Source organism: Pseudomonas sp. NPDC087598 (genome assembly GCF_044743525.1).
Taxonomy (GTDB): domain Bacteria; phylum Pseudomonadota; class Gammaproteobacteria; order Pseudomonadales; family Pseudomonadaceae; genus Aquipseudomonas.
Genome location: NZ_JBIUWQ010000001.1, coordinates 230041 through 345383, shown reverse-complemented (window position 1 = coordinate 345383; position 115343 = coordinate 230041). Strand labels below are relative to the sequence as shown.

At 59.3% G+C, this 115343-nt stretch carries 89 protein-coding genes and 2 pseudogenes (1 of these 91 running past the window's edge); 38 read left to right on the top strand and 53 right to left on the bottom strand.

Translation table 11 applies throughout. From position 1 onward, the window contains the following. The 13 genes from ACIOWE_RS01425 to arnB all read right to left on the bottom strand — a co-directional run. A protein-coding gene (locus ACIOWE_RS01425) for an enoyl-CoA hydratase/isomerase family protein (RefSeq protein WP_401386396.1) crosses the window boundary here: on the bottom strand, nt 1-193 show its 5' end (the start). Its footprint begins 914 nt before the window's first position; the window shows 193 of its 1107 coding nt (coding positions 1-193); its start codon is at nt 191-193; its stop codon lies off the left edge, out of view. 277 nt (nt 194-470) lie between these two features. Beyond that, nucleotides 471-1160, bottom strand: coding sequence for an HPP family protein (locus ACIOWE_RS01420; protein WP_401386393.1), 690 nt, complete (start codon nt 1158-1160; stop codon nt 471-473). 153 nt (nt 1161-1313) lie between these two features. Beyond that, entirely contained in the window at nt 1314-2492 is a 1179-nt protein-coding gene (locus ACIOWE_RS01415) for an MFS transporter (RefSeq protein ID WP_401386390.1), read from the bottom strand. A gap of 123 nt (nt 2493-2615) precedes the next feature. Further along, nucleotides 2616-3134, bottom strand: a complete 519-nt coding sequence (locus ACIOWE_RS01410; protein WP_401386387.1) for a GNAT family N-acetyltransferase — start codon at nt 3132-3134, stop codon at nt 2616-2618. 36 nt (nt 3135-3170) lie between these two features. Continuing rightward, nucleotides 3171-4766: an ArnT family glycosyltransferase gene (locus tag ACIOWE_RS01405; protein ID WP_401386491.1), complete on the bottom strand. Its 1596-nt coding sequence runs from the start codon at nt 4764-4766 to the stop codon at nt 3171-3173. Beyond that, complete coding sequence (locus tag ACIOWE_RS01400; protein WP_401386384.1) at nt 4763-6142, bottom strand: UDP-glucose dehydrogenase family protein; 1380 nt, start codon at nt 6140-6142, stop codon at nt 4763-4765. The genes ACIOWE_RS01405 and ACIOWE_RS01400 overlap by 4 nt, the downstream gene beginning before the upstream one ends. After that, nucleotides 6139-6543, bottom strand: coding sequence for a 4-amino-4-deoxy-L-arabinose-phosphoundecaprenol flippase subunit ArnF (arnF, locus tag ACIOWE_RS01395; protein WP_401386381.1), 405 nt, complete (start codon nt 6541-6543; stop codon nt 6139-6141). The genes ACIOWE_RS01400 and arnF overlap by 4 nt, the downstream gene beginning before the upstream one ends. After that, nucleotides 6540-6884, bottom strand: a complete 345-nt coding sequence (gene arnE / locus ACIOWE_RS01390) for a 4-amino-4-deoxy-L-arabinose-phosphoundecaprenol flippase subunit ArnE (RefSeq protein ID WP_201238185.1) — start codon at nt 6882-6884, stop codon at nt 6540-6542. Before arnE ends, arnF begins: the two co-directional genes overlap by 4 nt. Beyond that, complete coding sequence (gene arnT / locus ACIOWE_RS01385) at nt 6881-8533, bottom strand: lipid IV(A) 4-amino-4-deoxy-L-arabinosyltransferase (protein WP_401386378.1); 1653 nt, start codon at nt 8531-8533, stop codon at nt 6881-6883. The genes arnE and arnT (ACIOWE_RS01385) overlap by 4 nt, the downstream gene beginning before the upstream one ends. Beyond that, the gene (arnD, locus tag ACIOWE_RS01380) at nt 8530-9414 is read right to left on the bottom strand and encodes a 4-deoxy-4-formamido-L-arabinose-phosphoundecaprenol deformylase (RefSeq protein WP_401386376.1); all 885 of its coding nucleotides are present in this window, start codon (nt 9412-9414) and stop codon (nt 8530-8532) included. The genes arnT (ACIOWE_RS01385) and arnD overlap by 4 nt, the downstream gene beginning before the upstream one ends. Continuing rightward, complete coding sequence (gene arnA / locus ACIOWE_RS01375; protein WP_401386373.1) at nt 9414-11405, bottom strand: bifunctional UDP-4-amino-4-deoxy-L-arabinose formyltransferase/UDP-glucuronic acid oxidase ArnA; 1992 nt, start codon at nt 11403-11405, stop codon at nt 9414-9416. The genes arnD and arnA overlap by 1 nt, the downstream gene beginning before the upstream one ends. After that, complete coding sequence (gene arnC / locus ACIOWE_RS01370; RefSeq protein WP_201238181.1) at nt 11402-12436, bottom strand: undecaprenyl-phosphate 4-deoxy-4-formamido-L-arabinose transferase; 1035 nt, start codon at nt 12434-12436, stop codon at nt 11402-11404. Before arnC ends, arnA begins: the two co-directional genes overlap by 4 nt. Further along, on the bottom strand, nt 12433-13581 hold the full coding sequence (arnB, locus tag ACIOWE_RS01365; RefSeq protein ID WP_401386370.1) for a UDP-4-amino-4-deoxy-L-arabinose aminotransferase: 1149 nt from the start codon (nt 13579-13581) through the stop codon (nt 12433-12435). Before arnB ends, arnC begins: the two co-directional genes overlap by 4 nt. Nucleotides 13582-14015: 434 nt before the next feature. On the opposite strand from arnB, the gene xerC reads away from it, so the two are divergent. Beyond that, the gene (gene xerC / locus ACIOWE_RS01360) at nt 14016-14906 is read left to right on the top strand and encodes a tyrosine recombinase XerC (RefSeq protein WP_401386488.1); all 891 of its coding nucleotides are present in this window, start codon (nt 14016-14018) and stop codon (nt 14904-14906) included. Here the strand turns inward: xerC and ACIOWE_RS01355 are convergent, their stop codons facing one another. The 6 genes from ACIOWE_RS01355 to ACIOWE_RS01330 all read right to left on the bottom strand — a co-directional run bounded on the left by ACIOWE_RS01355 (nt 14907) and on the right by ACIOWE_RS01330 (nt 22701). After that, nucleotides 14907-15965 carry an ABC transporter ATP-binding protein gene (locus ACIOWE_RS01355; RefSeq protein WP_401386367.1) on the bottom strand — a complete coding sequence of 353 codons (1059 nt, stop codon included), beginning with the start codon at nt 15963-15965 and terminating at the stop codon, nt 14907-14909. Next, nucleotides 15962-17557: an ABC transporter permease gene (locus tag ACIOWE_RS01350; protein ID WP_401386364.1), complete on the bottom strand. Its 1596-nt coding sequence runs from the start codon at nt 17555-17557 to the stop codon at nt 15962-15964. The genes ACIOWE_RS01355 and ACIOWE_RS01350 overlap by 4 nt, the downstream gene beginning before the upstream one ends. Nucleotides 17558-17560: 3 nt before the next feature. Beyond that, entirely contained in the window at nt 17561-18574 is a 1014-nt protein-coding gene (locus tag ACIOWE_RS01345; RefSeq protein WP_401386361.1) for an iron ABC transporter substrate-binding protein, read from the bottom strand. 210 nt (nt 18575-18784) lie between these two features. Then, a complete protein-coding gene (locus tag ACIOWE_RS01340) occupies nt 18785-20302 on the bottom strand; it encodes an ArnT family glycosyltransferase (RefSeq protein ID WP_401386358.1) in 1518 nt (505 codons plus the stop codon). After that, on the bottom strand, nt 20299-22020 hold the full coding sequence (gene arnT, locus ACIOWE_RS01335; protein WP_401386355.1) for a lipid IV(A) 4-amino-4-deoxy-L-arabinosyltransferase: 1722 nt from the start codon (nt 22018-22020) through the stop codon (nt 20299-20301). The genes ACIOWE_RS01340 and arnT (ACIOWE_RS01335) overlap by 4 nt, the downstream gene beginning before the upstream one ends. A 57-nt stretch (nt 22021-22077) precedes the next feature. Then, nucleotides 22078-22701, bottom strand: coding sequence for a histidine phosphatase family protein (locus tag ACIOWE_RS01330; protein ID WP_401386352.1), 624 nt, complete (start codon nt 22699-22701; stop codon nt 22078-22080). Nucleotides 22702-23085: 384 nt separating this feature from the next. On the opposite strand from ACIOWE_RS01330, the gene ACIOWE_RS01325 reads away from it, so the two are divergent. Beyond that, entirely contained in the window at nt 23086-24390 is a 1305-nt protein-coding gene (locus ACIOWE_RS01325) for a sensor histidine kinase (protein ID WP_401386349.1), read from the top strand. On the opposite strand, the gene ACIOWE_RS01320 is transcribed toward ACIOWE_RS01325, so the two are convergent. From ACIOWE_RS01320 to ACIOWE_RS01300, 5 genes are all read right to left on the bottom strand, one after another. Continuing rightward, nucleotides 24348-24899 carry a membrane integrity-associated transporter subunit PqiC gene (locus tag ACIOWE_RS01320; RefSeq protein ID WP_401386346.1) on the bottom strand — a complete coding sequence of 184 codons (552 nt, stop codon included), beginning with the start codon at nt 24897-24899 and terminating at the stop codon, nt 24348-24350. The genes ACIOWE_RS01325 and ACIOWE_RS01320 overlap by 43 nt on opposite strands. Before the next feature lie 17 nt (nt 24900-24916). Continuing rightward, nucleotides 24917-26572: an intermembrane transport protein PqiB gene (locus ACIOWE_RS01315; protein WP_401386343.1), complete on the bottom strand. Its 1656-nt coding sequence runs from the start codon at nt 26570-26572 to the stop codon at nt 24917-24919. Between the two features lie 201 nt (nt 26573-26773). Next, nucleotides 26774-28075 (bottom strand): NAD(P)/FAD-dependent oxidoreductase, encoded by a 1302-nt coding sequence (locus ACIOWE_RS01310; RefSeq protein WP_401386340.1) that lies wholly within the window; start codon nt 28073-28075, stop codon nt 26774-26776. Further along, nucleotides 28072-29160, bottom strand: a complete 1089-nt coding sequence (locus tag ACIOWE_RS01305) for a polyamine ABC transporter substrate-binding protein (protein ID WP_401386337.1) — start codon at nt 29158-29160, stop codon at nt 28072-28074. The genes ACIOWE_RS01310 and ACIOWE_RS01305 overlap by 4 nt, the downstream gene beginning before the upstream one ends. Nucleotides 29161-29321: 161 nt before the next feature. Beyond that, complete coding sequence (locus tag ACIOWE_RS01300; protein WP_064118134.1) at nt 29322-30680, bottom strand: glutamine synthetase family protein; 1359 nt, start codon at nt 30678-30680, stop codon at nt 29322-29324. A gap of 162 nt (nt 30681-30842) precedes the next feature. Here ACIOWE_RS01300 and ACIOWE_RS01295 point away from each other — a divergent pair, with 162 nt between their 5' ends. The 6 genes from ACIOWE_RS01295 to ACIOWE_RS01270 all read left to right on the top strand — a co-directional run bounded on the left by ACIOWE_RS01295 (nt 30843) and on the right by ACIOWE_RS01270 (nt 38343). Continuing rightward, a complete protein-coding gene (locus ACIOWE_RS01295; RefSeq protein WP_401386334.1) occupies nt 30843-31748 on the top strand; it encodes a helix-turn-helix domain-containing protein in 906 nt (301 codons plus the stop codon). Nucleotides 31749-31999: 251 nt separating this feature from the next. Further along, the gene (locus ACIOWE_RS01290) at nt 32000-33199 is read left to right on the top strand and encodes an alpha-xenorhabdolysin family binary toxin subunit A (protein WP_401386331.1); all 1200 of its coding nucleotides are present in this window, start codon (nt 32000-32002) and stop codon (nt 33197-33199) included. A gap of 27 nt (nt 33200-33226) precedes the next feature. After that, nucleotides 33227-34270, top strand: coding sequence for an alpha-xenorhabdolysin family binary toxin subunit B (locus ACIOWE_RS01285; protein ID WP_401386328.1), 1044 nt, complete (start codon nt 33227-33229; stop codon nt 34268-34270). Between the two features lie 131 nt (nt 34271-34401). Then, the gene (locus ACIOWE_RS01280) at nt 34402-34911 is read left to right on the top strand and encodes a sigma-70 family RNA polymerase sigma factor (RefSeq protein ID WP_401386325.1); all 510 of its coding nucleotides are present in this window, start codon (nt 34402-34404) and stop codon (nt 34909-34911) included. Further along, on the top strand, nt 34911-35873 hold the full coding sequence (locus ACIOWE_RS01275; RefSeq protein ID WP_401386322.1) for a FecR domain-containing protein: 963 nt from the start codon (nt 34911-34913) through the stop codon (nt 35871-35873). The genes ACIOWE_RS01280 and ACIOWE_RS01275 overlap by 1 nt, the downstream gene beginning before the upstream one ends. A gap of 67 nt (nt 35874-35940) precedes the next feature. Continuing rightward, on the top strand, nt 35941-38343 hold the full coding sequence (locus tag ACIOWE_RS01270; protein WP_401386319.1) for a TonB-dependent siderophore receptor: 2403 nt from the start codon (nt 35941-35943) through the stop codon (nt 38341-38343). A 121-nt stretch (nt 38344-38464) separates the two neighbouring features. Here ACIOWE_RS01270 and ACIOWE_RS01265 read toward each other — a convergent pair whose 3' ends face one another. From ACIOWE_RS01265 to ACIOWE_RS01240, 6 genes are all read right to left on the bottom strand, one after another. Then, nucleotides 38465-39403, bottom strand: coding sequence for a fumarylacetoacetate hydrolase (locus ACIOWE_RS01265; protein ID WP_401386317.1), 939 nt, complete (start codon nt 39401-39403; stop codon nt 38465-38467). Between the two features lie 5 nt (nt 39404-39408). Beyond that, nucleotides 39409-40680, bottom strand: a complete 1272-nt coding sequence (locus tag ACIOWE_RS01260; protein WP_401386314.1) for an MFS transporter — start codon at nt 40678-40680, stop codon at nt 39409-39411. 131 nt (nt 40681-40811) lie between these two features. Next, a complete protein-coding gene (locus tag ACIOWE_RS01255; RefSeq protein ID WP_213028793.1) occupies nt 40812-41861 on the bottom strand; it encodes a type III polyketide synthase in 1050 nt (349 codons plus the stop codon). A 191-nt stretch (nt 41862-42052) separates the two neighbouring features. Next, nucleotides 42053-42493, bottom strand: coding sequence for a Zn-ribbon domain-containing OB-fold protein (locus tag ACIOWE_RS01250; protein ID WP_201233415.1), 441 nt, complete (start codon nt 42491-42493; stop codon nt 42053-42055). A gap of 11 nt (nt 42494-42504) precedes the next feature. Beyond that, nucleotides 42505-43701: a thiolase family protein gene (locus ACIOWE_RS01245; RefSeq protein ID WP_277757822.1), complete on the bottom strand. Its 1197-nt coding sequence runs from the start codon at nt 43699-43701 to the stop codon at nt 42505-42507. Nucleotides 43702-43730: 29 nt separating this feature from the next. Further along, on the bottom strand, nt 43731-44819 hold the full coding sequence (locus ACIOWE_RS01240; RefSeq protein ID WP_401386309.1) for a hydroxymethylglutaryl-CoA synthase: 1089 nt from the start codon (nt 44817-44819) through the stop codon (nt 43731-43733). A gap of 447 nt (nt 44820-45266) precedes the next feature. Between ACIOWE_RS01240 and ACIOWE_RS01235 the strand changes: the two genes are divergently transcribed. After that, nucleotides 45267-45863 (top strand): TetR/AcrR family transcriptional regulator, encoded by a 597-nt coding sequence (locus tag ACIOWE_RS01235; protein WP_103302446.1) that lies wholly within the window; start codon nt 45267-45269, stop codon nt 45861-45863. Between the two features lie 61 nt (nt 45864-45924). On the opposite strand, the gene ACIOWE_RS01230 is transcribed toward ACIOWE_RS01235, so the two are convergent. Next, complete coding sequence (locus ACIOWE_RS01230) at nt 45925-46803, bottom strand: DAPG hydrolase family protein (protein ID WP_401386306.1); 879 nt, start codon at nt 46801-46803, stop codon at nt 45925-45927. A 142-nt stretch (nt 46804-46945) separates the two neighbouring features. Between ACIOWE_RS01230 and ACIOWE_RS01225 the strand changes: the two genes are divergently transcribed. After that, nucleotides 46946-47608 carry a TetR/AcrR family transcriptional regulator gene (locus ACIOWE_RS01225; protein ID WP_401386303.1) on the top strand — a complete coding sequence of 221 codons (663 nt, stop codon included), beginning with the start codon at nt 46946-46948 and terminating at the stop codon, nt 47606-47608. A gap of 67 nt (nt 47609-47675) precedes the next feature. Here the strand turns inward: ACIOWE_RS01225 and ACIOWE_RS01220 are convergent, their stop codons facing one another. Beyond that, nucleotides 47676-48878, bottom strand: coding sequence for an MFS transporter (locus ACIOWE_RS01220; protein ID WP_401386300.1), 1203 nt, complete (start codon nt 48876-48878; stop codon nt 47676-47678). Between the two features lie 111 nt (nt 48879-48989). On the opposite strand from ACIOWE_RS01220, the gene ACIOWE_RS01215 reads away from it, so the two are divergent. Next, a complete protein-coding gene (locus ACIOWE_RS01215) occupies nt 48990-49844 on the top strand; it encodes a helix-turn-helix transcriptional regulator (RefSeq protein WP_401386297.1) in 855 nt (284 codons plus the stop codon). Nucleotides 49845-49921: 77 nt separating this feature from the next. On the opposite strand, the gene ACIOWE_RS01210 is transcribed toward ACIOWE_RS01215, so the two are convergent. Further along, nucleotides 49922-51505: a rhodanese-related sulfurtransferase gene (locus ACIOWE_RS01210; RefSeq protein WP_401386294.1), complete on the bottom strand. Its 1584-nt coding sequence runs from the start codon at nt 51503-51505 to the stop codon at nt 49922-49924. Continuing rightward, nucleotides 51502-52131 carry a cysteine dioxygenase gene (locus ACIOWE_RS01205; RefSeq protein WP_401386291.1) on the bottom strand — a complete coding sequence of 210 codons (630 nt, stop codon included), beginning with the start codon at nt 52129-52131 and terminating at the stop codon, nt 51502-51504. The genes ACIOWE_RS01210 and ACIOWE_RS01205 overlap by 4 nt, the downstream gene beginning before the upstream one ends. 104 nt (nt 52132-52235) lie before the next feature. On the opposite strand from ACIOWE_RS01205, the gene ACIOWE_RS01200 reads away from it, so the two are divergent. The 18 genes and pseudogenes from ACIOWE_RS01200 (at nt 52236) to ACIOWE_RS01115 (ending at nt 72519) form a co-directional block, all read left to right on the top strand. After that, the gene (locus ACIOWE_RS01200) at nt 52236-53129 is read left to right on the top strand and encodes a LysR family transcriptional regulator (RefSeq protein ID WP_401386288.1); all 894 of its coding nucleotides are present in this window, start codon (nt 52236-52238) and stop codon (nt 53127-53129) included. A gap of 138 nt (nt 53130-53267) precedes the next feature. Further along, a complete protein-coding gene (locus ACIOWE_RS01195; RefSeq protein ID WP_401386285.1) occupies nt 53268-54089 on the top strand; it encodes an ABC transporter permease in 822 nt (273 codons plus the stop codon). A gap of 2 nt (nt 54090-54091) precedes the next feature. Beyond that, complete coding sequence (locus ACIOWE_RS01190) at nt 54092-54871, top strand: ABC transporter ATP-binding protein (RefSeq protein ID WP_401386282.1); 780 nt, start codon at nt 54092-54094, stop codon at nt 54869-54871. Next, complete coding sequence (locus ACIOWE_RS01185; RefSeq protein WP_401386280.1) at nt 54868-56073, top strand: acyl-CoA dehydrogenase family protein; 1206 nt, start codon at nt 54868-54870, stop codon at nt 56071-56073. The genes ACIOWE_RS01190 and ACIOWE_RS01185 overlap by 4 nt, the downstream gene beginning before the upstream one ends. Beyond that, nucleotides 56070-57008 (top strand): D-isomer specific 2-hydroxyacid dehydrogenase family protein, encoded by a 939-nt coding sequence (locus ACIOWE_RS01180; RefSeq protein ID WP_401386277.1) that lies wholly within the window; start codon nt 56070-56072, stop codon nt 57006-57008. The genes ACIOWE_RS01185 and ACIOWE_RS01180 overlap by 4 nt, the downstream gene beginning before the upstream one ends. Nucleotides 57009-57020: 12 nt before the next feature. Then, entirely contained in the window at nt 57021-57839 is an 819-nt protein-coding gene (locus ACIOWE_RS01175) for a class II aldolase/adducin family protein (protein WP_401386274.1), read from the top strand. Nucleotides 57840-57850: 11 nt separating this feature from the next. Further along, on the top strand, nt 57851-58819 hold the full coding sequence (locus ACIOWE_RS01170; protein WP_401386272.1) for an ABC transporter substrate-binding protein: 969 nt from the start codon (nt 57851-57853) through the stop codon (nt 58817-58819). A 41-nt stretch (nt 58820-58860) separates the two neighbouring features. Further along, entirely contained in the window at nt 58861-60060 is a 1200-nt protein-coding gene (locus ACIOWE_RS01165; RefSeq protein ID WP_401386269.1) for a dipeptidase, read from the top strand. A 211-nt stretch (nt 60061-60271) separates the two neighbouring features. Next, on the top strand, nt 60272-61849 hold the full coding sequence (locus ACIOWE_RS01160) for a flavin monoamine oxidase family protein (RefSeq protein ID WP_401386266.1): 1578 nt from the start codon (nt 60272-60274) through the stop codon (nt 61847-61849). Nucleotides 61850-61940: 91 nt separating this feature from the next. Continuing rightward, nucleotides 61941-62438: a RidA family protein gene (locus ACIOWE_RS01155; protein WP_401386263.1), complete on the top strand. Its 498-nt coding sequence runs from the start codon at nt 61941-61943 to the stop codon at nt 62436-62438. Between the two features lie 25 nt (nt 62439-62463). Further along, nucleotides 62464-64932 (top strand): TonB-dependent receptor plug domain-containing protein, encoded by a 2469-nt coding sequence (locus tag ACIOWE_RS01150; RefSeq protein ID WP_401386260.1) that lies wholly within the window; start codon nt 62464-62466, stop codon nt 64930-64932. A gap of 132 nt (nt 64933-65064) precedes the next feature. Beyond that, the gene (locus tag ACIOWE_RS01145; protein WP_401386485.1) at nt 65065-65982 is read left to right on the top strand and encodes an aliphatic sulfonate ABC transporter substrate-binding protein; all 918 of its coding nucleotides are present in this window, start codon (nt 65065-65067) and stop codon (nt 65980-65982) included. A 271-nt stretch (nt 65983-66253) separates the two neighbouring features. After that, the gene (locus tag ACIOWE_RS01140) at nt 66254-67030 is read left to right on the top strand and encodes a 2OG-Fe(II) oxygenase (protein ID WP_401386257.1); all 777 of its coding nucleotides are present in this window, start codon (nt 66254-66256) and stop codon (nt 67028-67030) included. Between the two features lie 3 nt (nt 67031-67033). Next, a complete protein-coding gene (locus tag ACIOWE_RS01135) occupies nt 67034-67783 on the top strand; it encodes a tRNA-dependent cyclodipeptide synthase (protein ID WP_401386255.1) in 750 nt (249 codons plus the stop codon). Between the two features lie 78 nt (nt 67784-67861). After that, nucleotides 67862-69289: an MFS transporter gene (locus ACIOWE_RS01130; RefSeq protein WP_401386252.1), complete on the top strand. Its 1428-nt coding sequence runs from the start codon at nt 67862-67864 to the stop codon at nt 69287-69289. Next, nucleotides 69282-70634: an LLM class flavin-dependent oxidoreductase gene (locus tag ACIOWE_RS01125; protein WP_401386249.1), complete on the top strand. Its 1353-nt coding sequence runs from the start codon at nt 69282-69284 to the stop codon at nt 70632-70634. Before ACIOWE_RS01130 ends, ACIOWE_RS01125 begins: the two co-directional genes overlap by 8 nt. 197 nt (nt 70635-70831) lie before the next feature. Further along, nucleotides 70832-71347, top strand: a pseudogene (locus ACIOWE_RS01120) (cupin domain-containing protein). A 533-nt stretch (nt 71348-71880) separates the two neighbouring features. Further along, entirely contained in the window at nt 71881-72519 is a 639-nt protein-coding gene (locus ACIOWE_RS01115; RefSeq protein ID WP_401386247.1) for a hypothetical protein, read from the top strand. A 24-nt stretch (nt 72520-72543) separates the two neighbouring features. On the opposite strand, the pseudogene ACIOWE_RS01110 reads toward ACIOWE_RS01115, so the two are convergent. From ACIOWE_RS01110 to ACIOWE_RS01095, 4 genes and pseudogenes are all read right to left on the bottom strand, one after another. Continuing rightward, nucleotides 72544-73149: pseudogene (locus ACIOWE_RS01110) on the bottom strand (dTMP kinase); the annotation flags it as partial. A 249-nt stretch (nt 73150-73398) separates the two neighbouring features. Continuing rightward, entirely contained in the window at nt 73399-74841 is a 1443-nt protein-coding gene (locus tag ACIOWE_RS01105; RefSeq protein WP_401386244.1) for an MFS transporter, read from the bottom strand. Between the two features lie 55 nt (nt 74842-74896). Further along, the gene (gene aroE, locus ACIOWE_RS01100; RefSeq protein ID WP_401386241.1) at nt 74897-75712 is read right to left on the bottom strand and encodes a shikimate dehydrogenase; all 816 of its coding nucleotides are present in this window, start codon (nt 75710-75712) and stop codon (nt 74897-74899) included. Nucleotides 75713-75732: 20 nt separating this feature from the next. Continuing rightward, nucleotides 75733-76497, bottom strand: coding sequence for an SDR family oxidoreductase (locus ACIOWE_RS01095; protein ID WP_401386238.1), 765 nt, complete (start codon nt 76495-76497; stop codon nt 75733-75735). Between the two features lie 136 nt (nt 76498-76633). Between ACIOWE_RS01095 and ACIOWE_RS01090 the strand changes: the two genes are divergently transcribed. The 3 genes from ACIOWE_RS01090 to ACIOWE_RS01080 all read left to right on the top strand — a co-directional run bounded on the left by ACIOWE_RS01090 (nt 76634) and on the right by ACIOWE_RS01080 (nt 79577). Continuing rightward, complete coding sequence (locus ACIOWE_RS01090; RefSeq protein WP_401386235.1) at nt 76634-77533, top strand: LysR family transcriptional regulator; 900 nt, start codon at nt 76634-76636, stop codon at nt 77531-77533. Between the two features lie 125 nt (nt 77534-77658). Continuing rightward, entirely contained in the window at nt 77659-78636 is a 978-nt protein-coding gene (locus ACIOWE_RS01085; protein ID WP_401386232.1) for a two-component system response regulator, read from the top strand. A gap of 20 nt (nt 78637-78656) precedes the next feature. Next, the gene (locus ACIOWE_RS01080) at nt 78657-79577 is read left to right on the top strand and encodes a LysR substrate-binding domain-containing protein (protein ID WP_401386229.1); all 921 of its coding nucleotides are present in this window, start codon (nt 78657-78659) and stop codon (nt 79575-79577) included. Here ACIOWE_RS01080 and ACIOWE_RS01075 read toward each other — a convergent pair. Then, the gene (locus tag ACIOWE_RS01075; RefSeq protein WP_401386226.1) at nt 79558-83019 is read right to left on the bottom strand and encodes a PAS domain-containing protein; all 3462 of its coding nucleotides are present in this window, start codon (nt 83017-83019) and stop codon (nt 79558-79560) included. The genes ACIOWE_RS01080 and ACIOWE_RS01075 overlap by 20 nt on opposite strands. Between ACIOWE_RS01075 and ACIOWE_RS01070 the strand changes: the two genes are divergently transcribed. Next, nucleotides 83005-83223, top strand: coding sequence for a hypothetical protein (locus ACIOWE_RS01070; RefSeq protein ID WP_401386224.1), 219 nt, complete (start codon nt 83005-83007; stop codon nt 83221-83223). The two genes, ACIOWE_RS01075 and ACIOWE_RS01070, sit on opposite strands and share 15 nt — an antisense overlap. Before the next feature lie 73 nt (nt 83224-83296). On the opposite strand, the gene ACIOWE_RS01065 is transcribed toward ACIOWE_RS01070, so the two are convergent. The 5 genes from ACIOWE_RS01065 to ACIOWE_RS01045 form a co-directional block, all read right to left on the bottom strand. Beyond that, nucleotides 83297-84718 (bottom strand): TolC family outer membrane protein, encoded by a 1422-nt coding sequence (locus tag ACIOWE_RS01065; RefSeq protein WP_401386482.1) that lies wholly within the window; start codon nt 84716-84718, stop codon nt 83297-83299. 87 nt (nt 84719-84805) lie between these two features. Further along, on the bottom strand, nt 84806-94885 hold the full coding sequence (locus tag ACIOWE_RS01060; protein WP_401386221.1) for a TcdA/TcdB pore-forming domain-containing protein: 10080 nt from the start codon (nt 94883-94885) through the stop codon (nt 84806-84808). A gap of 82 nt (nt 94886-94967) precedes the next feature. Then, the gene (locus tag ACIOWE_RS01055) at nt 94968-97109 is read right to left on the bottom strand and encodes a type I secretion system permease/ATPase (RefSeq protein WP_401386218.1); all 2142 of its coding nucleotides are present in this window, start codon (nt 97107-97109) and stop codon (nt 94968-94970) included. A 2-nt stretch (nt 97110-97111) separates the two neighbouring features. After that, nucleotides 97112-98500, bottom strand: a complete 1389-nt coding sequence (locus ACIOWE_RS01050; RefSeq protein WP_401386215.1) for an HlyD family type I secretion periplasmic adaptor subunit — start codon at nt 98498-98500, stop codon at nt 97112-97114. Beyond that, on the bottom strand, nt 98497-100620 hold the full coding sequence (locus ACIOWE_RS01045) for a type I secretion system permease/ATPase (protein ID WP_401386479.1): 2124 nt from the start codon (nt 100618-100620) through the stop codon (nt 98497-98499). Before ACIOWE_RS01045 ends, ACIOWE_RS01050 begins: the two co-directional genes overlap by 4 nt. Before the next feature lie 377 nt (nt 100621-100997). Here ACIOWE_RS01045 and ACIOWE_RS01040 point away from each other — a divergent pair, with 377 nt between their 5' ends. Next, nucleotides 100998-101882 carry a LysR family transcriptional regulator gene (locus ACIOWE_RS01040; RefSeq protein WP_401386212.1) on the top strand — a complete coding sequence of 295 codons (885 nt, stop codon included), beginning with the start codon at nt 100998-101000 and terminating at the stop codon, nt 101880-101882. 46 nt (nt 101883-101928) lie between these two features. On the opposite strand, the gene ACIOWE_RS01035 is transcribed toward ACIOWE_RS01040, so the two are convergent. The 6 genes from ACIOWE_RS01035 to ACIOWE_RS01010 all read right to left on the bottom strand — a co-directional run bounded on the left by ACIOWE_RS01035 (nt 101929) and on the right by ACIOWE_RS01010 (nt 109749). Continuing rightward, nucleotides 101929-103029, bottom strand: a complete 1101-nt coding sequence (locus tag ACIOWE_RS01035) for an alkene reductase (RefSeq protein ID WP_201233396.1) — start codon at nt 103027-103029, stop codon at nt 101929-101931. A gap of 209 nt (nt 103030-103238) precedes the next feature. Continuing rightward, nucleotides 103239-105902 carry an alpha-ketoglutarate dehydrogenase gene (mdeB, locus tag ACIOWE_RS01030; RefSeq protein WP_401386208.1) on the bottom strand — a complete coding sequence of 888 codons (2664 nt, stop codon included), beginning with the start codon at nt 105900-105902 and terminating at the stop codon, nt 103239-103241. Nucleotides 105903-105939: 37 nt separating this feature from the next. Further along, nucleotides 105940-106248: a putative quinol monooxygenase gene (locus ACIOWE_RS01025; RefSeq protein WP_401386205.1), complete on the bottom strand. Its 309-nt coding sequence runs from the start codon at nt 106246-106248 to the stop codon at nt 105940-105942. Between the two features lie 29 nt (nt 106249-106277). Continuing rightward, a complete protein-coding gene (locus tag ACIOWE_RS01020) occupies nt 106278-107462 on the bottom strand; it encodes an L-dopachrome tautomerase-related protein (protein ID WP_401386202.1) in 1185 nt (394 codons plus the stop codon). A gap of 55 nt (nt 107463-107517) precedes the next feature. Next, nucleotides 107518-108525, bottom strand: coding sequence for a zinc-binding alcohol dehydrogenase family protein (locus ACIOWE_RS01015; RefSeq protein ID WP_401386199.1), 1008 nt, complete (start codon nt 108523-108525; stop codon nt 107518-107520). Nucleotides 108526-108741: 216 nt separating this feature from the next. Next, the gene (locus ACIOWE_RS01010) at nt 108742-109749 is read right to left on the bottom strand and encodes a zinc-binding alcohol dehydrogenase family protein (RefSeq protein ID WP_401386196.1); all 1008 of its coding nucleotides are present in this window, start codon (nt 109747-109749) and stop codon (nt 108742-108744) included. A gap of 110 nt (nt 109750-109859) precedes the next feature. Here ACIOWE_RS01010 and ACIOWE_RS01005 point away from each other — a divergent pair, with 110 nt between their 5' ends. Next, on the top strand, nt 109860-110750 hold the full coding sequence (locus ACIOWE_RS01005; protein WP_401386193.1) for a LysR family transcriptional regulator: 891 nt from the start codon (nt 109860-109862) through the stop codon (nt 110748-110750). Between the two features lie 157 nt (nt 110751-110907). Then, nucleotides 110908-111810: a bestrophin family protein gene (locus ACIOWE_RS01000; protein ID WP_401386191.1), complete on the top strand. Its 903-nt coding sequence runs from the start codon at nt 110908-110910 to the stop codon at nt 111808-111810. Here the strand turns inward: ACIOWE_RS01000 and ACIOWE_RS00995 are convergent. Beyond that, nucleotides 111789-112358 carry a GNAT family N-acetyltransferase gene (locus ACIOWE_RS00995; RefSeq protein WP_401386188.1) on the bottom strand — a complete coding sequence of 190 codons (570 nt, stop codon included), beginning with the start codon at nt 112356-112358 and terminating at the stop codon, nt 111789-111791. The two genes, ACIOWE_RS01000 and ACIOWE_RS00995, sit on opposite strands and share 22 nt — an antisense overlap. A 175-nt stretch (nt 112359-112533) precedes the next feature. Here ACIOWE_RS00995 and msrA point away from each other — a divergent pair, with 175 nt between their 5' ends. Continuing rightward, nucleotides 112534-113040, top strand: a complete 507-nt coding sequence (gene msrA / locus ACIOWE_RS00990) for a peptide-methionine (S)-S-oxide reductase MsrA (protein ID WP_401386185.1) — start codon at nt 112534-112536, stop codon at nt 113038-113040. A 67-nt stretch (nt 113041-113107) separates the two neighbouring features. After that, complete coding sequence (locus ACIOWE_RS00985) at nt 113108-113587, top strand: GNAT family N-acetyltransferase (RefSeq protein ID WP_401386182.1); 480 nt, start codon at nt 113108-113110, stop codon at nt 113585-113587. 46 nt (nt 113588-113633) lie between these two features. On the opposite strand, the gene ACIOWE_RS00980 is transcribed toward ACIOWE_RS00985, so the two are convergent. Beyond that, nucleotides 113634-113873: a hypothetical protein gene (locus ACIOWE_RS00980; protein WP_401386179.1), complete on the bottom strand. Its 240-nt coding sequence runs from the start codon at nt 113871-113873 to the stop codon at nt 113634-113636. Nucleotides 113874-113954: 81 nt separating this feature from the next. After that, entirely contained in the window at nt 113955-115178 is a 1224-nt protein-coding gene (gene solA, locus ACIOWE_RS00975) for an N-methyl-L-tryptophan oxidase (RefSeq protein ID WP_401386176.1), read from the bottom strand. Nucleotides 115179-115343: the final 165 nt, after the last annotated feature.

Genomic DNA, 115343 nt, shown 5'->3' with positions numbered 1-115343 from the left:
CCTGCACATTGGCATCGCTCGCCCAGGCGTCGAGCTGCTGTTGCAGCAGGCGCACCATGTCGAGGGTAATGGCGTTGAGACCGGCGGGGCGGTTGAGGGTGAGGTGACCGATGTGGTTGCGAACCTCGGCCAGCACTTCGTTTTGCGTGGCATCCATGGACACAGTCCGCGGGGATGAAGCCTGAGCAGTCATCACTAACTCCCTGCTTTTATTGTCTTTATTCGAGAAGCTCGCGCGCGAGCGTTAGTCGATCGTAACAGTGCAAATTTGCCATGTACAACGGGGATATGTGCAGGGGCTGTCTGCGTTTTTACCTTAGATACAAATCGCCTTTGTGGCGAGGGAGCTTGCTCCCGCTCGGCTGCGTAGCAGTCGTAAACCGGGTTGTGCGATTTGTCTGGAAAAATGCCGGGGGCCGCTTAGCGCCCCAGCGGGAGCAAGCTCCCTCGCCACAAGAGGTACGGGCAAGTTATTGAGTGAAGACTTCGCCGATGCTGCGGCGCTTGGCGTGCATTCCGCTGGCGTGGATCAATTGCTCAAGATCCTCAGGGGTGATGTCGATGAAGGCCTCCATGTCCGCCAGTGCGAGTTTCAGGTCTTCAGCGGTGATCGCCTGACTGTCGACCGGTGCCACCGCTGGAACGGGATCGGCAGGGCGTTTCGGATAACGAATGCGAGTCAGATTGTTGTAGGTCAAGGCGCTGAGCAGCATGCACGCAGCGCCGAGCATCACCGGTCCCATCGCTGTCCAGTCCATGGCGACCGTCGCCGGATCTGCCAAAACCAACGTCAACGCCAAAGCCCCGGCCGGTGGATGCAGGCAACGCAGCCAGCACATCAGAATCAGCGCCATGCCCGCCGCCAGGCAAGCGCTGCCCAAAGTGCGGCCGAGCACTTGGGCCACCAGCAACGCGACAACCCCGGCACACAAGTAACCGCCGAGAATCGACCACGGCTGGGCCAGCGCACCGGACGACACGGCGAACAGCAACACCGCCGAAGCACCCAACGGACCGATCAGGTGATAAGCCACCTCATGACCGAACACCTGCGCGCACAACCAAACGCTGAACAGCGTGCCCAGCGCCATGCCAATGGCGGCACGGCTCCATTCGGTGGGGCGGGTGTTGATGGCGGCGGGCAACCAGCGAGCGAGCATGTAGATCCGTTCCTGTAAAAAATCCGGGCAAAAAAAAGGACTGTCCGGCAATCCGGAAAGCCCTCGAAGTGTTCCAACATTGGGGGAGGAACGTGCACAGTGTGCCGATCAATCACGATGCTGACAAATTCATATTAATGCAGTTTCAGTGCACTATTTTTGAATTGAAGCGACACGCCGCCCGCTGACGAAACACAGATAACCACCCAACGCCGCCAGTGCACTGAGCGCATAGAACATGCTCGGCGCCGGCGTGTGCATCAGCAGAAACCCGCACATCACCGGACTCGCCGCACCGCCGAGTGCCGCCAGGTTCTGCGCGCCGTAGTAGCTGCCGCGCAGTTCCTCCGGGGCCAGCGTGTCGACGAAAAGAAAGTCTGCCGGGTAAATGATCATCTCGCCCAGGGTGAAGATGAACATCGCCACGCACCAGCCAACAAGGCTGTCAGCCAGGCTGAAACCGATCAGCCCGACGATGAACAACGCGGTGCCACCGGCAATCCAGTGGCGCAGATGTTCGCGTTTGAGTAAGCGACCGACCTGGTATTGCAACAGGATCACCGTGATCGCGTTGCAGGCGAGCAGGGCAGCCATGGTGTCCAGCATCTGTTGCTGGGTGTGGGTCACCAGCAGATATTGCGAGAGGTACAACGTGAAGCGCCCGTGGACCAACGTGCTGAGCAGACAACCGAGGGTAAACAGGATCATCGTGCGGTCGTTCTTGAGGATGATCAGCGTATTCAAAAAGCTTTGTGGCTGGTTGACCGGCGAGATCGGGCTGGCCTCTCTGCCGGCGCCGAGCAGCAGAAAAATGCTGCCAATGGCAATCGCGCCCGCAACGATGAAGGGCGCGGAGGGCTGGATGCCGGCAATCACCACGCCGATCATCGGTCCAACCGCGTAACCGATATTGGTCAGCGTGTAATTCAGCGAGAACGCCTTGACCCGCTGGCCGACCGGCAGGTTTTCACTGAGGATCGCCTTGGAGCAGATCAGGAACAGCGCCGAAGCGGTTTCGCTGACGATCAGCACCAGCGTGACCAGATACAGGTTTTGCGCGAAGGTCAGCAGGATCAGGCCGATGCCGCTGGAGAGCATCGTCACGATCAGCAATTGGCGCTTGTCCAGCTTGTCGATGATGTAGCCGCCGTACAGCGACAACAGCGTTGCACTGAACACCGCGATGCCCAGCAGCAGGCCGACGTCCTGCGGGTTGAGGCCGAGTTTGTTGCTGAGAAACAGGGTCAGCAGCGGACTGATCAGGGCACGGCTGACAACGACGGTCAGCGAGCTGATCATCAGTCGGCGAATGAAGCGCGAGTAGGTGGCCACGAAGAGGTCAACGTCCTTATTTCAAATACGAGGGGCGCGCCGTCATCCTCCCCGGCTCTCGCCCGGCGGTCAACCTGACACACCCGACATGTGGATGCGTCCCTGTAGGAGCTGTGGTGGATTTCAGGGGAGGGGCAGGCGCATTGCGCAGCGTCGTTCGCCGGGGAAGCCGTGGGCGATTTCGCTTTGCAGGGCGCTCAGCAGATGTGGCGGCGTGTCCTGGCGGGTGAGCACGGCGAACCCGAGGCGCTGATAGAACGGCGCATTCCATGGCAGGTCGCGGAAAGTGGTCAGGGTCACGGCCTGCAATTGCATTCGGCGCGCCTGTTCAATTACCGCCAACACCAGCGCACGCCCCATGCCTTGTCCTTGAAAATCCTGACTCACCGATAGCTCTTCAATGTGCAATTGATTGTCGATTTCCAGCGCCCGAAGAAACCCGGCCAATGGCTGGCCGGCACTTTCCACCACCCAAACGCACATCTCCTCGATGGCTTGCACATGCTGCTCAACGCCAGGCACTTCAGCGTCGGCGAGCCAGGCGAGGGCAGGGTCGCGACGAAACAGTTCGGCGGCCGAGCGTTCGATAGCGGGAAGGGCGGCCGCGTCAGCAGGGCTGGCGCGGCGGACGATGTAAGTCATGTGGTGAAAAATCCTGTCATGCACAAGGCCGACAGATTACGGTTTCAGCCACAGCAGAACATAGTCGTTTTTATCGAAACGCCCACTCACCACCGGTTCCAGGGTTTGCAGCGGTGTACCCGCGAGCGCCTTGAAGTCGTTGCGATCCATCATCAGCCACGCCGGGCCTTTGAGCGCTTCCAGGTCCTGCACGGTTTCGCTGAACTGTGGTTGCAGATCCTGTTCGAGGTTGACCATGAACTTGATCGCCTTGGCATCTTTGCCCATGCCGTGCAGCACCAGCGGCGCCGGGTTTTGTTGAACCTGAGCAAACGCTTCACGGCTGAAGGTGCGGGTGTCGTACATCTGCCGTTCAACCGGTTCGAACACCATTGCATACACCGCCCACAGCGCCAGCACTGCGCTGAACGCCATGACCTCGGCACGCCAGCGCGGTCGCCACAATCGCGACAACGCCAACACTTGCAGCACGCCGAGCACGATCAACACCGGCGTCAGCCCATTCAGCGTTTCAGGAAAGCGTCGCTGCGCAACCAGCAACACCACCAACAGCAACCCCGGCGTCAGCAGCCACAGCCCTTGAATCACGCCGCGCAACCAGACGAACACGCGCCCGTGCGCCACCTGAAACGGATACGCCGCAATGATCGCCGCCATCGGCAACATCGGCAGCAGATAACGCGCCTTCTTCGCCTGCGGGATCGACAGCCCGACCATCACGATCAATCCCGCGGCCGCGCAATATTGCACCAGACGCAAGGCCGGTCCGCGCTGCTGCGGTTTGCTCAGCCACGCGCAAGCCAACGCCAGTAGGGCCAGCGGATAGGCCAGCGCATAGTTGCCGAGTGAACTGGTGAAGTAATACAACGAACCGCTGACGCCTTCGCTGCCATCCATGCGTCCCATGAACTGCATGCGAATCACGTCCTGCATGAACACCGGCCCACCACTGATCTGCGCCAGCCACAACAACAGCCCGACGCACGCCACCAGCAATACCGACGCCAAACCGCCAAACACCAGCAATCGCGACCACTGTCGATTGAGCAGGTAATAACTGCACAGCATCCCGGTCGGCACCACCAGACCGATTGGCCCGCGAATGCCGAAACCGAGCAGCAGCAACACAAAGATCAGCGGCCAGCGTCGTCCACCACTGAAATGATCGTGGGCATAACCGAGATAGAACACGGCAAACGCCACAGCGGCGAGCATCAAATCTTGGGACACCGCGCGCACTTCAGTGACGAACGTACCGGTGAGCATCAGCAAGGCAATACTGAGCAACGCCCAGCGCCGCGAATACGGCGTCAGCAGCCGATACATCAACGTCACCATCACGGCCCCGGCGACAGCGCTCGGCGCCCAGGCCGTGAAGGCGTTGACCGTGCCGAACGGCAGCGACAGCAACCAGACAAACAACGTCGAAACTGCCGAATAATCGGCATACGGCTGACCGTAAGTGGTGGGGAATACCGTCGGCCCGTGACGCAGCATTTCCTGCGCGAACAGCACAAAGCGCGAATCGAATCCGATAGGGGCCTGCCCGTAGACCCCGGCGATAAACAATAAAAACGCCAGCAGCCCTGCGATCAGGGACTGCCGGCGAACGGCAGGCGTCAGCGTAATCAAGCGACGTCGGACGCGTGTGGCCACTGTTGCAGCGGGATCGGCAATTTGCGCGATTCACCACGGCCCATCGGGAAGTAGTGGAAGCCGTTGCGCGCCAGACGCTCGGCGTCGTACAGGTTGCGCCCGTCGAAAATCACCGGGGTGTTGAGGCGCTGCTTGATCAAGTCGAAGTCAGGTGCCTTGAACTGCTGCCACTCAGTGCAGATGATCAACGCGTCGGCGCCCGGCAATACCGATTCCGGGGTGCCCATCAGCATCAGTTTCGATTCGTCCGGGTAGAGGTTCTGGGTTTCCTGCATGGCTTCCGGGTCGAACGCGCGCACGCTGGCGCCGGCGGCCCACAGTTCCTCCAGCAACACGCGGCTCGGTGCATCGCGCATGTCGTCGGTGTTCGGTTTGAACGCCAGGCCCCACAGGGCAAAGGTCTTGCCGCGCAAATCGCCCTTGTAGAACGCGTTGATACGTTCGAACAGTTTGTGCTTTTGCCGCTGGTTGATCGCCTCGACCGCTTGCAGCAAGTCGCTGGAGCAGTGGGCTTCTTCGGCGCTGTGGATCAAGGCGCGCATGTCTTTGGGGAAGCACGAACCGCCATAACCGCAGCCCGGGTAGATGAAGTGATAACCAATGCGCGTGTCGGCACCGATGCCCTGACGCACCGATTCAATGTCGGCACCGAGGTGTTCGGCCAGTTCGGCGATCTGGTTGATGAAGCTGATTTTGGTCGCCAGCATGCAGTTGGCGGCGTACTTGGTCAGCTCGGCGCTGCGCAGGTCCATGAACATGATGCGGTCATGGTTGCGGTTGAACGGCGAATACAGGTCGCGCATGACATCGCGCACCTCATCGCCTTCGCAGCCGATGACGATGCGATCCGGACGGCGGCAGTCAGCGACAGCCGAGCCTTCCTTGAGAAATTCCGGGTTGGAGACGATATCGAATTGCAGCAGGCGACCGACCTTGATCAGAGCCTTTTCGATGTGCGTGCGCAGGGTGTCGCCGGTGCCCACCGGCACCGTGGATTTCTCCACCAGAATCAGCGGTTGCTCACGATGGCGGGCAATCGCGTCGCCCACCGACAGCACGTAACGCAGGTCCGCGGAACCGTCTTCACGCGACGGCGTACCCACGGCGATAAATGCGACCCGACCGTGCTGCACCGCGAGTTTTTCATCGGTGGTGAATTGCAGGCGTTTCGAATCCAGACCTTCACGCACCAGGCTGGCCAGCCCCGGTTCGAAGATGCTGACGTGGCCCTGACGCAACAAGTCGACCTTTTTCTGATCGACGTCCATGCACACGACGTCATGGCCGACCTCGGCCAGTACTGCGGCCTGCACCAGACCGACATATCCGCTACCAAATACTGTGATTTTCATGGAGCACTCCTGAATTCGGGCGCACGAGCCGGACGAGTGTTGATGGTGATGACTCCGAGCATGACCAACGCCACGCCCAGTGATTTAGTGAAACTGAAGGATTCGTTGAACAGCGGCAGACTGGCCGCCAACAGATAAACCAGCGCATAGCTGATGCTCAGCAGCGAATAGGCGCGGCCCAGCGGCAGATCGCGCAGGGCGGCGAGCCAACAGAGCATCGATAGCGCGTAGGCGAAGATCGCCGCGACGACCACCGCCAGCGCTCGCAGGTCGAGACTGTCGAAGGTCAGCCAGTGTTCCGGCGCCGGCAGGCGCGTCATGCTCCAGCGCATGCCCAGTTGCGCAGCGCTGACCAGCAGCACGCTGCCCATGGCGAAGGAGATTCCACGAAACGGATTCATGATTGCTGCCCCAGCAAAACCACGCCGCCGATCACCAGCGCCACGCCGAGCCAATGCTGGCGGTCGATGGGCTCGCGGAACACGAAACGGGCGATCAGGGTGATCAAGACGAAATTGAGGCTGAGCATCGGGTAAGCGATGCCAACTTCCAGACGCTGCAGCACCAGCAGCCAGACCAGCAGGCCCGAGCCCAGTGCAAGCAGCGCCAGCCACAACCACGGCGAGCGCAGTTTGTCGGCCCAGGACGACTCGACACCGCGCCAGCTCTCCACGGCGTATTTCTGCGCGACCTGACCGAGGCAAGTCAGCAGGCAGGCGACCAAAAGCAGCAACAGGCTCATGACGCCTCCTTGGGAAGAATCATGATCACCAGGTTGCCCTGCTCATAACGGACGCCGTCCTTTGGCAGTCTGTCGATTTCGTCCAGTTCGTCTTGCCCCTTGACGCGCATCACCACGCCGACCGAACCGCTGCGGCGCGCCTCGCGCATCCACTGTTGAACCTGTTCGGGATCGACCCGTTGTTGGATGCCGTCAGGATAGGCAAGGCCATATTTCAATTCGCCTATCGTGTTGTACAACGCCACTTGCGGGCGTTTCAGCCGCCAGGCCAGGGCCGATGCGGCGCCCAGATCGTTGCTCAACAGATGATCGGCCTGTGCCAGTTCAGTGACGTGATGCTTGATGAACTGATCGGGCGTTTTGTTGGCGATGACCGATTTGGGCAATGCCGCCGGCAACAGCGCAATCAGCAACAGACTGCCGAAGGCCGGCGCCGCCCAGCACTGCAAGGGCAGAAAGGCTTGCAACAGGTTGGCGATGATCCAGCCGATCAGCGCGATGAACACCAGCACCAGACTGTGCAGTTCGTGGTCGTAGATCGGCCGTGTCAGCTGCACATACACCAGCGCAATCAACACCACGACACCGAGCACCAGATTCAGCAAACCATTGATGCCCAACGCCCGACCTTGCTCCAGTCGCAGGCGATCGGCCAGCGCATTGCCCAGCAGCAACGCCATCGGCAACAGGCACGGCAGGATGTAGGTCGGCAGTTTGCCGTTGCTCAGGCTGAAGAACGCCAGCGGCATCAGCAGCCACAGCAACAGGAACACCACTTTCGGCTGGGCACGGTTTTGCCATGCCTGCCTGAAAGCCGTCGGCAGCAGCCCCACCCACGGCAGACTGAATGCGACCAGCAGCGGCAGGTAAAACCACCACGGCGCATCGTGCTGGGCGTCGTCACCGGCAAAGCGGCGGATGTGCTCGTGCCAGAAGAAGAACCGCCAGTAGTCCGGTTCCTGCGCGTGCACCGCCACCACCCACGGCAGGCTGACAATGATCGCCACGGCAATTGCCACCGGGCCGTACAAGAGCAATTCACGCCAGCGCTTTTGCCAGAGCATCCACGGCAAGGCGATCAGCACCGGCAACACCCAGGCGAGAAAGCCCTTGGTCATGAAGCCCATGCCGCAGGCCAGCCCCAGCACCGCCCACGCAGCCATGCGTTTGCCGCTGGTTTGACTGTCGACGGCAAACCACAGCGCCACCAGACTCAGGTTGACCCAGAAAGTGAATTGCGGATCGAGGTTGGCGTAGCCCGACTGGCCGGCCACCACGGTGAAACTCACGTAGAGCAGGGCGCAGACGAAGCTTTTGCGCGGGTCGTTCCACAGGCGCCGGGCGATCAGGTAGCAGAGCAACACGCTTAAACCGGTGCTCAACGCCGAAGCGAAGCGCACGCCAAACAGGTTCTGCCCGAACAGTTCCTGACCCAGCGCGATCATCCAGTAACCGGCAATCGGCTTCTCGAAATAGCGCAGGCTCATGAAATGCGGCGACACCCAGTTGCCGCTCAGCAGCATGTCCTGGCTGATTTGCGCATAGCGGGTCTCGTCGGGAATCCACAAGCCATGGCTGCTCAGCGGCAGCAGATAAGCCAGCAGACAGATCGCCAACAGCAACAGCGGCAGTGTCCAGCGTTTAGTCATGCGCCTTGCACTCCCAGCCAGCCTTCGCGGCCGTCGAGGGCGCCGCGCTGAACGCGACCCACGGGCAAGGTGTTGAAGAACTCGGGCAACAAGTCGCCCAACGGGGTGAAGTCGATGTTGCGCTGGCGTGCATCGGCCAGCAGTTGACGAAAGTCCTCAGCCATCAGAATCCCTTCTACTTCGGCATGTATGGTGTAAACGTTGAGTTGTCGCGGCAGAAAATGATCGAGGATGAACCGGTTGAAATCCCGCGCCGCAACGATAGGCCCGACGACTTCATCGAAGGTCGGCAGATCCACCGGAATCTGCGGCGTGCCCGGTGTGCCGTCAGCCAGCAACGGACGGAACAGCCGCGTGCCTCGGCAATCGCTGTTGTAGCGAAAGCCGAAAGCCTGCTTCGCTTCGATCACGCGCTCGTCGGCACGCCAGCCGGCAGCGGCCGAACAGGTGACTTTTTCGCCAAGAATGTCGCTCAAGGTGTCGACACCCTGACGGATCTGCTCGATCAATTGCTGGTTGCTCCAGCGCCCGGCATTGGCCTGCCAGCCATGGTGATCCCAGGCGTGCAGGCCGACTTCATGACCGGCGTCGCGGGCCTGACGCATCAGGTGCCCGAGTTCACGGCCAATCGGTTTGCCCGGCCACGCGGTACCGGCCAGCAAAATGTCCCAGCCATACAGGCCGGCCGCGTTGGAGCGAAGCATCTTCCAGAGGAACTGCGGGCGGATCAGGCGCCACAGATGCCGGCCCATGTTGTCGGGGCCGACACTGAAGAAGAACGTTGCCTTGATCTGCGCTTCGTCGAGCATTTCCAGCAGACGCGGCACACCTTCACGGGTGCCGCGAAAGGTATCGACATCGATGCGTAGACCGGCCTGCATTAACGCTTGTCCGCGATTTCGAGCATGGCTTCACGCAGGAAGAAATCCAGCGTATTGCCGATGGTCTCGCGCATTTCCACGGTCGGCGTCCAGTCCAGCAGGCGCTTGGCGTTGGCGATGCTTGGTTTGCGGTGCTCGACGTCCTGGTAGCCAGCGCCATAGAACGCCTTGCTTTCGACGTCGCGGAAACCGGCGAACGGCGGGAAGTTGTCGCGCAGCGGATGCGCTTCGAACTGACGCAGCAACTCTTCACCCAACTGGCGAATGCTGGCTTCGTTGTCCGGGTTGCCGATGTTGATGATCTGGCCGTTGCAGACGTCGTTGTCGTTATCGATGATCCGCGCCAGTGCCTCGACGCCGTCAGCGATGTCGGTGAAGCAGCGTTTCTGCTCACCGCCGTCGAACAGGCGAATCGGCGTGCCTTCCACCAGATTGAGGATCAGCTGGGTGATTGCGCGGGAGCTGCCGATGCGTGCCGAATCGAGACGATCAAGGCGCGGGCCCATCCAGTTGAAAGGACGGAACAGGGTGAAATTCAGACCCTTGGCACCGTACGCCCAGATCACTCGGTCGAGCAGTTGCTTGGACACCGAGTAGATCCAGCGCTGCTTGTTGATCGGCCCGACGATCAGGTTGGAGGTGTCTTCGTCGAAGTTCTTGTCCTGGCACATGCCATAGACTTCCGAGGTCGACGGGAAGATCACGCGCTTGTTGTACTTGACGCAGTAGCGCACCAGTTTGAGGTTTTCTTCGAAGTCGAGTTCGAACACCCGCAACGGATTGCGCGTGTATTCGATCGGCGTGGCGATGGCCACCAGCGGCAGGACCACGTCGCATTTCTTGATGTGGTACTCGATCCACTCGGAGTGAATGCTGATGTCGCCTTCGACGAAGTGGAAACGCGGATGGCTGCGCAGACGCTCGATGGCGTCGGAGCCGATATCCAGACCGTAGACTTCATAGCGATCATCACGCAGCAGACGCTCGGACAGATGATTGCCGATGAAGCCGTTGACGCCGAGGATCAACACGCGAGTGCGACGCGGGCCACGGCCGGATTCGGCGCCGCGCAGCAGCGACCCGTCGACCAGACCGAGTTCGTTGGCCAGTTGCGGGCCGCTCAGGAACAGGCCGTTGTCGTTGCGCTGACCCGACAGAATCACCAGCGAGTCTTCACCGCAGGCAATGCGCAGCGGATCGACGCTGATCACCCGGCCCGGGGCCTGGCCTTCGTTGCCTTTGACGACTTCGGCGCTCCAGACAATCAGCTTGTGCTCGCCCACGGCGCAGAAGGCGCCCGGGTACGGCTGAGTGACGGCGCGGACCAGATTGAACAGTTGCTCGGCAGGTTGCGCCCAGACCAGTTTGCCGTCGGCGGCGGTGCGACGACCGAACACCGTGGCCTGGCTTTCGTCCTGCGCGGTTTCGCTGATTTTGCCTTGCAGCATCGACGGCAGGGTGTCGCGCAACAGATCGCTGGCGGCGACACGCAGTTTGCCGTGCAGGCTCAGCGCCGTGTCGCTGCGCTCGATGGCCACGCGTTGCTGAGCGACGATGGCGCCGGCATCGGCACGTTTGACCATGCGGTGCAGGGTCACGCCGGTTTCGGTTTCGCCGTTGACCAGCACCCAGTTGGCCGGAGCGCGGCCACGGTAGCGCGGCAGCAACGAGCCGTGCAGGTTGAACGCACCTTTTTTTGCCGTGGCCAGCAGCGGCTCGCTCAGCAGGTTGCGGTAGTAAAAGGAAAAAATGTAATCCGGGTCGAGCTTGGCGATGCGCTCGATCCACAGCGGATGGTTGGCGTCTTCCGGCGCGTGCACCGGAATACCCTTGGTGGCACACAGTTGCGCGACCGAGGCGTAGAAAGCGTTCTCTTTCGGGTCATCGGCGTGAGTGAACACCGCGGCGATGTCGTAGCCGCTGTCGAGCAGGGCTTGAATGCCGGCGCAGCCAATATCGTGGTAAGCGAAGACAACAGTTTTTGCACTCATGAGAGAACCTGACCGGTAGTAGAAGTTGTAGAAGGAGTAGAAGACAGACCATCAACGGTGACGGCCGGCGCCGGCGTAGCGGGGTGGCTGCGCAGCACCTTTTCAATGAAGAAACGCGGGCGGGCGCGCACGTCGCTGTACATGCGTCCCAGGTATTCGCCGAGCAGGCCCATGCCGATGAACTGGCCACCGGTAAACACGAACAGCACCGCGAACAGCACGAACATGCCGTCCCCGGCCCAGCCGGAACCGAAGGCCAGACGCAATACGATCAACGCGACGGCAAACAACACGCCGAGCCCGGCCATGGTGAAACCGACGATGCTCAGCAAGCGCAAAGGCGTGGTGGTCATGCAGGTGATCAGGTCGAACATCAGGTTGATCAGACGCATCGGGCTGTACTTCGAATCGCCATGCTCACGCTCGGCGTGGGCGACAACGATTTCGGTGGTGTGGCGGGCGAAGCTGTTGGCCAGAATCGGGATGAACGTGCTGCGTTCACGGCAGGCGAGCATCGCGTCGATGATCGTGCGGCGGTAAGCGCGGAGCATGCAGCCGTAGTCGCTCATGGCGACGCCGGTGGAGCGCTGTACGGCGAGGTTGATCAGTTTCGACGGGTAGCGGCGCAACGCCGAATCCTGGCGATTGCCGCGCACGGTGCCGACCACGTCGTAGCCTTTTTCGGCCTCGGCGACCAGACGCGGGATTTCTTCCGGCGGGTTCTGCAGGTCGGCGTCGAGTGTGATCACCACGTCGCCCTTGCATTGCTCGAACCCGGCCATGATCGCCGCGTGCTGGCCGTAGTTGCGGTTGAGGATCACCGCGACGAAAGGGCTGTCTTCGCGGCTGGCGGCTTCTTCCAGCAGATTGGCGGACTCGTCACGGCTGCCGTCGTCGACGAGGACGATTTCGTAGTCGTGGCGCAGCAACCGGCACGCCGCTTCGGTGCGACGCAGCAGTTCCGGCAGGCTGTCCTGTTCGTTGTAGACCGGAATGACGATCGACACACAACGGATTGGGTAAGGTTTCACGGGCGTTTGTCCATAAGAGTGGCGATGGCGCCGACCACACGATCAAGGTCTTGATCGGTCATGTCGGGGAACAACGGAATCGAGCACAGCCGCGCCGAGTTCCATTCGGTGTTGGGCAGATACAGATCGGGGTCGCGCTGGCGGTACCAGGTGTGCAGGTGGGTGGCAATGAAATGGATGCCGGTGCCGATGCCCTGATCCTGCAAACCTTTCATGAAGGCTTCGCGGTCCATGCCGCAGCGCTCGCTGTCGATGCGCAGGATGAACAGGTGCCAGGCGTGGGTTTGTTCGTAGGCAGGCACGGCCAGTGGTTGCACCGGCAGGCCTTCGAGTTTTTGCCGGTAGGCAGCAGCCAGTTCGGTGCGGCGGGCGTTGATCGCGTCCAGACGCTCCAGTTGCACCAAAGCAATCGCCGCGTTGATGTCGGCCAGGTTGTATTTGAAACCCGGTTCCATGACCTGCGCCTGCGGCTTGCGGCCACCGGTGAGGCGGTCGTAGGCATCAACGCCCAGACCATGAAATTTGAGCATGCGCACGCGACTGGCCAGCGCTTCGTCGTCGGTGACGAACATCGCGCCTTCGGCGCAGGTCATGTTCTTGATCGCGTGGAAGGAAAAAATCGCCGTGCCTTGGGAGCCCACATGGCGGCCCTTGTAGCGGGTGCCGGCGGCATGGGCAGCGTCTTCGATCACGGCAATGCCGTGTTTGTCGGCCAGTGCGTACAGCGGATCGAGATCGAATGCCGCGCCAGCGTAATGCACCGGAATGATCGCTTTGGTGCGCGGGGTGATGGCGGCTTCGATGCGGGCGGCGTCGGTCATCAGCGTGTCGCAGTCGACGTCGACGAACACCGGCGTGGCGCCGATCAGCGAGATCATGTTGGCGGTCGAGACCCAGGTCTGCGACGGCGTGATGACTTCGTCACCGGGGCCAATGCCCAACGCCAGCAAGGTGATGTGCATGCCGCCGGTGGCCGAAGACAAGGCCACGGCGTGCCGGCAGCCAACGTACTGTGCAAATTGTTCTTCGAGTGCCTGGTTTTTCGGCCCGGTGGTGATCCAGCCTGAACGCAATACTTGCTCTACGGCAGCAATTTCTTCATCACCGATACTGGGACGAGAGAAGGGGAGAAACGCCTGACTCATGAACACCTCATCACAAACAAATCAGAAGAAAACTTGATCGACAAACAGGATCCAATCTCAGCGTAGGCGCAAAAATTACCTTTGCATCAATAAGTTGCCGGAATGACTTACCGTCGGGGTCAGGTTGACTTTTCGGGCGTTGCGCGGCAGTTTGGGCACCGCCGCCGCGGGTTCTATTGGAATTAAGGTTATGCCCGTTTTTGTGAAAGGAACATGAAAAAGCGGTCGGCGAATCGTTTATATGAAACTCATACAGCCGCTGTTCAGACTTCTACCGCTTATCGTCATTTTTAGTAGAAAAGTCCTACAAAAGTATTCCTCTTATACGGGGAATGTTGCAGTTGTTAGTTGGTGTATTGAATTGTTTTTACTCAAGGCCTTTACGTTTGATTGACTTGCCCGCTGTTCCGTTGCAACCCCGCCAGAGCAATCCGATGACCGTGTATCTGGCGCGTCTGGCACCCTCCAGCCAACTGACCATGCGCTATGTTTTGCAGGACGCTGCCGACCGCCTCGGTTTCGAAGACATGAATGTCGAAGATATTCCGTGGCACGCCTTGCAGCCTGACGATGTTGTTGCGTTAGTCGCTGCATTACGCGAAGACAACTACGCGCCGAACACTTCTTCGCTCTATGTAAATGCCGTGCGCGGCGTGATGAATGAAGCGTGGCGGATGAGCCTGATCACTCAGGATCATTTATTGAAGATGCGTTCGGTCAAAGGCATTGCCGGCACGCGTCTGTCCCAGGGGCGCAACTTGAAGCGCACGCTGATTCACGAATTGATGGAGGTGTGCGCTGCCGATCCACGCCCACAGGGCCTGCGTGACGCGGCGGTGATTGGCTTGCTGTATGGCACCGGCATGCGCAAGTCGGAGTCGGTGGATCTGGATCTGAATCAGGTCGACTTCAGCGAACGCAGCCTGACCGTCACCGGCAAGGGCAATAAACAACTGATCAAGTACGCACCGGCCTGGGCGTTCGCCAAGCTCAATGCCTGGCTGGAATTTCGCCGTTCGCAACTCAAGGAAGGCGAGAGCGACGATGCCTTTCTGTTCAACCGCATCCGCCGTGGCAGCCACATCACCCGCGAGCGCATCACCAAACACGCGATCTATTACATCGCCCGTCAGCGTGGCACGCAGGTCGGGGTGAAGATCATGCCCCACGATTTCCGCCGCTCGTTCATCACTCGGGTGATCGAGGAACACGATCTGTCGATCGCGCAGAAACTCGCGCACCACAGCAATATCCAGACAACCGCCAACTACGACGTGCGCGACGACAACGAGCGGCGCCGTGCGGTGGATCGCTTCGACCTCTGATCAGGTCGCGGCAAACACATGGGCGGCGCCGAGTATCGACAACTGCACCGCGCTGCCGGCCGGTGGCGCGTGCATGCCGGAGCTGCGCACCAGTAGCGAACGGCCCGAATCCAGAGTGGTTGGCGAGCGCAGTTCGACGGTCAACGTGCAGGTGTTGCCGGCGAAATCGCGTTCAGTGACCACGGCGTTGCAGGCCTGCGCGTCGTTGACGCCGTCGGCCACCTGCAATTGTTCCGGGCGCAGCATGATCTGCGCGTTGCCGATGAAGCCATTGCTGTTGACCGGCACCGGGCCGAGATCGCAATGCGCCCAACCGGATTCGATCCGCGCCGGCATCACCACCGCTTCGCCGAGGAAATGCGCGGTCTGCTCATCGTCCGGGTAGCGGTAGAGGTCCATCGGATGACCCGATTGCACCAGTCGCCCGCCACGCATGACCGCCAACTGATCGGCGAACGACAACGCCTCGCCCTGATCGTGGGTGACCAGAATCGTGGTGACACCGGCCTCTTCGAGCAGGCGTGCGACCATTTTGCGCATAGCGCTGCGCAGGCCGGTATCGAGGGCGGAAAACGGCTCGTCGAGCAGCATCAAGCGTGGTTGCTGCGCCAGCGCCCGGGCCAGGGACACCCGCTGTTGCTGACCGCCGGACAACTCGTGCGGCCAGCGGTTGGCCATGTTGGCGTCAAGCGCCACGCTGTCCATCAGCTGTGCGATGCGCTCGGTCCTGGCCGCGCCGGTCAGGGCCAGACCAAAGCCGATGTTGGCGGCGACGGTCATGTGCGGAAACAGCGCGCCATCCTGCGGCACATAGCCGATCTGGCGTTGGTAGGCAGGCACGGCGTGCGTGCTGTCGACCAGCGTCTGGCCGTTGAGGGTGAGGCTGCCGGCATCGGGAAATTCGAAACCGGCGATCATCCGCAACAGCGTGGTTTTGCCGGAACCGGAGGGGCCGACGATGACCGTGCGGCTGCCAGTCGCAACGGACAGACAGATGTCATCCAGCGCTTTCTGCGCGCCAAAGGATTTGCTCAGGGAAATCAGTTCGAGTGCGTTCATCGGCCAGCGGTGCGCCTGGATTGGTGATAGAGAATGGCCGTCAGCGGCAGCGAAAGCACAACCATCAGCAGCGCGTAAGGCGCAGCAGCGGCGTAATCGATTTCGCTGGTCATGGCCCAGAAACCGGTGGCCAGGGTCCGCGTGCCGTTGGGGGCGAGCAGTAGCGTGGCGGTCAGCTCGTTGGTGATCGCCAGAAACACTAGCGCAGCACCAGCGGCAGCACCGGGCGCAGCGAGGCGCAGAGTGATCAGCCACAAAGCGCGCGACGGCGAGCGGCCGAGGCTCTGGGCGATGTTTTCCAGCTCAACCGGTGCCTGAGCGAAACCGGCGCGCAGGCTGACCAGCGCCCGTGGCAAAAACATCAGCAGGTAAGCGAGCAACACCGTGATGGTGGTCTGGTAGATCGGTCGGGCGAAATGGATGGTCACGGTAACCAGCGCCAGTGCCACAACGATTCCCGGCAACGAGCTGGTGATGTAGTTGCAGCCTTCGAGCAAGCGCTGCAATTTTCCCGGCGCACGAATCGACAGCCAGGCAATCGGAATCGCCGCCAGACTGGTGAGCAAGGCACCGGCGACACCGAACGACAGGGTTTGCAGGAGGGCGGGCAACAGCTCGCCACTTTCCCAGACCTCGGCACCGCCAGCGATCAGCCAGCGGCCCAGTGTCAGCAACGGCACACCGAGCGCGAGCAGGCAGGTCAGGCTTTGCAGGATAAGTCCGAACACCACAGCGCTGCGCTTCAAGCGAATGCTGCGCTGTTCGCGGGCACTGCCTGAGCCGACTCGCGCATAGCGCGCCTGGCCACGGGCGGCGGATTCGACGGTGAGCATCGCCAGACAACACAGGGCCAGCACCCCGGCGAGCATGTTCGCCGCCGGGCCGTTAAAGGTCGACTTGAACTGATCGAAAATCGCCGTGGTGAAGGTGTCGAAACGGATCATCGCGTAGAGGCCGTATTCGGCCAGCAGGTGCAGACCGACCAACAACGCACCGCCACAGATCGCCAGACGCAATTGCGGCAAAACCACCCGAAAAAACACCGCCCAGGGCTTGAGGCCAAGGGATTCGGCAACGTCCTCAATCGCCGGATCGAGGCGACGCAAAGTCGCTGCGATCGGCAGATAAAGAAACGGGAAATAAGCGATCACCGACACCAGCACGCCGGCGGGCAATCCATGAATCGACGGAATCAGGCTGACCCACGCGTAACTGTGCACGAACGCCGGCACCGCCAGCGGTGCCACCGCGAGCAGCGACCACAGGCGCCGTCCGGGCAGGTTGGTGCGCTCGGTCAGCCACGCCAGCGTGGTGCCAAGCACAATGCACAGCGGCAGGGTGATCAACACCAGCAGCACGGTGTTGATCAGCAGTTCGGCCACCCGTGGGCGGAATACCAAGGCCTGAATGCTCGCCCAACCGGTGGTCCACGACACGCCGATCACAAAAACGATCGGCAGCAGTGACAACAAGGAAATGCCAATCGCCAACGCGACCACCCACGAACCTCCGCGACCGTTAAGGGCGCGGGATTTCAATGGGCGGTGGGCGGAGGAGGCCGCAGCCACCTCCGCCGGTAAGGTTTCCGGCATCACTTACAACAGTCCGGCCTGAGTCATCAGCTCGACGGCTTTCTTGCTGTCGAGTTTCGACGCATCGACTTTTGGCGCATCAAGATCCTTCAGCGGCGTCAGTTTCGGATTGGACGGCGCGTCCTTGCCGACTGCGTATTCGAAGGAATTACCGGTGTGGAGAATCTCCTGGCCCTGTTTGCCGGTGACGTAGGCGAGGAATTTCTGCGCCTCGTCCTGATGTTTGCTGGAGGCCAGCACGCCACCGCCGGAGATGCTCACGAAGGCACCCGGGTCCTGATGTTTGAAGTAGTAGAGTTTGGTGTTGTTGCTGTTTTCGCCGGTCTTGGACTGATCGACGAAGCTGTAATAGTGGTAGATCACGCCGCTGTCGATCTGCTCGGCGTTCACCGCTTTGAGCACGGCGCTGTTGCCACGGTAGACGGTGGCATTGGTTTTCATGCCTTTGAGCCAGTCGAGCGTGGCTGCTTCACCTTTCTGTTCGAGCACGGCGGCGACGATTGCCTGGAAATCCGCGCCGGCCGGGGACGCCGCCCAGCGGCCTTTCCATTCGGGTTTGGCGAGGTCGAGCAGGGATTTTGGCAGGTCTTTTTCCGCCATTTTGCTCGGGTTGTAGACGAACACAGTGGAGCGCGCGGCGATGCCGATCCATTTGCCATGGGCCGGGCGATAAGCCGAATCCACTTGTTCCAGCGTCGCCGGCGCCACCGGGGCGAACAGCTTGGCGTTGTCCACCAGCACCATCGCCGGGGAGTTCTCGGTCAAAAACACATCCGCCGGCGATGCCGCGCCTTCCTGCACCAACTGATTGCCCATCTCGGTGTCGTCGCCGTTGCGAATCGTCACCGGAATCCCGGTTTCTTCGGTAAACCCGGCCACCCAGGCCTTGGTCAGGCTTTCGTGCTGCGCGTTATAGACCAGCAGGCCAACGCTGTCGGCGGCGAACGCCTGACTCGCACCGAACAGGGCAGTGACCAGCAAAGCGCGTTTCAGAAAGGACGGAAACTGTGGATTCATGACGAGAAGGCTCCTGTTTTTCAGACGTTATGGGCAGGCATTCGCGCGCAGACTTCAATGCGAATGATTTGCATATCTTGGGCCGCCGGCAATGTAGAGAAGCAAATGAGAAAAAAACGTCAAACAAACCGTTAATACATGTCATTGGCATTCAGATTAGCAGCGACTCGCCGACGCACGATTGCCGTGCGTCATTCAACGTCATGATGTTCAGGAGGGATTGGGGATGTAGGCGACGCTCTGATCCTCGCGGCCGTGGAAAACCTGCTCGCCGCGTGTCGGTGTGGTGCGGACGACCTGGTGATCGGTGCTGAGGTAGTCGAGCGGCAGCGGATCGCCCGTACGGTACTGGGCAACGATGATCGTGCGTTGCGCGTCCCAATGCTGGCCGCTGTTGCGTTCCAGCCACGCGATCATCGCGGCCGAGTTACCGCTGCGCGGAAAGTCACGAGACTCCGGCACATAGTAGAAGGGCGCACCGCCGGTTTGCAGGTACATCGGCACTTTGTTGTCGACCTCGACCATGACGAAGCGCCACTGATCCAGCGGTGCCTGCCGGCTGGCTTGCTCGCGCACGCTTTCGCCGAAGTGAATCACGCCACCAGCGCTGTTGGTCCACGGGTACAGCACGCCGAGTACCGCGACCATTACTGCGCTGGCGACACCGAAGCCGATTTTCCAGGCACGTTCATTCGTGTTGCCAGCCGCCATGCGCCGGGTGATCCACCACGCGCCGAGCAGTTGCGCGAACGGCACCAGTGGCAACACGTAATAGCTGCGACGGCTGCCGCTGGCGGTGAAGAAGATCATCAGCAGGGCCAGGCCCTTGATCAGCCAGCGAGTGTGAGGCTCGATGCTGCGCCAGTCTCGCAATGCCACACGCAACGCAATGATCCAGCACAGCGCCCACGGCAAGGTGTAGACCGGCAGATACACCAAGTAGGTGTAAATCGGCCCGATGTTGTCGAACGGCTGGAAAAACCGCACGACGTTTTCGCGCAATACCAGACCGAGGCCGCTTTGGCTGTAATTTGCTGCGCCATAGAAGTGCGACAACAGGAACGGCAGCATGTAAAACGCCCCGGCAATCACCAGAGCCGCCGCCAGACGCCAGTTCAGATGACGCTTCCAGCGACCGTCGTCGAGCAAGTGCGGGAGTAACAACAGGCCGGGCAGGATGAAACCGATCAGGCCTTTGAACAGCGACGTCAGCGACAACAGCCCGAAGAAGACGATGTAGCGCCAGAGCCGTGTGTCTTCCGGTCCGCGCCAATACCACCAGAAAGCGGCCAGTACGCCGCACACCGTCAAGGAGTCCGCAGTCGCGACCCGGCCCCAGAACACGAAATAGAACGTTGTCGCGAGCATCCATCCGGCGATGAGCCCGGTGCCTTTGCGAAACAGTTGCTCGCCCAGCAGGTACACCAGCCACACGCTCAACCACGCGGCAATAACCGAAGACAAACGCAGCGACCAGGGTCCCAGACCGCCCGCCAACCAGGCTGAAGCCGTGATCAGCCAGTACGACAGCAACGGTTTGTCGTAGTACGGATCACCCTTGAGATACGGATCGAAATAGTCGCCGCTTTGCAGCATCTGCAAGGCGATGTTGGCCCAGCGGGTTTCCGCGCCCCATAACTCGCGACTGCCCAGCCCGAACAACAGCATCAGCGCAGTCGCTGCCAGCAGCAGCCATAACGCTTTGCGATCGTGTGCCGCTGAGGTCATGGCTGGGTTTTGCTGAAGAGGTAGATTTGCAGGTTGCCGCGCTGGTAATGCTTGCCGTCCGGCGGCAACAGCTCGATCTCCTGGGCTTCCTGAACACTGTTGACGCGCATCACCACACCCACCGAGCCTTTTTTGCGCGCCTCGGTCATCCATTGGCCGACGTCGTCCAGACCGACCTTGCGCGAGGCCATGGCCGGGTCATCGAGGCCGTATTTCAGTTCGCCGACGGTGTTGAACAGGTCAACTTGTGGACGCTTCAGGCGCCACGACAAGGCTGATGCGGCGCCGAGGTCGTTGCTCAGCAGTGAAGTGGTCTCGCTCAACGCCTGCTGGTGTTCGGCAATAAACTGGTCGGGCATTTTGCTGTCGACGATCTGCGCCGGCATCGCCGCTGGCAGCAGCGCGATCAGCAGACCAATGCCCAATGCCGGCATCGCCCACAGCGTCAGCGGCCGCATGATTTGCAGGGCGTTGGCGATGATCCAGCCGATCAGCACGATAAACACCAGCGACAGACTGAACATCTCGGTGTTTTGGTAAATCTCTTTGCTTGCCTGCAAATAGATCAAAGCAATCAGCGCGACACTGGCCAGCACTGTGTTGACCACGCCGTTCAGACGCAGCACCCGTGCGCTGCCACTGTCCAGCCAGTTCACCACGGTATGGCCCATCAACAAGGCCAGTGGCATCAGGCACGGCATGATATAGGTCGGCAACTTGCCGCTGCTCAGGCTGAAGAACGCCAGCGGCAACAGGAACCACAGGGCGAGGAAGGCGATTTTCGGCTGGGCCTTTTCGCGCCAGGTGCGGATCAACGTCGACGGCAGCAACAGCGCCCATGGCAACGTGGCAGCAAACAGCAGCGGCAGGTAGAACCACCATGGCCGCGCATGCTGGGCGTCATCGCCGGCAGCGAAACGGCGGATGTGTTCATGCCAGAAGAAGAATCGCCAGAAGTCCGGTTCCCGTACGTGAACGGCCAGTGCCCACGGCACGCTGACAAGCGCAGCCACCAACACCGCCACCGGGCCGAAGCGCAGCAATTCGCCAAAGCGGCGTTGCCAGATCATGTAGGGCAGGGCGATCAATACCGGTAGCAGCAAAGCGAGAAAACCTTTGGTCATCAGGCCCATGCCGCACGCCGCGCCCAGCAACGCCCAACTGCCAATCCGCGCCGCGGTGTTGCGACTGTCGATGGCAAACCAGACCGCCACCAGACTCAGGTTGACCCACAAGGTGAACTGCGGATCGAGGTTGGCATAACCGGCTTGGCCGGCGATCAAACCAAAACTCATGAACAGCAACGCGCACGCCGCGCTGAGACGCGGACTGTTCCACAGTCGCTGAGCTAGCAGATAGGTCAGCCAGACACTCACACCGGTGCTCAGCGCCGAGGCGATCCTGACGCCAAACAGGTTGTCGCCAAAAATCGCCTGGCCGATGGCAATCATCCAGTAGCCGGCAATCGGTTTCTCGAAGTAACGGATGCCCATGAAATGCGGCGCGACCCAGTTGCCGCTCAGGAGCATTTCCTGGCTGATCTGGCCGTAACGGGTTTCATCGGGGATCCATAAGCCGTGGCTCATCAGCGGCAGCAGGTAAAACAGCACAAAGGCGAGAAGCAGACCGGGAATAGCCCAGCGTTCAAATGTTCGTGCTGTTGGCGCTTGCGATAAATGCCGGACAGCGTGGCGCAACGGTTTGTTATCAGACGTCATGACTGGACCTTGGCGCAGATATAAATGTCGGGGGGTGAAGCGTTGAATTGAATGGCGTTAGTTCTGCGCATGGGCAAGATTTAATGTTTTCCAGAACGGCACATTAATAATGCCCAGTACGTTTAGTTGTTTATGGCTATCAATGCGCACCAGCAACACGCTGCCGTATTCGGCGGCAATCGCATGGGGGAAACCGGTCTGCTTTTCAAAGTCGCTGATACAGCCGCTGTGGGTCACCAGCACCAGATTCTGCCCGGTTGTTTTGTGTGCGATCACTTCATCGCGCAGCACCGGGCCGCAGGTAGCCAGCCAGTCTTGCGTGCTGGCGTCCTGACCGAACATGTACTGCGCGGTTTGTGCGGTTCGGGTCAGCGGACTGCTCAGCACTTGAGCCTGCTGCATGCCCAATAGCTGAAAGCCCTGGCCAACGGCCGCTGCCGCCACGCTGCCGACCTGAGTGATGCCGTCGGCCGGTCCCAGGCAGGTGTTGTCGGAGCGATCACAGCGTTCGGTATGGCGCACCAGTGCGACCACTTCACCGGCTTGCCAGGCCTGCATCCATTCGGCGGTGACGCGACGGTTCGCGTGATCCAGATCGGTCGGTGAGCGTGGCCAGAACACAAAACCACTGACCAGAATGGCCACGAACACCACACAAGCCAACGCCAGTAACAGACGCAAACGCAGGGTTCGCGGCGATCTGAATAAAGTTTTTAATTGAAATAATTGCGCCACAATCTTGCCCCTTTTGAATACTCGGTATTTCATTCAGCGCAACGCAAGGCTTAGGCAGCGAGCAACTTTACGACGGGTGAGTTGAATGCAGGCTGAACACTACGTTCAGAGTCGTGGCAGCGCAGTGAAGAACATGTGAAAAAATTGCCAGAAGTTACTGGATGCAACTAAACCGGCCATTTGATAAGCAAACTCAAATGCAGTTTTTATTGGCGGGTGGGCTTAACAAACGGCAAACGGCAAGGCAAAGCTGCGTGACTCGCACTCTCCGTCATGGCGGGTCCAGGGTTACGTTTACGTCCGACAACCGCAGTGGAGTCAACCCGGCGAATGGATTTCAAACAAAGTCTGACGAAAAGGATTGTGATCGTCTTTGCCCTGATGAGCGCTCTGGTCGCCGGCGTGTTCGCGCTGGGGATTGTCGCCACGGTGCATGTGGTCGAACGTAAATTGACCACCACGACATTGGCGGGCGGCCTGCATCGGCTGCTGGCCATGGACGACATCAGTCAGTGGAGCCACAAACCGGAAAAGAGCGAGTTGTTCTTCGCCGAAGGCGGACAAGGCCCGTTGGCGCTGACCCGACAACTGGCGGCGCTGCCCCTGGGCTTTCAGGAAATCAAATTCCACGGCGACGACTTCTACGCGATGGTCGAATCGGTGGCGGGGCGCAAGTACGTGTTGCTGCGCGATCAGGAAAGTCTCGAACAACGTGAGCGCCTGCTGTTTATTGTGGTGATTGTCGGATTCATCCTCAGCATTCTGTTGGCCGTTTTACTGGGACGCCTGTTGGCGCGGCGGGTTATGGCGCCGGTGATTCGTCTGGCCTTGCAAGTGCGTCATCGGGATCAAGTGATTGAGCTGGCGCCGCCACTGCGCCCGGACTATGCGGCGGATGAAGTGGGCGAGTTGGCGCTGTCCTTCGATCAGACCCTGGGGCGCCTGCGCAAAACCCTGAGCCGGGAAAAACTCTTTACCAGTGACGTCAGCCACGAATTGCGCACCCCGTTGATGGTGCTCGCCAGCTCCTGCGAGTTGCTGTTGGCCAATCCCTCGCTGGATGCTCGCTCATCCGCGCAAGTCAGCCGCATTGCCCGGGCAAGCAATGAAATGCGCCAACTGGTGGAAACCTTCCTGATGCTCGCGCGCAAACCGCAAGACGCCGGTATTCAAGCCACTTGCACGCTCAGGGAAGTGGCGGATGCGCAGGCGGAAGTCTGGGGGCGGTTGATTCGCGAGAAAGGCCTGGAATTCATTTATGACCCGCAAGGCGCAGGCATCGCGACATTGAACCTGACGCTGCTGCAATCGGTGATGGGCAACCTGTTGCGCAATGCCTGGCACTACACCGACCACGGCTTCGTTCGCCTGACCTTGAGCGAGTGTGGTTTTGTCGTTGAAGACAGCGGCATCGGCATCCCGGAGGAACAACGCCACGCGATGTTCCAACCCTTTGTGCGCGGTGATGAAGGACGTGGGGAAGGGCTCGGGTTAGGACTTTCTCTGGTGCAGCGCATCTGCGATCAGCAGCAATGGCAGGTGCAACTGACCACCCGCGAGCCCAACGGCTGTCGGTTTACCGTGACGTTGAGTCAGGACGAGGGCGGACACCCGCGCGAGTTGCCGGCAGCCTGACTGATCAGCGCGGCCAGGCGTTTGACGTTGTTCTGCTGCGCGGTCACCAGATCATCGATGCTCGGTCCGGACGGGGTTTGTAGGGTCGAGCGGCAAGTCACCAGCTCACTGTCGGTTTCACCGAGCGGGCGCAGGCGCCATTTCGCATCGATCAAACCATACTGGCCGGGAATCGAGTCAAAGCGCTGCACCTCGATGCGCACCGAGACGTTGCCGCGACCACTGCTGTTGCTCAGTTGATCGGTCAGCGCACTGCGCAATTCATCCGCAAGGCTCGCCCCCCACCATTCGGTTTCGAGAATTGCCAGGCCACTGTTGCCCTGGCGAATGACGATTTGCGGGCGGTCGACCTGCGGCGGCACGCTGATCCCTTCAATCGGGATTTGTGCGCCGGCACGGGTGCTGCCCAGTTGCACCGGCGTCAGGGTGTGAAAGCAGATCGGGTCGCTGCGGCAGGCGCCCAGCAACATGAACGCAGCGAGCACGGTGATCTTCAGCGGTACAGCCATCGGTTTGACTCCTGTGCTCAATTGCGTGGCGGTCCTTTCAGATCCAGTGGCGCCGCGTTGTCCGGGCGCCCGCGAATCAGCGATTCCGGATGACGACCGAGGTAATCCGACAGCTCACGCAGCGAGCGCGACATGCGGCCGAGTTCGTCGAGGGTTTCGGTGAGTTTCTCGCGTTGCGGCGAATCTTCGGCCAGGGTCGAACTGGCGGACTGCAGGGTTTTGCTGACATCGGCAAGGGTGCTCTGCACGCCCGGCAAGGTCTTCGCGTTGAACTGGGTCAGGCCCTTGCGCAGTTCGACCAGATTGCTGTCGAGGTTGTTGGCGATACGATCGACCGGCACTTTGTTGAGTTTGTCGATCACCGCTTCGAGTTTTTCCTGCAATTGTTCGAGGCTGCCGGGCACGGTCGGAATCACCACCGGACGCAAGGTCGGATCGAAGGCGACTTTTTCGGCTTTCGGGAAGAAATCCAGCGCGACGTACAGCTGGCCGGTCAGCAGATTGCCGCTGCGGGCCTGGGCGCGCAGGCCGTTGTCGATAAAGGTGCCGATCAGGCGAATGCCGGCCGCTTCATCGTTGGGGTCATGCTTGAACGCCGTGAGCATTTTGCCGTAGGCCATGCCGAGGCGCTGCGGGTAAATGACGATGCCGACGTTCAGCGGGAAACTGCGTTTTTTTGCGTCGAAATCGAGGTTGATCGCCACCACCCGGCCGATTTCCATACCAAGGAATTCCACCGGCGCATCGACCTTGAGCCCGCGCAGGGACTGGTCGAAACGCAGGCTCAGGTATTGCGCCTTGCCGTTGGGCGGGGCGAGGGCGGTTTGCTGATCGGCGAACAGTTCGAAGTCTTTGTCATCGGCCGCCACCACGTCGTTGGGGCTGTAGTCCGGCGCGCGGAAGGCGATGCCGCCGACCAGCATGGACGACAACGACTCGGTTTTGACCTGAAAGCCGTTGGCGCCGACGCTGACGTCAATCCCGCTGGCGTTCCAGAAGCGGGTGTTTTCGGTGACAAAGGCATCGTTGGGCGAATGAATGAACACTTCGATGTTCACGCCTTTGCCGCCCTCATCGAGGGCATAGGTGACGACCTGGCCGACCGGAATCTTGCGGTAGTAAACCGGCGAGCCGATGTCCAGCGAGCCGAGGTCCTGGGTGTGCAGCATGAAGCGCTTGCCCGGTTCGCCGTAGGTGATGGGCGGCGGATTCTCCAGGCCCTTGAATTGTTTGGCGCGGTTGTTGGCCTGGCCGATATCGGCGCCGATGTAGTCGCCGGAGAGCAGGGTATCGATGCCCGACACGCCACCCGCGCCGATGCGTGGGCGCACGACCCAATACTGTGAGTCTTCGCGGGTAAAGCTTTCGGCCTGTTTGGCCAGTTTGATCGTGGCGTTGACGCTTTTCTGGTCATCGCTCAATTCGACATCGGTGACCTGACCGACCACCACGTTGCGGTATTTGACTTCGGTCTTGTTGGCCACCAGACCGCTGCCGGTCTTGAAGTTGACGGTGATGGTCGGTCCTTCCTGAAGGATGTTGTGCACCACCAGCGAAATGCCCACCAGCACCGCCACGATCGGCACGATCCACACCAGCGATATGCCGAAGCGGCGGGTCTTGATGGGGGCCTGGCCTGGTGCTCGCGGCTCGTCGGTGGCTGACGACTTCATCCGTGTCCTCCTCGAATAATTGGGCACTGAGCGTCAGGAACGCAAAAGCACTTCATCAATATAGAAGTGCTTGGCGATAGAGCAAATAAGTAGGGAATGCCAAAGCCGAACCGGTAGGCGCTGCCGCAGGCTGCGATCTTTTGATCTGTAAAAACAACATCAAGAGATCGCAGCCTGCGGCAGCGCCTACAGGGATCGGGATCAACCGAGCATTTCGCGCAGGCGATACCAGAACATGCCCAGTGCCAGCAGCGGCGAGCGCAGCGCCGGGCCGCCGGGGAAGGTCATGTGCGGCACGCCGCTGAACACGTCCATGCCTTGACTGTGGCCGGCCTGTATCGCCTCGCCGAGCAACTTGGCGCACCAGTGCGTGACGTTCAGACCATGGCCGGAATAGCCTTGGGCGTAGAACACGTTCGGGTGTTGCTTGAGACGCCCGACTTGCGGAAAGCGATTGGCGGTGATGCCGATCTTGCCTCCCCACTGGTAATCGATGCGCACGTCCGCCAGTTGCGGGAAGACCTTGAGCATCTTCGGCCGCATGTAGGCGGCGATATCCGCCGGATCACGCCCGGAATAGTGGCAGGCCCCGCCGAACAGCAAGCGCCGGTCCGCCGAGAGACGGTAATAGTCGAGGCCGACTTTCTGATCGCACACCGCGAGATTCTGTGGAATCAGCTGCGCGGCGCGTTCCTCGGACAACGGTTCGGTGGCGATGATGTAACTGCCGGCCGGCAGCACCTTGCCAGTGAGTTGTTGCTCGAGTTCGTCCAGATGCGCGTTGCAACCGAGTACCAGGCTGCCAGCACGCACGGTGCCGTTGGCGCAGCGCACCTGCACGGTCGCGCCGTGGATGATTTCGAGCACCGGACTCTGCTCGAAGATGCGCACACCCAGTGAGGCCGCCAGCCGCGCTTCGCCTTGCACCAGATCCAGCGGGTGCAGGTGCCCGGAGCCCATGTCCAGCAGTCCGCCGGCATAAATCCCGGAGTCCACCACGTTTTGGCGGATTTGCTCGGGGCCGATCATGCGGGTTTCGTGGGCGTAACCAAGCTCGGCGAGATCGACCAACTCTTCCTTGAAGGCATCGAACTGCGCGCTCGTGTTGGCCAGGTCACAGAAGCCCCAGCGCAGATCGCACTCGATGGCGTTGGCCTCGATGCGCTGCCGCACCAGTTCTACCGAGTCGATCCCGGCGCGCTGCAAATAACGCACGCCTTCTTGCCCGACATACTTGGCGAAACCTTCGACTTCATGGCCGATGCCACGAATCAATTGACCGCCGTTGCGCCCGCTGGCGCCCCAGCCGATGCGCCGGGCTTCGATCAAAATCACCGACAACCCGCGCTGCGCCAGTTCGATGGCTGTGTTGACCCCGGTGAACCCGCCGCCGATCACGCAGACGTCGGCGCTCAAATCACCGTCGAGGACCGGGTAAGGTGTGGACGCCCGAGCCGAAGCTGCGTAATAGGAACGGGCATGTTCTGCTGTGTACTGATTCATTTGTTGGACTTCACTTTGCTCCAGGACCGGGTCATCAGACGCATGATCGCCTGGGGCGGGGTAGAGGAGATGTAGAGCTTGTCGAGCACGGCCTGGGATGGGTAAACCTCGGGATTACTGACCAGGTCCTTGTCCATGTACTGCTTGGCGGCCGGGTTCGGGTTGGCGTAACCGACTGACGCGCTGACCTTGGCGATCACTTGTGGATCGAGCAGGTAATTGATGAAGGTGTGCGCTTCTTTTTCGTTGCTGGCGTCGGCGGGAATGGCCAACAGGTCGAACCACAGGTTGGCGCCTTCTTTCGGAATGGCGTAGGCGATGTTCACGCCGTTCTTGGCTTCCTTGGCGCGGTTGGCGGCCTGGAACACGTCGCCGGAATAACCGAAGGCCACGCAGATATCGCCGTTGGCCAGGTCCGAGACGTATTTCGAGGAGTGGAAATAGGTGATGTACGGACGGATGCTCAGCAGTTTGGCTTCGGCCTTTTTGAAGTCTTCCGGGTTCTCACTGCGCGGGTCCATGCCCATGTAGTTGAGGATGGCCGGGAACACTTCGTCCGCCGAGTCCATCATCGACACGCCGCACTGCGAGAGTTTCTTGATGTTTTCCGGTTCGAACAGCACGGCCCAGGAGTCGATGTGATCGATGCCCAGCACTTGCTTGACCTTGTCGACGTTGTAGCCGATGCCGTTGGTGCCCCACAGGTACGGCACCGAATGCTGGTTGCCCGGATCGTTTTTCTCCAGCAACTCAAGCAGTTTCGGGTCGAGGTTTTTCCAGTTCGGCAACTGCGAGCGATCCAGCTTGAGGAACGCGCCGGCCTTTACCTGACGGGCGAGGAAGTGGTTGGACGGCACGACCACGTCATAACCGGTGCGCCCGGCGAGCAGCTTGCCTTCGAGGGTTTCGTTGGAGTCGAAAACGTCGTAGATCACCTTGATCCCGGTTTTGCTCTGGAAGTCGGCGAGGGTGGTTTCGCCAATGTAGTCAGTCCAGTTGTAGACGCTGACCTGGGGTTGGGCCTGAGCGCCGGCACTGCATGCCAGGGCCAGAGCTGCGGGAATCAGGGATTTCAATAGACGCATAACGACACCTCTTCGAATTATTGGATTTTTCAGGTGGTTCACTATTCCCCTTGTGGGAGCGAGCCTGCTCGCGAAGGCAGTGTTTCAAGCGACGCATACAGTGACTGTGCTGACGCTTTCGCGAGCAGGCTCGCTCCCACAGGAGATTGTGCAGACTTGGGTCAGACGCTCAGCATCAGGAACTCGCGCTCCCACGAACTGATCACGCGTTTGAAGTTTTCATGCTCGGCGCGCTTCACCGCGACGTAGCCGCGGACAAACTTGTCGCCGAGGTAGTGCGCGACGGTCTCGCACTCTTCCATCTGCGTCAGCGCTTCTTCGATGGTGATCGGCAGGCGCAGGTTGCGGCGTTCGTAGGCGCGGCCTTGTACCGCAGCGCTCGGCTCGATGCCCTCGACCATGCCGATGTAACCGCAGAGCAGGCTCGCGGCAATCGCCAGGTACGGGTTGGCATCGGCGCCCGGCAAGCGGTTTTCCACGCGCATGGCTTCGGGACTGGAGGTCGGCACACGCAAACCGACGGTGCGGTTTTCTTCGCCCCATTCGACGTTGACTGGCGCCGAGGTGTCCGGCAGGAAGCGGCGGAACGAGTTGACGTTCGGCGCGAACATCGGCAGCACTTTCGGGATGTACTTCTGCAAACCGCCGATGTAGTGCAGGAACAACTCGCTCATTTGCCCGTCGGCGTTGGCGAAGATCGGTTTGCCCGTGGCGATGTCCACCACGCTCTGGTGGATGTGCATGGCGCTGCCCGGCTCGTCGCCAATCGGCTTGGCCATGAACGTCGCCGCGACGTTGTGCTTGAGTGCAGCCTCACGCATGGTGCGTTTGAACACGGTGATCTGGTCGGCCAGATCCAGCGCGTCGCCGTGACGGAAGTTGATTTCCATCTGCGCCGGGCCGTCTTCATGAATCAGCGTGTCGAGGTCCAGACCTTGCAGCTCGCACCAGTCGTAAACGTCTTCGAACAGCGGATCGAATTCGTTGGCGGCGTCGATGGAGAACGACTGACGACCACTTTCCGCGCGGCCCGAACGACCCAACGGCGCCTTGAGCGGCAGGTCCGGGTCTTCACAGCGCTGGGTCAGGTAGAACTCCATTTCCGGCGCGACAATCGGCTTCCAGCCTTTGTCGGTGTACAGCTGCAAGACTTTCTTCAGCACGTTGCGCGGCGACAGTTCGATCGGGTTGCCGAACTTGTCGAAGGTGTCGTGGATGACGATGGCGGTCGGCTCGATCGCCCATGGAATCACGTACACGGCATCGGCCACTGGCTTGCAGACCATGTCGATGTCGGCAGGATCGAGCAGGTCGTAGTAGATGTCGTCGTCGACAAAATCCCCGGTTACCGTTTGCAGCAGCACACTTTCCGGCAGGCGCATGCCTCGCTCATGCAGGAACTTGTTGGTGGGTGCGATCTTGCCGCGGGCGATGCCGGTCAGGTCGCTGACCACACATTCAACTTCGGTAATCTTGTGATCTTTCAGCCAAGTGAACAGCTGATCGAAAGGGGCATTCATAAAGACCTCGTTATTGGTTTTATAGACGCCGGGGAGGGCGGGTTTCATCTTCCGCCCCTTCCCCTGTGGCGCGTTGACGACTATCTTGGGCTCGCCTTGCAGTTCCATCTATCCACTTTAAGCAGCACCAAAGCGCACCAAAAGAGTGCGCAAGGTCACCCCATGACAACGTGCAATCCGTTACAGGTACAAGCGTTCAACACCGCTGATGTCTCCGAGCAAATCCGCGCCACACCGGGTTGGGTCCAGCATTACCAGCAAATGTCGCCGGGGCATTTCGCCGGGCAAATCAGGTATCTGGACCTGCAAGGTGTTGAGGTTTATGAAGAGCAGATGAACACCCGCGTCGAGCAGAATTTCAGCGCGCCCTCAGGTGCTCTGGCGTTCTGTTTTGATCGCAGCGACAACGCGCTGTATCTGCTCAATGAAGACAGCCGCAACATTTGGATCACCCCGGAGAATTACCAGGAAATCGCCGTGGTGTTCGGCCCGGAATTTGTCCGTCAGCACGGCCTGGACGTGGCGAAACTCGAAGGTTTGTTCATGGCACCGCTCAATGGCGGACAGAACGCCTTGTTCAGTCGCTGGTTAAGCTCGACTCTCACGAAGTTGACGCAAGCCATTGATATGCCTAGTAAAGAGGCGCTGACTCAACAGCTGTTGGAAGACTGTCTGTTCATCCTCGATAACGCTCGAGTCAACCTCGACCGTGGCGGCTTGCAGCGCCGCACCGAAGAACGAACGATCATGAAACGCGTCGGCGAATGGGCCGCCGACTCTCCCGAAGAAACCCTCAACCTGCTCGAGCTTTCAAACGTGGCGGGCGTCTCGCTGCGTCAGTTGCAGCAAGCCTTCAAAGATTACACCGGGATGACGCCGAGCCATTGGTTGCGCCTGCGCCGGTTGAACAGTGCCCACCGTGAATTGCTCAACCGCAGGCCTACGGACACCACGGTGGCCGAGGTGGCGATGAACTGGTCGTTCTGGCATCTGGGACGGTTTTCCAGCAGCTATCGGGCGCTGTTCAACGAGTTGCCCAGCGAGACGCTTAAACGTACGCATAAATAAAACGCTCGACGTATCGAGCGTTTTGTTTCGACTGTGCGCTTTGTTTGTAATCCCTCGGTGTAGGACATCTCCGGTAGATGTAGCTCGATGTTTCCAAGGCAACCATCTCTGCGTCACGATTCTTTTTAAATCAATAGCTTGCCGCATATTCATAAAGTCGATTGATTCCTTGGAGCCATGCAAAAACGTCATCTAGCGTTCTGCTGGCTGACGCAATGATGCGTCGGCTTTCATGAACCGAGGCTTATCCGATGGCTGTTCCATTGAGCGATACAGAAAGCAGCAACAATCTCCCGCAGGCGGTCCTGCATCTGATTTCCGGTCAATACCCGGGCGTTGCACGCGACGCCGGGATCCTGACCAAAGAAGACGTGATCAAGATCAAGCAGTACGTCAAGAAAGGCCTGTCGTTACCGGGCGAGTTGGCGGAAGTCGAGTCGTATCTCAAGTACAAGAAGATCGACGTCGCCGGCCTTGAACCTGCCGATATTCAAGTGCTGTTCAAGAAAATCCGCATCCACGCCGCCAGTTGGGATGCCGTGGAAAGCAAGATCATCCAGCAAAGCATCGATCTCGCCTCCGCCGCGAAGAACATCGTCAGCAGCGGCGGTGAAATCATTTCCGTGATCAAGGAAATGCCGATCATGGACCGCGTCAGAACCACGCTTGGGCAGATGTCCGGCAATGACCTGGCCGGAATCAGATACACCAGTGACGATGGCGAAGTGGCTTCGGCGGTGGCCGACATCATCAGGCTGATGCGCGTCGATATTCAGCGTCAACAGGGCGCGACCAAAGAGCTCAAGGAGCGGATATCCAACTTCAAGATCGAGCTGGCCGGCGGCGACCTGTCGAGCGGCAAGCGCGTATTCGGTTTGCAGTCGGAAGTGAAGGGCAAATATGACCTGATGGAGCGCAACAACCTGGTGGAGTCGATCGCCAGCAGCAAGCAAACCATCAAGGACAAAAAAGCCCGGATCATCCAGCTGGACAAGGATTACGACTACTACGTGGGAATGTCTTTTTCTGGTGGATTGCCGATTTTCTGGCCGATTTCCGGCTCGATCTTCGGCCCGAAAGCCGAGACTGCACGCAAGGAGCGCAATGCGCTGAAGACCGAGGTCGATGCGCTGGAAGCGTCGGTCAGCGGCAAGGAAAACCTGCAAAGCGCCATCGAAAGCTCGATGTCGAATTTCGGTGACATCGGCATCCGCATGGCCGGCGCCGAAGCGGCGCTGAACATCCTCAACACCATGTGGCAAACCATTCTGAGCAAGGTCGATGCATCGGCGCAGCAATTCGAGCGCATCGACGATGCCTTGCGCCTGACGTCTTTTGTCGCCGAATTCGCGCTGGTGATCGATCCATGGCGCGACGTGAAAAACACGGCGGGGGAGTTGGTAGCAACGTTCAATGACGCCCTGGACGAATACAAAAAGAGCTTCCATTGATTGCCGACTGACTCAAGGAGATTTGCCATGAATGGCGTGACATCGATCAATACCCAACACATCCCAACGTTCGACGTTAAAAAAATCGTGCAGACCATTCGCGATATCTCGCGGCTGGCGCGATTTCGCGTTGAACACGACGACGTCCTCCAGGAAAGAGCGCAAAACGTCAGCGCTTACCTGAACAACACCGATCAAACCCTGCGTGAGTCCTTCCCGGTGTTGCTCACCGCGTTGAGCGCTGCATCGGGAGACAGCTACTTTGCGGCGCTGCTGGAGTTGCGTGAAGCCTTGGGCCGCAACGACCTGAGTGCAGAAGACCGCGAGATGGTCAGCGCTGAAATCGGCAACATCAAGAGCAACGTCGAGGCGATGCTGGCGCGGGTTGAGGCGCGCTTCATTGATTGTGCGCAGCACCTGGAACGCGACGTGTGCAGTGTCTACAAGGTCGAAATCGACGGGCGTGCCGATGAGCCATTGAACATGGCCAAGCTGCGCAAGGCGCGAATTCTGGCGCAACTGAGCGAGCACTGCGCCAACAAGGCGAAGTGTCAGGAGCAGCGTGACGTTCTGGTCAAGGCGCAGGATGTGATCCGTGAGTTCAACCTGGCCGACATGTACAAAAACTACATTCCCAGCGGAAAAGCGCTGGACGACATCGACATGGAGAATCCGAAAAAGGAGGCGGTCAAGCAGGGTATTGAACTGGTTCGCAAAGTGCTGGGAGTCGTCTCCGAGGGCATCAAGTACAGCGAACTGGCGACCTCGCGGAACAATCTGGACAAGGAAATCGAGAGCATTGCGCAGTTGATGGACGGGCTGAACGACGACCTGCAAATGGCCGAAGATGTCTTGGCGGACGCGCAAGCAGTGGTCGACGTCAGTCGTCTGCGCAGGGTCGCCGGGGAGGAAATCATGGCGGTTGCCAATGTCTGGAAAGGCTTTGCGATGGCGCTTGAGCGACTCCACGGCACTGATTACGTGCAAAGCGATCTGACCTCGCTGCTGGGCCGCTATCAGGCTCACCTCGAGTCGTTGAGCGCGGACTACAACGCACTGATGATCAGTTGAGAGGAGGGCGCGACTGATCTTGCGGTTGGCCGCGCCTGTCTTGCCTGTGCACGAGAAAGACCTTTGTATCGCGTATGAACTTAATTAGAATCAGTCTCATTTGAATTCTTCTTCGCGCAGGGTCTCTTGACATGATTGAAGCCGCCGCACCCTCGGAACAGAGCCTGCAGCAACTGTATCGAGACCATCGAGGCTGGCTGGAAACCTGGTTGCGTCGCCGGATGGGCAACGCCTGGGATGCAGCGGATCTGAGTCAGGACACGTTCTTGCGCGTGCTGTGCAGCGCGCAGCCGATTGCCGACATGCGCGAACCACGCGCCTATTTGCTGACCGTGGGCAAGCGCCTGCTGAGCAATTTCTACACCCGCCGCAGCCTGGAAAAAGCCTATCTGGAAGCCCTCGCGCAATTGCCGGAGGAGAGCGTGCCTTCGCCGGAGCACCGCTGGTTGCTGCTGGAAACCTTGCAGGCGCTGGATGAACTGCTCGATGGTTTGCCACGGCCGGTGCGTCGGGCGTTTTTGTGGAGCCAGCTCGAAGGCCTCGGTTATCGCGAGGTCGCCGAGCGTTTGCAGGTCTCTGAACGCACGGTCAAACGCTACATGGCGCAAGCCTATGAGCATTGCTTGCTGGTGGATTTCTGATGCGTGTCGCCCCCAGCGCCGAAACACGGGAAGTGGCCCGCGCCGCCGCGCAATGGTTGGCATTGCTGGAATCCGGCGAGGCCACGGAGGACGATCAGGCGCGCCTGCATCACTGGCGCAGCAGCGATAGTCGCCATGAACACGCGTGGCAGAAGGTTCAACTGTTGCGCCAGCGCTTTTCCGCACTGCCGTCGGCATTGGCCATGGCGGCACTGGATCGTCCGGATCCGGCACGTCGGGCGGCACTGAAACGCGCGCTCGGTCTGGCGGCACTGGTGCCCGCTGCATGGCTGATCAGTCGGCAATTACCGCTGGAGGTCTGGCGCGCCGATTTGCACACCGGTACCGGCGAACATAAACGGGTGCTACTGGCCGATGGCAGTTCGTTGCAACTCAACACGGCGAGCGCGGTGAATGTCGATATTGCTGCGCGTCAGTTGACGCTGGTGCGCGGTGAAATGGCGCTCAACGTTCCCGGCAATTCAGCGCTGATGATCAACGCGCCTTACGGCCGGATCATCGTCAGTCGCAGTGAAGTCTGCGTGCGTCTCAATGAGCGCGCCTGCAACGTCTCGGTGGTTCGCGGCGCGGTGCAATTACAACCGCTGCACGGGCCGGCGCTGACGTTGCAGCAAGGCCAGCAAGTCACGCTGCAAGCCTCCGGTGCCGGGCCTGTTATGGCATTCGACGCGTTGATGCCGGGCTGGCGCGAAGGCGTGTTGATGGCGCAGAACCAGCCGCTGGGCGATTTCCTGCGCGAGTTGAGCCGTTATCGCTCCGGGTTGTTGCGGTGGGATCCTGCCCTGGAAAACCTGCGTATCACTGGCAGTTTCCGTCTCGACAACACCGATCAAGTGCTGTCGTTGCTGGCAGCGAGTCTGCCGGTCGAGATTCATACGCGCACGCGTTTCTGGGTGTCGCTGGTCCCTCGAAACACTCGCCCCACAGAAAAAACTGGCTGAAGCCTGTCCCTTTTTTTCGCCTCGCTGGTCATTCCAGGCAAGTGAACAAAATCGAGAGCTTCTTCCAATGCCCGCAGTATTCCCTAGTCGTTTGCGTCCGTTGTTGCAGTTGAGTTTGTTGCTGAGCCTGAGTGCCAGTCCTGTATTGATTCAGTCCAGTTGGGCCGACGAGTCTGCACCGCGCAGTTATCAGGTGCCGGCCGGCAGCCTGAGTTCCGCGCTGACCCGCTTTGCCGGTTTGGCCGGCGTCAATCTCTCGGTGGACCCGGCACTGGTCAGCGGGCGCAACAGCAGCGGTTTGTCCGGTGATTTCGGCGTGGAGGAGGGCTTCACCCGGTTGTTGCTGGGCTCTGGCCTGCAACTGCAACCGGTGGGCGAGCAGGCTTACACGCTGATTCCGGCGGCGCAGGGCAGTAGCCTGCAACTGGCGCCGACCTCGATTCTCGGCGCCACCGACTCCTCGGGCGCTGACGTGTTTGCGGGTGGCCAGGTTGCCCGCCGAGGCTCGCAAGGGCTGCTGGGGTCGAAAGACTTCATGGAAACGCCGTTCAGCATGACCACCTACACCAGCGAAACAGTCAAGAACCAACAGGCCCGAACCCTCGGCGACCTGATCGCCAGTGACCCGTCGGTGCGTGCGACTAACCCGGCGGGTGGGCGCTATGAGCAGTTCACCATCCGTGGCTTCAGCCTGTTCAACAGTGATGTCGCTTACAACGGCTTGTACGGTGTATTGCCGACGTACACGATCGACATGGAAATGGCCGATCGCGTCGACATCCTCAAAGGCCCGAGCCAACTCATCAACGGTATTTCACCGCGAGGCAGTGTCGGCGGCGGGATCAACGTCGTGCCGAAACGTGCGAGCGACAAACCTATCACCTCGTTGACCGCCAATTACGCGTCGAACAATCAAGTCGGCGGCGCGGTAGATGTCGGCCGGCGTTTTGGTGAGGACAACCAGTTCGGTTTGCGTTTCAACGGCGTCAAGCAGTCCGGTGATACCGAGTGGGATCACCAGAGCGTAGACCGCGACATGGCTGTGCTGGGTCTGGACTTTCGTGGCGAACGTCTGCGTTTGTCCACGGATGTCGGCCATACCGAACGCGATACCGACGCACCGCAGGAGCGCGTGCAAGTCGGCGCCAATGCCAAGGTGCCGAACGCCAACGATGTACGCGACAACTATGCGCAAGCCTGGAGCCAGGCGCGGACCAAGGACACCTTTGGCACGGTCAACGGCGAGTTCGATGTCAGTGATTCGGTGATGGTGTACGGCGGTGTCGGTGCGCGCAAAAGCAATCACGATTTCCTCCGCCATGCCGTTTCAGTCACCAACGATGCCGGCGACTTCAGCGTACAACCACGGGATTTCACCCGTGACGAAAATGTCCGCACTGCCACGGCGGGCGTGCGCAACTGGTTCCACACCGGCCCGGTCAGCCACGAAGTAAACCTGGCCGCCAGCTACTTCTATATGGACTTTGAAAACGGCGGCGCCCGTTACGCGGCGGGCCGCAGCAACCTCTATGACCCGGTGGAAACAGCCAGACCCGGCACGCCAACGCGCAATGACGCGAAGGTCTACACCGAGAACCGCTTCAGTGGCGTGGCGTTGTCCGACACCCTCGGTTTCTTTGATGATCGCCTGTTGCTGACCCTTGGCGCCCGCTGGCAGCGGGTCAAGGTCGATGACTGGAGCGATGATGTAAAAGGCGATACGGCTTACGACGAGGAAAAGGTCTCGCCGTCGGGCGGCATTCTGTTCAAGGCAACGGACAAGTTGTCGCTGTACGCCAACTACATGGAAGGCTTGAGCCAAGGCAAGATCGCGCCTTCGACGTCGATCAACGAGGACGAAATCTTCCCGCCGTTCATCAGTCGTCAGGTCGAAGTCGGCGCCAAGTACGATGCCGGTTCTTATGCCCTGACCGCTGCGGTGTTCCGCATCAAACAGCCGGCGTACGAAACCAACGGCACGACACGGGTCTTCGGCCCCAACGGCAAACGGCAGAACGACGGGGTCGAGTTGAGCGTGTTCGGTGAGCCGCTGAAAGGCTTTCGCTTGCTCGGCGGCGTGATGTACATCGACAGTGAGTTGACCCAGACCACCAACGGCACATTCGATGGCAACCGCGCGCCGGCGACGCCGAAATACAACGTCAACCTCGGCGCGGAATGGGATGTGCCGAACGTGCAGGGGCTGACGTTGACCGGGCGCGGACTTTATTCCAGCTCGCAGTACCTGGATCAGTCGAACGACAAGGAAATCGATTCCTGGGAACGCTTCGACGTAGGTACGCGATACGCCTTCAAGGTCGATGAGAAAACCGTCACCCTGCGCGCCAATGTCGAGAACGTGCTGGACAAGCGCTACTGGAGTTCGGCCGGCGCCTCGGATGACAGCGAGCCGGGGCTGACGCTGTCGACGCCGAGAACTTATCTGCTTTCAGCGACGGTGGATTTCTAGAGCCGAGTGGCGAATATCGTCAATTGCGCGATATTTGCCTAACGACTCCGATGACTTGGAGGCGCGCCTGCAAACCGCGATCGAGGCCTGTGAACTGGCGCCCGATAGCGATCTGTCAGCGTTATTTGCGCTTGAGCAAGTTCGGATCGTTGCAGCGCTGATGCAGTCGCGTCGCCCGCGGGGGCAGACCCGCTCCAAGCGTGCGTTTATCAAGCGGGCACAGATGCAACAACTCTTCTTCGACGATGCGATTGCTCAGGCCCAACTCCAGTTCCGGGCAATCGAGATCGAGCCAGTCACCGTGTTGCAGCGGGGGTTCGCTGTCAGGATGGCCCAGGCCATGAAACACGTAGTGGACCATGCCTGGCTGCAGGAATTGTTCGTGTTGTTCGAGGAATCCCTGGGTGTATTTGCGCAGTGAGTGCCATTCCTTCAGATCGATATCGTACTCGCGATAGGAGATTTGCCTGTCCTGACGCTCGATACGAGCGTTGATCGACAACCGACACTGCAACTCTCCAAGAATCATTGCCGGAGCCAGTGCGCATTCGCGAAGACACGCCTGGTTGGCGTCCGGCGAGTCGAGGTTGCCGAGCAGTGGATCGTGCACTTCGTTACCGATGGTGAATCCGACAAAGTGCAGTTTGCCGAAGGAGTCGACCATATAAATGCAGACGATTCCTGGTTCACTGGCAATGCTCAGCGCCTGATAAGGAATGTTGAGCGCCTCGCCTTGCGTCTTGAGCAGACTGCCGTTGCCTTTGTAACTCCACGCCTGCTTTTTCGACATCGTCAGGTTGACCGTGCTGACCTGGGCGAGCAAATTATTGCCGGGTTTGAGTGGTGGCTGCAGGTCGATATCCTGGGTGCTGTCACTGGCGGGCAGATGCTTGAGATGCTCGGCCCAGCCGCGATGCCAGCGACTGCAATACTGCAATGTTTCATACAGCCCGCCCTGTTCGGGAAACATGCGCAGGTTCTGGCCCGTCTGGAAGTCGAACACACCGATGCCTCGGTGTTCATGCTGGCAAAGGTCGAGCAACATCAAATAATATCCCATGATCTCTAATCCTTGAGGGGTAGGCTGATCGGCAATGCGTTCGCGGCTGACAGGGCAGGGAGGGGTTGCAGATTGTCGCGCAGACCCAGCGACAACAGCAGGCCGCCGACGCTCCCGGCCAGTGCGACGTACAAGATCGATGGCAGGCCGAAATGCATAGCGGCGTATCCGGCGACGGCAGGTGACACGCCACCGCCAAGGATCTCGCCGAAGCCGACGACAATGCCGGTGGCAGTGGGAAGCAGCGCAGGTGGCACCGACTCGCTGGTCAACGGCCCGACGGTCATGCAGATCAGGCTGAAATTGAAGAACGACAAAAGGAACAGCAGCAGAAATAACAACCCGGTAATCGCCGGGCTGATGATCAACAGCCCCACCAACGTCGCGCTGGTCATGAAGGAAACAATGACCACCGGTTTGCGTCCCAGTCGATCCGACATCGCCGGAATGATCAACTGACCGATAAAACCACCAACCCCAAGGGCGGATATCACGACGGCCATCGACAGCGTTTCAAGGTGCATGTAGTCCGTGAGGTAACTGGGCAACATGGCACACAGCACGAACTGGCAAGTAAGAATGCAAAACATGATCAGGATGTTCAGGCTGACATTGCCGCTTTTGAACGCACTCAACCAGTTTGCCCACCCCCTGCCTGAAGCGGGTTGCTGATGTGCCGGCAAGGGCACCGGTCTATAGATTTTCCACAAATAGCCGGCCAGCAGTAGACCGGGCAACGAGATAATCGCGAAAACCATGCGCCACGAGTCGAATAGCTCCAACAGACTGGCAGCCAGCAATGGCCCCAGGCACAGCCCGAGAATCGGGAATAACGCCTGCTGGAAACCCAGATTCTGTCCACGGCGCTGCGGATGCGAAACCTCATCGGTGACGATGATACTGGTCGGTGTGAACGCGCCTTCGCAGAGCCCCATCAGCCCGCGGATGACGACCAGCCCGAAAAGTCCTCCTGCCAGAGCCGACATCCCCGAGAGCAGCGACAGCACTGCAATTGAAAGAACCAGCGCGGTCTTGCGACCCAATCGATCAATCACGTAGCCCGCGCCCAGGGCTGAAAAGCCCCAGGCGAAGGCCAGTGCTGCCGACAGCATGCCGAGGTCCTGATAATCCAGCTGCAAATCACGCATGATCACGGGAAACAGCGGCAGAATGATAAAGCGATCAAGCCCGACGAGGCCGAAACTCAAGGACAGCAGCAAAACCATCCGTTGTTCATAGTGCCGCTCGGGCGGCGTAGCGAGATTGTCTCTGATCATCGTTCATCCTCCATGTGAAACCATTAATCAGGTGCAATGAAGGGTTTGCGAAAGAGGCCGGGAAACCTTGGCGTCCTACAGACCGCCAAGGTTTCTTGCAGACTCAAACGTAGCCCCGGCAAACGTGGGAATCAGGCTACCCATTCACCCACGGCCATTTCGGCGGTGAAGCCCGGGCCGAAAGCTGCCAGCATGCCGACATCGCCGGAGTTAAGACCCGACTCAAACTGTCGCTTGAGCACGTCGAAAACCACAACGCTGGCAATGTTGCCGGCTTCGGCGAGGCTGTTGCGCGACTGCGAAACCCGGTTCGAGGCAAGGTCCAGTTGCAGGACCAATTCGTCAAGAATCTTGCGGCCGCCAGTGTGGAAGATGAAGAAGTCGTTCTGCGCACAGTTCTGTTCAAGCGTGTCGTAGTTGAGTTTCTCCATAATCGGTGCGACATCTTTAATAGAGTTCATGACGGCTTTATCCAGGGTAAAGTGGAAGCCGGTGTCCTTTACATCGTATTTAATGTAGTGCTCGCTCTTCGGCAGGAAGAAAGAGTTGGTGGAACGGATTTTGAACCCTGACGCTTGATCATCGGCGCGCAATACGCAGGCAGAAACAGCATCGCCAAAAAGTGCAGCGGAAATGAACGCGTGCAACTTGGTGTCGTCAGGCTGATAACACAACGACGAGAACTCCAGCGAGACAATCAACACATGATTACGCGAATCCAGTTTGGCGAAATCATTCGCCCGGTTAATTGCTGCAGCGCCGGCGACGCAACCGAGCTGGGCGATCGGCAACTGCACGGTAGACGTCGGCAGGTCCAGATCGTTGATCAGGTGTGCGGTAAGCGATGGCATCATGAAACCGGTGCACGAGGTGACCACCACCATACGGATGTCATTGGTCGTTAAGCCAGCGTTTTCAATGGCTTGGCGGGCAGCGGCGGAAGACATCTGGCGCGCTTCACGCTCATAGACGATGCTGCGATGAGTGAAGCCGGTGTGCACCGCCAGCTCGTCGATCGGCAGGATCAAATGCCGTTCGTTGACTTCGGTATTCTGGATCATACGTTTGGCCAGGGCCATGCGCGGATGGTCGGCGTGCAGGCTCTCCAGATGTTCAATCATCTGTTGCTGAGTGATCTTGTTTTTCGGGAACATTACGTGCGGGAGACAAAGAGTCGACATGATGAGTCCTCGGCCATATAAAGCCAATAAATAGTTTTTGGGATAATTCCCGATTTAAAAACGGCAGTTTGCTAACCCGGAGGAACAAGGGTTAAAAGCTTTTGGCGAGTAAAGTGTTTTTATAAGTAACGCAGTTCTTGTTTTAATATTAAAGCCGTCGAGCGCCAGAAACTAACGCTCGACGATTTTATTTATACGTCCAATACAAACTTGTAGGCGTATTGCCAGGCCAGGTTGCTTTCGCGCACATGTTTGCGTACGACCATGCGTACCGGCGCGCCGGTTTTAAGTTGTTCCGGATGAGTGATGTCAACGATTTCCGACGCGATCACCAAGCCATCGTCCAGACGAACCATCGCCATGCAGCGAGGCACAGTTTCGCCGTAGCCCATGGCGGCAAGGATCGGATTCTCGGCGTGAGCCATGACTTCGATCTTGCCGGTGCGGGCGCAGCGGTACGGTTTTACGTTCAGCGAATTGCAAGCGCCACAAACTGTACGACGCGGGAAAAAGATTTCCTTGCAGTCTTCGCATTGACTGCCTTCCAGACGATATTTGCCGCCGTGTTCTCGCCATTCGCGAAGCATGCTGGCAGTGGTCATCCGATGAATCTGTTCGGGGTACATAGACATGGTCCGGCTCCTTAGTCGTTGGAAAGAACGATCACTGAGTTGTGGGCGGCATAACCTCCCAGGTTTTGCGACACGCCGATGCGCGCGCCCTTGACCTGGTTGTCGGATTCACCGCGCAACTGCCGGAACAGTTCGGTGATGTGCAAAATGCCGTCACAACCGGACGCGTGACCGCGCCCAATGTTGCCGCCGTCGGTGTTCAATGGCAGCGGACCGTCAATACCGATGCCGCCTTCCAGGACAAAATCACCGGCCTGACCCTGCTTGCAGACACCCATCGATTCCATCTGGATCAGACCCGCGCCGAGCAAGTCGTAGACCTGCGCGACATCGATATCCTTCGCGGTGATTCCGGCCTTTTTATAGGCGATTTCAGCGCAAGCGATGGAGTTGGCCGAGACGGCCATGCCGACATTTTTTGGCAGGCCCGGGTGATGCAGGGTCGGGTTGTGAAAACGCGTGCCGAAGTAATGGGAAACGCCTGTATAGGCACATCCGCGAACAAATACTGGTTTGTCAGTGTATTTGTGAGCCAGGTGTTCGGCGACCAGAATCGCGCAACCGCTCGCTTCACCCCAAGCCAGCATCGAGCCAAAGGCTTCGCTGTTTTTCAGGGTGTCGATAGATGGAATCGCATGGCCGAAGCGCGTGGCATTCGGGGTGTTGTGCGCATAAATACGCATCTGCCGGCCAAAGGTCGCCAACACATCTGCTTCACGCCCGGCATAACCGAACTTTTCAAAATATTCCGCCGTCGCCAGGGCAAAAGCGTCGGTGTGGGAAATACCCAGGAAGTAGTCGTACTCACATTCGGTACTGGAACCGATGTATTCGGCATAGTTGAAGTGGTCGGTCATCTTCTCGAAGCCGCCGACCAGAACAATATCGTATTCCCCGGAGGCAATCATTTGATGGCCCATCTGGAACGACACGGAACTGCTGGTGCAGTTGGCGGTGCTCATGAACGTCGGCGCCGGGCTGATGCCCAAAGTGTCGGAGATGGTCGGCCCGAGACCGCCATATTCCGAAATGCCCTCGCCGTGATAACCGTAGGCCACACCCTGGATTTCCCGAGGATGCATCCTGGCATCTTTGATAGCTTTATAAGCCGACTCGACGATCATTTCCTTGAACGTCTGCCGGACCCTGGAACTTCCCGGTTTCGGCGTATAGGCGGCCGAAACGATTGCAACACGACGTGCGCACATGTACATGCTCCTTGCGTAGACAGGCGAAATCAGAGGTAGGCGGTGAGGGCGTAGTCAGCTCGCAAATACTTGAACTCGTATTTGATGGACGTGCCGTAATCTACGTACAGCTTGTTTTCGAGCGATTCGCGCAGTGGTTTGTTGCGCTTTTGGTAGGCCTCGATGGCAGGGGTAACCGTCAAGGCGATTGCGTCGCTGCCAGCACCGAAACCGTAAGACACCAGCAGGATTTTTTGACCGGGACGCGCCTGGTCAAGCACGTTAATCAAACCGAGTAGCGGGCTGGCAGCACCGGTGTCACCAACGCTGCTCGCGTAGATGCCGGGCTCAACCTGTTTCGGATTGAATCCCAGATGCTTGGCGAGAGAGTAGGGCGTGGACACCAGATTCTGCTGGAACACGACATAATCGTAGTCCTGCGGGCAGGTGCGCAATTTGGCCATCAAGCCTTCCGCCGCCCGGCGAGTCTGGTCTTCCAGGCCGATGCTGTTTTTGTCCGAGCCAAGCCCCATCCCGGAGCGAATATAACGATCGCCTTGCGGGCGAATGTTGTCGGCGACATCGGCTGCACAAGAGAAATTACCATCGAATTCTGCGATGACATTCTCCGTGCCCACCAATAAAGCTGCCGCACCGGCACCCGCATAGGATTCGGTCAGATCACCTGGGGCAGTGTTGCGATTGATAGTGTCAGCGCCGATTGCAAGGGCGCTGCCGGTCATGCCGGAAGCGACCAGTGCCTGGCAAATCTGCAGTGCAGAAGTGCCGGATTTGCCCGCAAACTGGACATCGGCGCAATAGGCGTCATAACCGGAGCCGAGCATTTCGAGGATGACAGAGGCCGAGGCACGGGAGTCATAGGGGTTGGTGCAAGTGCCCAGATACAGAGCCTCGACGCTACTGCCGGGGGCCATATCCAATGCACGCTGGGCTGCCAATACACCGAGAGTGATCACGTCTTCATCAGGTTGAAGAACTGCTCTTTCGACCACCCCCAACTGGTTTTGCACGAGATGGAGATCGGCGTTCTTCCAGACGTTAATCACTTCTTCGACTTTCAAGCGACAAACGGGAACGCCAGTGCCATAGCTCACTATTCCTGCTTTTTTCACGTTCATTTTCCTTTTGATTCCATTCGCTGTCAGAAAACAAGGGTGTTACGTCGCCGTATATCGTGAAACATACGGAAAACTATCTTTAAAGCCCCGGATATCGGAGTTTTGTCGTTTAGCCAGCAAAATCAGCCGTTTGGAGTTTCCGGACGGTTACTCAAAAAAGGGCGCTGATACTGCCACTTTGCCTCTCTCACTGCTATGATACGGTACGTATCGTTTCAGAATTAAAACTGCAGACTCGATAGTGCTAGAGGACGCTTACTTGCTCACACATCCTGCTCGAGGAGTCAGAAACCCCTAAAGTAACCAGAAAAGCTCGAAGCGAATTGATTGGAGTCAATGTTCAACGCGCTTACTCAGTCCGAAACGAAACGGACCGTTTCGTTGAGATTTTCGGAAATCCTATACCTTGCATTGTATTTGTCAAGCACCCTGCCTGGAGAATTTACTGTGGCTCGTACACCCTCTCGCAGCTCCATCGGATCCCTACGGAATCCCCACACGCACAAGGCGATCATCAGTTCGACAATTGAGATCCTCAAGGAATGCGGTTATTCGGGACTCAGTATTGAGTCGGTTGCCCGACGCGCGGGAGCGAGTAAACCGACGATTTATCGTTGGTGGAGCAACAAGGCTGCATTGATTGCGGAAGTCTACGAAAACGAAAGTGAGCAGGTCAGAAAGCATCCTGATCTCGGCTCATTAAAAGCGGATCTCGACTTTTTGCTGCACAATCTCTGGAAAGTCTGGCGTGAAACGATTTGCGGCGAAGCATTTCGCTGCGTCATCGCCGAGGCTCAGTTGGACCCTGTGACATTGGTTCAGTTAAAAAACCAATTCATGGAGCGCAGAAGGGAAATGCCGAAGAAATTGGTGGAAAATGCCATCAGCCGTGGTGAGTTACCGAAGGACACCAATCGCGAACTTTTGCTGGATATGATCTTTGGATTTTGCTGGTACCGGTTGCTGACCGAGCAGTTGGAGATGGAAAAAGATATCGAGGAATTTACGACTCTTTTACTAAACGGTATCAGTTCGAAGGGGTGATTCTGGTTTACGAAATGTTCCCCTTAGCCTCGTCGCTGGGGGGAACATTTTTTTTGCGGGTTCAGACAGCGCCGAACTCTCGATACAGTTCTGGCAGGAAACTGGCCAGATGGTTGAATTCGCACAGGTCATGAACGGCGAATTCATAGGCGAGAGTTTCCAGTTCCGCTTCGCCGAAACCGTTGGCCTCCATCAGTGCGGCAGCCTTTTCGGCACCAGGAAAACGCGACATCGACGGATGGCTGCCGACCCAGTAGCGGCTGGTGAGATGCAGGCCTTCCGGAGTTTCTTTGAATAGGTGCACCATCAGCGACACCGGCACTTCGGGTTGTTCCGCCAGGCTCATCAACGCGCTGACGCTACCATCGATTTTCGCGTCGCGGTACAGATCGGCACGCAAGCCCAGTTTTTCCGGGTCCTGGAAGTGGATATGCAGGTGCATCAGGCGATCGCCGACATATTCCGAGGCGCAGAAGGTGTTGCCGTACAAGCGCTGTTCGAAACTCAGGGACGTCTGCTTGAGGCGTTCGTGATTGACGCAGGGATTGCTGACATGGGCATAAGGAAACCACAGGGTATAGCGTTCGGCCTCCAGCGGGTGCCACATGAACCACCATTTCAGCATCGCTGCGGTCGCGCGCGGGAAAAATTTGCGACTCTGGACATACGCCATTGGCCCGGGCAGCAGGGCGTATCCCGATTCCTCGCTGACGAAGTCCGCCTCCAGCAACCGATTGATGTCCTCGATGCTCGGGGTCAGGGTCTGTTCCAGCGGCAGTGGTCCTTGCTGGATCTTGCACACGGCGGAAAGGGGGACATTCATCTGCGCAGAGAAATACTTGGCGTAGGGTTTGTCCTTGATCGCCTCGCGATTGCGCAGGAACTGCTTCTGCATCGGCAGAGAGAAGTAGGTGAACGGGGTCATTACGCGCGCATCCATTGCGGTGTTTTCCTTTGGCTAAATGGCCTTGGAGCTGACAACATTCGTCGCCGATATCCATGCCTTTCGAGGTATGTAGGTGATTTGAAGCTAAGCTTCATAAAAATAAAAGTCAAATTTGAATTTGAGTTAATAGGAGTTCATGCTCGTGTCCGGTCCGAATCAGGAAGCCTCTCTACGTGCTCAGCGACAAGATGGCCGGGTGACCCGCCAGCATATTCTGGAGACAGCAGGGCAGTTGTTTGCCGATCTGGGGTATGCCAACACCACCAGCAAACAGGTCTGCGAGAACTCCAACTCGAACGTGGCGTCGGTCAATTATCACTTCGAGAACAAGGAGGGCCTGTACCGTGCCGTGCTGCTCGAAGCCCATGACCGCCTGCTCAGCATCGATATATTGTTCAGCTTGAGCCAGAGCCCTGCCTCTCCCGAGGACAAATTGCGTTTGATCATCACTGTCCTGATCGAGCGCGTGCGCAATCATCGAGATGCCTGGGCGCTCAAGGTGTTGAGCCGGGAATTGCTGTCGCCTTCGAGTCTGCTGCCCTCGGTGCTGGAGCAGCAGGCCTATCCGAAAGCGAAGGTCTTTCGCGGCATTCTTGGGCAGATCCTGGGCTTGCCGGACGATCACCCAACCACGCTGCATTGTGCGCTGGGCGTATTTGCGCCTTGTCTTTTCCTGCTATTGGCCCACGAAGCGTTGAGCGAGAACGTGCTGCCGGGGCTGGAAATGGAACCCGCCGTGCTGATCGAGCACATGATGACTTACGCTCTCGCGGGCCTCAAAGCAGTGTCGGCGCAATAGATTTGACCAGCGCCGCGTCAAGCAAGCGAATGCGAGGGTTGCGAGTGATGCGCGTCATGCAAACGGGTTATTGCGCAGAAACCCGTGTCGCACTGTTGACCGCGTGGGTTCTTCTGTTGCGCAGTTGCACCCATTGCAACAGCGCAGCGACAACGGATACCGCGCCGGCACTGATCGCCAATGTCCACCCTGGCATCTGCAGCAGCAATATGAAGCCACCGGCCGCGGCGCCCATGGCGCTGCCCAGATAGAGTGCGGACTCGTTGAGCGCCACGGCCAGATTGCCGTCGCCCTTGTGATAACGCGCAGCGATCAGTTCGTTGTTCTGCGGCACTTGCAATGCCCAGCCTACGGCGCCCCAGACGGCAATCGGGATCATCGCCAGCCACGGTGTCACGGCAGCGGCAGCCGGCAATGCGAGCAACGAGACGCTGAGGATGAGCAGAATCAGGAACGTGAGCATCGGCCCCTTGATGCGATCCACCAGTGGTCCGACGAGGAAACTGCCCGCCACACCCCCCAGGCCCCAGACCCACAGGTACGGCGTGATGTTATCAACGCCGCCATAGGCCGGGTCAGCCATCAACGGCACCATGAAGGTGTACATGCCCAGACTGGCGACCGCCGCCAACAGCGAAACCAGCAGAATGGTCATCACGTTGCGATCGCCCAACAAGGCCAGTTTGCGACTGATCGGCAGCGCCGGCCCGGCGGAAATCGCGGGCAACTTGATGAGCAGGCCCAACCAGGAGATGAGGCCGAGAAACGCCACCAGCCACAGCGCCATCTGCCAACCGAACTGCTCGGCGAGCAGCAGACTGACAGGCACCCCAAGTACCGTGCCGCTGGCCATGCCGCCCATGATCACGGCAATCGCCTTGCCTCGCAGTTCCGGGGCTGAAACAGCGGCCGAAGCGGCGATGCCGGTGGCCAGATAAACGCCGGCGCCGATACCGGCGCCGGCTCGGCACACCAACAGGGCGACAAAGTCGTCGACCAGGGCACTGGCAACGTTGGCTGCCACGAACAACGCCAATGCGACCAACAAGCCAAAGCGTTGTCGCTGCGCAGGCAACATGGCCACGAAGACTGGCGAGCAAATACCGTAAGCAAGGGTAAACGCCGTGACCAGTTGTGCCGCGACGGCGACCTGCACATCAAAGGCCTGCTCGATCATCGGGATCAGGCCTGCGGTGACGTAAGACGCCATCCCCAGCGCAAAAGCGCCGATCGCAATGAGGTAAACGGGTGCCGGTATTGTTTGGGACATGAGTCACTCCTTGTGCTCTTGGCAACTTGTTGCGGACCGGGCGGATTCTTTAGCAGCCTGATCGTCAGTACAATGGCCACTGTTTATGGTGTTACTGGGAGTAACCGGATAATGGAAAGGAGTCTTGAGCGCACTCGACAGGACCTGGCTGAGTTTCTACGCAGTCGTCGAGAGCGCATATCACTTGCAGAAGCAGGGTTACCCCCGACGGGCAGACGCCGTACACCCGGACTGCGTCGAGAAGAAGTAGCGGCATTGGCCGGTGTTGGCTTGTCTTGGTACACGTGGTTCGAACAGGGACGCGATATTGGTGTGTCACCTGCTTTTCTGGATAATCTTTGCCGGGTTCTCAAGCTTGATGCAGTGGAACGTCGCCATCTCTATCTGCTTTCCCAGCAGCGACCGCCGGCCGAGGAGGGCAAGACCTGGTGCGTGGTTCCGCAGATCGTTCATCGGCTGATGGCGGATCTGCCGTTGCGACCCGCTTATGTGCTGAACCTTCGCTGGGATGTCCTGGCCTGGAACCCCGCAGCTGACAAGATTTTCAAGTTCTCCGAGAAGTCGCCCGAACAACGCAACTTTTTATCGATGTTGTTTACTGACGCGCGCACTAAGTCTCTTTTCCAGCCCTGGGACGACCAGGCGATACAGATGCTCTCCAGTTTTCGCCGGGACCATGTTCACGCCTCTAACGAAAGTGACGTTGCTTCACTGGTGCGTGAACTTGAGAGCGTCAGCGCGCCATTCAAAGATTGGTGGTCCCGGCAGGATATTCATGGTCCCTGCCAGGGTATTCGGCACTTGGCGATCGATTCATTTGGCGACGTCAGTCTGGAGCACACCACGCTGACGATCGATGTCGAACGGCATCTGCGCCTTGTGTATTACGCGCCAATCGAACAAGGGGGCGCACTGTTCGAGTTCGAGAAGTGGCTGGAGGAGGGTGTCGGTTTCCCCGGGGTTTGATTTCAGCGACATGGATATTGTCGGGGAAGCGCAAAGGGGTGAAGCAGGGTCGAGCGCGTCGACCCTGTGCCGTACGGTCAGATCACGAAAAACCCGTGTGTGCCGTCACGGCCCAACTGTGCCACCAGCCCGTATTCCCAATCCAGATAACCCTGCATGGCTTCGCGCGGGTTGTCGGTGCCTTCATACGGTCGGCGATAGCGGTCGATACGCGGCGACGCCAGGTGCTGCGGGCTCGCTTGCACCGGGAGTCCGGCTTCGATCCAGGCGCTGGTACCGCCGCGCAACACCACCACCGGGCGCTGGGTCAGTGCCTGCAACTGCGGCACTACCCAACGGGCCAGCAGGCTGCTGCCACAGGTCAAGACATAGCGCCGGGCCGACGGAATGTTCGCCAGCGCTGCCTGCAACTGACTGCGCAACACCCACCACGCACCGGGGATGTGACGCTGTACGTAAAGTGCACTGGCGGTGAAGTCCAGCACTTCCGTGCCCGGTTCTTTCAGCCAGTCTGCCAGCGTCTGCGGGCTGATTTCTTCGGCGGCAGGGACGGTCGGCAGCGGTGGTTGCCATGGGCCTTGTTCGCTGAAGTCGTTCGGGGTCAAGTCATCCAGCACGGCCACTTGCCAACCCATCTGTGCCAGCCAGGACGCACTCATGTTCGCCCGCACATTATCGTCATCCACCAGCACCAGGTGCGCACCGCGAACGCTGGCGAAATGATCGGTTTCCTGGACCAGTTGCCCGCCGGGTGTGGAGCGCGAGCCCGGCAAGTGGCCGGCAGCAAACTCTTCCGGCGTGCGCACATCGAACAAGTACGTAGTGCGGGTCGGGTCGGCTTGCCAGCGTCGCCACTCGGCCAGGCCGATGCGGCTCACGTTGGCGCGTTTGGCGACCGCGCGGGCGGCTTCGATGGCGAGTTTTTTGTTGTGGGCGCTGACGGGTTTGAAGCGCCGGTCCTGGCCATGCTCCAGGGTCTGGCCGGCGAGAGTCCAGCCGATGGTGCCATTGCGCAGGGCGGACACGGGGTTGGGAATCCCGGCGTTGACCAGTGACTGGGTGCCGATGATGCTGCGGGTGCGTCCGGCGCAATTGACGATGACCTGCGTTTGCGGGTTCGGAGCCAACTCGCGCACCCGCAACACCAGTTCGGCGCCAGGCACGCTGATGCCACCGGGGATACTCATGGTCTGGTATTCGTCAAAACGTCGGGCGTCCAGCACCACCACGTCGGCCTTGGCATCGAGCAGCGCCTGCACTTCTTCCGCTGCCAGGGACGGGGTGTGGCGTTCGGCATCCACCAGTTCACCGAAGGATTTACTGGGCACATTGACGTCCTTGAACAGCTCGCCACCGGCATCGCGCCAGCCTTGCAGGCCGCCCTCAAGCAGCGCCACATCGGTGTAGCCCAGCGTTTGCAAGCGTTCAACGGCGATGGCGGCCAAGCCTTCGCCATCGTCATACACGGTTACCTGGGTGTCTTTGCGCGGGACCCGTGCCAACACTTCCAGTTCGAGTCTGGACAACGAGATGTTAGCCGCAAACAGCGGATGAGCTTCGGCAAACGGCGCCTCTTCGCGCACGTCCAGCAACGCCAGTTCTTCGCGTGCCAGCAGAGCTTTACGGATATCGGCGTAACGGCGGATAGCGAAATCGGTCATTGCGGGAGCTCCTTCGACAAGTCCCAGAGATTAGGCAGCAGGCTGTTGGAATAGCCGGAGATGAAAGGTTTTTCAGTACCGTCCAGTCCATACACCGCGCGTTTAACCGCGCCGATGTTGGCGCCATACACGTGCACGCTGATCGACACCTGATCGCTGTAGGCATTGGCCACTTGGTGAATGTCGCCCACTGTTGGCGACAGCGCTTCGACCTGGCCCGGTTGCAAGCGCAGCGCTTCTCCGGTAGCTGTCAGTGCGCCGTCGGGTTGCCGGGCAAACCCTTGCGAATACTCCGCGCCACGCAACATACCGATCAGCCCCCAGACCCGATGATCATGGATCGGCGTGCGTTGCCCCGGGCCCCAGACAAAACTGACGATGGAAAAGCGTTGTCGGGAATCAGCGTGCAGCAAAAACTGCTGATAACGTTCGGGGTCGGGCTGGGCGAATGCCTCCGGCAGCCAGTCATCGACGCTGACCAGTTGCTGCAGCAAGCGGCTGCCCTGTTCAAGGATCGCTGCTTCACTAGGCTGTTCGTCGAGCAGCGTGGCCAGCTGTTCGATGAACTGGCGCAAGCGTGCCAGGTTCGGTGGCGCGAGTGGTTTGGACACAACGTTCTGGGGCATAAGCTCCCTCCGTGGAAACTGAAATAAACGCGAACTACACGGGCGAGCTAAAAGGTATTATTCTTTACGCACATTTTTCCAGTCATTTATTATGCGAAAAAAGAATGAAGATAGATGATCTGAACGCGTTCGTGGCAGTGATCCGCTGCCAAACCATCAGCCAGGCCGCTGATTCCTTGCAGTTGACCCAGCCGGCAATCACCCGGCGGGTGCAGAACTTCGAGGAAGCCTTGGGCGTCGAGTTACTCGACCGCAACACCAAGCCGCTAAAACCGACCAGCATGGGCTTGCGGGTTTACGGGCAGTGCCTGGAAGTGCTGCGCACCATTGATGCCCTCAGCGAATTGGTGGCCAGCGACGGCCCGCCCAGCGGTGCGTTGCGTATCGGCGTCCCGCAGACCATCGGCGATGTGGTGTTGCTTGACGCCCTTAGCCAGTTGAAAACCCTCTACCCGCAACTACAGACTTCGGTGGCCACGGGCTGGGGCAGCCATTTGCTGGGCAAGGTCGAGAACGGCGAACTGGACGTGGTCGCGGCGCTGTTTCCCGCCGGTAAAGTGTTTCCGGAGGGGGTGGTCGGGCGTTCACTGGCCAGCATGAGCCTGGTGGTGGTCGCCGCCAAAGGCGAGGTGCGCAAGCGCAACTGCAAACTCGCCGATTGCTATCAGCGCGGCTGGGTGCTCAACCCTGACGGCTGTGGTTTCCGCGCCGGCCTGCAGAGGGCCTTGAGCGCGCAGGGATTGTCGTTGCAAATCAACCTGGAAACGTTCGGCACCGAGTTGCAACTGGGGTTGATTGCCAATGGCTTGGGCTATGGTCTGGTGCCGTTGCCGTTGCTGGAAAACAGCAGCCATCGCGACAAACTAGAAATTGTCCCGGTCTTGGACTTCAAACCGGTGATTGATTTGTGGCTGATCCATCCGCGTTTCCTCGGCAACCTGCAAGAACCGGTCAGCGTATTTGGCGAAATGGTCGCTGCTCGGGTGGGCAAGCACTGATCGGCTTGATTGTTTCTTGCATATCGTCGATTTGAATAAATGCATTATTTCTATATTAGGTTAGAACTAAAACGAATTTCACGGGCAATTTTTATGTAGTTAGCATGGGGTTCGACGCGCTTAATCAGGGAAGTTGAAATGTCTGCGCCCCCCTTCGTTACACCGCTGGATCGCCTCAAGTCCATCGCCCAATGGCCCGCCGGGCGCGATCTGCTCGCGCGCTTGCTCAGCCCGTTGTTGCTGTTGTTGCTGTGGGAGCTGGCCTCGCGCACGGGACTGTTGCCACCGCGCATCATCGCCGCGCCCAGTGCGATTGGCGCCACACTGTGGCAGATGCTCGGCAGCGGCGAGTTGGCCGGCCACTTGTGGATTTCCCTGCAACGCGCCCTCAGCGGCCTGTCGATCGGGGTCAGCGTCGGCACCGTCCTGGCGCTGGTGGCGGGGTTGTCGCGACGCGGCGAGATCGCCATCGACTCGCCGATGCAAATGCTCCGAACCTTGCCGTTCCTGGCCATCGTGCCGCTGTTCATTCTGTGGTTTGGCGTAGGCGAAACGCCGAAAATCGCCTTGATTGCTCTCGGCACTACCTTCCCGATCTACCTCACGCTGTTTTCCGGTATCCGCGGCCTCGACCCCAAGCTTGTCGAAGCCGCAACGTTGCTCGGCCTCAAACGCTGGGAGCTGATCGTCCACGTGATCTTGCCCGGCGCCTTGCCTGCATTCTTTGTCGGTTTGCGCTACGCCTTCGGTATCAGTTGGCTGGGTCTGGTGGTGGTTGAGCAAATCAACGCCAGCGCCGGCATTGGTTACCTGGTCAACGATGCGCGGGACTTCATGCGCACGGACGTCATCGTCATCTGCCTGATCATTTACAGCGTACTGGGGCTGGGTATCGACGGCCTGGTGCGTTTGCTTGAACGGTTTGCGCTGGCCTGGCGCCCGACCTTTATCAGGAACTGACCATGACTGTGCTGCTTGCCAACCCCCCATTGCCAGCCGTCGAGTGCCGACAGGTCACTCGCCGGTTTGCCGGCCAGGCGGTGCTCGATCACCTCGACCTGGAGATTGCGCCCGGCGAATTTGTTGCCCTGCTGGGCAGTAGCGGTTCGGGTAAAACCACTTTGTTGCGAGCACTGGCCGGGCTCGACCGGATCGACGAAGGCCGGTTGCAGGTGCCCGAAGCGCTGGCGGCGGTGTTTCAGGAGCCGCGCTTGATGCCGTGGAAACGCGCCTGGCGCAACGTCTCTCTCGGGGTGCGTGGCGAAGGGGCGAAAGCGCGCGCGCTGGCGGCGATGACTGAGGTCGGCCTGGAACATCGGCTCAATGCCTGGCCAGGCACTTTGTCCGGAGGCGAAGCGCAGCGCGTCGCGCTGGCGAGGGCACTGGTCCGTGAGCCGAAACTGTTGCTGCTGGATGAACCGTTCGCCGCTCTCGATGCCTTGACGCGCATCCGCATGCATCAACTGATTATTGCGTTGTGGCGAGCGCACAACCCGGCGGTATTGCTGGTCACTCACGACGTTGACGAAGCAGTACTGCTGGCAGATCGGGTGGTGGTGTTGGACCACGGGCGCATCGCCGAACAGATCCAGATTCGCTTGCCGCGCCCGCGTCAGATCGCGACGCCGGCGTTCCATAATTTGCGTGCGCGCCTGCTGGAATTGCTCGGGGTCGACAGCGATCCCGACGTTGCCAGTGCCGCTGACGATTCTCAACCCTTGAGCAGGACCGGCAACCGATGAGCTTATCCACCGCGCAACCACGCGCCGAGCGTCAGGCTCGGCAACCCGATCTCGACGCCCCGGCATTCGCCGAACGGCTGGAAGCGCTCAGCGATGAATTCGCCGCGACGGCGGCTTATTACGACAAACACAGTGAGTTCCCCCACGCCAATCTGCTGCGTTTGCATGAGCACGGTTTGCTGGCGTTGACGGTGCCGCGCCGGCTGGGTGGCAGCGAGGCGACACTGGCCCAGGCGCGGCGGGTCGTCAGCGCAGTGGCTCGCGGCGAACCGTCCACCGCGTTGGTGCTGGTGATGCAATACCTGCAGCACACGCGATTGCAAGGTAATCAGGCCTGGCCGCTGCACTTGCGCGAACGGCTGGCACGCGAAGCAGTGGAAGAGGGCGCATTGATCAATGCGTTGCGGGTCGAGCCGGATCTCGGCACACCGGCCCGTGGCGGCTTGCCCAACACCATTGCGCGACGCGTGGACGGTGGCTGGTTGCTCAGCGGCCGGAAGATTTACTCCACCGGCATCCCCGGCCTGACCTGGCTGGCGGTCTGGGCGCGCAGTGACGACAGCGAACCGCACGTGGGCACTTGGCTGGTGCATCGGGATACGCCGGGGATTCGCATCGAGGAAACCTGGGATCACTTGGGCATGCGCGCTACCGGCAGCCACGATGTGATTTTCGAAGACGTGTTCGTCGCCACCGAATACGCCGTGGACATTCTGCCGGCCAACGTCCCGCGTCCCTCGGAACTGGACAGTACCGGCGTGTTGTGGCTGGCAGTGCTGCTTTCGTCGATCTACGACGGCGTAGCACGCGCCGCCCGTGACTGGTTAGTGGGCTGGCTTGCCGAGCGCACGCCGGCCAATCTGGGGGCGCCGCTGTCGAGCCTGCCGCGGTTTCATGAACTGATCGGGCGCATCGATGCGTTGCTGTTTGCCAACCGCGTGCTGCTGGATGCCGCGGCGCAAGGACGGGTCGATCCGAGCGAAGCCACGCAGGTCAAATACCTGGTCACCAGCAACGCCATCAGTGCCGTCGAATTGGGGATCGAAGCCATCGGCAACCCGGGCTTGGCCCGTGGCAATCCGATCGAGCGGCATTACCGCGACGTGTTGTGCAGCCGGATTCACACCCCGCAGAACGACGCGATCCTCGGTGCCGTCGGCCGCGCCGCATTTGCTCTGCCGAGCCGGGGCGCCCAGGCATGACGCGCATCGCCAGTCAGTTGGACGCGACGCTCAATCAACGCCTGCGAGCGCAATTACCCGATGTTGAAGTGCTTGAGTTACCGCGGGGGTTGCCAGCGAATCTGCCGGCGGATGTCCAGGTGTTGCTCGCCGCCCCGCATGCCGATTTTCGGGATGCGTCGGCGCCGCCACCCGGTTGGCCGTTTGGTTTGCGGCTGGTCCAACTGGTGACCAGCGGCATCGATTATTTCCCTCGCTGGCTGTTCGACAGCTTGCCGGTGGCGAGTGCGCGAGGTACTACCGCAGAGACGATGGCCGAGTTTGCCCTGGCCGCGATTTTCACGGCCGCCAAGCAACTGCCGGACGTCTGGATCAACGACGCGGCGCACTGGCTGCAGCGGCCACTGGCTTCGGTGTCCGGCAGCACGCTGGGGCTGTTCGGTTTCGGCAGTATTGCCCAGGCCCTGGCACCGAAAGCGCAGGCATTGGGGATGCACGTGCTCGCGCTGCGTCACTCCGCGCAACCCTTTGAAGTGCCCGGCGTGCGCGCGGTGGCGGACATTCATGAGTTGTTTGGCCGTGCCGATCATGTGCTGCTGGCGGCACCGGTCACGCCCGCGACACAGCACATCGTCAGCGAAGCGGTGCTGGCGTCAGCCCGGCCGGGGCTGCATCTGATCAACCTTGCGCGCGGGGCGCTAATCGATCAGCACGCGTTGTTGCGCGCCCTCGATGCCGGGCAAGTTGGCTTGGCGAGTCTGGATGTCAGCGACCCGGAACCGCTGCCGGCGGGGCACCCGTTTTACCGTCATCGACGCATCCATTTATCACCGCACACCTCGGCCAATTCGCCGCAGGTGTACCTCAACATTGCGCGCTTGCTGGGGCGCAACATTGAACGCCAGCGCAAAGGGCTGCCATTGGAAAACCCGGTGGAGATCAGCCGTGGATATTGAAAGGAGTCAGCCATGAGCACAGCCAACGCAATTCACCGGCCGGGGGTGTACGACTTGCCGCGCGACGGCCACACCGTGTTTCGCTGGGAGCACCCGCCGCAGCACGAGAGCGTTGAGCAGGAACGGTTGCAACGCAAACAGAGCCTCGCAATCGCGTTCCGGGTGTTTGCCCTGCAAGGATTTGATATGGGCGGCGCCGGGCACATCACGGTGCGCGACCCTGGGCGGCCGGATCACTTTTGGGTCAACCCGGTGGGCGTGTATTTCGGTCATTTGCGGGTGTCGGATTTGTTGCTGGTCAACCCTGACGGCGAAATCCTCGAAGGCGAGGGCGCGTTGAACCTGGCCGCGTTCGCCATCCATGCCGCGCTACATGAAGCCCGCCCGCAGGTGATCGCCGCGGCGCATGCACATTCGCTGTACGGCAAGGCCTGGTCGAGTCTGGGACGCTTGCTGGACCCGCTGACCCAGGACGCCTGTGCCTTTTATGAAAAGCACGCACTGTTCGACAATTTTTCCGGGGTGGTGCTGGACACCAGCGAGGGCGCGCGCATCGCCCAGACCCTTGGCGAACACAACGCGTTGATCCTGCAAAATCATGGCCTGCTAACCGTTGGCCAAACCGTCGAAGCGGCCGCCTGGCGTTTCATCGCGATGGACAACGCGGCACGCACGCAACTGCTCGTCGAAGCGGCGGGTTCACCACGGCTAATCCCGCATGACGTTGCGCGACACACGGCCAGACAGGTCGGTACTGAGTTTGGCGGCTGGTTCAGCTTCCAGCCGTTTCGCGAACGGATTTTGCGCGCAGAACCGGATGTTCTGACTTAAGGAGTTGCACCATGCACCGTCGACGTTTTCTCGAACTCTCGGCGCTGGCCGGCCTCGGCGCATTCAGCGTCGGCCTGCCACGCTTCGGCCTGGCCGCCAACGACTTGCGTGGGGTCACGCTGAACGTGGCGACCTACAAAGGCGCGGCCCCGACATTCTTCGCCGAAGCGGGAATCGAGCCTGCGCCTTACACCGTCAAATACGCCGAGTTCACGGGCGGCAATCTGAGTTTTGAAGCCTTGGTGAGCGGCACCCTGGACATCTCGCCAATGAGTGAGATACCGCCGATATTCGGGATCAAGAATCACGCCCCGGTGAAGCTCATTGCGGTGTTGACCGGTGACGTCAACAACCAGGCGTTCATCGTGCCCAAAGGCTCTGACGTGCAGTCGATCGCGCAACTCAAGGGCAAGCGAATCGGCTACATCCGCTCGACCAGTTCACACTATTTTTTACTTAAAGCGCTGAAGGAGCAGGGCCTGACGTTCAATGACATCGTGCCCATGGCGTTGACACCGCAAGACGGTTTTGCCGCGTTTCAGAACGGCGCGCTGGATGCCTGGGTCAGTTTTGGCTACTTCATCCAGCTCGCCGAGCAACGCACCGGGGCCCGCGTCTTGAAAACCGGTCAGGGCTATCTGTCCGGCAATTACGTGATCGCCGCCAATCAGAACAGCATCGCCGACCCACTCAAACATCAGGCGATTACCGATTACATCCTGCGCGAGTACCGTGCCTGGCAATGGATTGCGGCGCATCCCGAAGAATGGGCAACCAAGAGTGCGAAGATCCTTGGCATGCCACGGGAAGTGTTTCTGGCCCAGTACCGTGCCCAGAGTGGTCCGCGTCTGCTGCAACCGGTGGCCGATGCAGCGGTGAAATCCCAGCAGGATGTAGCCGATCTGTTTTTCGAGGCCGGGGTGTTGCCGCAGCAGCTCGACGTGTCCGGTTTGTGGGACCGCAGTTTTCACTGGAGCTGAACCCGCATTTCCATATCCAACACTTGCCAGGGAGGGCATGCATGCTTACTTCTTTTGCGCGCTGCTGCGCAGTGCTGTTGTGCCTGATCAGCGCTTTCACCCACGCCGGGGAAACCGTCACGCAACTTCACCAGCGCCTCACCGTCCTCGACAGCCACCTCGACACTCCGATGCAACTGGCGCGTCCCGATTGGGACATCACCCAGCGGCACAGCTTTGGCACCGACCTGTCCCAAGTGGACGTGCCGCGCATGAAGGAGGGCGGGCTGGACGGTGGTTTCTGGGCGATATTCACCCCGCAGGGCCCGCTTACTGCCGAAGGCCGGACACTGGCCAGCGAACATGGCCTGGCGGTGATCACTCGCATTCGCGACATGGTTGCGGCGCACCCCAAGGATTTTGCCTTGGCGTTGCGCGCCGAAGACGTACCGGCCATCGTCGCGCGCCAGCAGCGGGTGGTGTTTATCAGCATGGAAAATGCCGAGCCGCTGGCGGCTGATCCGCAACGATTACAGACCTATTACCGACTGGGGTTGCGCATGCTCGGGCTGGTGCATGCGGCCAACAACGATTTCGCCGATTCGGCCACCGCGTTGCCGCAATGGCACGGCTTGAGCCCGGCGGGTCGAGCGCTGGTGCTGGAGGCCAACCGGCAGGGGATTTTGCTCGATGTGTCGCACGCCTCGGATCAGGTGTTCGATCAAGTGCTGGAGCTGTCCAGTGCCCCCATCATTGCTTCGCACAGCAGCAGTCGGGCGATCACGGCGCACCCACGCAACCTCGACGACCAGCGTTTGCGCCGGTTGGCGGCGAAGGGCGGCGTGGTGCAGGTCAACAGCTTTCCCAGTGACTTGATCAACCGCGAGCCCAACCCCGAGCGCGACAAGGCGCTGGGCCCGCTGTACCGCGAGTTTCGCCTGGCGGCGAGTCTCAGCCCGGCCGAGGTGGCGGACCTGGCCGCGCGTATCCGCGAGGTCGAAAACCGCTACCCGCAGCCGCAAGCGAACCTGGATGATTTCATCAGGCACCTGCTGCACATCCTGCAAGTCGTCGGCGCGGACCATGTCGGGATCGGTGCCGACTGGGACGGTGGCGGCGGGGTGCAAGGCTTGAGTGATGTGTCGCAGTTGCCGCGGATTACCGAGCGCTTGCTGGCGGCGGGTTACACCGAAAGTGAGGTGGCGAAGATCTGGGGCGGAAATTTGCTGCGGGTGCTTAGCGAGGCGCAGCGCACACATTGATCGGCTTGGATCGACTGACGATGTGACTATGCAATCGCCGCAGAATCACCTCTGGCGATTATTAAACAATTTAATATTTGCATATGCTTAAAATGTATTTCTCTTATTAAAGAGTGCCCCCTAGGATGGCGTAGCATAGACCCAAGTGACTGAACAAGTCGCTGGGCTATAACCGAATGCACTATCTATCCGCCAGGCAGGGAGCGCTTGAATGCCGTTGACCAGAAGACAATTGATCGCCCGCGTGGCCGCCGCCGGCGGCCTTCAGGCGGCCTCCGCGGTGATGGGCATGCTCGGTGTGACCGACACGGCGCAGGCCGCTGCGGAGAACTATGCCGCGTTGCCCACCGCCCGTGTGGGTCAAGGTGCCAGCGTGGTGGTGATTGGTGCCGGCATCGGTGGTCTGGTCAGCGCCTATGAACTGCAAAAGGCTGGTTTCAACGTCACGCTGCTGGAGGCTCGTGATCGGGTCGGCGGGCGCAACTGGACGGTACGCGGGGGTGATCGTGTCGAGTACACCGACGGCAGCGTGCAGGTCGCGGAATTCGACAACGGCTTCTACCTCAACGCCGGCCCCGGTCGCCTGCCTAGCCATCATCAGTTGATGCTCGGCTACTGCCGCGAGCTCGGGGTGGAGCTGGAAGTGTTGGTCAACACCAGCCGCAACGCACTGGTGCGGCCCGACCTGAATCAACCGGCGATCCAGATTCGCCAGGCCGTGAACGACAGCCGTGGGCACTTCTCCGAGCTGCTGGCCAAAGCGGTCAATCGCCACGCGCTGGATCAGGAACTCAGCCTCGAAGACCGCAGCAACTTGCTGAGTTTCCTCAAGACCTGGGGCGACCTCTCGGACAAACTCGAGTACGTCGGTTCTGCTCGCTCCGGGTACAAGGTATGGCCGGGCGCCGGTGATCAACTCGCACAGAAAAAAGATCCGCTGCCGTTGCAGACTTTGCTCAACCCGGCGTTGACCACCGCATTGATGATTGATGAGTACCCGGAATTTTCGCCGACCATGTTTCAACCGGTGGGCGGTATGGACCGCATTCCCAAGGCATTCGCCCGGCACCTGAAAGCAGCGCTGCGCCTGAACGCCGAAGTGCGCTCGATCACGAATCACCCGGACTTCGTCGAGGTCGCTTATCTGGACCGACACAGTGGCCACGAACAAAAAATTCGCGCTGATTACCTGATCAGCGCGTTGCCGCTGCCACTGCTGGCGAAGATCGACAGCAACCTCGCTGCACCGGTCCGCCAAGCCATCGCCACCGTGCAGTTCGGCTACGCCAACAAAGTCGCCTGGCAGTCGCGGCGCTTCTGGGAAAGCGACTATCAGATTTACGGGGGTCTATCGTTTATAAATCAGGAGGCCTCGGGCCTGTGGTACCCCAGCGGTGGTTTCAACCAAGCGCAAGGGGTGTTGGTGGCGGCTTATAACAATGGCGAAACGGCGCGCAAGTTCGGCGAGAAAAGCCTCAATCAGCAGATAGCGATTTCCCGTCAGGCCGTTGAATTGCTGCACCCCGGCCACGGCCATGAACTGCGCAAACCCTTGGCCATTGCCTGGGCGAAAATTCCGTACAACCTCGGTCCGTGGATCAATCACGAAGTGGCCGAACCCGATTACAGCTTGCTCAACCAGCCGCAGGGTCGGGTGTACCTGACCAGTGACGGCCTGGCGCACAGCGGCGTGGGGATCTGGCAGGAAGCGGCGGCCGGCGCGGCGCGGCGTGTAGTGCGCAATCTTTTCGAGCGGGCGCAAAGCTCGCCTATCAAGCAAACGGCCTGAAAAAGCCGCGCTTTCATTCAAACAGCCACACACGATTTGCCAGGTAGCGGACCTCCGAGGCTGGCATTAAATAACCTTGGAGTGTCTTTGCATGTCTTTGAAAAAAACCTTGTTGGGGATGGGGATCCTCTTTGCGGCCGGCAACACCTTGGCCGCTTCGATTTCGCGGGTGCCGTCGACGTACCCCAACTCGCCGATTCTGCAATCGGTAACTCTCGCCGCGAATACCGAGGTCACGTATCTCTCGGGCCTGCTGCCCGATCCGGTCGATCCCAAAGCCCCGAAAGATCAGGTGCGTGCCGTCGGCAATACCGAAGCGCAGACCCGCGTGGTGCTGCGCAAGGTCGAAAGCATTCTGGCGAGCCAGGGTTTGAAACTGGCCGACGTGGTGCAACTGCGGATCTATCTGGTGGGCGACCCGGCGTTGGGCGGCAAGCTGGATTTCGACGGGCTGCAAGTGGCCTTCCGCGAGTTTTTCGGTAGCGAACAACAGCCGCTGAAACCCGCGCGAACCACCGTGCAAGTGGCCGGGCTGGTGTTGCCCGGCGCCTTGATCGAAGTCGAAACCGTTGCCGCCAGGTCGCAATGAGCGTCGTCAGAAAAGGATCTTTGTCATGCGTTCAACTTTGCATAAAACCCTGTTCGGTGCTGCGCCCCTGAGCTTCGGCCTGCTCGGCATGGCAGTGCCCCCCGAACTGTTCGCCGCCGATGAAACCCTGGGCACCGTGGTGGTCACCGGGGTCCGCGGCAGTCAGCCGCGCACCGTCACCAATAGCCCGGCGCCGATCGATGTGATCGACAGCGAACAGCTGCGCACTATCGGCCAGAATGGTCTGAAAGAAATGCTCGGGCGCCTGCTGCCCTCGTTCAACGTACCGACCATCAACGGCGGCGGTACCGCGTTCCTGGTGCGCGGGGTGAGCATGCGTGGCCTCAGCGGTGATCAGGTGCTGGTGCTGATCAACGGCAAGCGCCGTCACAACTCGGCGCTGATCAACAACGGCGCCCGCGTCGGTAACGCCTCGGTGCCGGTTGATTTGGACCTGATTCCCACGGCGTCCATCGAGCGCATTGAAGTGCTGCGTGACGGCGCGGCGGCGCAGTACGGCTCCGATGCCATCGCCGGGGTGATCAATATCATCCTCAAGCGCAATGCCGAAGGCCTGACGTCCGACACCAGTGTCGGCCAGTACTACGACGGCGATGGCACCACCGGCCACGAAGCGTTCAACTGGGGTTCGGCGCTGGGTGAGAACGGCGGCTTTTTCAACCTGTCGTGGGACGGCAAACTGCAAGAGCCTTACGAGCGCTCCAGCGCTGCCACCGGCCAGTTGTATTTCAATCAGCCGAACGGCACACCCGACCCACGTGAAAGCAATCGCCAAGGCTGGGGCACCGAGTACGGGCTCGGCCGCGATCGCACCACCAGCGTCGCCTATAACGCCGAGTTGCCGTTGCAGGACGATCTGAAGCTGTATTCGTTTTCGACCTTGAGCTACCGCAACAGCAACAAGGACCTGGGGCACCGCAAACCCACCGACATCACCAGCCTCAACGGTGTGCCGGATGCGCCGTACCCCAACGGCGGGCAGGCGCGACGGGAGATTCACGAGGTGGACTTTCAGGTGGCCGGTGGCGCCAAGGGCGCGCTGGGCAACTGGGATTGGGATCTGTCGAGTACCTACGGCAAAGATCGCGCGGTGCTCGACACCGACAACAACCTGAACATTTCCAACGGCCCTTACGGCCAGCACGACTTTCACCTGGGCAATCTGATTTTCGATCAGTGGACCAACAACCTCGACTTCACCCAAGCGCTGGATATCGGCTGGAGCAGCCCGCTGGAGACCTCGTTTGGCGTCGAATATCGATGGGAGAAGTACGCGCTGGAGGAGGGCGAACCGAACGCCTACAACTACGGCAGTTATGTGCCGGCAGTCGGCCGATTCGCCGGCGTGCGTCCGGACCCGGGCCTGTTTTCGGTAAACGGCACAACACCGGATGATGCTTATGACTTGCAGCGTCACAGCGAAGCGGCCTATCTGGACTTCGGTCTGAACATCACACCCAACTGGTACGTTGGCGCGGCCGGGCGCTATGAAAAGTACAACCTTGGCGTGGGCGACACCACCAGCGGCAAGCTGACCACGCGTTACGAGTTCCTGCCGGGTTATGCAGTGCGGGCCGCGGTCAGCAATGGCTTCCGCGCACCGTCGCTGGCGCAAAGTGTGTTCTCCACCACCAGCACCGTGACCCAGTTCGGCGCCAACGGCACCACCAGCTCAGTGCGCACCAAGCAAATGCGTCCGGATTCGCCGGAAGCGATTGCCCTGGGCGCCGAAGACCTGGAACCGGAAACCTCGCGTAACTACAGCCTGGGCTTTACGGCGGAACCGGCAGAACGCCTGCGTTTTACCGCTGACTTTTACCTGATCGACATCGATAAACGCATTCTGCAGACCGGTTTGCTGCAAGGAGCCGCCGTCTCGCAGATCCTCGTCGAAAACGGACTGGCACCGAATCTCGCCGGCCAGTATTACACCAACGCCGCCGACACCCGCACCAAAGGCGTGGACCTGGTGGCCGATTACAGCCAGTCGTTTGGTGAGTACGGCACGGCGAAATGGAGCATCGCCTACAACCACAACAAAACCACGATCCGTGACCTGGCCGATACCCCGGCAGCCTTGGCGCATTTGGGTTCCAGCTACCTGTTGTTCGACCGCCAGCAACAAATCGACCTGACCAAGTCGACGCCCAAAGACAAGTGGATTCTGTCGACCAACTACAAGGTCGGCGACTGGACCACCAACCTGCAACTGACGCGGTTCGGCGAGTACACCGAAGGCTCGAACATCCCGGCCAACGATCGTACTTACAGCGCCAAGTGGATCACCGATATCGACGTGGCCTACGACGTCACCAAGAACCTCACCGTGGCATTGGGTGCCAACAACCTGTTCGATGAATACCCGGACAAGATCGGCCTCAAGGCCTGGGCCGGCACCTACGAATACGGGATGTTCTCGCCGTACGGTCTGGGCGGCGGGTATTACTACAGCCGCGTCAGCCTGGCGTTCTGACCGATGAGCCAACGCACATCCGCTGGCAACGACCGTTTCACTGACGATGTTGGCGGCGCAAGCCAAATCCGTGGACGCCTGCTTGCTGGAGACAAGGCCCGTAACGCGGTTGCAAAACTTGGCGGGCTGTTGATGCTGGTGCTCATGATTTCGGACCTGAGCACCCCGGCCGTGGCCGACGACACCTTGCGTGTTTCCAGCCAAAAGCAGTCGCTGAAAATCTTGCTGCAAGCGGCCGGTGAGCTGGAGAATCTGCCTTACCCGATTGAGTTCGCCTCGTTCGCCGCCGCCGCGCCCACCGCCGAAGCATTGGCGGCCGGCGCGGTAGACTTCGGCAGCCTCGGGGACGCGCCGTTCGTGTTTGCGGCGGCGGCCGGAGCACCGATCAAAACGGTCGGGGTGATCAAGGTCAACGTGACGCAAACCGCGGTGGCGATTGTGGTCAATCAGAACTCGCCGCTGACGGACGCCGCGAGCCTGAAGGGCCAGCGCATTACCACCACCCGTGGCTCCATCGGGCATTTCATGGCACTGGCGGCGCTACGTTCGGCGGGGCTGCACGGCCGTGATGCGCAGTTCATTTTTTTGCAACCCGGCGAGTCCCGCAGCTTGCTGGCCAACGGTCAGGCAGACGCCTGGGCGACCTGGGATCCTTACACCAGCATGGTGCAAATGGAAGGCGGCACGCGGGTGCTGGTCAGTGGCGAAGGGCTGTTTGCCGGGCATATGTTGTTGGTCGCCAATGACAACGCCATCCGTGACAAATCCCTGCAAATTCGTGACCTGCTCAAACGGCTTGATCGCGCCTATGCCTGGGCTAACCAGCATCAGGAGGCGTTCTCGAAAGTCCAGGCGGGCTACAGCGGTTTGCCGGTGGAAATCCACGAACGCTCCAATCGCTTCGCCGTACCGCACCGTATTCCGGTTGCGCCAGCAGTCGTTGAAGACGTGCAACACACCGCCGATCTTTATCGAGAGGAGGGCATTATCCAGAACTCATTTAATGCGCCGGCTTACTTTGATGAACAATTTAACGACGTGACAAATTGATGACTACTTGAAGGAAGGTGATCAATTAGAGAGTTCGAATAATGTGCGTTACTTAGTTTAATTATCAGTATTTTTAATAATCTCTATCGCGATCCGTCAATGATCGATGCCGGGCGCTATTTGCCTGATTTTTGATACATTTTTTAGTTGGGTAGTTAGAGATAAACGATATTTCACAAGCCTCAGGCAATTACCTAAGGTTGCCTTGAAATAATTTGAAAGGTTTGCCCGGTCTGTCCCGTCGTTACTTCCAGGGAATGAGGAAGCTTGAATGTTTACAGTTATTACTGCCGACCAACTTGAAGCACGGCATATTCTTGATGTCGTGGAAAAACGCTCTTACGGCGTGCAACTAAAAGGCTTTTGTCCACCGGACACCTTGCAGGTCGCACGCGATCATTTATTCCGCCCCGAATTGCGCAGCGCTTTTACCGAGCAGCAGGAATTTGTTCGGATCGGCAAGGCCTACATCGAAATCCAGGATGAGCAGAGCCGTGCCGACTATCACGCTCAGGCCCACGCCAACATCCGCCGGATTCGCAACTTGTTCCGGCCACTGGCTTCACCGATCGACGAACTGCGTTTGCTGCTCGATGAAGTCTGGCCCCACGGTGCGCACCTGTTGCAAGTGGATGGGCAAAAGTGCTTCGTCGGCATCGCCCGCTTCCAGGGCAGCGGCGTCGACCTGACGCCACACACTGACAATCTGGAACGCAATGCCCCTCAAGGGCACCACCCGAAATTGCTCACGCAGTTGTCGACCAACATCTATCTGGAAATCCCCGAGGACGGTGGCGAACTCGAGATCTGGGGCATCGAGCCGGACGAGGAAGAATACCAGCGCCTGCGTGGCGACCGCGCCTACGGCATCGAACGACATTTGCTACCGCCACCGGACTTTGTGATCAAGCCCGAGTCTGGCGACCTGATCCTGCTCAACCCGCGGCTGATCCATGCGGTGCGCCCTTCAGCGAGCAGCACCCGCGTGACACTCGGCGTCTTTATCGGTTTTTACGGCGAACACCAGCCTTTGGCCTACTGGAGCTAACTCATGAGCAACGCACAGGAAATCAACCTCAAGGCCTATTTCAACAAGGGTGGCGAAGAGCACGAATTTGAAGGTAAGCGGGTGGTGTTGGCGGTCAGCGTTGGCCAGGAGTATCACGAAGACCAAAAGCTGCGCTCGACCATCCACTTGATCAATCAGTCGGGCTTCAGCCACGTCAAAGTCGTGGTCGCCGACACCTTGCAGCGCCATAACAAGCACGGCAAATCCCCCGGCGAAGCGCTGTCGGCATCCATCCGCGACGGCGACGCCTGGCTGGCACGCAATCAGCAGATTCTCGATGGTTTGCGCGTGCCCTATCACATCACCCGCTGGAACCAGGAACTGGCAAGCGACCATTACGCCGAACTGCGCCAGCAGCTCAATGTGATCTACCACGAGCGTCATGAGCTGCGCGAAGCGATCGAAAGCACCATCGCGGTGTTTACCGACCGTTTGCGATTGCGTGACGAACACGCCGACATCACGCGTGCCGCCAATCAGTGCCGCGAATACATCCTCGAAGAAATCCCGATCATTTTGCCGCTATGGGCCGCCGAGGGTTACGACTACGTACTGTATCCGCAGCAGATGACTGCTGCGATGGCCACCAGCCGTGACCTGCTGATCGAGCCTCACAGCCCGGACCGGGTGCGCTGGTTGCCGCTGAAATTCAAGAAACGCGGGATCCCGATTCCCTTCACGCTGCCTGGGGCAATTCACCCGAACTGGTCGAGTGGCGCGATCGCGATTTGAAGACAACGGCGCAGCGAGAGCTCCTGCCGTAGTGCATCACCGTACCGCTGTTTTTATTCAATTGAACAAGGAGTTTCCATGAGCGTTTTTGCGCAACAGCAACGCAAATGGTGGGCATTGCTCGGAGTGAGCATTGCCAGTTTTCTGGGCTGTGTCGATTTCACTATCGTCAACACCGCACTGCCGGCGTTGCAGCAGGATCTGGGGGCGGAAGTCGACAGTTTGCAGTGGGTCATCAACGGTTTCATTCTGGCGCTGTCGAGTTTTATGGTGCTGGTCGGGCGGCTGGCGGATGTGCATGGGCGCAAACGCGTGCTGTTCATCGGCCTGAGTGTATTTGGCCTGGCTTCGTTGGCGGCCGGCCTGGTCGGCAACATCGACCAGTTGATCGCCGCGCGAATCGTGCAAGGCCTGGCATGTGCGGTGCTCTACACCGCGTCCGGCGCCATTGTTTCCAGCACATTCGACAGCGCCGAACAAGGCAAGGCGTTCGGTGTGCTGTTCGGCGTCAATGGCGTCGGGCTGGCCATAGGGCCGGTGTTGGGCGGAGTGATTACCAGCGCGTTCGGCTGGCAATGGATCTTCCTGATCAACGTGCCGTTGGTGCTGCTCAGCCTGGCGATTTGCAGCGTCAGCGTCGATGAGTCCCGGGCTGAGCAGACAGGCACCCGGCTTGATTGGCTGGGGGCGACTTTGTTGCTGGTCGGGTTGCCAAGCCTGGTGCTGGTGATCGTGCAAGGCGCAGCGTGGGGTTGGCGTTCGCCGGTGACGCTGAGCTTGATCAGTCTGGCGGTGCTGGCGCTCTGGGCGTTCATCGAGGTGGAGAAACGTGTCGCGGCGCCGATCATCGACTTGCGGTTATTCGCCAACCGGCGCTTCGTGGCTGCAGTGACCGCCAGTTTCGGCCTGGCGCTGTTTTACTGCGTAGCGTTTTTTGTCATGCCGCTTTACCTGGCGTTGATTCGCGGCGAAAACGTTCAGGCCAGCGGTCTGTTGCTGTTGCCGACCACACTTGGGGTCGCGGTATTGTCACCGCTTGTGGGGCGGTTGGTGGATCGCAAGGGGCCGGCGTTGCTGATCAAGACCGGGTTACTGCTGTTTGTGGTGTCGGCGTTGTTGCAGGCTGGCTTTGATCGCCAGACGTCTCTGGCCTATGTCCTGGCCGCGTTCGTGGTCATGGGCCTGGGCTGGGCGAGCATTCTCGGGCCGTCGACGGTGTTGGGGATTTCGTCGGTGCCGCAGCAGGTCGGTTCGGTAGCCATGGGGTCGCTGATGACGTTGCACAACGTGGGTGGCGGTCTCGGGTTGGCGGTCGGCGTCGGGATCTATCATCATTTTTCCGCACTGCCGCTGGATGATATGCAGGGCGCGTTCCTCAATGGCTATCGTGCGGTGATGGTGTTTCTAGCGGTGGCCAGCCTCAGTGTCTTGGCCTCGGTGGCGTGGTTGCTGCGCGGGGCAAAAACGGCGCAGGCACTCGCCGGAGAAGGGCCGGGTCGTGGCTGAACGTCCGGGGCAAATACGCCTTGGGGCCTTTCTGTCCGGCTCCGGCGCGCACGGTGGCAGTTGGCGTCACCCACAGGCTGATGCCGATGCTTCGGTGAATTTTCAGCGCTATCGGCACTACGCGCAAACGCTGGAACGAGGCTGCTTCGATGCGTTGTTTCTCAATGACAATGTTGCGGTGGGCAACCTCGATCCACGGGTGCTGAGCCGCACGTCTTACAGTTTGCGCTGGGATCCGTTGACGCTACTGCCGGCGCTAGCGGTGTTGACCGAACACATCGGCCTGATCGCCACCGTCAATACGTCGTACAACGAGCCCTATAACGTCGCGCGCAAGTTCGCTTCACTCGATCACCTGAGCGGTGGTCGTGCCGGATGGAACCTGGTAACCGGTTTGATTGGCGGCGAAAACTTCAATCATGCCCAGCCCTTGGCACACGCTGATCGTTATGCCCGGGCCGAAGAGTTTTTCGACGTGGTAACCGGGCTCTGGGACAGTTGGGCCGATGATGCGTTTGTGCGTGACAAGGTCACAGGCACCTGGCTCGATACCGAGAAAATGCACGTGCTTGAACATCACGGCCAACACTTCCAGGTTCACGGTCCGTTGAACGCGCCGCGCCCCCTGCAAGGTTGGCCGCTGATCGCTCAGGCCGGCTCGTCTGGCTCGGGTCGAGAGCTGGCGGCGCGCAGCGCTGAACTGGTGTTCACCGCCCAGCAAACCCTGGAGGAGGGCAAGGCATTTTACGCCGGCCTCAAGGAACGTTTGCCGCGCTATGGGCGAGACGTCGGGCAGCTGAAGATCTTTCCGGGCATTGCGCCGACCGTCGGCCGAACCCTCAACGAGGCCGAAGAAAAGTACCAACAGTTGCAAGAGCTACTCGACCCAGAAGTGATGCTCAGGGGCTTGTCCTGGCTGCTAGACCTTGGCATTGATCTGTCGGCCTTGCCATTGCACGCCATGGTGCCGTTGCCGGAATATCTCGCACCGACGCAACGGCACCAGAGCCGGCAGCAGCTGGTGGTCGATCTGATCCGTCGCGAGCGTCCGACAGTCGCGCAACTGCTGCGTAGCCTGTCGGCCAGTGGGCATAAGGTTCAGGTCGGCACGCCGGCGCAGATCGTCGACGAACTGACCACCTGGTATGAAGAATATGCAGCGGATGGCTTCAATGTGCTGTTCACTCATCTGCCGGGTGCCATCGATGATTTTGTTGATCTGGTGGTGCCTGAATTGCAACGGCGCGGGCTATTCCGCACGCAGTACGAAGGCCGCAGCCTGCGGGAAAACCTCGGGCTGCAACGGGTGGGAAACCGCTTCTTCGAGAGCGGGCAAAATGGCTAAACCGGTAATACCACCGAGCAATAGTCTGCCGCGCTACCTTGGGCAGCTATTCGCGGGGGGCAGGGGGGGGAGGTATCGAATATTACCCCGGAAACTTCCGACAAGGACCGCATAGATGTGCTTTTCTATAACTCAACTAAATAGCCGTTTAGTCGAGTTAGCACGAATTTAGGCGCATATTCGAAGGAGAAGGCACTATGATTAGGTTTGGCGCGAAGGCTCGGGGCGTAATTGAAACATTGAATCTGGAACCTCACCTCGAAGGTGGTTATTTCCGTAGAACCTAGCAGGCAGATCATCGCGACCCATTCGAAACCCCCAGCGGCCCACGGTATCTGATGACCTCGATTTACTATCTTCTGGATCAGCAATCACCGGTGGGCCAGTTTCATTTCAATCGATCCGACATCCTGCATTATTTCCACATGGGCGACGCCATTGAGTACAGCCTGATCCATGCGGATGGTTCGCTGCAGACATTGGTGATGGGCAGCGACATTTTGGCAGGACAGCTTTTGCAATTACACGTACCGGGTGGAATCTGGAAAGCTTCGCGGTTGCTCGACGGCGAGAACGGATTTGGGCTGATCAGTGAAGCCGTTTCGCCAGGATTTGATTTTGCCGATATCGACATGGCTGGTCGGCAGAAACTCACGCAGCAATTTCCACAGCATCGAGCGCTGATTGAAAAGCTGACGCGTAGTGAGGGTTGAGCGGCGTCGAAATCAAGGAGACGCCGTAGATCGGATTCAGGGCGACTCTGAAGGTTGAAATCCACTGGGCAAACGGGCCAATCCTGAAATACCTTGTTACGTGTAATGTATATTATGTTAAATCATGTATTACGCTACGCACGCTCACAGCAACACCTGACTCCACCTCGACAATCACCGCAGCACTGTGACCCCCACTGATTAATCGGAAACGTGGACGACTTAATCGGAAAGCATTCCACGCCAACCAGTTAGGTTGCACAACTGACGTACTATCTCAACCCGGCTGCGCCTTTTCTGTCAGTACTAAATTGGAAAAAACCGCTCTGTAGCCGCTGAAGTACAAATATACTCAGCGATGTGCTAATGGGTTCAAGGTTCTCTGGACTACGCCTGCGAGCCATCCGCCTCACTCGATACGCGCAAAGCCATGAGCTCAGCCTCTGCGGTGGTGAGTTTGTGTGCCAGATCCACCTCCCTTAGCTTCGCGGCTGCGAATTGCGACTGACTAATATAGATAATAGGAAAGCCTTATGATCGACCAAGATGGTTACCTCACTTTCCCCCTCTATCACGGGACGTCGACACTTTTCCGAGACTCCATTGAAAAGCAGGGGCTTGGTGCGGTACGCGATCCCTCATTGTTCGACTTCGAAATTCTGGAGCAGCTTGCAAAACTGCTTGATGCACAGAAGAGTAAGAGTACCTGGTGGCAAATGAATGATTTTATCGTCAAGGCGATGATTGATCAGAACGTAACTGGTGGTGGATTCAACTTCAGGTATGGCGGAGTTTACCTTTCTGCTTCTCGGCAGACGGCCCAAATGTATGCAAGAAGCCCTAAAGGCTCTGAGATAATCTCGCATATTTTTTGGGCATATGAAGAACTTAAATCGGTGGATCCTGATGCCGCAAGCCAATTGCTCCATTGCGCGCACCCGCTAACAAAACTTTTCGAAAAGCCTTCAATGCCAATGCTAATCACAATAAGTAAAGTCAAGGCCAACTTACTCACAACTGAGCACGGCAAGGCTATCGACGAGCAGCTAGCAGAAATGAAAAACCTTCGAGAAGCGAGAGATCCTCTTCTCATCGACGTTATCTGGCAGCAGCGAAATTTTACCTTCGATGGGACACTCAAACCGCATACATTGATGTTCGAGGAGCTGTGACCTAAGGCAAGCGGTGCCCGTCACAAGCACCTTATAGATCTCTCTCACCACCTGCGCGGTTGCCTCTTCAACTGTCCCTTCGTTGCGGCATAAAACCCAGCCGTGATCTGCAACCGCTTGCTCGAACTTCTCGGTACACGTTACGTGCTCCGCATACTTCTGGATCACAGTGCCGCCCAGTCCTCGCGATCGCGTCGTTGCCCGCGCCCATGAAATATCCGGCGCAGTGACAACGCCGACATGCAAGTCTGGCACTTGTACGTCTCGATCCATGTTCAACTGGAGAATCTCGGCAAACGGCACGGTATGGCGGAATGCGGCGTCCGACGGATACCAGCGATCGATCAGGATGATGCTGCCCGGTGGCTGTTCAGTCAGCACATGTCGGGAAATCCAGCTACGGCTTTCAGCAAAAGCCTGGCACACAGACCACTCAAGTTCCCTGGAAGGATTCCTGGCAAGGGCGTTAACCAGGGCCATGGTTTCACCCCTGTAGGGATCTCTTTTTCGCTCGCAAAGTCGGATAACTTTTTGGTTGTCGGCCCTCAGTGCTTTGGTAACGGCCTCCAACAGCGTGGTTTTACCGGTGCCCTTGGGCCCATCCAGAGAAACGAACATTGGACGATTCATTGTTCACATACGATAGATATACAGTTTCTGGCTCTGCAGGTTCGCTGGAACCGCTTGGTGCAACTGCGCGAAAACAGACATGGATGAACACTCTAACCTCATTTTTGGAATTCCATTAGCACATCCACCCCCGGCTTGCACTCCGTTCCCAAAGCGACTTTAGACGCTGAAGAGGCGTTCGGATCCAGGCGGCCACCCTCCTCCAGTCAATCTACGACAACGTGTTGGCCAAGATGAGATCAGACCTGGTCACGCTATTCGCGTACGTCTGCGGCTTCCACGCTCAAAGGGCAGCGCTGCTCCAGCACTGGCGATGTCCCACGCATCACGGGGTTCGTCCAGATCACGATTGAGGGTTTCTGGTGTTTTGAATGTGCTGTAAAGAGTGATCAGTGTCAGCAACGTCAGGTAGCAGGCAATTGGCATCCAGGCACCGACACCTGCACTGGCGTCGCCGTCGTGGCTCGCCACTACCAGGGCAATGATGCCGGCACCGATCATTGGCGCAATGCCACCGGCGATCACTGCCGACGCTTCCCGGGCAATCGACACACCCATGTAACGGTGGCGGGAGCCGAACAGCTCAGGCAATAGCGCCGCCTGAGTACCGAACATTCCCCAGGTGCCGATACCCAGAGCGATCGAGATGGCAATGATGCTCGCCACCACATTGCCGAGGCTGAGTACCCACCACACCGGAAACGCCAGTGCCAACTGCACCAGCGCGAAGGCCCGATAGACCACGACTCGCCCAAATCGATCGCTGAGCTTGCCGGCAATCGGTACGGTCAGCGCGCCGAGGCTGGCCGCGCAGATCAGGGTCAGCACACCCACCGGCCCTTGCAGACCGACCACGCCCACGATGTAGCTCACCGCCAGGGCCTGGTAGATCGAGGAACCACCGTTTTCCCCCAGACGCAGTCCGATGCCGATCAACAAGGTCGGTCTGGAGTGTTTCATCGCGCTCTTCAGCGGGTTCTCGCATACGCGCTTGAGCGCTTTGAGGCGGATGAAGGTCGGCGATTCCTTGAGTGACAGACGCATGTACAGGCCCAATGCAACGATCACCACGCTGCTGAAAAACGGCAACCGCCACAGCCCGCTTTCGATCACGTTGTCATTGCCGCTGACCACCAGAAAATACACCAACGCTGCGAGGATGGTGCCCAACTGGATGCCGAGGAAAGGCAGCGCAGCGTAAAAACCGCGCCGGCCCTCAGGAGCGTACTCGGTCATCATCACCGCCGCGCCGGCCTGTTCGGCACCCGCGCCCAACCCTTGCAGCAAACGCAGAATCACCAGCAGCACCGGCGCGAGGTAGCCGACTTGATGGAAGCTTGGCAGCGCACCGATGAGCGTGCTGGAAATACCCATCAACAGCACCGTCGACGCCAGCACGAACTTTCTCCCGACGCGATCACCGATCATGCCAAACAGGACCCCGCCGAGCGGCCGTATCGCGAAGCCCAGAAAGTAGGTGCCGAAACTGGCGATCAGGCTCATGGCGCGGGTCTGTTCAGGAAAGAACAGTGGCCCGAAAATCAGCGCCGAAGCCAGGGTGTAAAGCGCAAAGTCGTAGTACTCCAGGGCACTGCCCAAGGAGCAGGCCCAAGCGGCGCGGTGCAAGTCTTTCTTGTGCACTTGCACCTCGGCGATCGAGGCGTTATCGGTTGCTGAATGATCGTGAGTCATGGGGTACCTCCAGGTGCCTTTACGGCATCTTGTTATTGACCGGTCGGTGGATTGCTTAGAGCTTCAAGCGCTGTATTTCCTCGAGCATGGCCTGCTCCATGATGTCGATGGGCGCCTCTTTTCCGGTGTACAACTCGATTTGCCGACAGGCCTGATGCACCAACATGCGGGTGCCAGGCACGGTGCGGCACCCCAGCGTTTTGGCTTGCAGCAGCAACGCGGTCTGCACCGGCATGAATGCCACGTCCATGACGATCAGGTGGCGGGCCAGTCGGCCGTCCAGCGGGTTGCTGTCTGGTTGTTTGAAGCCAACGGAAGTGGCATTGATGACGATATCGAAAGTCTCGGCCGTGAACGCCTCGACGCTGCCGCCCCACCGCGCACCGAGATCCTCGGCGAGGACCGTGCCGCGTTCGACACTGCGGTTGAATACCGTGACCTCAGCCGTCGCTTGCAAGCAACCGAAAACCACCGCACGGGCTGCGCCGCCGGCACCGATCACGGCAACGCGTTTGCCTTGCAGGTCGGTGACCTCCTCCAGCGCGCGTATCGCGCCCATGTAGTCGGTGTTATAGCCGGTGAGTACGCCGTCGACATTGTTGATGGTGTTGACCGCGCCAATCACCTGCGCCGACTCGTCGATCCTGTCCAGACAAGGCATGACTGCGGTTTTGTAGGGCATCGAAACGTTCATTCCGCGCACGCCCAGCGCACGAATGGCCGCCACCGCAGCAACAGGATCCTCGACGCCAAAACAGACAAAGGTGTAGTCAAGGCCAAGGGCTGCGTAGGCGGCATTGTGGATCTTTGCCGAGAGCGAAAACGGCGAGCCCATGATGGAGCCGCAGAGGGTTGGCAGGGATTGAGGCATCGTGGAGTCCTTTGCGAGAGTTAGACGACGCTGGTCAAGCCACCATCGACGAAAAGGGTCTGACCGTTAACGAAGTCGGACGCTGACGAAGCAAGGAAAACCGCCGCGCCGCAGAGCTCCTCTACCCTGCCCCAGCGCCCGGCGGGCGTGCGCTGCACCAGCCAATCGGAGAAAGCCGGATCGGCGACCAGCGCCTGGTTCAGCTCGGTCTGGAAATAGCCGGGAGCCAAGGCGTTGATCTGCAGGCCATGGCTGGCCCAGTCGGCACACATGCCTCGGGTGAGCATGCGCACGGCGCCCTTGCTGGCGGCGTAAGGCGCAATGGAGCGTCGGGCCAGCTCGCTTTGCACGGAGCCGATGTTGATGATCTTGCCGCGCCGGCGAGCGATCATGTGGCGGGCCACAGCCCTGGACACGTTGAACACACCATCAAGGTTGGTACTCATTAGCCGGTGCCAATCCTCGGCACTGACATCCTCAAGTGCCTGACGATGCTGCAACCCGGCGTTGTTGATCAAAATCTCTATCGGGCCTGAGCGGTTTTCCAGTGCATCGACCGCCAATGCGACGGACTGGTGGTCGGTCACATCGAACACCGAGTACTCAGTCTCCAGACCTTCATCGCGCAACAACGCGCAGGTACTTTGGGCGCGTTTGGCATCGCGCCCATTAATCACCACTTGCGCGCCCGCTTGCGCCAGTCCTCGGGCCAGGGCCAGGCCAATGCCGCGTACCGAACCGGTGATCAGCGCTGTGCGCCCGTTCAGACGAAAACTGTCGATCATGCGGATATCCCTACCATTGACGAGTTGACATGGCGCCACTTTCAATCGCTATCGCCTTGTCACGCCAATCGTTTATGGTGATGTTGTGATCACCGATGGTGATCACCAGAATCTGCATGGAATCGGGAGCACAACAGTGGAACTCAAGCATCTGCGGGCTTTTGCGACCTTGGCTGAGGAACTGCACTTTGGTCGTGCGGCCGCGCGTCTGCACATTGTCCAGCCCGCCTTGAGTGCGCAGATACGAGCTCTGGAGGACGATGTCGGCGCGCAGTTATTCGAGCGTGACCGGCACCGAGTCGAGTTGACGCAGGAAGGAGTGCTGTTTCTGCCCGAGGCCTTGGCGACCTTGCGTCAGGCGGGACGCGCCCTTGAGGTGTTACAGCAAGCGGCGGCCGGAGAAGTGGGCATATTGCGTCTGGCATTTGTCTCTTCAACGTTGTCGCACTTGTTGCCGTTGCTCGTGCGTACGCTTGAGGAGCGCTACCCGCGCATCGAACTGGAGCTCAAGGACATGCCTTCGCTACCGCAGGCGCGGGCCTTGCTGGATAATGCCCTGGATTTTGGCCTGGTACGCCTGCCCTTGAATGTGTCTGGCGTGCACACCCGCATGCTCTTCGAAGAATCATTGGTGGTGGCGCTGCCGCCAGAACATCCGCTGTGCAGCCAACGTCGGATCAAACCTCAGGACTTGGCGGAGCACCCGGTATTGGTGCTGGCGCGCAAGTTCGCGCCCGGCTTGTATGACCAGATGCTCGCGGGTTTTCACCGACGCAAAGTGACGTTGACGATCGCCCGGGAAATGGGCGAATTCACTACCCAGTTGGCGTTGGTGGCTGCCGGTCTGGGCATCGGCATTTTGCCAAGCGGCGCGGCATCGGCACTGCCGGTCGGTGTAGTGATTCGACCGCTGGCGCTGCCCATGAGTGGCGCGGGCATCGGTGTGGCTTGGCTCAGTCTGGAGAATCCACGCAAGCGCGCACTGATGACGGTGCTCAGCGAACTTTATCCGCCGTCGAGTTCTCAGCTTACCTAGCGTTGCAGGTGAGGATCGAGTTTGAATCTTCACGATTACAAAGACGGCAATACAAGGCTCTGAGCAAGGATGCCTGACGGCAAATACGCTAGAATGCCGGCCTACCTCGCACAGGCGAATATCCCATGCACGCAGCGCGCCTCTCCAATTCCTATACCGTCCTGGCCATCGACGACGATCCGCAGTCGCTGATCGTGCTGTCAAAGACGCTGACCACTGAATACGAAGTGCTGCTGGCCAAGAACAGCGAACGCGGTATCGAGCTGGCTCATAGTTCCAGACCTGACCTGATCATTCTCGATATCACCATGCCAGGCATGGACGGTTTCCAGGTGCTCAGTGAGTTGAAAAACCATCCGGCCACGGCGACCATTCCGGTGATTTTCCTGACCTCGCGCAGCAGCATCGAGGACGAGCGTCTTGGCTTGCTGCTGGGCGCTGCGGACTACATCGCCAAGCCGATCTCGCCGCCAGTCGTGTTGGCCCGGGTGGCGGCGCAATTGGGGTACCGGGACAAACCGCTGCATAACCCGCAGCCGGCCGCCGAGCCGTCAGCGGGCAGCAATATGCGTGACGGTTTTATCTGTGCACTGGCGCTGCAGCTGGCGCAAAACCCACACATTCGCCTGGATGCGCTCCTCGATACCTTGACGATCCTGCTCGACAACAGCGTCGTCGAAAGCGACCCGGTGGAGTTTCGCAGCGCTGCCTGCCTGGCATTGATCGGCCTCAACCAGCCGTATGCCAGCCTCTCTCAGGCGCTCGTCAACAGCCGCTTGCTGATTGAGGAAATACTCAACCATGTCGACCCGGAAGACCGTCTGCTCAACCTGGCCTGGAGTATCAGCCACGCCAGCGCTCTGTTCGATAGTCGGGCAAGCGCTAAAGATCTTGAGTCCACGCCACTGTCGACACGCCTGTTCACCCTGGCCCTGACCTATCACTTGGCGCTTCTGCAACCCGGCATCGATCTACCTCAACGGCATGCCCACGCCTTCAGACAGATGCTCGACCACCAGGAACTGATGTCATGCCTGCCCAGTGACCAGCAGGCACTGTCAGCAGCGATGCTCACCGCCTCCTCTAACTTTCCCGGCCTCTGAGCAAACAGCGAGTATTCACTATGGCCAACCTGGAAGATCTAGAGCTGTTTGTACTCATTGCCGAGTTGGAAGGCCTGTCGGCTGCTGCTCGTGCCATGTCCATCACCCCCGCCGCTGCCAGCATGGCGCTCAAGCGTCTGGAAAATCGCCTGGGCGTGCGTTTGTTTACCCGCTCTACCCGCACTATGAAACTCACCTCCGAGGGCGCGCGCTATCTGGAAAGCGCGCAGCATGCGCTGAAGATCCTGGCCATGGGCAAGCGCTCGTTGACTCATGATGACGGCATGCTCGAACTCACCGTGTCTTCAGACCTGGGGCGCCATCTGTTGCTCGACCTGCTGGCCGAACTGAAGCAGGAGAAACCGAAACTGCACATCAAGCTGTCTCTGAGCGACAAGGAAGAAGACCTGCTCAAAGGAAAGTTCGACGCAGCCTTGCGCTTTGGCCGCAGCCTGTCATTGGATCTGGTGGAACTGCCGGTACTCAAACACCACCATTTCATTGTCTGTGCCGCCCCGGCTTATCTGGCCGCAAACCCGGCACCCGTCACACCGGCGCAACTTGGTGAACACGACTGCATCATCAGTCATAGCATCGGCCGCCCGGAATCGCGCTGGCGCTTCCATGCTCAGGGCGAGGTCGAAGAGGTGCGGGTGCAGGGCCTCTTTCACTGCGACGATGGCGATGCTGCCCGCCGTTGGGCCCTGGCCGGCCATGGCGTGATCTATCTGCCGCTGTTGACTGTCGCCGACGACTTGGCCGCCGGCCGCCTGCTGCCATTGTTGGGCGGCTGGCTAGGGGATCCAGCCCCGCTGAATCTGGTGGTGTCGCACCGTTCGCAGATCTGCGAACCGTTGCGGGCCTTGCACCGTCGACTGGTGCAAGTGTGTGAGGAGCGTGTGGCGGCCTGTCAGGCGCTCCTCACTGCAAGCGATCGGTGATCGACTGGCGGTAGTGCACCAGTAAAGCGTGAGCCTGGGCAAACTCCAGGTCATAGATCAGTTCCTGGATAACCCGCAAACCGGCGCCGTCGTCTTGCTGACACAGTCGGTCGATCAGGCTCAGGGCTTCGGCATTGTCCTCCACCAGCAAACGAGCGAGTCGATCCAGTTGCAGATCTTTTTCGTCATTTGTCAGAGGCGGGCTGACAGCCGTTGGGGGCACCGCCTGGGCCGTAAAATCGGCAAGATCAGCCAGCACCGGCCGTAGACAGTCAGCCAAGTGGTGAATCAACGACGCGGTATCATCCTCGCGCGTGCAGCCTTCTTCCAGCAATCCTGCGGCCTCTTGCAACGCCGTCGCCCCGATATGCCCGGCACACCCCCTCAGACTGTGGGCCAGACGGCCGATGGCGGTCGTGTCCAGTGCTTCATGAGCAAGCCAGAGATGCTCAAGCAGTTGCTGATTATCCGCGTAAAAAATCCTTAGTAGATGCGCGTAGAGCGCTTCGTCCTGATTGACCACCGCAAGGCCAAGGGCGGTGTTGATCGACGAGCCGTCGAGGGCCAGCAATGATTCCGGGCGGGACATTATTGCCGCCGACGGTGACTCAATGACCGACGGCAGCACCTGCAATTCCTGCGTTTTGATCCAGCACGCCAGAGTCCGGTAGAAAGCCTTGATCTCCAGCGGTTTGGTAATGCAATCGTTCATTCCGGCAGATAAGGCTCGGCCCTTCACATCCGCCAGGATGTTGGCCGTGACCGCGATGATCGGCAGCCGCTGCAAATGAGCATGAAGGCGAATCTGCCTGGCGGTTTCGTAGCCGTCCATGACGGGAAGCTGGCAGTCCATCAGCACGGCATCGAACTGTGCGTCGCGCATCAAGAGGTTAAGCGCCTCTTCCCCACTCTCCGTCATCACCACATGGACCTTGGCGTGTTGCAGTAACCCGTCCACCACTTCCTGGTTCAACAGGTTGTCTTCCACCACGAGGATTCGCGCACCGGCTAATAGCTGCGCATAGTCGCAGGTGGACATTCCCGATTCAGCGAGCGTGGTAACACCATTGGTATTACCCGCACAGCAAACGGGTCTGGGCGTCAGTTCTTTGGTCGACGCAGGGTACGCCAACTTCAACTGGGCCGTGAACTTGAACTCACTGCCCTGCCCCTCGATGCTGTTGACCCAGATATCGCCCTGCATCAGACGCACAATGCGCCTGGAAATCGTCAATCCCAGCCCCGTCCCGCCGTACCGTCTGCTGATGGATGGGTCGGCCTGGACAAAGGCGCTGAACAAGCGGATGCGCTGCTCCTCACTCATGCCCACGCCTGTGTCGGCGACGCTGAAGCACAGCATCGCGGTGTCGCTCCATTGACTCAGTTGGCGCACACCGAGGGTCACATGCCCGACGTCAGTGAACTTGATCGAGTTGTCCACCAGATTGATCAGCACCTGAGTGAGGCGAAACGGGTCGCCAATATAGACGCGACTCAAGTGTGAAGGGACATCCAGCCGCAGCTCGATATTCCGCTCACGGGCGCGCTGGCTCATGAGGCCGAGCACATCCTGAACCATCTCATGAAGATCGAAGCTGACCTGTTCGATACTTAACTTGCCGGCCTCGATCTTGGACAGGTCCAGCACGCTGTTGACTACACTCACCAACCCCTTGGCCGCGCGGTCCATCTTTTCGATGCATTGTCGTTGCGCCCTCTCCAACGGCATGTCCAGGACCAGATGCGCCATGCCGATGATGGCATTCAACGGCGTACGGATTTCATGGGACATGTTGTCGAGAAACTCTGACTTGGCTTGCGTCGCCAGCTCCGCCTCCTGGCGTGACTGCTGTACTTGCGCCTCCACTGCCTTGCGCTCGCTGATATCGAAAATAACCCCGTCCAAGTACTGCGGTGAGCCATCGCTCTGGATGATCTGGCCCTTGTCATAGACCCAACGCACTTCGTTGCTGGCCATAATGATCCGGTATTCGAGGATATAGCTGGTGCTGTCCAGGCTGCGGTTGAAAATCTCCAGGTCATCGGGGTGAACGATATCCCGATAGGCATGCCCTGACTGGAAATGGTGCGCGGGGTAGCCGCTGAGCGTTTCTATGGCATCGCTGAGAAATACCATCTCGCGCTCCCGACTGGGCAGACTGCGAAACACGACGCCGGGAATGTTCGCAATCATCGACTGCAGCTTGGTCTGACTGTCCACGATGGATCGCTGCACTTCGATTGACTTGGTGATGTCCTGCAGCACCCCGGTCACACGAATGGCCTCTCCCCGAGCGTCGCGTTCCATGACCTTGCCGATGTCCAGTACCCATAACCAGCGCCCGCTCTTGTGGCGCATCCGGTATTCGGCGCGATACTCGCCGACGCGATGATTGAGGTGGTCCATCAGCTTCGTCATGGTCGGTTCACGGTCTTCGGGATGAACCAGGCAGGTCCAGCGTTCCAGACCATTGCCGAATGTCCTATCAAGCTCCGCCTGACTGTAGCCGAGCATCCGCATCCAGACATCGTTGTTGATAATGGTGCCCAGGCTGACATTCCAGTCCCACAAGCCCAACGCGCCACTTTGCAGCGCCAGGTCCAGGCGCCGCTCACTCTGTTCGATGCGTTGCATATCACGCTTATGTTGCACAGCATCGGTCAGCCGCCGCAGGCCGGCCCACAACATCAGGAATAGCAACAGCGCACTGGCGCCTTCGATCAACAGAAACTGGCCTTCGGAAAGGACTGCATCCAGGCTGTCCAGGCTGATCACGGCCCAGGAACCATTCGGGTCGTTCCAGTCGAAACTGGCCCGGGACACGGCGTAACGCTGCCCCTCGAATGACACCACCGGTTGCCCGACATCGAAAGGCAGCCGTTCAGGCACGCCATTGGTGAATGGGTAGTTGCCAAATTGCTGGCGCACATCACCGGTAAATGTCTCAGGTGACCACGACCGGTCAGACTTGAGCAAGAGCGAAGAAAGATTGGAGGACAGCACGACCCCACCAGGCGAGAGAATCATCTGCAGATGGTGGCGTGTGGTTTTGTTCAGCTCAGCGTCCAGAACCCGCGCATCAAAACCCGCCACCACCACGCCGATAGCTTTATCCTGGCTGGTGCTGGAGGCATACACCGGCGCCGCCATATAAAACATGCGCTGGCCCAGTGTGCGGCTGATGGCACCGTAGACAGTCGGTTTGCCCTGCATCGCGGTCTTGAAATAGGGGCGAAAGCCTATGTTCAACCCATCCACCGAACGTCCGAGGCTATCGTACGCCGCCACGATCACACCCTGCTGATTGACGACATAGGCATGACCTGCGCCAACCACCATGGCGAGGCTTTTCAATGGGGTGGCGGCCTCTACTTTCAAAGCGGTCGAAGGCGCAGGCTCGCTGATCACTTGTTTAAGCGACTGCGCATGCCGCCCGAGCATCGACAGTGCGCCAATGGCGAAGCCGTCAGCGTTCCAGGCGCCAAGGCGCGCAGCATAGTCCTCAGTCATGGCCTGGGTATCGATCCGGTGACGCTGCTCGGCCTGTGCGCGGTAGAGATTGCCCAGCAGCAGCCCGCCACCGACGGAAAGGATCACGCCCAATGCGTAGCAAAACACTTTATGGCGATCAAAGAACGTCATTAATCTATGCAACATCGGATCCCCCGCTGATCACCCTGCCCGTCACTGTAACCCTCCACCACCTGCTGCGCCTCGATCAGCGTCTCGCCAATTGGCGGGGGAATTCCGGTGGCAGGAAATCACGATCCGGATCGTAGTCCGGCTTGAGGTAGTCGCAGAGTGCTCGAAGATCCTCAGGGGCCAGGGTTCCGACGGACTGCTTCAGGCGCAGTGTATCGAGAATGTAGTCATATCGGCTGTTGTTGTACTCGCGCACCGCGCTGTAGAGCTGACGTTGGGCCTCCAGCACATCGACGATATTGCGCGTACCGACCTGGAAACCCATCTGCGAGGCCAGCACCGCGCCCTGGTTGGAAATGATCGATTGGCGACGTGCCTGAATCTGTTCGACGCTGCTGTTGAGACCGCGGTGTAGATTTCGCGTCTGCTCGACCACCTGGCGACGCAGGTTATCGTTGAGAGCATCGCGCTGGTTCAGCCGGTGATACGCTTCGCGCACCTGAGAACTCACCTGGCCACCGCTGAACAGCGGGATATTGAGTTGCAGCCCGATCGAGCGCTGCTCGATATCACCGCCATAACCGCCACCTCTGAGGCTGCTGTTACCGTAGCCGAGGTTATCGTTGTCGCCGGTCTGATAACGCAGCACCGCATCCAGGGTAGGCGCATGCCCGCCCTTGCGCGCGCTCAGGGTTTGCTGCGCGGCTTCCAGGGCCTGCCGGCTCGCCAGCAGTGTGAGGTTTTGTTGCATGGCGGTGTTGACCCAGGCGCGGGCATCGTTGGGCGTGGGCAGCAACACCGGCATATCGTGCCGCACGCCCTGGATTGCCGGGTATTGCTGGTGGCTCAGGGTATCCAGGGCTTCGAAGGCATCGTCCAGTTGTTTCTGCGCGACGATTCGACTGGCCCGTGCCGTGTCATGGCTGGCCTGGGCCTGCAGCACATCGGTGCGATCAGACACCCCCAATTGCAGCCCTCTGTCAGCCTGTTCGAGTTGACGCTTGAACGCCGCCTCCTCGGCTTTGCTCGCGGCAAGACCATCCTGCGCCTTGAGCAGGCCAAAATAAGCCTGAGCGCTGTCGAGCATCAGCTTCTGCTCGGCCGCTGATAACTCCAGCAATGCCTGTTCACTTTGCGCCTCGGCAGCCTTGAGGCTGAACCAGCGATCAATGCGAAACAGCGGTTGATTCAGCGTCGCTTGATAACTGGTACCGCTGCGCCGGGTCTGCTGTGCAGGCTGTTGCAGTGTGGTTTCATTGTTATTGATCTCCGCACCAGCCGAAAACGTCGGCAACAACGCGGCCCTTGCCTGGGGCACAGCCTCGGCCCGGGCAGCCTGGTCAAAACGGGCTGCGGCCAGTTCGGAGTTGTTCTGTTGAGCATCCAGGTAGACCTGCCAGAGATCGCTGGTGGCGGCGATGGCTGGCGCGGCGGGCAGCCAAGCGACCAGCAGCCAGCCGGCAACGGCTTGCCGTGAGAAAATTATTGATCGGTTCATGATGCTGGGTTGTTCCGCGAAAAATGGATCGAAAGTACGCAGCGACAGAAGGAGCATTGCGCTCCTCCTGTCATCTCCTCTGCGCCATCAAGACATCGAAGGCACCAGAACGCTTGGCACGCTCTGGCGGTTCATCGGCAGTTTCTCGCGGCTACCGCCCTCATCAGGGAAGGCCGCCATGACGCCGCTTAACTTGGCCAGATTCGGACTCTTCGTGTGTGCGAAAACCACCCCCTCATCTAACGGCTTGGCGGACTGCTGCCTGCTCCAGGACAATTGGACCAGTCCGTCCTGAAGACTTTCCTTTCCAGCGAAGTCCTTGGCCAGGTAATTGATGTCAATCACCTCCCGATTGCTTTTCAGTTCAATCTGCAGGTGACGATGCACCGCTGCCTGCTCGCCGAGCACCTTACGGATCATCAGTGCGGTGCCCGTCGCTGAGTCAGTCAGAATCAGGTCGTCGCCATGCCGGCTGACCAGCATGTCTGGCGAAACATTCGGCGGCAGAATCAGGCGGTCCAGCGCCAGGCCCGAGTCTTCATTGTCGATGACGATGGTTCGGTAGTGCCCCCACGCCTTCTGGCTCAGACGGTAAGTATCGTGACCACCGCCACCATGAAGCACCAGCGTATCGATCCCGGTAATCAGCGGTGGTGCCAGTTCGTCTGTGCCGCTTGCACCCCCCGTGCCCTGGAGCAATAGGGAGGAATCGGTACGGTCGACCCCGGTGAAGTGATTCCAGGCCTGCGCGCCTTCGCTGTTGACCCGGTAAAGAACCTGGGCTGTCGAACTGTACACATAGGCCGCCTGCTCGCCTTTGCCTACCCCGACAAAATCAAGGTTGTCCGTGGCAGCGATGCCATTGCCGGAGAACATCTGGCCACTGTCGATATCGAACCAGCCTCGACTTGCCTTGCCCTGCAAGGTCAGCACGCCCTTCGCCCGCCACTGCCCGGCCAACTCGGCGAGGGCTTTTGGCAAGCGCGGCAGGTTGTCCTGCTGCCATTTTTCATCGACTGCCACCAGCTGTAGGTTGCCCTTGTTGGTGCGCAACAAAATCTCGCCGCTGTGCGTTGTCAGACGCAAACCGCTCTCGACTTGCAGCACTGACTTGAGCTGCATCGTCGGTGTCAGTTCGCTCGCGACAGGCGTTTTCGCCGCTGCGTCCAGCACTGCATCGTTGCCGAATGCCGTGGCCAACGTATCCGCCGCCATGGAGGGCTGGAGATAAAGTTTGCCGCTGCCGGGTTCGAACAGCCGTGCCGTGACCCCATCGTCTTCAAAGCCGACAAATTGCAATGGCTTGCCCTGCAATGACGACGCAGCCACCACCACACGACCACTGTGGTACCACACCGACAGCGCGCTTTGGCCGTCGCGGTCCTTGACCCCGAAAACGGCCAGGGTGGCGTCAGTGCCGGAGACCTTGGGCAAGTCCAGCCACCACGTCGGACGCCCTTTGAGCCAATGCTCATTGACAGCTTCGTAGTTCAGCGAGCCCTGCGCATCAAGCCGTGCCACACGCCCATCCACAGTGACCGCAAGCAGTTGGCCTTCCAGCGCCAACACGTTCGCCAGCTCCGGAGTATCCATGCGCAAGGCAGTTGGATGACTGGCATCGAGAATCGCCTGGCCTGCTCCGTTCTGGCGGAACAGGACCTTTTGCGCCTTGCTGTAGAAGAAAAACACTTCCTGCCCATTGGGCTGGAGAATACTGCCCGCGAATACCAGATCGGCCGGAATTGTCCAGGCACTGCGGGTGCTCTCGTGCGCTTCAAAACGCAGAACCTGATCCGCCGGCGGTGCCAGATTCGGCTTGATCAGCATGCCATCGGCGGTGCGTATCCAATAACGATGCGCCACCCCCGCCGCATCGATTCCGAACACCGTGACCAAGGCGGCGGGAACCGGATTAATCAGCCGCTCACCGAGCGTGTAAGCCGAAGTCTTGCGCTGCGTGAAGCGCTTGTAGCCTTGCAGCAAGTTATTGAATGCATCGCCATGCTGACGCGTACGCGCCAACAGTTTAAGCAGAGCATCGTCGCCGACAGCGCTGACCAGCTCCATACGATCACCAAGGAGGCGGTAACTGAGTTCGCCCTGGTCGTCTCCCATCTGATAGCGACGCGCCAGATAGACCTCTCCGCCCTCCGCCCACAATCGACTGATCTTGCCCTCCCTGTCATTGAACGATGGCGTGTACTGCGCGTCGACCTTGCCACTGGCGATATCTACGCGCCATGCCGCTGCGTTCTCGTCATCGTAGAAGTAGGCGTAATCGCCTATCACCGCGCCGAGCTGAGCCTTCCCGGCCTTCGCCTCGGAGGTGTCGGTGAACATCATGCGGTCCTTGGCAACGTCGTAGTAAGCGCGTCCAACATTGCGCCCGTTATGCTGGTAGTTATCGACTACTACATACTGCCCCTGTAACTGATGCGCGTTGGCCAGATCCTTCAGATGTTTTTCGATCCCCTGGCCGGGTGCTTGCCACTTGCTCGCATCCTCGGACACCACGCGGGTACTCAAGTCGGTGAAATCGACTTCGCGCACTTCGCCCTTGCCGTCGACCAGCAGTACCCGTCCATTGGTGGCCGGGTCCAGCAGAACGCTGACCCCACCGATCACCACCCGATCCCGCAGGACCTGGATGTTGCCTCCAGCGAGTCGGCTAGTGTCGATGATCCAGCGCGAAGGCGTGTTGCCCACCAGGCTGTAAGGAACACCGCCACCCACCGTGCCATCGAGTTGATGGATCTCGACCGTGATATTCGGATCGAAAACCGGTGTCTCGCTCGTGAGTTTCAACCATGCGCCTTCCTTGAGGCTCACCAGATACTCGCCGCCCGCACCCTTGATCTCGTAGCTCATGAAACCGTGAAGCTCTTTGGGCAACTCGGGCACGATCAATTGCCGGTTACGCTGATCAAGTTTCACCTCGACTGAGGTCGCTACATATTCTTGAGAAATTTTGCGGATCGTCCGCTCGGCAGGAAAAATGTAGAAGTCATAATCAAAACGCTTGTCTTCCTCAAGGCGTCGGATCACGTCGAAACCGGCATCGTGGCGGGTGGTCGCGCCAGGCAACTGCTCGTATTCATAGCTGATGTAGGACTTGGGCGTACCCGGCAGAATCACCGCGTTACTCTTGCCGAGGTCGAGTGCATAAGTTGCATCCCGGTAGCCGATTCCGCTGCGTATTTCGATAGCCTGATTGCGGTCTTTGACCATTACCGGAAAATCGCCGGCCCAAAAGAAATAGTTGATTTTGCCAGAGCCCGTCGAGCCGGAGTGAGTGCGGTAAATGTACTGACTGTCGAAGCTGATCTGGTTACGTTGCAGGTCGAGTGACTTGACCACCGCCCCGGGCAGTGGCACCAACACCTTCTGCGTTTGATCATAGCGGTAGCCATGGCCCTTGTAGGCATCATCGACCGTATCGAAGTAGCGCCCCACCGCCTTGGCATCCTCGGCGACAGCCCCAAAGGCCTGAGCCAATCCGGTAAAGCCTACAGCCAGACCGCCGACGACCACTCCGACCCCACCCAGCAAGGCTCCCGCCGAAGTCGCGCCCAACATCCCCGCACCGATACCGGCGGCCCCGGTGATGAAGCTCGCCGAATCAAAGGTCAATTGAGTGCCGAACACTGCCTTCTGAGTTTCATTTTCAGCATGGGCCAGTTCGTAGGCGTCGAGGATCACCATACCGCCGCCGAAGATCACGCCTGCCCCTTCACTGACGGTGTGGCCCAAGGTCGACACGAAGTCCTTGAGAGTGGCCTCGCCGGCGACCACTTCGCCACGCAGCGCGGTGCGTACCAGTGCGGTCACCTTGCCCACGTCCTGCAACACCCCATGGCCCATCTGGACCATGTTGAGGTAGCCATGGATCTTCAGTGCAGTCGCCAGATCAGTCGAATCGACACCACGGGCGCTGGCGTCACGCTGCTTGTCGGCAAACCACTGGATCAGTGTCTGCAAGGCAAACCCGGCGTTAAGGCCATCAATCGAACCGGCCTCAGCCACGCTGCCCCGAGGCCGCATCTGCCCGCGCTCGAGGGTGAAGTGCTTGCCCAAAGTAGCGGTGTGTTCATCGATAAAACGACGAAATTCGGTAAAGTTCGAATCCCGGGTGTTCAGCCAGCGGCTCTGCTCCGGCTGATCACGGTTGATGAATTGCACCCGATAATTGCCTGCACCCTGGTCCTCGGTCGTGGCGATGACCGGCATCCAGCGCGGGTCAAGGCCATTTTCTGTCGCAAGCCGCGTGCTGGACTCGGCGAATCTGGCGCCCCATTGCTCAACATCAAGGGTCACCAGGCTGCCGCGCAACTGCATATCTTCGGCAATTCGTGACTGGACGCTCACGGTTTCCTGAACTTGCCGACGCTGATCGATCAGTGTCGCCAGTTCGCCCGGGCGGCTCAGGTCGGCTACTTCCAGGCCATTGCCTACCTGGACTTTGGCCATCTTGTCGACATCGATCTGAACCAGATTGAATTCCGGAGACTGCTTGCTGCCGAAAGCGCCGTAAAAATCTGCCAGCCCTCGACCTACCAGGTGCTGCTCCATTGCCTTGAGAAAGCTGGCTGTATTGTCATAGGCAAAGATCCCGACATTTGGATCATAGAAGTAATAGCGACGGCCCTTGGCCATAGCCGTGCTCGCTACCAGCATTGAGTGATTGCGGGTATTGAGGGCAAATGTCGAGGTACCGGTCGCCCCTTTGAGACGCCCGACCACATCGGCCAAATTCAGTTTGCCGATCGCTGTAGACGCCTGCACCGCATCACCATTGGAATGCAGCCTGACCAGACTGTTCTTGAGCAACGTCGAACTTCCAGCTTGTGGCTCCGCGGCCGCCAGGAAAAGTTTTTGCACCAGACTGTTGATGCCCGTAGAACCGGCGTCGGCCAGTGCCACCGCCATCGCCCTGACCAATGGATAGCAGCGGCCACCGAACCGATCACCGACCAGCGACAGATAGAAATCCTGCGGTGCCAGTTGACTGAACGTACTTCCCGCGCGCTTGAAGCCTTCGCTCAGCAATGCTGTACGTTTCAGTACCTTTTCAATGTTTTCGGCCTGACTGATTTCTTCGATGCGAGCGCTCAAGGCTCCCCGTTGTTGCGCGGTGAGTTGCCCCTCGAGAAACAGCTGTTTCATGTCCAGCGCCGACATTTCCCGGGTCACGCCAGGAATACTGATGTCGCGAAAAGCGCGTAATCCCTGTATGAATTCAGCGCCCAGTGCACCTCGCTGGTACGCCTCGAAGTTTGCGTAGCGCTCGCCCAGGCTGCTGGTTGCATCCTGGCCTCCACCTCGCAGGTCGGTATCGTCAAAACGGAGGACGCCAGGCATTCCCTCCTTGGCCTTGATCTGCGTCCATAGCCAGCTTCGGTCGACAGAACCGCTCTCACGCAAGACCGTGTCGAACTGCGCCTTGTAATATTCATGGGTAAGGAGGTTCTGCTTGATCTGTTGATCGATCAATTGTGGCCGTGACGCGGTACTCCGCTGTTTATAAAGCTCGTCGCGCTGAGCCTTCAATTGGTCGATCTCAAGCAAATACTTACGATCAACCTCGCGACGCAAGGCTGTCCATGCGGCAATTGCCGGATGGTCGTAAGAGAATGCTCCCCCGCTGTATACACCGTCCTTGACGCCTTCGACAGACACAGTGAACTGGCCGGCCAGTTTCTTCAGTCGTTGGTGTACCTGTTCGCGATAGTCATTGAGTTCGGCCAGCTTGCGTGGGCCGATCTGGCTATCGGCGTGCTGGATCGACAGCGGTTCTTCCATGACCCGCAGTGTTGGCGAGAGGGCCCTGTCAGTGCCGTGATACGCCTGGCGCTGGACCGCCAACTGCCATTGACCATCGACGAACTGCAGGTACGCCGCGGCGATCCCTTCCGCCGTAGCGCCGATCCGGTAGTCGTTCCAGTCCACCGACATCACCACATTGTCGTAGAGCACGGAACTGTTGACCCGGCCATCGTGGTAGACCCGGAAAGTATTGGCATCCAGGCTGGTCACCACCAGCGAGCAGCCTGACAACGTACCGGTGAACAGAAAGCTCCCGGCTGCGGCCTGTTTGGGGATATCGATGTAGGCCGGCGACGCATTGCCCTGATTGGGGCCGTTGTAACCGAGGAAGTAAGCCGGCACGGTGTCAGGGCCACTGGTCGCGGTGTATTCGACCTCGTACACCCCGGCGTTCATCTTGATCAACTTGGCAAAAGCCTGGTCCGGCAACCGTCCTGCGCTGACCAGCGTTTCGACACTCAGGGCATGGGTCTTGGCGAAGAGCGCGGGGTTGGCGGCGAACTGACGGATATCGATGCTGCCTGCACGACCGCCCAAATCGCCGCGCGCACTCGCCGATCCGGCATTGATTTGCCCATTGATATCGAAAGCCTGGCGGACCAGATCAGCGGCATCCACGCTGGCCGGATCAACCTTGCTACCAGGGTTTTTGAACATCCGGGCCAGCAGGTCCTGCAAGATTTTGAAGGTACTTGCATCTTCCAGAATGCTACGCAATTGCGCCTGATCCAGTTCGTCATTGTCCCCGGGGAACAGCAGCGTCAGGACATAATTCTGCGCTGCCCCCAACTGTTCCAATGCAACCCGACCCAGCCGCAGGTCGTCGAGCAAGGCCCCCACGTCGATACCATCGCGCCCCAGCAGTGCCCGTGACGGCAGCGCCTCGAAAACCTCGGTCACGCCCTGATCCTGGCTCCATTCCAGCACGACCTTATGCCTAGGGTCTTTGTGCCTCAACTCGTCGTTGGCATCCCTGGTGGTCTTGATTCCGTTTGCCTGGACAACGACGTTGGCACCGCGGGCCGATATTTCGAGACCCGGGATTTGCAAGGCTTCCACCAGCTTGTGCCCAAAACCACCGAGCAGGTCCGCGTCTTCGACCGCGCAACCGACAAGGCTGATCCGCGCCGGCACCGAACTGATGCTGTATTCGTCGTAAAGGCTTTGCTGAAAACGGCGAATGTGCTGTGACCACTGGGCAGCATCCAGATCACCGAGCGTGCGCGCGCCGACCGGCCCCTCACCGTGTCCGACAATCTGCCAGCGCACTCTGTCGATTGCGCCAAGCTTCTGGAAGATCGCTGGATCGCCGTAGACCAGCCGCATATTGCCATCGGCATCAAGTTGTATCACCAAAGAGCTGTCAGGGTGCTTGCCCGCCAAACGGACAGCAGCGCGAGCCACGAGTTCGTCATTCTGGGTCTGAACAATGATTTGCGCCGCGTACTGGCTATCGCTGCCTTCCGGGTTGCCTTGAACCACAGGCGTAGCCCAACGGTCGACGTACCGGCTTGACACCACAGGCGTTGAACTCGCGGGGGCTTCACGCCTTACCGCAAGCAGCGCTTCGCTCGTCGGCGTGCTCCATGAGCCGTCATTCTGAGCTTTGGAGATGACCGTGGGCGTATCACCGATGTTTTTGCTGGCAGTAATCTGATCGCCCTGGATCGCGATTTGCGCGGGCATGGTCTCCGACTTGAAGCTCATGAAGAGGACAATTTGCAGATTCGCCAATTGCTTTTGCTGGGCAAACGCCTGTGCCAGCGTGTTGGCGGGACTGAACGTGATCTCGGTCTGCGCGCCTGTCTTAAACTTGAACGTGGCTTTGCCAGCGGCGGCATCGTTGATCACCTCGATATCGGACCACATGCCGCGCAACATTTCGAAAGCCGGTTTGCTTGCAATCTGATTTGAGTACTGGTCTATAACGTCGCCTTTAAAAGGCAAATAAGCGACGAACTCGCCGTTTTTGTCAGCCTGGATCGGGAATGAGTCAGACTGCCGGTGGCCTTGCCATGCATCGAGCAGCGACAGAATGCGCAGGTAGGATTCCTCCCGTGTCTTGCCAAAAACCGCTGTATGAGCAGTCAGTTGTTCACGGGTCCAGATTTGCGATTCACCCAAGCGGTTTGCCTTGGCCGCTTTAACCCGGCTACTCGCATCCATGCGATCCATGGCATCGAGTTCCAGCAGCTTGTTCCCCGTTTGCTCGAGCAGCAGGTGCAATGCCTTATTACGTGCGGATTTCGGATTAAGGTCGATGTAACCTTTCACTTCGCCATGCAAACTGACCAGGTCAGCCATGGGTTCGCCTTGAACCCATCGTTTGTGCATGCCGGCGAGCACCTCCAGATACACCGGCTCTACCAGACTCCTGGAGTTGACCAGTAACTCGGTATCCTGTGCGGTCAGCAGCGATCCGACATCCTTGAGCTGTTTGCCGTGATATGTATCAGCCGGTTCATGCAAAACCCGGATGTCGCCGATCAGCCCAGACTTCTGCAAGGCACGCAACATTGGCAGTTCGGTATTCCAGAACGCCTCGTCGAACTTGCCCCCGGCATCAGGCGCCACATAGACGGTGCCGTATGCATCAGCAGCGAAGGTCGCACTCACCGAGCGCAAATACCCCTCCATGTCCCGATGACCTTGACTCGTGGCTTTCTTGATCGCCTCGTTTGTAGCAGACGCTGGGGCATTGACAGCCTGGGTCAGGCTCTCTGCTATTTTCTGCACGAAACCAATAGCCGCCATATCATTCGGCGTCGCTACCAGCGGCTTGCCTTCCGCCGCCATCCGCTCATTCAACGCAGCCTGATACTGCGCATTGCCCGCGCCACCGGACGCCAGCAGCAGGTCGGTATTCATTCCTGATTCAAAGGGAAAATCCAGTGATCCAAGATAGGTCATCAATTCCGTGAGCTTGCGGAAATTCTGTCGAATAATGCCGTCGACCGCGAGGTTCGCGATTCGCGCGATCTGGCTTTGAGTCAACGTGGTACCGGCGGGTAGCGGCATCGCGCTGACACGTTCGACAAGGGCCTTTTCCAGCCCGCCGAGATTCAATGCGTCGAGTTCACTTCTGGTGAGCCGCCCGGCATTCGCTGCTGGAGTCACACCGCTTTCGAGCAGGTGCTTGCTCAGCAGAGCATGCACCTCGCCAATCACCTCAAAGCGTTCACTAAGCCGTCCGACAGGGCCGCGATCCAGGGATTTGCGATCAGGGAAGGTGCCCGAGGGCGAAAACACCGCTTTTAGTTCGTTCAGATAAGAGGCCAGGCGCCTGGCCTGCATTTTTGGAACAACCTGCGATGTAATCAACTTCGACTGATCAGTCGCGGCGTCCTGGATAATCTGCAAGGCGGTTGCGGAGTACATGCGGTTTTCGTGAAAGACAAAACCCTCCCTACGTTGTGCGGCGATATAGTCTTTTAATTGCGCTCGCGTGGCGATGAACGACGCCCCTCCCGGATCGATCCCGTAAATGAATTCGTCTTTTTCGGGATACGGATTATCTTGCTCGGTGCCATGATTGACGACCTCTTTCATGCCCAATGACAGGGCAGCGTCATTCATCAGGTAACGGATATTGAGCTCAAAGTCGCTGATGGTTCCGAGCATGTCATGAGTGGTCCGACGCTCAGCAGCGCCAAGGCTTCTCAATGCGCCTTCAACCGCTTTGCTCCACATCACCGAAGATTTTTTTTGCCCAGCGTCAACCACGGTGGCCCCGGAGGATGCTGGATCGGCGAAGTTCGACAAGTGCGGAACAATGGCAAACATATCGATGTCCGCCGTCAACGGGCTGCCCTTGCGGTCTGCCAATATGCGCAGCGCTGTGTAGGCAGACTCACCCGGGCGTCGGTAACTGATAGCGTAATGACTGCCCTCGGCGACCGCACGAAACTCAAAAGCGCCCTCTCCTTTTCCGAACACTGAAAAGGTGCCATCCGGTTTGATCGTGCTGATCAGCCTGGATTGCAACAGAAATTGAAATCGCTGCTCACTCAACTTCAATTGCGGCGATGTATACCCCAGCTCAAGGCTGTGGCTGACATCAGCTTTCGCCTTTTCAAATACGGCGGTAGTGCCGTCCCAGAGTTTGGACAACGACGGGTCCGCGGGAATATAGCCAGACTGTGGCCCCCAATCGGCAGACTTTGCGTGAACCTGGAGGTTTTTGGTGCTGCTCCCCTCACTGATCAGCCCGGTGGAAAACGGGTTGACCAGTCTGAACAACAAGATGGTTTTATTGTTTTTGGCGATGGTTTTATATTCGTCCACCAGTGCTTGTGGAACGCCTGATGCCTGGTCGGCTTTAATACCTTCTTGATTGAACTTCATAGTATTCACCCCGTTACCTTCTCTTCGTCCGAATAAAAATAAGTGGCGCTTTCAATCGTCCTTGGCGCCGACAGTCTTTTCGTCAATCCTTCATCTGCAATGCCCACTGCCGGGCATACACCCCGTCCAGGTCGAGCAACTGTTCATGACTGCCCTGCTCTACCACCTGGCCTTTGTCGATCACCAGAATTCGCGAGGCGTGGCGCAAGGTATTGAGGCGATGGGCAACGCTGATCACCGTGCGGCCCTGGGCGATGCGGTGCAGGTTGGCCATGACCGCGGCTTCGGACTCGTAGTCCAAAGCGCTGGTGGCTTCGTCGAGCAACAGAATGGCCGGCTGGGTCAGCAGGGCTCGGGCCAGAGCGATGCGCTGGCGCTGACCACCGGAAAGCTGGCCGCCGCGCTCACCGACCTGGGTGTCGTAGCTCTGGCCCAGGGCCTGGATAAACTCATCAGCACCGGCCAGAGCCGCCGCTTCGTGTACCTCGGCATCCGTGGCTTGTGGCCGACAGAGCCGGATGTTTTCGGCGATGCTGCCGGCGAACAGCACGCTTTCCTGCAGCACCACGCTCATGTTGCGACGCAGCGCCACGGGGTCGGCGATGGCCAGATCGATGCCATCCACCAGCACGCGACCGTGCTGTGGCACATAGAGGCGTTGCAACAAACGGGTCAGGGTCGATTTGCCGGAACCCGAGGGGCCGGTGATGCCGACAAATTCCCCGGGCTGGATGTCCAGATTGAGATTGCGCAGAATTTCCTGGCCGTCTTCGTCATAGCGAAAGCGCACGCCTTGAAAGCTCATGCTGCCCGCCAATGCCGGTACCGAAGCCAGGCCACCGCTGCCGCTTTCGCACTCGGTTTCAAGGATGTCGCCCAAGCGCCGCAGCGAAATCAGGGTGTGCTGGAAGTCCTGCCAGACCTGGGCCAGACGAAGGATCGGTTCCACCACATGACCGGCGAGCATATTGAACGCCACCAGTTGGCCTGGGGTTATCTGCCCGTCCATCACCAGGGTCACGCCCCACCACAGCAAGATTGCCGAAGTGAGTTTCTGGATCAGGCCAATGCCCTGCCCCGCCCAGATTCCGACCAGACGGATTGAGAAAGCAGCGCGCACGTAGGCGGCCAACTGGCGTTGCCACTGCTGTTGGAACAGCCCTTCGGTGGCGCCGGTCTTGATGGTCTCGATGCCCGTCACGGCCTCGGTCAGAAAAGCCGTGTTATCAGCACCCAGCTCGTATTCGCGCAGCGCCCGACTGCGCAGCAACGGCCCCACGCACAACCAGAACAGGAAATACAACGCCAGGGAACCGACTACCACCCAGGTCAGCGTCGGCGCGTAGCTGTACATCACGCCGATAAACAACCCGCAGAACGCCAGGTCCAGTACCAGAGTCAGCGCCGAGCCGGTGAGGAACTGACGGATCTGCTGCATCTCACCGACGCGAGCGATGATCTCGCCCGTCTGGCGTTGCTGGAAATAGCCCAGCGGCAACTGCACCAAGTGCTGATACAGGCGTGCCGACAGTTCGGCATTGACCTTGCTGGCCAGGTTGGAAAACAACCACGAACGTATGAAGCCATAGAGCGGCTCGAATATCGCCAACGCCAGCAGGGCAATACCCAGCACCTGCAAACTGGACAGACCGCGACTGACCAGGACGCGGTCGATGATGTTCTCGAACAGCATCGGCGTGACCAGCGCGACCAGTTGCAACATCAGCGAGACAAGCAACACGCTGCGAAACTGACGCAGGTGTTTGAGGATCGATGGCAGGAACCAGGCAATGCCAAATGCCGGAGGCTTCAGGCCCGTGTGGCGCTCGGCCAAAAGCAGAGTCTGGCCGTGCCAGAGAGACGTCAGCATTTCACGGGATAGCGTCTGGCAACGATCTTCCAGTGGCCAGTAAATGTCGACCTGGTCTTCTTCGATGCTGTTGAGCACCGCCCAGCCGTGAACGGTTTCCAGCAGCGCCGGTAGCGGTAGATGCTCCAGACGCTGGACCGCGCTGTGCACGGTGCGCGCCCGCAGGCCGATCCAGCCGGCGCAGCGGCACAGATCAAGGCGATCGGCCGTACCTTCAACACGTCCCAGGCGATGACTCAACTGCGCCACGCTGACATTCAGATCAAAGTGCCGCGCCGCCCAGGCCAGGGCCTGCAAGCCGGTATCGAGGAGTAGCGGAGCCTGATCGGGCGTAACTGCAAAAGCATCAGTCATGCTCAACGCTCCCGCAACGCTTCGGATTGATACTGCTGGATGGGGCTGAGCAAGTAGTCGATCACCCGACGGTCACCGGTGCGGATCTCTGCGGTGACGCTCATGCCCGCCTGCAACGCCAGCCATTCCTGGCCTACGGCGATGGCGGCACGGTCCAGGCGGATGCGTGCAGGAAACACCAGGCCCTGCTGTTCGTCCTTGATTGCGTCACCAGAGACGTGGCTGACAGTGCCGCGCAAAGTGCCGTAGCGGGTATAGGGAAAAGTATCAATCTTGACCTCCACCGGTTGCCCGGCACGGACAAAACCGACGTCCTTGTTCAGCACCATGACCTCGGCATCCAGCTCGGCGCCTTCGGGCACGATCACCAGCAGTTGTTGAGCCGGTTGCACCGCGCCACCGAGGGTGTGCACCGCCAGTTGCTGGACCACGCCGTCCACTGGCGCCAGCAAGGTTTGCAGGCGTTGCCGGTCACGGCCACGAATCAGTTGCTGCTCGAGTACGGCGATGTCCTGATGGGTACTGTTGAGCAGATCGTGCTGCTCGCGCTGGGTCCTGGCGAGGAAGCTGTCGCGTTGTTCGACTCGGTTCTGTGCCTCAGCCTTGAGCACTTGGAGTTCGGCGTTTTGCTGGGCCAGCGAGCGTTCGACTTCCAACTGCTCTTTTTCCTGCTCAAGCAATTCGACCTGCGGCATCAGTTGCTCCGCCGCCATCGCCCGCCGGGCGTTCAAGCGTTGGCGAATATTGCTCGCGAGTTTCCCCAGGGCGGCAATCTCCACACTGCGTGCGCGCTGATTGGCCTGATTGATACTGATCTCGGCGCGCAGGCTGTCGAGGTTGGCGCTGATCTCGCGCCAGGTGCTCGCCAGCTGCGCCCTTGCCGTCGCCACCTGCTCTGGATTCAAGCCTGCGGGCGGCTGATAACTGCCCAACGGGTCGTTGTTCAATAACGCCTGCGCCCGCGCCCGCTCCAGCAGCTTAAAGGCCAACTGAGCCTGCAACTCGCCCAACTCGGCATCGACGCCAATCGGGTTCAGCGCCACCAAAGGCTCGCCGGCTTTGACGCGCTGTCCATCACGCACGTGGATCGCGCTGACCTCGCCGGCCTCGTGGGCCTGAATCACCTTGGTATAACTGGAAACCATCAGCCGGCCGGTGCTGCTGGCGTGGATATCGAGAAACCCGAGAATCGCCCAGCCCAATGCCAGCAGGACGGACGCGATCAGCAACAAGGCCGTGGCCCGCGCCCACGGGGCCGGTGGCCGCTCGACGATCTCCAGATAGCCGGGCTGAAACTCATATTCGTCCCTGCTGCGCTTGAGCACGGCAGGGGCTGCGCGTAATGCTCGCCACGCTTGTCGCAGGGCTTTGAGTGTAGAGCCGGCCATCATGCATCCTCCTTGAGCAGCGCCTGCTGCAAAGCCCAAAGCCGTGCATAACAACCACCGTTGGCGAGGAGTTCGACGTGGCTGCCGGACTCGCTGATTTGCCCCTGTTCCAGCGCGATGATCCGTTGGCAGTGACGCACCGCCGACAGCCGGTGCGCGATGATGATCACCGTGCGGCCCTCGGCGATCCGCGCCATGTTGTCCTGGATCAGGGCTTGGGATTCATCGTCGAGAGCGCTGGTGGCCTCATCGAAAATCAGGAGTCGCGGATCGCCCATCAACGCTCGGGCAATGGCCATGCGCTGACGCTGGCCGCCGGACAGCGAACTGCCCGCCTCGGCCAGCACCGTGTCGTAACCCAAGGGTAATTGCAGGATGAATTCGTGGGCGCCGGCCAGGCGCGCAGCCTCGATGACGTCTTCCAGGCTGGCGGTCGGATGGCGCAGAGCGATGTTTTGCCGCACGCTGCGATTGAACAGGTAGTTTTCCTGCAACACCACGCCGATCTGGCTGCGTAGCCAACCCGGCTCCAGCTGTTGCAGCGGCTGACCATCGATCAAGATGCGCCCGGCGTCGGGCACATAGAGTTTCTGCAACAAGCGCGTGAGCGTGCTTTTCCCCGAGCCGGAAGGCCCGACGATGCCGAGGGTCTGCCCGGGAGCGATGTACAGATCCAGATTCTGCAGCACCAGATCGAGGTCGGGGCGATAGCGGAAGGCCAATTGCTCGATACGCACTTCACCGCGCAGCGCCTCGACCGGGCGTTGCTGGCCGTGGCTTTGCTCCACCGGCAGGTTGAGCATGTCCCCCAACTTGTCCACCGACACCCGCACCTGGACGAATTGCTGCCAGACATCGATCAGCTTGGCCAGCGGCTGACTGACGTGGGACAGCATCATGTTGAAGGCGATCAACTGGCCCAGCGTCAGTTCCAGGCCGATCACTTTGTGTGCCCCCCAACAGATCACGGCAACGGCCGTGAGCTTCTGCAACAACGTCACGCTCTGACTGATCGCGCTGCCCAGCGATTGGCTGGCAAACCCGGCCTCGACCATCTCGGCGGTCTGCGCCTCCCAGCGCCGTTGCATCCGGGGTTCTACCGCGAGGCTCTTGATCGTTTCGCTGCTGCTGACGGTTTCATTGAGAAAGGCTGTGTTGCGCGCAGCACTCTGGAATTGCCGTTCGATACGTTTTTCCAGTGGCCCGCTGCTGGCCCAGGCCAACAGGAAATACACCGGTAACGTCGCCAGCACCAAAAGTGTCAGCGGCCAGGAGATCCACGCCATCACCGCGAAGAACACCAGGGTGAACGCGACGTCGACACACAGAGTCAGCAAGGAGCCGGTGAGGAACTCACGGATGCTGTCCAGCTCCTGCACCCGGGTGATGATCGCGCCCACCTGCCGTTGCTTGAAATACAGCAGCGGCAAGCCCAGCAGATGGCGGAACAGTTTGACCCCGAGGCCAATGTCGATGCGGTTGGCGGTATGCGCCGACAAGTATTCGCGCAGCCCCTTGAGCAGGACTTCGAATACGCCCACGACCACCAGCGTCACCACCAGTACATCCAGAGTGGCCAGCGCCCGGTGGACCATAACCTTGTCCATCACCGCCTGAAAAAACAACGGTGTGGCCAGCGCCAGTACTTGCAACAGCAAAGAGCACAGCAACACTTCGCCCAGCACCCGCCGATGGCGCAATAACTCAGGGACAAACCAGGACAGGTCGAAACGCAGTCCGCCCTGGCGCACGCGGATCACTTGCCCGCTCCACTGCGCTGCCAACTGCTCGCGCTCGATCACCTGCGGGGTGTCGGCCGAGGGTGACTGGATCAAGGCCTGGGTCTCGGACAGTCGGGCCAACACCGCAAAGGCACCGGCCTCGTTTCGCCAGGCCAGTGGCAGCATTTTGGGAGTCAACTTGCGCAAGGACAGGCGCTCAAGACGCAGGTCAATGTCATTGGCGGTGCCGTAGGCTTTAACGGCGGTGCGCAGGTCAGTCTGAAAACGTCCGGCCGCGACATCCGCCTCATGACCCTGACTCAGCTGCAACAACAGTCGGCAACAGCCGAGTGCCGAGTCCGTCATGATCGCGTCGGCCTGGCTGGCGACAAGGCGCTCCATGACAGGAGTTTCGGCCACAAATATCTGCGTCATCGCAGGGCGCTCGATGGCGCGCGGTACGGTGTGGTGTGACGAGCGCTTCGCATAAAACTCGCTTTCCTTGATGGGGCTGGCATAACCCGATCATGTGGCAGCGACTGCAAATTGATAATCAGCGGCCCAGTTGATAACTGTTAAGGAAAAATTGATAACGAGCCTCTGCCAGGTGCATTGCGCCCCTCTGTCGCTCCTCGTGCCACGGCCGGTTACTCACACACTGAGGGATGTCTTTGGCCTGGAGAAACCCTCGCCAGCCAGACAATGGAGGAACGCTATCGCTGATTCAGATGGCGTAGAATCCAGCGAAAAGCGCAATCGCATTCAGGGAAATCCGAATAATGCTCTTCGAAAATCTGGCGCTGTTTTTGTTGATTGTCGAGAAAGGTGGCCTGTCGGCCGCAGGCCGTGAGGTAGGGCTTTCGCCGACGTCAGTCTCGGAGCGACTCGGGGCTTTGGAGAAGCATTACGGGGCGACGTTGCTCACCCGTACCACTCGGTCGATCAGCTTGACGGATGAAGGACGGCTTCTGGTGGAAGGCGCGCGTCGACTACTGGCGGACGCTGAAGACATCGAAAGCAATATCAAACTGGGCACAGAACGCATTTCCGGCCTGATACGGCTGAGTGCTCCGGTTGACCTGGGGCGAAATCGTCTCGTGCCCATTCTGGATAAATTTCTTGAAGAAAATCCTGACGTCAGCGTTGACCTTAACTTGACTGACGGTTACCTCGATCTTGCGGGTCAAGGCATCGACTTTGCCATTCGTTATGGGGCGTTGTCCGACAGTACGCTGCGGGTGCGAAAGCTCAGCGAAGGACGGCGCGTTGTCTGTGCATCACCGGCCTATCTGAGTGTTCATGGCACGCCACAACACCCATCGGAGTTGGCGCAGCAGCAGTGCATTCTGATGCGCTTTGGCAGCAACATTCATCGCGAATGGCAGTTCCGCGCCCACGGTCGTTCTTTCAAGGTCCGGGTGTCGGGCCGGCGCATCGCCAATGACGGCGATCAAGTGCGGCAGTGGTGTCTGGCCGGTCATGGTATCTGTATCAAGTCGTACATCGACGTGCGCGATGACTTGAAAGCGGGTCGACTGATCGAGGTGCTGGAGGCCTATTCACTACAAGGGGTGGACTTGCAAATTGTCTACCCTTCCAGCCACGCACTGCCACGACGGGTCAAATTGCTGATGGACGAAATCTCCTCGAAGCTGGCGACTTGAGCCCGATTCAAGGAGATTTGTGGCTGGGTTTTCTGAGCCTTTTGGCTCAGCCGTGCTGAGACCAGGCAGGAAAATCGGAGTAACCACGTTCGGTGCCACCAAACAGCTCGGCACCTTCCAGATCGGCCAATGGATAGCCCTTCTCCAGTCTCAGAGGCAGATCCGGGTTGGCGACGAATTTGCGGCCGAAAGCGACAAAATCGGCGTAGCCCTTACTCAACATCCAGTCGGCCTGTTCCAGGTCGTACTTGCCGGCCACCACAATGGCGTTGTGAAAATGCTCGCGCACCGCCCGCCGGAACGCCTCGGGAAATACCGGCGCATCATCCCAGTCCGCTTCGACCAGATGCAGATACGCAATGCCTTTTTCCTGCAAATAGGTGGCCGCTTCCAGAATCGTCGGCAGAATGTCCGGACACTCCATGCCTCGCGCCGTCAGAAACGGAGCCACGCGAATCGCCGTGCGATCGGCTCCGACCTCATCGATCACCGCATCCATGACCTCTTTAAGAAAGCGCAGGCGATTTTTGCGCGAACCGCCGTACTCATCCGTGCGCAGGTTGGAGGTGCTACGCAGGAACTGGTCAATCAGGTAGCCATTGGCGCCATGAACTTCCACCCCGTCGAAACCTGCCGTCATGGCGTTGCGAGCGGCTTTGCGGTAGTCGTTGACGATGTCGTGAATCTCGTCGCGGCTCAGCGCACGTGGCGTTGGGCATTTGACCATGCTGCCAGCACCCGTCGACGGGTCGACTTTCCAGATGCTGCCGTCGAACGGGATTGCAGAAGGCGCAACCGGTAGCTCGCCGTTATGAAAGTCGGGGTGCGACATGCGCCCCACGTGCCACAGTTGCAGAAAAATACGCCCACCCGCGGCATGCACCGCATCGGTCACCAGGCGCCAGCCTGCTACCTGTTCGTCGCTGTAGATTCCTGGGGTAAAGGAATAGCCTTTTCCCTGCGGAGAGATTTGCGTGGCTTCACTGACAATGAACGCCGCCGATGCCCGCTGAGCGTAATAGATCGCGTTCATGGCGTTCGGAACATCGCCAGGCTGAGTGCTGCGGGAGCGGGTCATGGGGGCCATGACCACGCGATTCGGGGTGCGTAGCTTACCAACCGCGCCGGGACTAAAGAGTTTGGACATGAGCGTCTCCTCGTAGAGATTCAGTGATCTTCCGGGCGCAGAATAGCCCTTTGGAGATTTCTGATAATCGGCCCCGACCGGAAAACATATTACGGTCAATCCGGATAATCGAGACGCTTGCAGGCCGATCCTGCTCCGGGCTGAACAGGCCACTCTGCGTACGCCAACACACCGCAGATGACCTGTAAAAGCCCTTGCGACACCAAGACTCAACGATTCCAGGGCGCCTGATCGTGTGCATCAATGCCGTACTTCTCCAGCGCCCGGGCGTGGGTCTGTGGATCAAGCGAAGCCAGCGCCGCCAGCACAATGTGCCAACGATCCACCTCAAAGAACCGGCGCAACGCCGAGCGCGTGTCGCTGCGTCCGAAACCATCGGTGCCCAGCGCGACATAGGGCGCCTCCAGATATGGCGCCACCAGTTGCGCATAGGCGCGGACGTAGTCGCTGGCCGCCACAATCGGCGCGCTGCCGGGCAGGCAACGTTGCAGATGGCTTTGCGTCTGGCAGTGCCCGGCGAACAGTTGCCGGCGCTGCACTTCTCGGGCCTCCCGGGCCAGTTCGGAAAAACTGCTGACGCTCCAGACTTCACTGCTGACCTGCCATTCATCCTCAAGCATCTGCGCGGCCGCAATCACCTCGCGCAAGATCGCCCCCGAACCCAGCAAACGTACCGTCGCCGGGGTAGCCCCATGACGGGCGTACAGGCGCATCCCGCGAATGACGTCGTCGTATTGCGCAGGTTCAAGTGGCGCCTGCACGTAGTTTTCGTTGGTCACGGTCAGGTAATAGAACTCGTCCTGCTGCTCCTCCAGCATGCGCCGGCTGCCATGGTCGATGATCACCGCCGCCTCACTGGCGAAGGCCGGATCGTAGGCGCGGCAGTTGGGGACGGTCGCGGCAATCAATTGGCTGGAGCCGTCCTGATGTTGCAGACCTTCGCCGGCAAGGGTCGTACGTCCGGACGTCGCCCCGATCAGGAAGCCCCTGGCGCGTTGATCCGCCGCAGCCCAGATCAGATCACCGACACGCTGGAAACCGAACATCGAGTAGTAGATGTAGAACGGCAGCATCGCCTCGCCGCTGACGCTGTACGACGTGGCCGCAGCGACCCAGGACGAAATCGCCCCGGCTTCGGTAATACCCTCTTCCAGCAGTTGCCCGTCGGCAGCCTCCTTGTAGTAGAGCAATGCGCCGGCATCTTCCGGCTCGTACAACTGCCCCACGGAGGAGTAGATGCCGATCTGCCGAAACAGGTTGGCCATGCCGAAAGTGCGTGCTTCATCAGCAACGATCGGGACGATCCGCGGCCCCAGTTGTTTGTCCTTGAGCAGATGGGTGAACAGGCGTACTACCGCCATGGTCGTGGAGTTTTCCCGATCATCCGGCGTGAGTGCGAAGCGTGCGTAGCTGTCGAGTGGCGGAACGCTGATGGTGGCGGCACGACTGTTGCGTTTGGGCAAATAGCCGCCCAACGCCTGTCGCTGCTGATGCAGGTAACGCAACTCAGGGCTGTCGTCGGCAGGCCGGTAGAAACGCATTTCTTCCACGGCCTGGTCGTCCAGTGGCAAGGCAAAGCGATCACGAAACGCCTTGAGCGCCTCGACATCGAGTTTTTTCTGCTGGTGAGAGGTGTTGCGCGACTCGCCGATCCGGCCCATACCGAAACCTTTCTTGGTTTTCGCCAGAATGACGGTCGGCCTGCCCTTTTGCTGTTTTGCCGCCGAAAAAGCCGCGTGCAGTTTGCGAAAGTCGTGACCGCCCCGGCGCAACGCATCGATCTGTTGCGGGCTCATGTGCGCCACCAGCGCTTGCAATTGCGGGTCCTGATTGAAGAAATGACTGAGGTTGTATTCACCGTCATTGGCGCCCAGATTCTGATACTCGCCGTCCACCATGGCGGCGAAGTGGCGTAACAGCGCATGCCCCTCATCGCGTGCAAACAGTGGGTCCCACTCGGAACCCCACAACACTTTGATTACGTTCCAACCGGCACCACTGAACAGCGCCGCCAGTTCCTGAACGATTTGCCCGTTGCCCCGGACCGGGCCATCGAGGCGTTGCAGATTGCAGTTGATCACAAAGGTGACGTTGTCCAGGTTTTCCCGCGCCGCCAGCGACAGCGCGGCAATCGATTCCGGCTCGTCCATCTCGCCATCGCCAAACACGCCCCAGACATGCCGCCCTTGCGTCGTCGCAATCGAGCGATGTTGCAGGTAACGCAGGAAGCGCGCCTGGTAAATCGCATCGATCGGACCGATGCCCATCGAACCGGTGGGAAACTGCCAGAAATCGGGCATCAGCCAAGGATGCGGATAGGAGCACAAGCCACCGCCATCCACTTCTTGCCGGTAACGCTGCAATTGCGCTTCCTGCACGCGCCCTTCGAGAAATGCCCGCGCATACACGCCCGGCGCCGAATGGGCCTGGAAGTACACCAGATCGCCGCGCCCGGCCTCACTGTCTGCCCGGAAGAAGTGGTTGAAACCGACCTCGAAGATCTCGGCGGCCGAGGCAAAACTCGCGATATGCCCGCCCAACTCGCCGTAGGCCTTGTTGGCTTTCGCCACCATCGCCAAGGCATTCCAGCGGATGATCGAAGTGATGCGTTCCTCCATCACCAGATCGCCGGGATAGTCGGGCTGTTGCTCAATTCCCAGGGTGTTCTGGTAGAGCGAGTAGGCGCTCGTGGCACTCTGTACGCCCAACCGATCAGCCTGCTCGGCCAAACGCTGAAGCAAGTACCGCACACGCGCCTTGCCACCGACCCGCGCAACACCGGTCAGGGCTTCCAGCCATTCGCTGGTTTCGATCTCGTCGCTGTCCTGCGGAACCGGGAGTAAATGATTTGGCCGTGGCACTGACTCTTTCATTGCAGAACACCCCGAAAGGTTGAATGGGCAAGCGTTATCAGGACGAGACTTGTTCGAGAAAAATCAACTGCAGCGGCTCTTCGAGCAAGTCATCCGCCGTGGCGGCGAAGCGTTGGAAATACGGCATCGCGAAATGCGCATCCAGCGCCGCCTGATTCTTGAAAGCCTCGCGCATGTAGAACGTCCCGCGCGCGTCACGCAGCTCGAACAATACATAGTCGAGATTGCCCGGTTCCTTGCGGGTTGGCTCAACCAGCGTCAACAGTCCCTCTTTCAATGCCTGCTCCTTGCCCGCCTTGGCCTTGAGTACGGCAATTGACACCAACACTTCAGTGGACGTATTCATCATCAACTCTCCAATGGTTAAAACAGCTTTCAACGGGTAGGCGCAGGCGCCGCATCGATTTTCAGGCGCATCAGGCTGTAGGGTTTTTGCCGCTGATCCTGTCCGCCGCGAAACGCTGCCTGACGGTGTAGCTGATTGGCGGTGAAATACAGGTAACCGTCCGGGCCGATGGACAGGGTGTCAGGCCAGAGCAGACGCGGGTCGTGCACCAATGTCTGCCATTGACCATCAGGCAGGCGTTTGCGAATCGAGTTGTGCTCGTAGTCACCGGCATAAAGGGCGCCGCTGGCGTCGGCCTCCATGCCATCGGACGCACCCTTCTCTCCCAGGTCCTGCACGGCGGCAGCCAGTTGTGTTTCGCTGACGCTGGCATCGCGCAGGAGTGCGGTGGAAATGGCATACAGGTGCCGACTCGACAGCGGCGTGAAGTACAGCGTCTTGCCATCCGCCGACAGCGCAATCCCGTCGGAGGCCACCGCCAGCGGTTTGGCTTTGCCGTCCGCGCCTTTGACCGTGACCGGCAAACCTTCAACCACAGGCACAAATGCCGGATCCACCGAGGTCGCCGGCACTCCGCTCAAACGGCGCATGGCGCGGCCCGTGGCGATGTCCATGACGATGATTGCGCCCGGCCCACGCAGCGACGAGTCGGTGAGGTAAACCGTGCCTTGCGCACCGGTACGAAAATCAAAACGCATGTCGTTGACGTAAGTGCTTGGCAGCATCACGTTGTCCGGGAAGACCAGGCGTTTGACGATCTTGTTGCTGGCAAGGTCCACTGCGACCAGTTTCGCCCCACGCGGCTTCGGGTCGGCAAAACCCGGGGCCGCCGTGTCGAGTAGCCAGACCATGCCCTGACCATCGGCCACCACACTTTGTACGCTGATCAAGCCATCACTCGGGTCGTTGGGGTTTTCCCGATTAATGGCCGCATTCGGATAGGCCACAACTTTGCCTTCGCGGATTTCGCCGACGGTAAACGGCACATCGTCGCCCCAGCGTGGGTAATTGACGAAGATCCGTCCCGTCTCGGTAACCGTCACCCCGGTCGGCATTGCGTCATAAAACGCATGGACTTGTTCCAGTTTGCCGAAGGATCGGTCAGCGGGTGCGTCCGCCGGTAAAGCAACGGCATTGATCGCTTGGGCGAACGGCACTGCAAGCATGGCCGCCGAAGCAATGAGCAACGCAGCGGGTAGTTTTTTCATACGCATAAAGTTCTCCTGACAGGCCTTTCACAGGCCTGTCTGACTGTTCGGGTGGCGGTGCTCAGAAACCTTCCAGGACGATCTTGCCTCGGGCTTTGCCGCTCTCGACCAGCGCATGAGCACGACGCATGTTGGCCGCGTTGATCGCACCAAAGTGTTCGCCGACGGTGGTTTGCAGAATGCCCTGATCAATCAGGTCCGAGACACGGTTGAGCAGGTGATGCTGGTTGATCATGTCCGGCGTTTCGTACAGCGAACGGGTGAACATCAGCTCCCAATGCAACGACAGGGATTTTCTCTTCAGCGGCATCACATCCAGGCTTTCCGGATCGTCGATCACGCCCAAACGCCCCTGCGGTCGAAGCACCTCGATCAGTTGTAAAAAGTGCTGCTCGGTGTGGGTCAGGCTGGCGACGTAATCGACCTCGGCAATGCCCAGAGCCTGCAACTGGCTGTGCAGTGGCAGACTGTGATCAATCACGTGATGCGCGCCTAATTGCTTGACCCAGGTAGCGGTCTGTGGACGAGAGGCCGTGCCGATCACCGTGAGTCGGGTCAGCTGACGGGCCAGTTGCACCAGCATCGAACCCACGCCTCCCGCCGCCCCCGTGATCAACAGGCACTTGCCCTCTCCCGCGCCTTCTACAACGCCCAGCCGGTCAAACAGCAGTTCCCAGGCTGTGATCGACGTCAGTGGCAATGCCGCTGCATCGGCGGCAGTCAATGAGCGTGGCTTGTGCCCGACAATCCGCTCATCGACCAGATGCAGTTCGCTGTAGCTGCCGGTGCGGGCAATCGAGCCGGCATAGAAAACCTCGTCGCCGGGTTGAAACAGCGTCACCTCAGAGCCAACGCCACGGACGATACCGGCGGCGTCCCAGCCAAGGATTTTCGGTTCTTTGGTGAAAGTGCCGGCGCGTACTTTAGTGTCGACCGGATTGACCGACACCGCACGCACCTCGACCAGCAGGTCTCGCGGGCCAGGCACGGGCGCAGCCATCTCGATGTCGTGCAATGCTTGTGGATCTTCAATAGGCAGGGCGTGTTGCGTAAAGGTGATGGCTTTCATGGAAACTCGCTGTCTGAAGGGCTGAAGCGTTAACTTGCCGCCATCTTCGACTTCCCATGGGTAAAGAAAAACCTGAGCAAAGCGCCAACACTTTCACTTTTGCAGTGAAAATTGATCACCAATGCGCTGAGCCCCATGGTGATCACTCGGCAAAGCACCTCGCACTCGCGCCTTACGAAACGCAAATGCATGGCAGGACGCCCTCAGCGGCGGTGCTCAGCGACCTTGGCTGTCGCGACCGTTTTTGGCTTTGAAACCATCGAGCAGTGCGCGGGTGCGACTCATGGCTGACGTATCGGCAGCGCTCCCACGCTCATTGGCGCCGGGCAGCAAAACACCTTGGTCAATCAAGCTGGCAATACGATTGAGCAAGTGATGCTGGTTGATCATGTCGGTGGTTTCAAACAACGATCGGGTGAACATCATTTCCCAGTGCAACGATAAAGACTTTGTCTTCAGCGCTGTCGCGTCCAGGTGCCCAGGATCGTCGATCACGCCCAGACGTCCCTGCGGGCGCAGTATCTCGATCAACTGCAAAAAATGCTCATTGGTATTTGCCAGGCTGGCGACATGGCTGACGTCGGCAATCTCGAATGCTTGCAGTTGAGCCCCCAGCGGCTGACCGGGATCGATGACATGGTGCGCGCCCAACTGCCGAAGCCGCTCAGCTTTGTCCTGACATGAAGCCGTTGCAATCACGGTCAGGCGAGTCAACTGACGGGCCAGTTGCACGAGCATCGCGCCAGTGCCTGCGGCCTCTCCCATGATCAGCAGACATTCGCCTTGCGCCGAATCCTGCGCAACGCCCAGGCGGTCAAACAGCAGTTCCCACGCGTTTACGCAATATAAAGGCAATGCCGCCGCCTCAGCCGCACTCAACGAGTGCGGTTTGTATCCGACAACTCGCTCATCCACGCAATGGAATCTGCTGTAGCCGCCGGGCGCGGCAATTGTCCCTGCAAAGGAGTAAAACACCTCATCGCCGGGTTGAAACAGTGTCACCTCTGGCCCGACTTGACGAACAATGCCAGCGGCACCCCAGCCGAGTATTTTCGATTCTTTGGTACCGGTTGCTATTGGAACCTTTGTCTCGAGCGGATTGACGGCAACCGCAAGCAGTTCAATCTGCATTGCTCTTGGGCCGGGAACCGCTCTGATGGTTGGGTCTTGCGAATAGGCGTCCTCGATCGATGAGCCCGATGGGGTGAAGGTGAAGACGTTCATGAAGACTCGCTGTTCGAAGGGTTGACGCACACACTTACAAACATTTTCGTCCTCCTTTGAACAAAGAAAAACCTACAGAATGCGCCAACACTTTCACAGCAGGAGTGAAGATGATTCGCATTGATGATCTTGGTTTGTTTACGCGCAGTGCCGCGCTGGGCAGCTTTACCGCGGCTGCGCTGGAAGCGGACTTGTTGCCAGGCCAGGTCGCGGCCGCCATCAAGCGCCTGGAACGCGAGCTGGATGTGCGCTTGTTCGCGCGCACCACCCGCAGCCTTCGACTGACCGCCGAGGGTGAGCAATACCTGCCTACCGCGCATTCGGTGCTTGAAGCGCTGAAGCTCGGGCGGGAAAACCTGCGCGGTGAGAACACCCCGCTTCGAGGCGCACTGCAAGTCACCGCCCCGTCTGATCTGGGGCGCAATGTGTTGTTGCCGTGGCTGTCGGCCTTCCGCCGTGAGCACCCGGAACTGACACTACGTTTCGTGTTGTCCGATCAGGTCGCCGATCTGTTCCGCGACCCGGTGGACGTTGCTATCCGCTACGGCTCCAACGAAGACGCCAACTATGTGGCGTTGCCTCTGGCACCCTGGAACCGTCGGGTGCTGGTCGCTTCACCGGAATACGTGGAGCGGCATGGTCAGCCGCTGACGCCGGATCAACTACTCGAGCATCCCTGCCTGCTCTATCTGCAGAATGGACGGGTATTCGACAAATGGAACCTGGGCGGGCGAACCATACAGGTCTCGGGCCCGCTGTTCAGCGACGACGCCGATGTAGTCCGACGCTGGGCATTGGAGGGCGAAGGCATTGCCTGCAAGTCCTGGCTGGACGTAAGCGCTGACGTGATCGCCGGCAGACTGGTCGTATTGCTGGAGGATCATCCGGGCAATGCCTCGCCGTTGAGTATGGTCTGCCCGCACCGCAAGCAGATCTCTCCTGCCGTTTCGCAACTTTATTCGTGGTTGCGAGAACAGTTTTCCCGCATGGAGCGGATTTGAATCCGGGGCGTGCGGGTGTCAGGCGTCGAGAAGAGTGAGCAGAGAGTTGTTCAGCCCGTGACTTCCCGACGGACCGACGTCAGCCAGCGAACCTTTACCCCGAAACCACCGTCCGAGCTAAGGCACCCATGCTTACCGCTCGCCACGAGGTTTCCGTTTGAAAGCTGCCATCGTCAAAAAATACCGTCTGATCATCAAGACCATGGGCTATGTGGGTTGGTCGCTGTTCTGGCTGCTGCTCTGGGACATCGCCGTCACCGTGGACTTCATGCTGTTTCTCAACGCCAAGATCAACCTGCCGCTGATGCCGCTGACCTTGCTCGGTTCGGCGCTGGTGGTGCTGATCAGTTTTCGCAACAGCAGCGCCTATAACCGCTGGTGGGAAGCGCGGACGCTGTGGGGTTCGATGATCAACAGTTCGCGCAGTTTCGCCCGTCAGGTGTTGACGCTGCTGGACGATCCCGACAGCGAGATCAATCCGGTCAAGGCGACCCTGTTGCGTCGCCACGTGGCGTATGTGAATTGCCTGGCGGCGCACTTGCAGGGTCAGCCTTGCCCTGAGGAAGTCCGGGCGTTCATTCCCGCTGAGGAATTCGCCCGCAGTGGCACCACCAACAATTTTGCCAACGACATCCTCACTGGTTCCGCCGCCCTGCTCGCCCGCGAATACAAGGCCGGGCGCCTGGACAGTATTCGCCTGGCGCGATTGGAGTCGACGCTGGTGGATTTGTCCAACAGTCAGGGCGGCATGGAGCGGATCGCCAATACCCCGCTGCCCTACCCTTATGTGTATTTCCCGCGCCTGTTTATCTCGCTGTTCTGCCTGATCGTCCCTGTGGGCCTGGTCGAGTCGCTGGGCTGGTTCACGCCGCTGGCTTCGACCGTTGTCGGTTTCATGCTGCTGGCCATCGAACGCATCGGCACCGATCTGCAAAGCCCGTTTCGCCACAGTGAGCACCAGATTCAGATGGAAGCGCTCTGCGAAACCATCGAGAAAAACCTGCAATCGATGCAGCGAGATTCTTTGGGGCACGCGCGTCAGGTGGAAGAAATCGCTTGAACGCCACCCTGCAACTCATCCCAATGGGCGCGGGTGAGGCCGTAGCACTTGCACGGTTTGGTTACGCCGGCCAGGGTCAGCTCGGCGTCATACAAGTGCACGGCGCCCAGTTTCAGCGTGGCTTTTTGCGAGCGGGTGTTCGTTGGCGCGATATGGAAATAAACACTGTCGAACGCCTTGAATGCATGCTCGATCATCAAACGCTTGAGCTCTTGGTTCGTGCTGCCGCCCCACTTGTCCCTGACCAGAAAGGTGTAGCCGATGGCGATGCCGGCAGGTTGATCGGGCGCGGTGTAGTAACTCGACGTGCCAACGATTGCGCCTGAAGCAATATCGATCACTTTGAGGGCGGTATTCGTCGCCAACAGTGCAGCGAAGTAGCTTTCGAAAACCTCACGTTTATAGCGGTCGGTGGCCGGATGGCCGGCCCATATCAGTGGATCGCTCGCTGCCTGGAACAGACCTTCAACGTCATTGCCGGCCAGCGGCTCAAGCCTCAGCGTAGGGCCGGACAAAGTGGGTTGGCTATCGAAAACGGTTGCAGGCATGGGTTCCGTTCCATCAGGGCAGTGAGCATGTCGCGAGTCTAAATTGACTGCCGGCGAAGGAAAGATCCATTACGTCGGATATTGATGGGGCCATAAAGCCCTCACCCCTTGGAATTGCCCAACCCGCCCTCATAACATTGGCTACACCCAACGTCCCACGAGAGGAAGACAGGCCATGACCAGTCAAACCGAAACTGCCATTCTTGCCGGCGGCTGCTTCTGGGGCATGCAGGATCTGCTGCGACGCTACCCCGGCGTGCTGCAGACGCGCGTCGGTTATACCGGCGGCGATGTGCCGAATGCCACATATCGCAACCATGGCAATCACGCCGAAGCCATCGAAATCGTCTTCGACCCGTCGGTGATCAGCTATCGGCAGATTCTCGAATTTTTCTTCCAGATTCACGACCCCAGCACGCCTAACCGCCAAGGCAATGACCTCGGCCCGAGCTACCGCTCAGCGATCTACTACCTCAGCGAGGCGCAACGCGACATCGCCGAAGACACGGCTGCCGACGTCGACGCATCAAAACTGTGGCCAGGCCGGGTAGTCACCGAAATCGAACCGGCGGGACCGTTCTGGGAAGCGGAACCGGAGCATCAGGATTATCTGGAGCGCATTCCGAGTGGCTACACCTGCCATTTCATCCGGCCGAACTGGAAGTTGCCGAAGCGCGCCTGAGCCTAAGGTTGCTCCCTTTATTCTTCTGTGAGACGTTGGGGAGGACGTTAATTTTTCAGGGAAGATCATGGACATTCGTTCGACGCACACCAGGGACTGGAAGCTGCTCAAGCAAGTACGACTCGCCGCGCTGTTGGACGCTCCGACAGCGTTTGGCGTGAGCTACCAATCCGCCGCTGCCTACACCGATGAACAATGGCAAGAACGCGCCTCGTCAGCCGGAACCGAATTCTGGCTGGCTTACGAGCAAGACAGACCTGTCGGCATGATCGGTGCGGCCGTCAGCAGTGCTAATCGCTTTAACCTGATCGGGATGTGGGTTGAGCCTGCGTCCCGAGGCTCAGTTGCGGCGACGCGGTTGGTCGAGGCCGTGAAGGCCAGTGCAACGCAGCGAGGCTTTGATCGGGTATTCCTCGACGTATCTCCCGACAACGCGAGAGCTGCGAATTTCTATCTGAAGCAGGGCTTCGAGTTCCTCGATGAATGGGAACCGCTGGAAAGTCACCCGCATATTTCGGTGCAGACCATGTGCTGGGTTGGCGGCTGATTCGCAAGCATCTGCCAGGGCGTAAAGCCCTGGCAGATAGCCGATGTCACTTTTTCTTTTTCGCAGGCTTGTCTGCCTTCTTCGAGTCCTTGGCCTTGTCTGGCTTGCTGTCAGCTTTCTTGGCAGATTTCTTCGGTTCGGCGTCTTTTTTCTTGTCCTTCTTGTCGGAAGACTTAGAAAGCGCCGAGGCCGCTGCGGATTTCTTTTCCGGTGATGACTTTTTGTCCTTCAAATCCTTGCTGGCTTTCGAAGCTTCACCTTTGTTTTTCTTCTCGTCTTTAGCCACGCTGACCACCTCTCGGAATATGCCGGTATTGGCACAACGCCTGTGCAATTGACCACAAGCTGATCATTAGGGTGAGCGCGCTCAAGAGCGGTTCAAATTATTTTGCTGCGGGCCAGGTGTGTGGGCGTTCGTAGTTTCCCCTTCAAAGCGTTTCAACGAGAAAGAGGACAGATCCAGATCGCTCGAGCCACGCATGCACCACTGTGCAAACGCCTCGCCAAGCGCGGCGGAGTGCTTGAAACCGTGGCCGGAACAGGCTGACACGAACAAGGTGTGTTGCAGGGACGGATGCTCATCGATGATGAAATGGCGGTCCGGTGTCACCGTGTAGGCGCAGACCGCAGATTTGAGCACCGTCGATGTCACACCCGCGATCCGGCCGTGCACTTGCTGCTCGTACATGTCCTGCGCTTCGGCTGCCGAGACCGTGCGGTCGATGTCTTGCGGAGAAGTCACGGTGTGGTACTGCGCCGTGGCGATTTTCAAACTGCCTTCGCCGGGCAACGCGGGAAACCCGTAATTGACTTTGTCGTCGCCGCGACCGTGAGTGAAGATGAATGTCGGTGAATGGCCAACCAGTCCGGCGTTCTCTTCCAGCTCGAACCAGAACAATTTCTGGCGGTAGACGCTGAGCAGGTTTTCGAACGGTTTGCCGAGCAGCTCGCCACTCCAGTTGCCCGCACTGATCACCAGTTTGTTGGCCAACAGCGTGCGACGGTCCGTCGTGACGGTGACGCCCTGCTCGTCCGAACTGATGCCGATCACCGTTTCGCCTTTGTGCAGAATTGCACCGTGCTGTTCGGCGAGTTTGAGCTGCACGTCGATGCAGCGTTCCGGGCGGACAAAACCTCCGTCCGGCTCGAAATAGCCGATGGCCGTGTCGTGCACGTCGCTGAATTGCGGAAAGCGCTGGCGAATCTGCGTGGCGTTCAAGACTTGGTGCTCGATGCCGTAGGTCTGTGCCAGATCGATGGTGCGCAAGGTGAAGTCGGTTTTGTCAGCGGGGTCGAACTCGGGGCTCGACGTCAGGACCAGCAAGCCGGATTGCTCAAACAACGACTCTCCCGTCAGCCCCTCAAGTTCGCGCCAGATGCGGTGGGAATTACGCACGATAGGCACATATTGCGCGCCCTCACCGACCGAAAGCCGCGTGATACGTGTATCGCCATGGCTGGAGCCGAGGTTGTGTGGCGGATGATGGCGATCGATGCCGACGACATTCACGCCGGCTTTCGCCAACTGATACACCGTTGCGGCGCCCATGGCACCCAGGCCCAAAACCACTACTTCACAGCGCTCGGACATCAATAGCTCCCTGCCAAAAAGGCTCCAGTTGAGCGGTAAACCTATCAGGAATCAAAGATTGACGGAGCATTTGCCTGATCGTGTGAAGGACCGGCTCTCAATCCTGCCGTACGTCGGGCAATTGCTGGCGAATTGCCGAAATTTTATAGCTGTCATAACTGATAA

What these genes read in the sequence shown, in the direction of transcription:
- ACIOWE_RS01305 (WP_401386337.1), bottom strand. Translation starts at nt 29,160, where the DNA reads ATGCGTCTATTGAAATCCCTGATTCCCGCAGCTCTGGCCCTGGCATGC.
- msrA (WP_401386185.1), top strand. Translation starts at nt 112,534, where the DNA reads ATGACCAGTCAAACCGAAACTGCCATTCTTGCCGGCGGCTGCTTCTGG.
- mdeB (WP_401386208.1), bottom strand. Translation starts at nt 105,902, where the DNA reads ATGAAAGAGTCAGTGCCACGGCCAAATCATTTACTCCCGGTTCCGCAG.
- ACIOWE_RS01245 (WP_277757822.1), bottom strand. Translation starts at nt 43,701, where the DNA reads ATGTGCGCACGTCGTGTTGCAATCGTTTCGGCCGCCTATACGCCGAAA.
- arnD (WP_401386376.1), bottom strand. Translation starts at nt 9,414, where the DNA reads ATGCAGGCCGGTCTACGCATCGATGTCGATACCTTTCGCGGCACCCGT.
- ACIOWE_RS00985 (WP_401386182.1), top strand. Translation starts at nt 113,108, where the DNA reads ATGGACATTCGTTCGACGCACACCAGGGACTGGAAGCTGCTCAAGCAA.
- ACIOWE_RS01265 (WP_401386317.1), bottom strand. Translation starts at nt 39,403, where the DNA reads ATGGGATATTATTTGATGTTGCTCGACCTTTGCCAGCATGAACACCGA.
- ACIOWE_RS01130 (WP_401386252.1), top strand. Translation starts at nt 67,862, where the DNA reads ATGAGCGTTTTTGCGCAACAGCAACGCAAATGGTGGGCATTGCTCGGA.
- ACIOWE_RS01210 (WP_401386294.1), bottom strand. Translation starts at nt 51,505, where the DNA reads ATGACCGATTTCGCTATCCGCCGTTACGCCGATATCCGTAAAGCTCTG.
- ACIOWE_RS01165 (WP_401386269.1), top strand. Translation starts at nt 58,861, where the DNA reads ATGCTTACTTCTTTTGCGCGCTGCTGCGCAGTGCTGTTGTGCCTGATC.
- ACIOWE_RS01350 (WP_401386364.1), bottom strand. Translation starts at nt 17,557, where the DNA reads ATGCCGGAAACCTTACCGGCGGAGGTGGCTGCGGCCTCCTCCGCCCAC.
- ACIOWE_RS00995 (WP_401386188.1), bottom strand. Translation starts at nt 112,358, where the DNA reads ATGCCTGCAACCGTTTTCGATAGCCAACCCACTTTGTCCGGCCCTACG.
- ACIOWE_RS01070 (WP_401386224.1), top strand. Translation starts at nt 83,005, where the DNA reads ATGCCGCCCGAGCATCGACAGTGCGCCAATGGCGAAGCCGTCAGCGTT.
- ACIOWE_RS01260 (WP_401386314.1), bottom strand. Translation starts at nt 40,680, where the DNA reads ATGATCAGAGACAATCTCGCTACGCCGCCCGAGCGGCACTATGAACAA.
- ACIOWE_RS01040 (WP_401386212.1), top strand. Translation starts at nt 100,998, where the DNA reads ATGCTCTTCGAAAATCTGGCGCTGTTTTTGTTGATTGTCGAGAAAGGT.
- ACIOWE_RS01190 (WP_401386282.1), top strand. Translation starts at nt 54,092, where the DNA reads ATGACTGTGCTGCTTGCCAACCCCCCATTGCCAGCCGTCGAGTGCCGA.
- ACIOWE_RS01215 (WP_401386297.1), top strand. Translation starts at nt 48,990, where the DNA reads ATGGAAAGGAGTCTTGAGCGCACTCGACAGGACCTGGCTGAGTTTCTA.
- ACIOWE_RS01270 (WP_401386319.1), top strand. Translation starts at nt 35,941, where the DNA reads ATGCCCGCAGTATTCCCTAGTCGTTTGCGTCCGTTGTTGCAGTTGAGT.
- ACIOWE_RS01240 (WP_401386309.1), bottom strand. Translation starts at nt 44,819, where the DNA reads ATGAACGTGAAAAAAGCAGGAATAGTGAGCTATGGCACTGGCGTTCCC.
- arnA (WP_401386373.1), bottom strand. Translation starts at nt 11,405, where the DNA reads ATGAGTGCAAAAACTGTTGTCTTCGCTTACCACGATATTGGCTGCGCC.
- ACIOWE_RS01355 (WP_401386367.1), bottom strand. Translation starts at nt 15,965, where the DNA reads ATGAACGCACTCGAACTGATTTCCCTGAGCAAATCCTTTGGCGCGCAG.
- ACIOWE_RS01155 (WP_401386263.1), top strand. Translation starts at nt 61,941, where the DNA reads ATGTCTTTGAAAAAAACCTTGTTGGGGATGGGGATCCTCTTTGCGGCC.
- ACIOWE_RS01315 (WP_401386343.1), bottom strand. Translation starts at nt 26,572, where the DNA reads ATGAAGTCGTCAGCCACCGACGAGCCGCGAGCACCAGGCCAGGCCCCC.
- ACIOWE_RS01340 (WP_401386358.1), bottom strand. Translation starts at nt 20,302, where the DNA reads ATGACCTCAGCGGCACACGATCGCAAAGCGTTATGGCTGCTGCTGGCA.
- ACIOWE_RS01065 (WP_401386482.1), bottom strand. Translation starts at nt 84,718, where the DNA reads ATGAACCGATCAATAATTTTCTCACGGCAAGCCGTTGCCGGCTGGCTG.
- arnE (WP_201238185.1), bottom strand. Translation starts at nt 6,884, where the DNA reads ATGAGCCTGTTGCTGCTTTTGGTCGCCTGCCTGCTGACTTGCCTCGGT.
- ACIOWE_RS01025 (WP_401386205.1), bottom strand. Translation starts at nt 106,248, where the DNA reads ATGAATACGTCCACTGAAGTGTTGGTGTCAATTGCCGTACTCAAGGCC.
- ACIOWE_RS01005 (WP_401386193.1), top strand. Translation starts at nt 109,860, where the DNA reads ATGATTCGCATTGATGATCTTGGTTTGTTTACGCGCAGTGCCGCGCTG.
- ACIOWE_RS01320 (WP_401386346.1), bottom strand. Translation starts at nt 24,899, where the DNA reads ATGGCTGTACCGCTGAAGATCACCGTGCTCGCTGCGTTCATGTTGCTG.
- ACIOWE_RS01275 (WP_401386322.1), top strand. Translation starts at nt 34,911, where the DNA reads ATGCGTGTCGCCCCCAGCGCCGAAACACGGGAAGTGGCCCGCGCCGCC.
- ACIOWE_RS01290 (WP_401386331.1), top strand. Translation starts at nt 32,000, where the DNA reads ATGGCTGTTCCATTGAGCGATACAGAAAGCAGCAACAATCTCCCGCAG.
- ACIOWE_RS01015 (WP_401386199.1), bottom strand. Translation starts at nt 108,525, where the DNA reads ATGAAAGCCATCACCTTTACGCAACACGCCCTGCCTATTGAAGATCCA.
- ACIOWE_RS01140 (WP_401386257.1), top strand. Translation starts at nt 66,254, where the DNA reads ATGTTTACAGTTATTACTGCCGACCAACTTGAAGCACGGCATATTCTT.
- ACIOWE_RS01285 (WP_401386328.1), top strand. Translation starts at nt 33,227, where the DNA reads ATGAATGGCGTGACATCGATCAATACCCAACACATCCCAACGTTCGAC.
- ACIOWE_RS01420 (WP_401386393.1), bottom strand. Translation starts at nt 1,160, where the DNA reads ATGCTCGCTCGCTGGTTGCCCGCCGCCATCAACACCCGCCCCACCGAA.
- ACIOWE_RS01250 (WP_201233415.1), bottom strand. Translation starts at nt 42,493, where the DNA reads ATGTCTATGTACCCCGAACAGATTCATCGGATGACCACTGCCAGCATG.
- solA (WP_401386176.1), bottom strand. Translation starts at nt 115,178, where the DNA reads ATGTCCGAGCGCTGTGAAGTAGTGGTTTTGGGCCTGGGTGCCATGGGC.
- ACIOWE_RS01085 (WP_401386232.1), top strand. Translation starts at nt 77,659, where the DNA reads ATGCACGCAGCGCGCCTCTCCAATTCCTATACCGTCCTGGCCATCGAC.
- ACIOWE_RS01170 (WP_401386272.1), top strand. Translation starts at nt 57,851, where the DNA reads ATGCACCGTCGACGTTTTCTCGAACTCTCGGCGCTGGCCGGCCTCGGC.
- ACIOWE_RS01010 (WP_401386196.1), bottom strand. Translation starts at nt 109,749, where the DNA reads ATGAACGTCTTCACCTTCACCCCATCGGGCTCATCGATCGAGGACGCC.
- ACIOWE_RS01185 (WP_401386280.1), top strand. Translation starts at nt 54,868, where the DNA reads ATGAGCTTATCCACCGCGCAACCACGCGCCGAGCGTCAGGCTCGGCAA.
- ACIOWE_RS01145 (WP_401386485.1), top strand. Translation starts at nt 65,065, where the DNA reads ATGCTGGTGCTCATGATTTCGGACCTGAGCACCCCGGCCGTGGCCGAC.
- ACIOWE_RS01205 (WP_401386291.1), bottom strand. Translation starts at nt 52,131, where the DNA reads ATGCCCCAGAACGTTGTGTCCAAACCACTCGCGCCACCGAACCTGGCA.
- ACIOWE_RS01200 (WP_401386288.1), top strand. Translation starts at nt 52,236, where the DNA reads ATGAAGATAGATGATCTGAACGCGTTCGTGGCAGTGATCCGCTGCCAA.
- ACIOWE_RS01175 (WP_401386274.1), top strand. Translation starts at nt 57,021, where the DNA reads ATGAGCACAGCCAACGCAATTCACCGGCCGGGGGTGTACGACTTGCCG.
- ACIOWE_RS01195 (WP_401386285.1), top strand. Translation starts at nt 53,268, where the DNA reads ATGTCTGCGCCCCCCTTCGTTACACCGCTGGATCGCCTCAAGTCCATC.
- ACIOWE_RS01060 (WP_401386221.1), bottom strand. Translation starts at nt 94,885, where the DNA reads ATGAAGTTCAATCAAGAAGGTATTAAAGCCGACCAGGCATCAGGCGTT.
- ACIOWE_RS01325 (WP_401386349.1), top strand. Translation starts at nt 23,086, where the DNA reads ATGGATTTCAAACAAAGTCTGACGAAAAGGATTGTGATCGTCTTTGCC.
- ACIOWE_RS01050 (WP_401386215.1), bottom strand. Translation starts at nt 98,500, where the DNA reads ATGATGGCCGGCTCTACACTCAAAGCCCTGCGACAAGCGTGGCGAGCA.
- ACIOWE_RS01075 (WP_401386226.1), bottom strand. Translation starts at nt 83,019, where the DNA reads ATGCTCGGGCGGCATGCGCAGTCGCTTAAACAAGTGATCAGCGAGCCT.
- arnT (WP_401386378.1), bottom strand. Translation starts at nt 8,533, where the DNA reads ATGACTAAACGCTGGACACTGCCGCTGTTGCTGTTGGCGATCTGTCTG.
- ACIOWE_RS01280 (WP_401386325.1), top strand. Translation starts at nt 34,402, where the DNA reads ATGATTGAAGCCGCCGCACCCTCGGAACAGAGCCTGCAGCAACTGTAT.
- ACIOWE_RS01035 (WP_201233396.1), bottom strand. Translation starts at nt 103,029, where the DNA reads ATGTCCAAACTCTTTAGTCCCGGCGCGGTTGGTAAGCTACGCACCCCG.
- ACIOWE_RS01135 (WP_401386255.1), top strand. Translation starts at nt 67,034, where the DNA reads ATGAGCAACGCACAGGAAATCAACCTCAAGGCCTATTTCAACAAGGGT.
- ACIOWE_RS01310 (WP_401386340.1), bottom strand. Translation starts at nt 28,075, where the DNA reads ATGAATCAGTACACAGCAGAACATGCCCGTTCCTATTACGCAGCTTCG.
- ACIOWE_RS01105 (WP_401386244.1), bottom strand. Translation starts at nt 74,841, where the DNA reads ATGACTCACGATCATTCAGCAACCGATAACGCCTCGATCGCCGAGGTG.
- ACIOWE_RS01400 (WP_401386384.1), bottom strand. Translation starts at nt 6,142, where the DNA reads ATGAAAATCACAGTATTTGGTAGCGGATATGTCGGTCTGGTGCAGGCC.
- arnF (WP_401386381.1), bottom strand. Translation starts at nt 6,543, where the DNA reads ATGAATCCGTTTCGTGGAATCTCCTTCGCCATGGGCAGCGTGCTGCTG.
- ACIOWE_RS01295 (WP_401386334.1), top strand. Translation starts at nt 30,843, where the DNA reads ATGACAACGTGCAATCCGTTACAGGTACAAGCGTTCAACACCGCTGAT.
- ACIOWE_RS01220 (WP_401386300.1), bottom strand. Translation starts at nt 48,878, where the DNA reads ATGTCCCAAACAATACCGGCACCCGTTTACCTCATTGCGATCGGCGCT.
- ACIOWE_RS01020 (WP_401386202.1), bottom strand. Translation starts at nt 107,462, where the DNA reads ATGCGTATGAAAAAACTACCCGCTGCGTTGCTCATTGCTTCGGCGGCC.
- ACIOWE_RS01150 (WP_401386260.1), top strand. Translation starts at nt 62,464, where the DNA reads ATGCGTTCAACTTTGCATAAAACCCTGTTCGGTGCTGCGCCCCTGAGC.
- ACIOWE_RS01160 (WP_401386266.1), top strand. Translation starts at nt 60,272, where the DNA reads ATGCCGTTGACCAGAAGACAATTGATCGCCCGCGTGGCCGCCGCCGGC.
- ACIOWE_RS01255 (WP_213028793.1), bottom strand. Translation starts at nt 41,861, where the DNA reads ATGTCGACTCTTTGTCTCCCGCACGTAATGTTCCCGAAAAACAAGATC.
- arnT (WP_401386355.1), bottom strand. Translation starts at nt 22,020, where the DNA reads ATGACGTCTGATAACAAACCGTTGCGCCACGCTGTCCGGCATTTATCG.
- arnB (WP_401386370.1), bottom strand. Translation starts at nt 13,581, where the DNA reads ATGAGTCAGGCGTTTCTCCCCTTCTCTCGTCCCAGTATCGGTGATGAA.
- xerC (WP_401386488.1), top strand. Translation starts at nt 14,016, where the DNA reads ATGACCGTGTATCTGGCGCGTCTGGCACCCTCCAGCCAACTGACCATG.
- ACIOWE_RS01045 (WP_401386479.1), bottom strand. Translation starts at nt 100,620, where the DNA reads ATGGAGCGCCTTGTCGCCAGCCAGGCCGACGCGATCATGACGGACTCG.
- ACIOWE_RS01055 (WP_401386218.1), bottom strand. Translation starts at nt 97,109, where the DNA reads ATGACTGATGCTTTTGCAGTTACGCCCGATCAGGCTCCGCTACTCCTC.
- ACIOWE_RS01345 (WP_401386361.1), bottom strand. Translation starts at nt 18,574, where the DNA reads ATGAATCCACAGTTTCCGTCCTTTCTGAAACGCGCTTTGCTGGTCACT.
- ACIOWE_RS01225 (WP_401386303.1), top strand. Translation starts at nt 46,946, where the DNA reads ATGCTCGTGTCCGGTCCGAATCAGGAAGCCTCTCTACGTGCTCAGCGA.
- ACIOWE_RS01410 (WP_401386387.1), bottom strand. Translation starts at nt 3,134, where the DNA reads ATGACTTACATCGTCCGCCGCGCCAGCCCTGCTGACGCGGCCGCCCTT.
- ACIOWE_RS01180 (WP_401386277.1), top strand. Translation starts at nt 56,070, where the DNA reads ATGACGCGCATCGCCAGTCAGTTGGACGCGACGCTCAATCAACGCCTG.
- ACIOWE_RS01115 (WP_401386247.1), top strand. Translation starts at nt 71,881, where the DNA reads ATGATCGACCAAGATGGTTACCTCACTTTCCCCCTCTATCACGGGACG.
- ACIOWE_RS01080 (WP_401386229.1), top strand. Translation starts at nt 78,657, where the DNA reads ATGGCCAACCTGGAAGATCTAGAGCTGTTTGTACTCATTGCCGAGTTG.
- aroE (WP_401386241.1), bottom strand. Translation starts at nt 75,712, where the DNA reads ATGCCTCAATCCCTGCCAACCCTCTGCGGCTCCATCATGGGCTCGCCG.
- ACIOWE_RS01095 (WP_401386238.1), bottom strand. Translation starts at nt 76,497, where the DNA reads ATGATCGACAGTTTTCGTCTGAACGGGCGCACAGCGCTGATCACCGGT.
- ACIOWE_RS01230 (WP_401386306.1), bottom strand. Translation starts at nt 46,803, where the DNA reads ATGGATGCGCGCGTAATGACCCCGTTCACCTACTTCTCTCTGCCGATG.
- ACIOWE_RS01300 (WP_064118134.1), bottom strand. Translation starts at nt 30,680, where the DNA reads ATGAATGCCCCTTTCGATCAGCTGTTCACTTGGCTGAAAGATCACAAG.